The organism is Thalassococcus lentus (assembly GCF_028023555.1).
Lineage (GTDB): Bacteria > Pseudomonadota > Alphaproteobacteria > Rhodobacterales > Rhodobacteraceae > Thalassococcus_A > Thalassococcus_A lentus.
On record NZ_JAQIOY010000002.1, the window covers coordinates 228,231 to 343,573 of the forward strand.

General features: G+C 57.7%; 107 protein-coding genes, 3 tRNA genes and 1 other RNA gene (2 of these 111 cut by a window edge). 59 read left to right on the plus strand and 52 right to left on the minus strand.

The genetic code is table 11. The features are described 5' to 3' along the window. Positions 1–338, plus strand: the 3' portion of a protein-coding gene (locus tag PFY00_RS06210; protein WP_271431673.1) for a pseudouridine-5'-phosphate glycosidase. 577 nt of this gene lie to the left of the window's left edge; 338 of the gene's 915 nt are visible here — the last part of the coding sequence; the start codon falls outside the window, past its left edge; its stop codon occupies positions 336–338. An 85-nt stretch (positions 339–423) separates the two neighbouring features. Then, positions 424–1,167, plus strand: a complete 744-nt coding sequence (locus tag PFY00_RS06215) for a DUF502 domain-containing protein (protein ID WP_271431674.1) — start codon at positions 424–426, stop codon at positions 1,165–1,167. Positions 1,168–1,347: 180 nt separating this feature from the next. Here PFY00_RS06215 and PFY00_RS06220 read toward each other — a convergent pair whose 3' ends face one another. The 4 genes from PFY00_RS06220 to PFY00_RS06235 all read right to left on the minus strand — a co-directional run bounded on the left by PFY00_RS06220 (position 1,348) and on the right by PFY00_RS06235 (position 4,767). Then, positions 1,348–2,388 carry a patatin-like phospholipase family protein gene (locus PFY00_RS06220; RefSeq protein ID WP_271431675.1) on the minus strand — a complete coding sequence of 347 codons (1,041 nt, stop codon included), beginning with the start codon at positions 2,386–2,388 and terminating at the stop codon, positions 1,348–1,350. A 42-nt stretch (positions 2,389–2,430) separates the two neighbouring features. Next, positions 2,431–2,766 (minus strand): pentapeptide repeat-containing protein, encoded by a 336-nt coding sequence (locus PFY00_RS06225; protein WP_271431676.1) that lies wholly within the window; start codon positions 2,764–2,766, stop codon positions 2,431–2,433. Beyond that, positions 2,763–3,536 (minus strand): 3-hydroxybutyrate dehydrogenase, encoded by a 774-nt coding sequence (locus PFY00_RS06230; RefSeq protein ID WP_271431677.1) that lies wholly within the window; start codon positions 3,534–3,536, stop codon positions 2,763–2,765. Before PFY00_RS06230 ends, PFY00_RS06225 begins: the two co-directional genes overlap by 4 nt. Positions 3,537–3,645: 109 nt before the next feature. After that, positions 3,646–4,767 carry a calcium-binding protein gene (locus PFY00_RS06235; protein WP_271431678.1) on the minus strand — a complete coding sequence of 374 codons (1,122 nt, stop codon included), beginning with the start codon at positions 4,765–4,767 and terminating at the stop codon, positions 3,646–3,648. A gap of 317 nt (positions 4,768–5,084) precedes the next feature. On the opposite strand from PFY00_RS06235, the gene PFY00_RS06240 reads away from it, so the two are divergent. The 5 genes from PFY00_RS06240 to PFY00_RS06260 all read left to right on the plus strand — a co-directional run bounded on the left by PFY00_RS06240 (position 5,085) and on the right by PFY00_RS06260 (position 11,366). After that, positions 5,085–6,923 carry an extracellular solute-binding protein gene (locus tag PFY00_RS06240; protein ID WP_271431679.1) on the plus strand — a complete coding sequence of 613 codons (1,839 nt, stop codon included), beginning with the start codon at positions 5,085–5,087 and terminating at the stop codon, positions 6,921–6,923. A 105-nt stretch (positions 6,924–7,028) separates the two neighbouring features. Next, entirely contained in the window at positions 7,029–7,145 is a 117-nt protein-coding gene (locus tag PFY00_RS06245; protein WP_271431680.1) for an entericidin EcnA/B family protein, read from the plus strand. An 87-nt stretch (positions 7,146–7,232) separates the two neighbouring features. After that, a complete protein-coding gene (locus tag PFY00_RS06250; RefSeq protein WP_271431681.1) occupies positions 7,233–7,931 on the plus strand; it encodes a response regulator in 699 nt (232 codons plus the stop codon). A 44-nt stretch (positions 7,932–7,975) separates the two neighbouring features. Then, a complete protein-coding gene (locus PFY00_RS06255; RefSeq protein WP_271431682.1) occupies positions 7,976–9,154 on the plus strand; it encodes an FIST N-terminal domain-containing protein in 1,179 nt (392 codons plus the stop codon). Positions 9,155–9,158: 4 nt separating this feature from the next. Further along, a complete protein-coding gene (locus PFY00_RS06260; protein WP_271431683.1) occupies positions 9,159–11,366 on the plus strand; it encodes a PAS domain-containing hybrid sensor histidine kinase/response regulator in 2,208 nt (735 codons plus the stop codon). A gap of 16 nt (positions 11,367–11,382) precedes the next feature. Here the strand turns inward: PFY00_RS06260 and PFY00_RS06265 are convergent, their stop codons facing one another. The 3 genes from PFY00_RS06265 to PFY00_RS06275 form a co-directional block, all read right to left on the minus strand. Then, positions 11,383–11,808, minus strand: coding sequence for an acyl-CoA thioesterase (locus PFY00_RS06265; RefSeq protein ID WP_271431684.1), 426 nt, complete (start codon positions 11,806–11,808; stop codon positions 11,383–11,385). Between the two features lie 131 nt (positions 11,809–11,939). Continuing rightward, a complete protein-coding gene (locus PFY00_RS06270; RefSeq protein WP_271431685.1) occupies positions 11,940–12,224 on the minus strand; it encodes a hypothetical protein in 285 nt (94 codons plus the stop codon). Positions 12,225–12,361: 137 nt separating this feature from the next. Then, a complete protein-coding gene (locus PFY00_RS06275; protein ID WP_271432209.1) occupies positions 12,362–13,654 on the minus strand; it encodes an ATP-binding protein in 1,293 nt (430 codons plus the stop codon). 53 nt (positions 13,655–13,707) lie between these two features. Between PFY00_RS06275 and PFY00_RS06280 the strand changes: the two genes are divergently transcribed. Next, positions 13,708–14,628: an MBL fold metallo-hydrolase gene (locus tag PFY00_RS06280; RefSeq protein ID WP_271431686.1), complete on the plus strand. Its 921-nt coding sequence runs from the start codon at positions 13,708–13,710 to the stop codon at positions 14,626–14,628. A gap of 76 nt (positions 14,629–14,704) precedes the next feature. After that, positions 14,705–14,779, plus strand: a tRNA-Asn gene (locus PFY00_RS06285). A 219-nt stretch (positions 14,780–14,998) separates the two neighbouring features. Here PFY00_RS06285 and PFY00_RS06290 read toward each other — a convergent pair. From PFY00_RS06290 to pdxH, 5 genes are all read right to left on the minus strand, one after another. Beyond that, positions 14,999–18,682 (minus strand): vitamin B12-dependent ribonucleotide reductase, encoded by a 3,684-nt coding sequence (locus PFY00_RS06290; protein WP_271431687.1) that lies wholly within the window; start codon positions 18,680–18,682, stop codon positions 14,999–15,001. 693 nt (positions 18,683–19,375) lie between these two features. Beyond that, positions 19,376–19,452, minus strand: a tRNA-Pro gene (locus PFY00_RS06295). A gap of 48 nt (positions 19,453–19,500) precedes the next feature. Continuing rightward, complete coding sequence (locus PFY00_RS06300) at positions 19,501–20,016, minus strand: DUF192 domain-containing protein (RefSeq protein ID WP_408648445.1); 516 nt, start codon at positions 20,014–20,016, stop codon at positions 19,501–19,503. Then, positions 19,983–20,519, minus strand: a complete 537-nt coding sequence (locus PFY00_RS06305; protein ID WP_271431688.1) for a cold-shock protein — start codon at positions 20,517–20,519, stop codon at positions 19,983–19,985. The genes PFY00_RS06300 and PFY00_RS06305 overlap by 34 nt, the downstream gene beginning before the upstream one ends. A 119-nt stretch (positions 20,520–20,638) precedes the next feature. Further along, positions 20,639–21,244, minus strand: a complete 606-nt coding sequence (pdxH, locus tag PFY00_RS06310; RefSeq protein ID WP_271431689.1) for a pyridoxamine 5'-phosphate oxidase — start codon at positions 21,242–21,244, stop codon at positions 20,639–20,641. 140 nt (positions 21,245–21,384) lie between these two features. Here pdxH and fabI point away from each other — a divergent pair, with 140 nt between their 5' ends. From fabI to trpE, 6 genes are all read left to right on the plus strand, one after another. Then, on the plus strand, positions 21,385–22,191 hold the full coding sequence (gene fabI, locus PFY00_RS06315; protein WP_271431690.1) for an enoyl-ACP reductase FabI: 807 nt from the start codon (positions 21,385–21,387) through the stop codon (positions 22,189–22,191). Between the two features lie 26 nt (positions 22,192–22,217). Beyond that, the gene (locus tag PFY00_RS06320) at positions 22,218–22,820 is read left to right on the plus strand and encodes a LysE family translocator (RefSeq protein WP_271431691.1); all 603 of its coding nucleotides are present in this window, start codon (positions 22,218–22,220) and stop codon (positions 22,818–22,820) included. A 110-nt stretch (positions 22,821–22,930) separates the two neighbouring features. Then, the gene (gene gpt, locus PFY00_RS06325) at positions 22,931–23,452 is read left to right on the plus strand and encodes a xanthine phosphoribosyltransferase (protein WP_271431692.1); all 522 of its coding nucleotides are present in this window, start codon (positions 22,931–22,933) and stop codon (positions 23,450–23,452) included. Between the two features lie 9 nt (positions 23,453–23,461). After that, on the plus strand, positions 23,462–24,643 hold the full coding sequence (locus tag PFY00_RS06330) for an aminotransferase (protein WP_271431693.1): 1,182 nt from the start codon (positions 23,462–23,464) through the stop codon (positions 24,641–24,643). An 82-nt stretch (positions 24,644–24,725) separates the two neighbouring features. Beyond that, positions 24,726–26,573 carry a SurA N-terminal domain-containing protein gene (locus tag PFY00_RS06335; RefSeq protein WP_271431694.1) on the plus strand — a complete coding sequence of 616 codons (1,848 nt, stop codon included), beginning with the start codon at positions 24,726–24,728 and terminating at the stop codon, positions 26,571–26,573. 12 nt (positions 26,574–26,585) lie between these two features. After that, the gene (gene trpE / locus PFY00_RS06340; protein WP_271431695.1) at positions 26,586–28,100 is read left to right on the plus strand and encodes an anthranilate synthase component I; all 1,515 of its coding nucleotides are present in this window, start codon (positions 26,586–26,588) and stop codon (positions 28,098–28,100) included. A gap of 30 nt (positions 28,101–28,130) precedes the next feature. Here the strand turns inward: trpE and PFY00_RS06345 are convergent, their stop codons facing one another. Beyond that, positions 28,131–28,535 (minus strand): SufE family protein, encoded by a 405-nt coding sequence (locus PFY00_RS06345; protein ID WP_271431696.1) that lies wholly within the window; start codon positions 28,533–28,535, stop codon positions 28,131–28,133. Between the two features lie 125 nt (positions 28,536–28,660). Here PFY00_RS06345 and PFY00_RS06350 point away from each other — a divergent pair, with 125 nt between their 5' ends. Next, a complete protein-coding gene (locus tag PFY00_RS06350) occupies positions 28,661–29,167 on the plus strand; it encodes a hypothetical protein (protein WP_271431697.1) in 507 nt (168 codons plus the stop codon). A 41-nt stretch (positions 29,168–29,208) separates the two neighbouring features. Here the strand turns inward: PFY00_RS06350 and rnd are convergent, their stop codons facing one another. The 3 genes from rnd to purM all read right to left on the minus strand — a co-directional run bounded on the left by rnd (position 29,209) and on the right by purM (position 32,100). Beyond that, the gene (gene rnd, locus PFY00_RS06355) at positions 29,209–30,366 is read right to left on the minus strand and encodes a ribonuclease D (protein ID WP_271431698.1); all 1,158 of its coding nucleotides are present in this window, start codon (positions 30,364–30,366) and stop codon (positions 29,209–29,211) included. Positions 30,367–30,453: 87 nt separating this feature from the next. Next, on the minus strand, positions 30,454–31,044 hold the full coding sequence (gene purN / locus PFY00_RS06360; protein WP_271431699.1) for a phosphoribosylglycinamide formyltransferase: 591 nt from the start codon (positions 31,042–31,044) through the stop codon (positions 30,454–30,456). Positions 31,045–31,059: 15 nt separating this feature from the next. After that, positions 31,060–32,100, minus strand: a complete 1,041-nt coding sequence (purM, locus tag PFY00_RS06365) for a phosphoribosylformylglycinamidine cyclo-ligase (RefSeq protein ID WP_271431700.1) — start codon at positions 32,098–32,100, stop codon at positions 31,060–31,062. A 101-nt stretch (positions 32,101–32,201) separates the two neighbouring features. Here purM and PFY00_RS06370 point away from each other — a divergent pair. From PFY00_RS06370 to PFY00_RS06380, 3 genes are all read left to right on the plus strand, one after another. Further along, a tRNA-Ile gene (locus PFY00_RS06370) sits at positions 32,202–32,278 on the plus strand. 186 nt (positions 32,279–32,464) lie between these two features. After that, positions 32,465–33,589, plus strand: a complete 1,125-nt coding sequence (locus tag PFY00_RS06375; RefSeq protein WP_271431701.1) for an amidohydrolase — start codon at positions 32,465–32,467, stop codon at positions 33,587–33,589. After that, positions 33,586–34,731 carry a M24 family metallopeptidase gene (locus PFY00_RS06380; RefSeq protein WP_271431702.1) on the plus strand — a complete coding sequence of 382 codons (1,146 nt, stop codon included), beginning with the start codon at positions 33,586–33,588 and terminating at the stop codon, positions 34,729–34,731. The genes PFY00_RS06375 and PFY00_RS06380 overlap by 4 nt, the downstream gene beginning before the upstream one ends. A 27-nt stretch (positions 34,732–34,758) precedes the next feature. On the opposite strand, the gene PFY00_RS06385 is transcribed toward PFY00_RS06380, so the two are convergent. Beyond that, positions 34,759–35,520 carry an ABC transporter permease gene (locus PFY00_RS06385; protein ID WP_271431703.1) on the minus strand — a complete coding sequence of 254 codons (762 nt, stop codon included), beginning with the start codon at positions 35,518–35,520 and terminating at the stop codon, positions 34,759–34,761. Positions 35,521–35,593: 73 nt separating this feature from the next. Next, positions 35,594–37,108, minus strand: coding sequence for a trimethylamine methyltransferase family protein (locus tag PFY00_RS06390; RefSeq protein ID WP_271431704.1), 1,515 nt, complete (start codon positions 37,106–37,108; stop codon positions 35,594–35,596). 134 nt (positions 37,109–37,242) lie between these two features. Here PFY00_RS06390 and PFY00_RS06395 point away from each other — a divergent pair, with 134 nt between their 5' ends. The 3 genes from PFY00_RS06395 to PFY00_RS06405 all read left to right on the plus strand — a co-directional run bounded on the left by PFY00_RS06395 (position 37,243) and on the right by PFY00_RS06405 (position 42,749). After that, entirely contained in the window at positions 37,243–39,678 is a 2,436-nt protein-coding gene (locus PFY00_RS06395) for a GcvT family protein (RefSeq protein ID WP_271431705.1), read from the plus strand. An 84-nt stretch (positions 39,679–39,762) separates the two neighbouring features. Beyond that, positions 39,763–41,874 (plus strand): 4Fe-4S binding protein, encoded by a 2,112-nt coding sequence (locus PFY00_RS06400; RefSeq protein WP_271431706.1) that lies wholly within the window; start codon positions 39,763–39,765, stop codon positions 41,872–41,874. Beyond that, positions 41,871–42,749 (plus strand): FAD:protein FMN transferase, encoded by an 879-nt coding sequence (locus tag PFY00_RS06405; protein ID WP_271431707.1) that lies wholly within the window; start codon positions 41,871–41,873, stop codon positions 42,747–42,749. Before PFY00_RS06400 ends, PFY00_RS06405 begins: the two co-directional genes overlap by 4 nt. 77 nt (positions 42,750–42,826) lie before the next feature. Here PFY00_RS06405 and PFY00_RS06410 read toward each other — a convergent pair whose 3' ends face one another. The 6 genes from PFY00_RS06410 to pedF form a co-directional block, all read right to left on the minus strand. Then, positions 42,827–43,612 (minus strand): FAD binding domain-containing protein, encoded by a 786-nt coding sequence (locus PFY00_RS06410; RefSeq protein ID WP_271431708.1) that lies wholly within the window; start codon positions 43,610–43,612, stop codon positions 42,827–42,829. A gap of 100 nt (positions 43,613–43,712) precedes the next feature. Next, on the minus strand, positions 43,713–46,079 hold the full coding sequence (locus PFY00_RS06415) for a xanthine dehydrogenase family protein molybdopterin-binding subunit (RefSeq protein ID WP_271431709.1): 2,367 nt from the start codon (positions 46,077–46,079) through the stop codon (positions 43,713–43,715). 92 nt (positions 46,080–46,171) lie between these two features. Then, the gene (locus PFY00_RS06420) at positions 46,172–46,657 is read right to left on the minus strand and encodes a (2Fe-2S)-binding protein (protein WP_271431710.1); all 486 of its coding nucleotides are present in this window, start codon (positions 46,655–46,657) and stop codon (positions 46,172–46,174) included. Positions 46,658–46,723: 66 nt separating this feature from the next. After that, positions 46,724–47,248, minus strand: a complete 525-nt coding sequence (locus tag PFY00_RS06425) for a CoxG family protein (RefSeq protein WP_271431711.1) — start codon at positions 47,246–47,248, stop codon at positions 46,724–46,726. An 84-nt stretch (positions 47,249–47,332) separates the two neighbouring features. After that, positions 47,333–48,235, minus strand: a complete 903-nt coding sequence (locus tag PFY00_RS06430) for a substrate-binding periplasmic protein (protein WP_271431712.1) — start codon at positions 48,233–48,235, stop codon at positions 47,333–47,335. A gap of 13 nt (positions 48,236–48,248) precedes the next feature. Continuing rightward, entirely contained in the window at positions 48,249–48,944 is a 696-nt protein-coding gene (pedF, locus tag PFY00_RS06435) for a cytochrome c-550 PedF (RefSeq protein ID WP_271431713.1), read from the minus strand. A gap of 218 nt (positions 48,945–49,162) precedes the next feature. On the opposite strand from pedF, the gene PFY00_RS06440 reads away from it, so the two are divergent. The 6 genes from PFY00_RS06440 to PFY00_RS06465 all read left to right on the plus strand — a co-directional run bounded on the left by PFY00_RS06440 (position 49,163) and on the right by PFY00_RS06465 (position 54,151). Further along, positions 49,163–50,347, plus strand: coding sequence for an ABC transporter substrate-binding protein (locus PFY00_RS06440; protein ID WP_271431714.1), 1,185 nt, complete (start codon positions 49,163–49,165; stop codon positions 50,345–50,347). Positions 50,348–50,434: 87 nt separating this feature from the next. Beyond that, entirely contained in the window at positions 50,435–51,415 is a 981-nt protein-coding gene (locus tag PFY00_RS06445) for a YVTN family beta-propeller repeat protein (protein ID WP_271431715.1), read from the plus strand. Between the two features lie 57 nt (positions 51,416–51,472). Further along, positions 51,473–51,922, plus strand: a complete 450-nt coding sequence (locus PFY00_RS06450) for a hypothetical protein (protein WP_271431716.1) — start codon at positions 51,473–51,475, stop codon at positions 51,920–51,922. 42 nt (positions 51,923–51,964) lie between these two features. Next, the gene (locus PFY00_RS06455; protein WP_271431717.1) at positions 51,965–52,678 is read left to right on the plus strand and encodes an ABC transporter ATP-binding protein; all 714 of its coding nucleotides are present in this window, start codon (positions 51,965–51,967) and stop codon (positions 52,676–52,678) included. A gap of 73 nt (positions 52,679–52,751) precedes the next feature. Beyond that, positions 52,752–53,540: an ABC transporter permease gene (locus tag PFY00_RS06460; RefSeq protein WP_271431718.1), complete on the plus strand. Its 789-nt coding sequence runs from the start codon at positions 52,752–52,754 to the stop codon at positions 53,538–53,540. A 65-nt stretch (positions 53,541–53,605) separates the two neighbouring features. Continuing rightward, positions 53,606–54,151, plus strand: a complete 546-nt coding sequence (locus PFY00_RS06465) for a tetratricopeptide repeat protein (RefSeq protein WP_271431719.1) — start codon at positions 53,606–53,608, stop codon at positions 54,149–54,151. A 3-nt stretch (positions 54,152–54,154) separates the two neighbouring features. Here the strand turns inward: PFY00_RS06465 and PFY00_RS06470 are convergent, their stop codons facing one another. Continuing rightward, complete coding sequence (locus PFY00_RS06470) at positions 54,155–54,799, minus strand: ABC transporter ATP-binding protein (RefSeq protein WP_271431720.1); 645 nt, start codon at positions 54,797–54,799, stop codon at positions 54,155–54,157. A gap of 6 nt (positions 54,800–54,805) precedes the next feature. Beyond that, positions 54,806–55,780, minus strand: a complete 975-nt coding sequence (locus PFY00_RS06475; RefSeq protein WP_408648446.1) for an ABC transporter substrate-binding protein — start codon at positions 55,778–55,780, stop codon at positions 54,806–54,808. 158 nt (positions 55,781–55,938) lie between these two features. Between PFY00_RS06475 and PFY00_RS06480 the strand changes: the two genes are divergently transcribed. After that, positions 55,939–56,355, plus strand: coding sequence for a c-type cytochrome (locus PFY00_RS06480; RefSeq protein ID WP_271431721.1), 417 nt, complete (start codon positions 55,939–55,941; stop codon positions 56,353–56,355). 62 nt (positions 56,356–56,417) lie between these two features. Here PFY00_RS06480 and PFY00_RS06485 read toward each other — a convergent pair whose 3' ends face one another. After that, complete coding sequence (locus tag PFY00_RS06485) at positions 56,418–56,981, minus strand: hypothetical protein (RefSeq protein ID WP_271431722.1); 564 nt, start codon at positions 56,979–56,981, stop codon at positions 56,418–56,420. A gap of 217 nt (positions 56,982–57,198) precedes the next feature. Between PFY00_RS06485 and PFY00_RS06490 the strand changes: the two genes are divergently transcribed. Beyond that, positions 57,199–58,965, plus strand: a complete 1,767-nt coding sequence (locus tag PFY00_RS06490; protein WP_271431723.1) for a PQQ-dependent methanol/ethanol family dehydrogenase — start codon at positions 57,199–57,201, stop codon at positions 58,963–58,965. Positions 58,966–59,075: 110 nt separating this feature from the next. Continuing rightward, entirely contained in the window at positions 59,076–59,747 is a 672-nt protein-coding gene (locus PFY00_RS06495; protein WP_271431724.1) for an RraA family protein, read from the plus strand. Positions 59,748–59,766: 19 nt separating this feature from the next. Here PFY00_RS06495 and PFY00_RS06500 read toward each other — a convergent pair whose 3' ends face one another. Both PFY00_RS06500 and PFY00_RS06505 read right to left on the minus strand, forming a co-directional pair. Beyond that, complete coding sequence (locus PFY00_RS06500) at positions 59,767–60,807, minus strand: aromatic ring-hydroxylating dioxygenase subunit alpha (protein ID WP_333908196.1); 1,041 nt, start codon at positions 60,805–60,807, stop codon at positions 59,767–59,769. Between the two features lie 25 nt (positions 60,808–60,832). Then, positions 60,833–62,374, minus strand: coding sequence for a helicase HerA-like domain-containing protein (locus tag PFY00_RS06505; RefSeq protein WP_271431726.1), 1,542 nt, complete (start codon positions 62,372–62,374; stop codon positions 60,833–60,835). A gap of 500 nt (positions 62,375–62,874) precedes the next feature. Here PFY00_RS06505 and PFY00_RS06510 point away from each other — a divergent pair, with 500 nt between their 5' ends. Then, entirely contained in the window at positions 62,875–63,528 is a 654-nt protein-coding gene (locus PFY00_RS06510) for an invasion associated locus B family protein (RefSeq protein WP_271431727.1), read from the plus strand. Between the two features lie 90 nt (positions 63,529–63,618). Here PFY00_RS06510 and PFY00_RS06515 read toward each other — a convergent pair whose 3' ends face one another. After that, positions 63,619–64,503 (minus strand): NAD-dependent epimerase/dehydratase family protein, encoded by an 885-nt coding sequence (locus PFY00_RS06515; RefSeq protein ID WP_271431728.1) that lies wholly within the window; start codon positions 64,501–64,503, stop codon positions 63,619–63,621. A 104-nt stretch (positions 64,504–64,607) separates the two neighbouring features. Next, positions 64,608–65,228, minus strand: coding sequence for a helix-turn-helix domain-containing protein (locus tag PFY00_RS06520; RefSeq protein WP_271431729.1), 621 nt, complete (start codon positions 65,226–65,228; stop codon positions 64,608–64,610). Positions 65,229–65,293: 65 nt separating this feature from the next. Here PFY00_RS06520 and PFY00_RS06525 point away from each other — a divergent pair, with 65 nt between their 5' ends. The 6 genes from PFY00_RS06525 (at position 65,294) to PFY00_RS06550 (ending at position 72,957) form a co-directional block, all read left to right on the plus strand. Beyond that, complete coding sequence (locus PFY00_RS06525) at positions 65,294–66,793, plus strand: class I adenylate-forming enzyme family protein (protein WP_271431730.1); 1,500 nt, start codon at positions 65,294–65,296, stop codon at positions 66,791–66,793. A 75-nt stretch (positions 66,794–66,868) separates the two neighbouring features. After that, positions 66,869–67,513 carry a DsbA family oxidoreductase gene (locus PFY00_RS06530; RefSeq protein WP_271431731.1) on the plus strand — a complete coding sequence of 215 codons (645 nt, stop codon included), beginning with the start codon at positions 66,869–66,871 and terminating at the stop codon, positions 67,511–67,513. Further along, on the plus strand, positions 67,510–67,878 hold the full coding sequence (locus tag PFY00_RS06535; protein ID WP_271431732.1) for a potassium channel family protein: 369 nt from the start codon (positions 67,510–67,512) through the stop codon (positions 67,876–67,878). Before PFY00_RS06530 ends, PFY00_RS06535 begins: the two co-directional genes overlap by 4 nt. After that, positions 67,871–69,103, plus strand: coding sequence for a multidrug effflux MFS transporter (locus PFY00_RS06540; RefSeq protein WP_271431733.1), 1,233 nt, complete (start codon positions 67,871–67,873; stop codon positions 69,101–69,103). The genes PFY00_RS06535 and PFY00_RS06540 overlap by 8 nt, the downstream gene beginning before the upstream one ends. 70 nt (positions 69,104–69,173) lie before the next feature. Next, complete coding sequence (locus tag PFY00_RS06545; protein WP_271431734.1) at positions 69,174–70,388, plus strand: NADP-dependent isocitrate dehydrogenase; 1,215 nt, start codon at positions 69,174–69,176, stop codon at positions 70,386–70,388. A 154-nt stretch (positions 70,389–70,542) separates the two neighbouring features. Then, the gene (locus tag PFY00_RS06550) at positions 70,543–72,957 is read left to right on the plus strand and encodes a calcium-binding protein (RefSeq protein WP_271431735.1); all 2,415 of its coding nucleotides are present in this window, start codon (positions 70,543–70,545) and stop codon (positions 72,955–72,957) included. A 17-nt stretch (positions 72,958–72,974) separates the two neighbouring features. On the opposite strand, the gene PFY00_RS06555 is transcribed toward PFY00_RS06550, so the two are convergent. After that, on the minus strand, positions 72,975–73,844 hold the full coding sequence (locus PFY00_RS06555; protein ID WP_271431736.1) for a glycosyltransferase family 2 protein: 870 nt from the start codon (positions 73,842–73,844) through the stop codon (positions 72,975–72,977). Positions 73,845–73,944: 100 nt separating this feature from the next. Further along, positions 73,945–74,208: an EF-hand domain-containing protein gene (locus PFY00_RS06560; RefSeq protein ID WP_271431737.1), complete on the minus strand. Its 264-nt coding sequence runs from the start codon at positions 74,206–74,208 to the stop codon at positions 73,945–73,947. 321 nt (positions 74,209–74,529) lie between these two features. Between PFY00_RS06560 and PFY00_RS06565 the strand changes: the two genes are divergently transcribed. The 8 genes from PFY00_RS06565 to PFY00_RS06600 all read left to right on the plus strand — a co-directional run bounded on the left by PFY00_RS06565 (position 74,530) and on the right by PFY00_RS06600 (position 79,924). After that, the gene (locus tag PFY00_RS06565; RefSeq protein ID WP_271431738.1) at positions 74,530–74,880 is read left to right on the plus strand and encodes a DUF4345 family protein; all 351 of its coding nucleotides are present in this window, start codon (positions 74,530–74,532) and stop codon (positions 74,878–74,880) included. A gap of 16 nt (positions 74,881–74,896) precedes the next feature. After that, positions 74,897–75,250: a transfer-messenger RNA gene (ssrA, locus tag PFY00_RS06570) on the plus strand. An 84-nt stretch (positions 75,251–75,334) separates the two neighbouring features. Beyond that, positions 75,335–75,991: a DUF1194 domain-containing protein gene (locus PFY00_RS06575; RefSeq protein ID WP_271431739.1), complete on the plus strand. Its 657-nt coding sequence runs from the start codon at positions 75,335–75,337 to the stop codon at positions 75,989–75,991. Between the two features lies 1 nt (position 75,992). Next, on the plus strand, positions 75,993–77,243 hold the full coding sequence (chrA, locus tag PFY00_RS06580) for a chromate efflux transporter (protein ID WP_271432212.1): 1,251 nt from the start codon (positions 75,993–75,995) through the stop codon (positions 77,241–77,243). Positions 77,244–77,339: 96 nt separating this feature from the next. Further along, positions 77,340–77,834, plus strand: coding sequence for an SspB family protein (locus PFY00_RS06585; RefSeq protein ID WP_271431740.1), 495 nt, complete (start codon positions 77,340–77,342; stop codon positions 77,832–77,834). A gap of 139 nt (positions 77,835–77,973) precedes the next feature. After that, positions 77,974–79,368, plus strand: coding sequence for a class II fumarate hydratase (fumC, locus tag PFY00_RS06590; protein WP_271431741.1), 1,395 nt, complete (start codon positions 77,974–77,976; stop codon positions 79,366–79,368). 149 nt (positions 79,369–79,517) lie between these two features. Beyond that, the gene (locus tag PFY00_RS06595; RefSeq protein ID WP_271431742.1) at positions 79,518–79,691 is read left to right on the plus strand and encodes a DUF4169 family protein; all 174 of its coding nucleotides are present in this window, start codon (positions 79,518–79,520) and stop codon (positions 79,689–79,691) included. Further along, entirely contained in the window at positions 79,688–79,924 is a 237-nt protein-coding gene (locus tag PFY00_RS06600) for a ribbon-helix-helix domain-containing protein (RefSeq protein WP_271431743.1), read from the plus strand. Before PFY00_RS06595 ends, PFY00_RS06600 begins: the two co-directional genes overlap by 4 nt. Here the strand turns inward: PFY00_RS06600 and PFY00_RS06605 are convergent. The 5 genes from PFY00_RS06605 to PFY00_RS06625 form a co-directional block, all read right to left on the minus strand. Next, on the minus strand, positions 79,919–81,016 hold the full coding sequence (locus PFY00_RS06605; protein WP_271431744.1) for an ABC transporter ATP-binding protein: 1,098 nt from the start codon (positions 81,014–81,016) through the stop codon (positions 79,919–79,921). The two genes, PFY00_RS06600 and PFY00_RS06605, sit on opposite strands and share 6 nt — an antisense overlap. A gap of 77 nt (positions 81,017–81,093) precedes the next feature. After that, on the minus strand, positions 81,094–82,470 hold the full coding sequence (locus PFY00_RS06610; RefSeq protein WP_271431745.1) for an SLC5/6 family protein: 1,377 nt from the start codon (positions 82,468–82,470) through the stop codon (positions 81,094–81,096). 94 nt (positions 82,471–82,564) lie between these two features. Continuing rightward, the gene (locus tag PFY00_RS06615) at positions 82,565–83,113 is read right to left on the minus strand and encodes an RSP_2648 family PIN domain-containing protein (protein WP_271431746.1); all 549 of its coding nucleotides are present in this window, start codon (positions 83,111–83,113) and stop codon (positions 82,565–82,567) included. Then, positions 83,110–84,339, minus strand: a complete 1,230-nt coding sequence (locus PFY00_RS06620) for an RSP_2647 family RNA methyltransferase (RefSeq protein ID WP_271431747.1) — start codon at positions 84,337–84,339, stop codon at positions 83,110–83,112. Before PFY00_RS06620 ends, PFY00_RS06615 begins: the two co-directional genes overlap by 4 nt. Before the next feature lie 38 nt (positions 84,340–84,377). Further along, the gene (locus tag PFY00_RS06625; protein WP_271431748.1) at positions 84,378–85,043 is read right to left on the minus strand and encodes a DUF6778 family protein; all 666 of its coding nucleotides are present in this window, start codon (positions 85,041–85,043) and stop codon (positions 84,378–84,380) included. Between the two features lie 241 nt (positions 85,044–85,284). Between PFY00_RS06625 and edd the strand changes: the two genes are divergently transcribed. Beyond that, positions 85,285–87,090, plus strand: a complete 1,806-nt coding sequence (edd, locus tag PFY00_RS06630) for a phosphogluconate dehydratase (protein WP_271431749.1) — start codon at positions 85,285–85,287, stop codon at positions 87,088–87,090. Between the two features lie 66 nt (positions 87,091–87,156). Further along, on the plus strand, positions 87,157–87,804 hold the full coding sequence (eda, locus tag PFY00_RS06635) for a bifunctional 4-hydroxy-2-oxoglutarate aldolase/2-dehydro-3-deoxy-phosphogluconate aldolase (RefSeq protein ID WP_271431750.1): 648 nt from the start codon (positions 87,157–87,159) through the stop codon (positions 87,802–87,804). A gap of 14 nt (positions 87,805–87,818) precedes the next feature. Here the strand turns inward: eda and arsH are convergent, their stop codons facing one another. Then, positions 87,819–88,535 (minus strand): arsenical resistance protein ArsH, encoded by a 717-nt coding sequence (gene arsH / locus PFY00_RS06640; RefSeq protein ID WP_271431751.1) that lies wholly within the window; start codon positions 88,533–88,535, stop codon positions 87,819–87,821. Positions 88,536–88,566: 31 nt separating this feature from the next. Further along, positions 88,567–89,244, minus strand: a complete 678-nt coding sequence (locus PFY00_RS06645) for an aquaporin (protein ID WP_271431752.1) — start codon at positions 89,242–89,244, stop codon at positions 88,567–88,569. Between the two features lie 109 nt (positions 89,245–89,353). Between PFY00_RS06645 and PFY00_RS06650 the strand changes: the two genes are divergently transcribed. Further along, positions 89,354–89,698, plus strand: coding sequence for an ArsR/SmtB family transcription factor (locus PFY00_RS06650; RefSeq protein WP_271431753.1), 345 nt, complete (start codon positions 89,354–89,356; stop codon positions 89,696–89,698). Here PFY00_RS06650 and PFY00_RS06655 read toward each other — a convergent pair. The 3 genes from PFY00_RS06655 to PFY00_RS06665 form a co-directional block, all read right to left on the minus strand. Next, positions 89,695–90,408, minus strand: a complete 714-nt coding sequence (locus PFY00_RS06655) for an RlmE family RNA methyltransferase (protein ID WP_271431754.1) — start codon at positions 90,406–90,408, stop codon at positions 89,695–89,697. The genes PFY00_RS06650 and PFY00_RS06655 overlap by 4 nt on opposite strands. A 93-nt stretch (positions 90,409–90,501) precedes the next feature. Further along, entirely contained in the window at positions 90,502–91,614 is a 1,113-nt protein-coding gene (locus tag PFY00_RS06660) for a Ppx/GppA phosphatase family protein (protein ID WP_271431755.1), read from the minus strand. A gap of 32 nt (positions 91,615–91,646) precedes the next feature. Next, positions 91,647–92,342, minus strand: coding sequence for a sulfotransferase family 2 domain-containing protein (locus PFY00_RS06665; protein ID WP_271431756.1), 696 nt, complete (start codon positions 92,340–92,342; stop codon positions 91,647–91,649). A 259-nt stretch (positions 92,343–92,601) separates the two neighbouring features. On the opposite strand from PFY00_RS06665, the gene PFY00_RS06670 reads away from it, so the two are divergent. Further along, the gene (locus tag PFY00_RS06670; protein ID WP_271431757.1) at positions 92,602–92,898 is read left to right on the plus strand and encodes a virulence factor; all 297 of its coding nucleotides are present in this window, start codon (positions 92,602–92,604) and stop codon (positions 92,896–92,898) included. Between the two features lie 28 nt (positions 92,899–92,926). Continuing rightward, complete coding sequence (locus tag PFY00_RS06675; RefSeq protein ID WP_271432213.1) at positions 92,927–93,856, plus strand: methylenetetrahydrofolate reductase; 930 nt, start codon at positions 92,927–92,929, stop codon at positions 93,854–93,856. Positions 93,857–94,038: 182 nt separating this feature from the next. Here PFY00_RS06675 and PFY00_RS06680 read toward each other — a convergent pair whose 3' ends face one another. Beyond that, the gene (locus PFY00_RS06680; protein WP_271431758.1) at positions 94,039–95,730 is read right to left on the minus strand and encodes a DUF1963 domain-containing protein; all 1,692 of its coding nucleotides are present in this window, start codon (positions 95,728–95,730) and stop codon (positions 94,039–94,041) included. A gap of 551 nt (positions 95,731–96,281) precedes the next feature. Between PFY00_RS06680 and PFY00_RS06685 the strand changes: the two genes are divergently transcribed. Further along, complete coding sequence (locus PFY00_RS06685; RefSeq protein ID WP_271431759.1) at positions 96,282–97,364, plus strand: methyltetrahydrofolate cobalamin methyltransferase; 1,083 nt, start codon at positions 96,282–96,284, stop codon at positions 97,362–97,364. A 9-nt stretch (positions 97,365–97,373) separates the two neighbouring features. Continuing rightward, entirely contained in the window at positions 97,374–97,892 is a 519-nt protein-coding gene (locus tag PFY00_RS06690; RefSeq protein ID WP_271431760.1) for a GNAT family N-acetyltransferase, read from the plus strand. A 51-nt stretch (positions 97,893–97,943) separates the two neighbouring features. Here the strand turns inward: PFY00_RS06690 and mfd are convergent, their stop codons facing one another. Continuing rightward, positions 97,944–101,405 (minus strand): transcription-repair coupling factor, encoded by a 3,462-nt coding sequence (mfd, locus tag PFY00_RS06695; protein WP_271431761.1) that lies wholly within the window; start codon positions 101,403–101,405, stop codon positions 97,944–97,946. Positions 101,406–101,473: 68 nt separating this feature from the next. Then, a complete protein-coding gene (locus PFY00_RS06700; protein WP_271431762.1) occupies positions 101,474–102,001 on the minus strand; it encodes a component of SufBCD complex in 528 nt (175 codons plus the stop codon). A gap of 188 nt (positions 102,002–102,189) precedes the next feature. Here PFY00_RS06700 and hemB point away from each other — a divergent pair, with 188 nt between their 5' ends. From hemB to gyrA, 3 genes are all read left to right on the plus strand, one after another. After that, a complete protein-coding gene (hemB, locus tag PFY00_RS06705; protein ID WP_271431763.1) occupies positions 102,190–103,188 on the plus strand; it encodes a porphobilinogen synthase in 999 nt (332 codons plus the stop codon). Positions 103,189–103,305: 117 nt separating this feature from the next. Further along, positions 103,306–103,860 carry a lipid-binding SYLF domain-containing protein gene (locus tag PFY00_RS06710; protein WP_271431764.1) on the plus strand — a complete coding sequence of 185 codons (555 nt, stop codon included), beginning with the start codon at positions 103,306–103,308 and terminating at the stop codon, positions 103,858–103,860. Between the two features lie 332 nt (positions 103,861–104,192). Further along, positions 104,193–106,928, plus strand: coding sequence for a DNA gyrase subunit A (gene gyrA, locus PFY00_RS06715; RefSeq protein WP_271431765.1), 2,736 nt, complete (start codon positions 104,193–104,195; stop codon positions 106,926–106,928). Positions 106,929–107,002: 74 nt separating this feature from the next. Here the strand turns inward: gyrA and PFY00_RS06720 are convergent, their stop codons facing one another. Both PFY00_RS06720 and PFY00_RS06725 read right to left on the minus strand, forming a co-directional pair. Then, positions 107,003–107,410 (minus strand): DoxX family protein, encoded by a 408-nt coding sequence (locus tag PFY00_RS06720; RefSeq protein ID WP_271431766.1) that lies wholly within the window; start codon positions 107,408–107,410, stop codon positions 107,003–107,005. Between the two features lie 184 nt (positions 107,411–107,594). After that, on the minus strand, positions 107,595–107,912 hold the full coding sequence (locus tag PFY00_RS06725) for a hypothetical protein (RefSeq protein ID WP_271431767.1): 318 nt from the start codon (positions 107,910–107,912) through the stop codon (positions 107,595–107,597). Positions 107,913–108,513: 601 nt separating this feature from the next. Here PFY00_RS06725 and PFY00_RS06730 point away from each other — a divergent pair. Continuing rightward, entirely contained in the window at positions 108,514–109,338 is an 825-nt protein-coding gene (locus PFY00_RS06730; RefSeq protein ID WP_271431768.1) for a LysR family transcriptional regulator, read from the plus strand. 597 nt (positions 109,339–109,935) lie between these two features. Here PFY00_RS06730 and PFY00_RS06735 read toward each other — a convergent pair. Both PFY00_RS06735 and ctaA read right to left on the minus strand, forming a co-directional pair. Further along, positions 109,936–111,408: a carboxypeptidase M32 gene (locus PFY00_RS06735; RefSeq protein ID WP_271431769.1), complete on the minus strand. Its 1,473-nt coding sequence runs from the start codon at positions 111,406–111,408 to the stop codon at positions 109,936–109,938. Continuing rightward, complete coding sequence (gene ctaA, locus PFY00_RS06740; RefSeq protein WP_271431770.1) at positions 111,405–112,556, minus strand: heme A synthase; 1,152 nt, start codon at positions 112,554–112,556, stop codon at positions 111,405–111,407. The genes PFY00_RS06735 and ctaA overlap by 4 nt, the downstream gene beginning before the upstream one ends. Positions 112,557–112,772: 216 nt before the next feature. Between ctaA and PFY00_RS06745 the strand changes: the two genes are divergently transcribed. Continuing rightward, complete coding sequence (locus tag PFY00_RS06745) at positions 112,773–113,087, plus strand: SH3 domain-containing protein (RefSeq protein WP_271431771.1); 315 nt, start codon at positions 112,773–112,775, stop codon at positions 113,085–113,087. 59 nt (positions 113,088–113,146) lie between these two features. Here the strand turns inward: PFY00_RS06745 and PFY00_RS06750 are convergent, their stop codons facing one another. Next, the gene (locus PFY00_RS06750) at positions 113,147–113,893 is read right to left on the minus strand and encodes an RNA methyltransferase (protein ID WP_271431772.1); all 747 of its coding nucleotides are present in this window, start codon (positions 113,891–113,893) and stop codon (positions 113,147–113,149) included. Between the two features lie 196 nt (positions 113,894–114,089). Between PFY00_RS06750 and PFY00_RS06755 the strand changes: the two genes are divergently transcribed. Beyond that, positions 114,090–114,710: a thiamine phosphate synthase gene (locus tag PFY00_RS06755; RefSeq protein ID WP_271431773.1), complete on the plus strand. Its 621-nt coding sequence runs from the start codon at positions 114,090–114,092 to the stop codon at positions 114,708–114,710. A 4-nt stretch (positions 114,711–114,714) separates the two neighbouring features. On the opposite strand, the gene PFY00_RS06760 is transcribed toward PFY00_RS06755, so the two are convergent. Next, a protein-coding gene (locus PFY00_RS06760) for a lysophospholipid acyltransferase family protein (RefSeq protein WP_271431774.1) crosses the window boundary here: on the minus strand, positions 114,715–115,343 show its 3' portion. 214 nt of this gene lie beyond the right edge of the window; only the last 629 of its 843 coding nucleotides appear in the window; its start codon lies beyond the right edge, outside the window — the gene reads right to left on this strand; its stop codon occupies positions 114,715–114,717.

Consider the following 115,343-nt stretch of genomic DNA (forward strand, 5'->3'; position numbering starts at 1 on the left):
CAGGACTGCGCGCACCATTGCGCATGGACACTGCGGGCGCGATTGCACGGGCGCATGTGATGCGCGGGCGCCTTGGGCTTCCGGGTGGTCAGTTGGTGGCCAACCCCATTCCGGCCGATGCTGAAATTCCGCGTGACGTTCTGGCGCCGCTGATCGCCGAAGCCAATCGGGATGCCGAACAACACGGGATTTCAGGCAAGGCGCTGACGCCCTATCTGCTGCAAAGGCTGTTCGAGCTTACCAAGGGCCGTTCGCTCGAAGCAAATATCGCGCTGGTTTTGAACAATGCACGTCTTGCGGCCGGAATTGCCTGCGAAATATGCGAAAATACAGACTAATTGGCTTTCACAGCGCGGCGACCATTGTACCCCTTGCCGCGATTGCCTAGGTTTGAGGCTGTATGTGACAGACGGTCTGACCTGAATGACAACCCCCTTTGACAAAGAACCGACCAAGCGCTCTGGCTGGCTTGCTGGTTTGCGCGCCTCTTTTCTGACCGGGATTGTTGTGATCGCTCCGGTTGGCCTGACGGTCTGGCTGATCTGGACCGTGATTGGCTGGGTTGATGGTTTTGTTTGGCCTTTTGTGCCGGACTCCTATCAGCCTGAAGGCCTGATCAACCGCTTCCTTGGCAATGAAAGTCCCGCCGATCCCAACTGGATCAACGTGAATATCCGTGGTGTGGGTGTAATCGTGTTCCTGTTGTTCACCCTGCTTGTTGGGTGGATCGCAAAGGGTCTGATTGGCCGTTCCTTGATCCGTTTTGCCGAAGGGCTGGTTGATCGCACACCGGTGGTTCGCTCGATCTATTCCGGGATCAAGCAGATTGCTGAAACGGTATTCGCTCAGTCCGAACGCAGTTTTGAAAAGGCCTGCCTGATCGAGTATCCCCGCAAGGGCATCTGGGCCATCGCGTTCATTTCGACCGACACGCGCGGCGAGGTTGCGGCCAAAGCAGCGACCATGGGCGGCATGGTTTCGGTTTTTGTCCCGACTACGCCGAACCCCACCTCGGGCTTTTTGCTGTTCTTCCCCAAGGAGGACGTCATCGAGTTGGACATGAGCATCGAAGACGCGGCCAAGCTCGTGATTTCGGCAGGTCTGGTCTACCCTGATGGGGAAAAGGCGAAAAAGGCCGTTGAGAGCCAGCTTAAAGCAGCCTCTTGATTACAGCCTGAGGGAAGTGGCACTGTTACCTTTTCAACCGAAAGGTATTGTCATGTCCAAATCACCTGTTCTGACCTGCAAGGTCTGCGGCGCAAAACACGGAGGTGTTTACAGCGCCTCTGTCTGTCAGGATTGCTACAAAAAAGGATCGCGCTGAAAGGCGCGCGGCTTCCGCTTTCTCTAGCCGAACATAGCGCGCAGGTCGGCCGATTGCCGTGTGCCCAAATCAGATTTGTGATCGCGCAGGAAATCCCCGGCTGCACGCCTGCCCGCTTGTTTCAGCTGTAGCAGCAACGAGGGAACGGGCACGGTCTTGGTGGCAACGGACAAATCGTTCATCAGTGCGTCGTCCGCGATCATGTGTATCCTCAAACGTTTGCGGGTGCCTTCTTGGATCGCGCCTTCGTCCAGCAGACGCTGAACGAAATCAATGGCCCGCAGTTCGCGCAGCAACGAGGCGTTGAAGCTGATCTCGTTGATCCGATTTCGGATCTCGGCGGGCGTACGCGGTGTTTGGCGGCGTTCCATGGGGTTGATATTGATCACAACGATGTCGTCGGGAAAGGCGGTTTCGAACAGGGGAAACAGCGGCGGATTGCCAGTGTATCCACCATCCCAGAAGGCTTCGGTGTTGCCGGTCAGTGGATCGGGCAGTTCAACGGCCTTGAACATGGTCGGCAAACAGGCTGAGGCGAGGATGGCGTCCACGCTGATCTGATCACCGGAAAAGACCCGGATCTTGCCGTCGCGCACACAGGTGGCCCCCACAAAGAAAGCAGGCCCTTCGCCGGAACAAACCCGCCCGAAATCAAACTCGGACACGATTCGGGACAGCGGGTTTTCATAAAGCGCGCCCCAGGCATAGGGTGACATCATCCGCGCTGCGGCCTCGCCCCAGATGTAGGGCAAGGCATATTCGACCGAATGGCTGACGACGCCGGGATCAGGCAGGAAGGCTTCCAGCCACTTCGGCAGGCTGTCTTCGTCCAGTGCCCCGATCTGTGACCAAAGCCAGTCGAGGTTTTCCCGAGCATCCTGCGACCCGCCCGATACCAAACCGGCCTTGAGCGCAGCGCCATTCAAAGCACCCGCCGATGTGCCCGAGATCGCGGAAATTTCGATCCCGTCCTCTTCGAGCAGGCGATCCAGAACGCCCCATGTGAACGCACCATGTGCGCCGCCCCCTTGCAGGGCGAGATTGATCCGGATCGGTTTGGTCATGTCGTCGTTCCCTGCCCGGCAGTCGCTGTGATGCGTTTGGGCTTAGTCTTTGTTCTGTGCTTCGTAGGCGGCGAACAAATCGGTGACTTTGACGCCCTCGATGGTCATGCCTTCGTAGTTGGCGTGTTGAAGCGCCAACCCAGACAAGTTCGCATTCTGGATCGTGCCGTTGCTGAAGTTGATGTCCTGCAACACGGCATCGGTCAGATTGGCGTTTGTGATCTTGAGACCGGTCGCATTCACATCATTGAACTCAGCCCCGATCAGGTGCGAGTCGCTGATAAAGCTGTTTTTCAGGCTGACCCGTGTGAACCGTGATCCGCACAGAAACATATTGTCGATCTCGAGTTTGTCGCGACCTGCTTCTTTTTCACTCATAGCGCTGTCCATCCTCCATCGACGCTGATTGTTGTACCCGTAATCTGTGCGGCGGCATCCGAACACAGGAATACGGCTGTGCCGCCCATCTGTTCGACCGTTGCGAATTCTTTGGATGGCTGCCGTTCCAGCATGACTTTCTCGACGACTTCATCGCGGCCCATGTTGTATTTCTCCATGGTGTCCGGGATCTGTGCCTCGACCAACGGGGTCAGTACATAGCCGGGACAAATCGCATTTGCGGTAATCGGCTCGCGCGCGGTTTCGAGCGCGGTTGTCTTTGTCAGACCTACGATACCATGCTTGGCCGCGATGTAGGCTGATTTAAATGGTGAGGCCGTCAACCCATGCGCAGAGGCAATGTTAACCACCCTGCCCCAACCCGCTTTGCGCATCATGGGCAGCGCGGCCGCTGTGGTGTGAAAGGCGGAGCTGAGATTGATGGCGATGATCGCATCCCATTTTTCGGCCGGGAATTCATCGATCGGTGCAACATGCTGAATGCCAGCATTGTTGATCAGGATGTCGCAGGCACCGGCCTGTTCGATCAGGGCGCGGCATTCATCCGGTTTGGACATGTCCGCCTTGATGTAGCGGGCCTCGACGCCGTGATTTGCGGTGATTTCGGCGGCAATGGCATGGTCTTCTTCTCGGTCGCTGAACGAGTTGATGATGACCGATGCGCCGGCGCGGGCCATTTCATGTGCGATGCCGAGACCGATGCCCGAGTTTGATCCGGTGATGACGGCGGTTTTTCCTGAAAGCGACATGGCGTATTCCTTAGATAATGCTGCGTGGCAGCATACATGCCGCAAATGCAAAGGCAACGCGGCTCCGATCAAATGTCAGTGCATGACCATTGAAATGGTGCCGTGATTGTTATCCCAGAGCCAGCCAGTCAGAATAGCTGAGTCCCTCTGCGCCATCCTGAAAGTGCTCTGGCGTTAGATCTGTCAGCTCCAGACCGCGAATGATAACGATCGACGTGCCGTCGTTGTAAACCGTGTTTGCCCCGCGTTGCTCGGCGTTTTCGGTGAACAACTCATAGGCCAAGGCGCGATTGTAGGTGCCGTTCTGGCTGGGTCCGATCCAAAGAATGTCCTCGCTGAGATCGAAGTCCGTCACAACGGTTCGCCCTGTTGGTTCGGTGCTAAAGCCAAACCCGTCATCCGGCGCGAGCAAATTCAGAACAAAGGCGTCTGGTCCCGGTCCGCCGGTGAGTGTGTCGTTGCCATTGGCCCCCGCCAGAAGGTCGCGGCCTGTGCCACCCGACAGCCGATCATTTCCGTCCTGACCAAACAGCAGGTCATCTCCGGCGGCGCCACGCAGGGTGTCGTCACCTTGGTTGCCGGACATCGAGTCATTTCCGAAGTTGCCCAACAGGAGGTCGTCGCCAGCGCCGCCGATAATCGTGTCGTTATCCAAACCACCGTTCAGATAATCGCTACCGTCGCGGCCAACCAAGCTGTCGTTCCCGTTTTGCCCATACAAGCGTACCGCCGTGCTGGAAAGCGCGCTGGCTGTCAGATAGTCATCACCCGCTCCGGCAAAAACGCCCGGCAGGTCCCGCCACGCATTTGCTTCGGCGCCTTGAATGATCACATCATTCTCCGTGGTTCCGTCGATGCGCAGGTCAGCATCAAGATTGAACCAAACGCCCCCGACCGGTCCAGGCTGCCTGAGTGCGGCTGCAGCGGAGAGACTGGTCAGCATCGCAGTTGTCAGCCCCTCAAAGGGCGGCTCCATTTCGGTCGCGAAATCATCCAACGGCCGTGCCAAGCCCGTCGCCGTGTAGACCGGCGCGTTGTCGAAATCGATGCCTTGTGACGCCACCAAAGTCAGCGTGATTGATGTGACATTGCCGCCGACAGGCATCCCGTCGGAGCCAATGCTAAACCCTTCACCGCGAATAACGAGGTTCAGGGCCACGCCGGGATCATTGGGCAGTGGATCGCGCGCAAAGATTTGTGAGTCTGCGACTCGGACAACAGTGTAACTCATAAAAAAACTCATGTTTTTGGCAGGAAGGAATTCCTACGTGGGACCCGTTCAAGACAATCGGATAAGTAGAGTGATCGCGGAAGCGCAACAAGCGACAATCTGTCAGTTCTGCGGAAATCAGCCGACCAAAAAAAACCCCGGCACAAGGCCGGGGTTCAGTCATTGAGGCAGGTTTCATACAGGCAAGAAACCTATCGAGCAGTGCCCTCTTTATAAGCAATTAACGCGCCGAGTCCAACCTAAAAGTTTGTAAATGCTGAAATCCCCCGATACGCTCAGCCCCAACAATACAACGGCTGACAGGGATTGTTGCCAAAATGAGCATCGATTATTTCCAAATACCAAGACAATTTTTGAACCCTCTGGGCGCTGCGATTCTATCGGTGGCTGTACTGGGTTCAACCGCACACGCGGACAAGGCACACGGCATAGCTATGTATGGTGCGCCCCAACTCCCACCTGATTTTGTGTCCCTGCCCTATGTGAACCCGCAGGCCCCCAAAGGCGGGCGGATCGTAATCGGCGAACGCGGCGGCTTTGACAGCCTCAATCCGTTTGTCCGGAAAGGCACGGCGCCGTGGCAGCTTCGGTTCTCTGGCACCATCGGTTTCGAAAGCCTGATGGGCCGCAGCTGGGATGAACCTTTCACGCTCTACTGCCTTCTCTGCGAATCGATTGATGCCTCTGACGATCGCAAAACGGTGACCTTCACCCTACGCGATGAAGCCCGATTCTCTGACGGGAGCCCGGTCACGGTTGAAGACGTAATGTGGAGCTACGAGACGCTCGGCACCGTGGGCCATCCGCGGTATCACAATCTATGGAAAAACATCGCCTCCATGGAACAGACCGGGCCTCGCTCTGTCACGTTTACGTTCGACTCGGATGATCGGGAACTTGCGCTGTTGGTTGGCATGCGCCCGGTTCTCAAAAAGGCACACTACGATGGCATCGACTTTGCCGAAAGCGGCACAGACGTTGCTCCGATCACAAGCGCACCTTACGTGATCGAGGATTTTGAAGCTGGCCGCTTTATCAGTTTGAAACGCAATCCCGACTACTGGGGCTGGGACCAGCCCTTCATGCAGGGTCAGGCCAATCTGGACGAAATTCGGATTGAGTATTTCTCGGACGGGACCGCGCAGTTCGAAGCGTTCAAATCCGGGGCTCTGAACACCAATCGTGAATTCAACGCCGAGAAATGGGAAACCCAATACGATTTCCCTGCGATTGATCGGGGCGATGTCATCAAGTCGGTCCTGCCGCACCAGCGCCCTTCCGGGATCACCGGTTTTGTTATGAACACACGGCGTGACTTTTTCGCCGATTGGCGGGTGCGTGACGCAATGCTGCATGCGTTCAATTTCGAGTTCATCAACGAAACGATGACCGGCGGACGTCAGCCGCGCATCACATCGTATTTCTCCAACTCGCCGCTGGCCATGTCTGACGGCCCGGCCGAAGGATTGGTTCGCGAGCTGCTGGAGCCATTTGCAGCCGAGCTGCCCGAAGGTGTTCTAGAGGGCTACACGCTTCCTGAAAGTGACGGCTCACTGCGCAATCGTGCCAACATTGCGAAGGCCGCTGATATGCTGGCCGAGGCAGGTTGGACTGTTCAGGATGGCGTTTTGAAAGACGCAAATGGCAAGCCATTCGTCTTTTCCATCCTTCTGACCCAAGGCTCTGCCGAGGAAGGTTCCATCGCGGATCTCTACGTGCAGGCGCTGGAGCGTCTTGGGATGCAGGTCACCATCGAAACCGTTGATTCTGCTCAGTTTAAGGAGCGGACGAACACTTTTGATTTCGATATGACATGGTATCGGCGTGGTGTGTCGCTGAGCCCCGGCAACGAGCAAAAGAAGTACTGGGGTATTGAGGCGGCTGACACCGAAACCTCGCGCAACTGGATGGGTATGAAATCCCCTGCCGCTGAAGCGATGATTGATGCCATGCTGACCGCTGGCACACGCGACGAATTCCTGTCGGCTGTTAAGGCGTTGGACCGGGTTTTGACCGCTGGTCGCTATGTGATCCCCACCTACCAGTACAACATCAGCCGCATCGCTCACACCAAAGAACTCAAGTTCGCCGAGCCGCTTCCGATCTACGGTGATTGGATCAACTGGCAGACCGACACGTGGTATTGGGAAGACTAAAAAACCCAACTTATCCACAGACTCTTTTTTCGGCGCGCGGGATTTGCTATCCTGCGCGCCGAATGCGTCAAAAGGCGCGTCGTAAGAAAAAGAGATGAGGCAGACATGAAACGAGCAGCGTGCATTCTTGCGCTGGCCCTTGCTTTGGCCGGGTGCGCAACGATTGATGGCATCGGTCAGGATATTTCGGGTGGCGCCAAGCGGGTCCAGAACTGGCTCTAGTCCAATGTGGGCACTAAGACTTTTCGCCTAAAGACGCAGACCGTCTGGGCATCCTATGATCGGGATGCGCAAGCGAAAGGCCAGAGCATGACAAACACATCCGAGCAGCCAAGCCAATCCGTGCCAAACGCACCAGCGGCCTTGGTCGTCGATGATCATCCATTGTTTTGTGATGCCCTGACCCTCACGCTCCAATCCATTGCCGATTTTGAAGAAATCCGCACGGCACTTACCTTGGAAAAGGCGCTTGAGATCGTGAACCAGGACAGCCGTATCGGGTTGATTGTGCTGGATCTCAATCTGCCGGACGTGAATGGTCTTGATGGTTTGGTGCGGTTGCGGACCGCTGCCCCAAAGGCCTCGATCATTATTGCCTCCAGTATGGCGGACAACCGGATGATCAGCCACGCTCTAAAGGCGGGGGCAGACGGTTTCGTGCCCAAGCATTCCCAGCGTTCGGTGTTTCGCCGCGCGTTTGAAGCCGTGGGCAAAGGTCATGCCTTTGTACCAGATGGCTATATTGACCCGCAGGGGGGAAATGACAGCGCCTCTGACGAAGCCTTGGTACGGCTTGCATCGCTGACCAACCAGCAGGCCCGCATCCTGCATCTGATTTGCGAAGGCAAGCTGAACAAGCAGATCGCTTATGATCTTTCAATCGCTGAAACGACAGTCAAAGCACATGTCACCGCGATCATGCGTAAACTGGGTGTGCACAGCCGAACCCAGGCTGTGCTGATCGCGCAGGAGGCCAGATTTGCCAAGGTCTTGCCAAGCGACGCCTGACAGCCCTATCCTTTCTTCAGCTGAACTCATGGGGATAAAGCCAAGTGGACGGAGCCATAGAACGCTCCGCGCGGGAGGAGACAGCCCAGACCGGCACTCTTAGAAGTGCGCAGGTTGCCTTTGACGCAGACGATCCGGCGTCCGAGCTTGCCAGACAATTGGGCAAAGGCCCTTTTGAACTGGTGTGTCTTTTCGTTTCACCGCGCGCCGATTTCGCGGCCCTGACGGGCGCCGCGCAAAACGCCTTTGGTGGCGCGGATGTCATTGCCTGTACAACCGCGGGCGAGCTGGGGCGCAATGGCTATGAAGAGGGCCAGATCATTGCGCTGGGTTTTCCTCAGGAACAGTTCGCCGCCCATGTCTTCGAGATCGATAGCCTGTCGGATATGGAAGATCAGAGCGTCATCGACGGGTTGATCAATGCCCGTCTTCAACTGGCCGGTCGCGCCGCTGAAATGGGTTCAGAATTTGCCTGCCTTCTGGTCGACGGTCTGTCCATGCGAGAAGAGCATCTCACCTCGGTGATTGCCTCGGGTCTGGGGCCAATGCCGCTGTTTGGCGGCTCATCCGGCGATGGAACAGCTTTCAAGCAGACCCTGCTTTCACACAACGGGCGCATCATGGGGGATGCAGCCCTGCTCACAATGGTTCGGTCACATTGCGCCGTCGAGGTGTTTAGTCTCGATCATCTGGTGCCCACGAAAACACGCATGGTGGTAACTGGCGCGGATCCCGAAAACCGGATCGTGCATGAAATAAACGCCGAACCTGCGGCGCTCGAATATGCTCGTTTGCTGGGCAAAGACCCCAATCAGCTATCGCCCTTTATCTTTGCCGCCCACCCCGTTGTCGTGCGATTGGGTGACAGCCACCACGTACGCGCTATCCAGCGGGTCAACGAAAACGGTGATCTGGTTTTCTTTTCCGCGATCAACGAAGGCATGGTCCTCACGCTCGCGGATCATCAGGATATGGCGGAACATCTGGACGAAGGTCTGGGCCGGCTGGCCCGCGACCGAACACCAGATCATATTTTGGGCTGTGACTGCATCTTGCGGCGGATCGAGGCTGGGCAGGTCCAGCAAACCCGCGAAGTATCGCGGGTTCTGGCCAATCATCGGGTTTTTGGCTTTTCGACCTACGGGGAACAAATCGGCGCTTTGCATGTGAACCAGACTTTGACCGGTGTTGCGATCTATCCACCTGAAAAGTCAGATCGGTGATCGCATGAGTCTCGTCAACGCCGCAGACAGTCTGGAAAAACAAAACCAAAAGCTTCAGATCATCGCCGAAGCGCTGATGAACCGTGTTGAATACGGAACCGAGCAGTCGGGCGCGGCCTATGCTCAGTTCGAACGAGCGGCGCTTCTGGAAAAACGGGTGCGCGCCCGCACGCTCGAACTGGAACGCACGCTGGATCTTTTGCATGAATCCAACGCGCAGCTGGCCCGTGCGAACGACGAAACAGAAGCGGCCCGCCGAAATCTGGCTGATGCCATCGAAACCGTGTCCGAAGGCTTTGCGCTGTTTGATCCAAGCGATGTTCTGGTCATGTGCAATTCGCGGTTTTGCCGGGATTTTCGGGATACCGCTGAAAACCTGACACCCGGCTTGCCGTTTGTTGAATACGTCAAGAAAATCAGCCTTTCCCAGTACCTGGCCTTGCCACAAGGCATGACCGCAGACCGTTGGGCCGCGCGCCGTTTGCGGCGCCATCAGGACAGGCGCGTGATGTTCAATGTACAACTGACGCATGACCGTTGGCTTCAGGTTTCCGAGCACCGCACAGCCAACGGCGGAACCGTGGTTTTGCAAACCGATGTGACGGATCTGGTTCGGCTGGAGCGTCAGGAACGGGATAAGCTGAAGGACAAGCAGACACGGATGATCCGCGCAACACTGGATCACCTCAATCAGGGGGTTTGTGTCTTTGACGAAAGTGCCCGTTTGCTTGGCTGGAATGACAAATTGGGAACACTGCTTGGGGTTCCTGCGCGGCGGCTGCATCTTGGGGCATCGTTCTTCACGCTGGTCGAACAGCTGGACGAGGACATGGCCTTTACCCGTGGCATAGATCGGGCCGGTTTTGCCAAGTGGGCCCGAACAGACGGGCCGCGCGATCCGATTAGTTTCGAGGTGCGGCGCGGCGGCAGCGAGACCTTGCAGATCTTTGGCCGCAGTATGCCAGATCGTGGGTTTGTCATTTCTGTCACGGATGTTTCTGCGGAACGCGAAGCGGCGCAGAAGCTCTTTGAATTGAATGAAATTCTGGAACAGCGGGTGATGGAGCGGACGCTGGAGCTTGAGGATGCGCTCAGCGCTGCAGAGCGCGCGAACGCATCCAAGTCACGCTTTGTTGCGGCCGCAAGCCATGATCTCTTGCAGCCTGTTTCCGCTGCCAAACTCTATATTGCGTCGCTTGCGGATCGTTGTACCACCAGCGAGGAAACCTCGATCCTCACCAAGGCGGAATCAGCGCTGTCCGGAGCCGAGCAGATCATCGAAGCCTTGCTTGATATTTCCAAGCTGGACGGTGACGGTCTGAGCTTTGACGTGCGGGCGGTTCCTCTGCGCGATGTGCTGCGCCCCCTGCGTGACGAGATGGAAGTGCTGGCCGCGAACAAAGGGCTGAGGCTAGATTTTGTTGAAAGCGGGCTGATGGTCGAAAGTGACCCGGCCTACCTGCGCCGGATTGTCCAGAACCTGTTGGCAAACGCGATCCGCTACACCGACAGTGGCCGGGTCTTGCTGGGCGTGCGTCGCAATGGTGGATCAGCCCGTATCGAAGTCTGGGACACCGGGCCGGGAATCGCCGAGGACGATCAAAGCTCCATCTTCGAAGAATTTCGCCGTCTGGATACTTCTGCCAGTGACAATGATGGTTTGGGTCTGGGGTTGGCTATCGTCGAACGCGCCTGCGCGCGTCTGGGTCACCCACTTGGGCTATGGTCGCAGCCGGGACATGGCAGTTGCTTCATGGTGAATGTGCCCATTGCAGGGTTGGCAGGACCCAGTCGCGATGTCAGCCGCCGCACGCCAAAACCCATTGGCGTGGCTCAGGCCGGTATGATCGCCTTGTTGGTGGAAAATGACCCCCAGATGAGACGGGCAGTTTCGATCCTCATGGAGAGTTGGGGGGTCAATGTGATCGAGGCCGAGGATGCCGCTTCGGCACATGAATTGCTGGAAGACCTGCAAATCAATCCCGATGCCTTGGTTCTGGATTATCAACTTGGCCCGGGACCGTCCGGTGTCGATCTCTACAAGAGCATTTGCGAGATGGCGGGCCCCCTCCCCTGTGCCATCATCTCTGCGGATCGGTCTGCTGATTTACGCGCGACCTGCAAGGCTTTGGCGGTTGAGTTCATGCAAAAGCCGCTTGATCGCCAAAAGCTGGGTCAGTTCCTGAATTTGGTCGCGCATCAAATGCAGTAGTGCCGTAGGCGTCTATTCAGGCGTCCTGATGTACGGTCAGATAATCGGCGGCGCGGGCGCGGATTTCTTCAGGCCAGCCGCGCGGCTGGATCACACCGATATCCGACAGAACCAAAGTCAGCATCATATCGACCCGGCGTTCGCCGCCGCAGGTCGCCGCCAACATGACATCCATACTGGTACGACCGATGGCAGACACCTGAAGGCGCCAGACCAGATGATCGCCCAGCCGCGACGCGGCCGGGAACTCTGCTTCGCAACGAGCAATCGGCGCACCAAGGTCTTCGCCGCCCTGCATTCGGGCAAAAGACCAGTCGAGTGCTTCATCGAACCACCGTTCGATGACCTCATGGGCCATTTCGCTGTATCTGGGGAAATGAACGATACCTGTGGCATCGCAATGCTGGCTTAACACCTGAAGGTGCGTCTTGTAGGAATTCATCGTCGTCTTTTTGTTCGTCCTGTCGCTCCAATCGGTTAACACAAAGTCGGCTTTCGGAAAACAAATTTCCAAAACCGGTGCCCGCATGCATCCGAAACCTGATGCGGTTCGCACACGGGCGCCGGTGGCGACTACTTCATCGCGCGGCATCTGCCCTTGGGTGCGGGCAGCCCCAAACGCTGTGGATTCACGATCAGGATCCAACGCTCGGGATAGCCCGGTGCCTTGGTCAAGCGGTAACTGCAGCCTTGCGGTGTGGTCATGTATTTGTCGCTTCTCGGCGTAACGGTTCCCTGCGTGCTGACAAACGGCGTCATGGTTTGCGCCACTAGTGGCATGGCCTGGGCGGATTGAGTTGGGTTTGTGGGGCTGCTCAATCCGAAAACGGCAAGGGCAGCAAAAGTTGCAAGGCTCACGGGTTGTCTCCATTCTGTTTGGCTGTATCGCAAAATGCGACAGACAAGCAGACTATGCCGCCCTGCCGAAACAACAGGCTGTCCCAAGGTGGGCAAAACCGTGACCCTTGGTGCAGATTTTAGAAAACTTGTCGCGGCTACCGCGCGATGACGATATCGGCGCGCAGCCCACCTAGGTTTTCGCTTGCGCCCAGCCGAAGCACCCCGCCATGCGCACGCGCAACGTCGGCCGCAATGGCCAGCCCGAGGCCCACGCCGGATCCCTTGTCCTGATTGCGGGCGGGGTCGAGCCGCACAAACGGGCGCAAGGCGGTTTCCCGGTCCTCGCTTGGAATGCCCGGGCCGTCATCTTCAACCCTGATGCGCAGCGATTTGTCAGTCAACGTCACGTGGACTTCGCAATTGGTACCATAGCGCACGGCATTGCCGATCAGGTTTTCCACCGCCCGTCTGAGCGCGGCCTCTCGCAGAGCGACAGTACCCTCGCCCGTGGCCTCGACAAGCGAGACGGATTGCCCGCCCCGAATGCAATTGTCGACGATGTCATCCACCATCGCGATCGGATCCACCGGCTCGGCTGGGCCGGTTTCGGCATCACCACGAGCGAAATCCAGAAAGGCGTCAATCAGCCCCTGCATGTCTTCCACATCCCGCTCGAGCGGTTTGCGATCCTCGTCATCCAGCAGCGACAAACCCAACCGCAGGCGGGTCAATGGCGTGCGCAGATCGTGGCTTACGCCGGACAGCATCATGGTGCGCTGTTCGATCTGCCTCTCGATCCGGGCGCGCATGTCCAGAAAGGCGTGACCAGCCGCGCGCACCTCGACCGCCCCGGAGGGATTGTAGGGAACCGTGCGCCCCCGGCCAAAAGCCTCGGCGGCACCGGCCAGTCGTGTGATTGGCCGCAATTGGTTGCGCAGATATAAAAAGGCGATCAGTGTCATAAGCAGACCGAACACCACCATGTTGACCAGCAACTGGTGCGGGTTGGACGCCGAGACCCTGCCCCGCGAAACCTGCACTTCATAGAGCTGTCCGTCACGCCGCACGAACAACCGGACCAGATCGTCATTGGGCAGCAAAATCCGCTCTAACCCGCGCAACCGTGTCTCGAATGATTGCGTCACAACGATTCCGGTAAAGTCGTACCACCGGCGGGTGTTGGACTGGGGCAACGCGGTCTCTGGTATTGCTTCTATCCCGATATCAAGCGCCCGCGCGGTGCGATCCTGTGCGTCCCCACTGTCCAGCACCACCGAAACCGCTCGCGCGGTTTCGCGCGACAATTGCTGCGTAACGCCATCAAAGTGCCGTTGAATAAAGACAACGGACACGACCAGTTGTAGCGTGACCACGGGTAGGATCAGAATCAACGCGGCCCGACCGTATAGGCCGCGCGGCATGTAGCGTTTGAGCCAGTCGAAATTCATGACACCGAACCTATCGCGACCATTGGCCATGCGCCACCAGCAAAGAGAGACCAATGCAGGACCCGCAACCAGATTTCCGCCCGCAGACGGGCGTGCCAGAAGAACTTTCACCCGGTCTGCGCAGAATTCTGGCCCCCAACCCCTCGCCCATGACGTACCGCGGCACCAACAGTTACGTGCTGGGCCATGAAAACCTGGCCGTGATCGACCCCGGACCGCTGGACATGGATCATCTGGACGCGCTTTTGGCGGCGGTGGGCCCGGGACAGAGCATCAGTCATATCCTTGTCACCCACGCCCATATCGACCACAGCCCCTTGGCGCGCCCATTGGCTGAAAAGACTGGCGCGCCGATTATGGCCTTCGGAGCAGCGGACGCGGGGCGAAGTGTCTTGATGCAGAGGCTTGCCGCACAAGGCGCGCTGGAAGGCGGTGAAGGCGTGGATGATGCTTTTGCCCCGGATGTTTACCTGAGCGATGGGGACAGCATCGACGGCGGCAGCTGGCGCCTTGAGGTCATTCACACACCCGGACATATGGCTAACCACATCAGCTTTGCCTGGGGGGACGTTTTGTTTTCCGGTGATCTAGTCATGGGATGGGCCAGCTCGCTCGTGTCACCCCCCGATGGCGATCTGGGCGCGTTCATGCACTCACTGCGCAGGCTTCAGGGCCGGGACTGGGCTTGTTTTCATGCGGGCCACGGGGCGCCGGTACAAAACCCGTCGGACCGTCTTGCTGCGCTTCTGGCACACCGGCTGGGCCGCGAATCTTCAATCCTTGAGGCCTTGAGCGATGGCCCGGCTGACACAGCGTCGCTGGCTCAAACAATCTATGTGGACACACCCGCCGCGCTGCTGCCCGCTGCCGAACGTAACATACTGGCCCATCTCATTGATTTAACGGAAAGAAATCGTGTGAAGCCCATCGGTGCGTTGTCCGCGCGGGCCCAGTTTGGATGCCAGAGTGAGTAGTGCGGATTTTTTGTCGGATTTTGTGGCAAAATCCACTGGACGCGCTGAATCGAGATTGCTATATCGCCTCCACCGTTCCGGCGTAGCTCAGCGGTAGAGCAGTTGACTGTTAATCAATTGGTCGTAGGTTCGATCCCTACCGCCGGAGCCAAAAGTTTCAAGGGCCTAGCGAAATTCGCTGGGCCCTTTTCTTGTTTTTTCACAAGGCTTTGTGTGGCTGCGTTCATGAGACTGCGCACATAAAAAGAGGGTGCCACATGGGCACCCTCAGTCTCGCTGATCAGGCTCACTTTGGTTCACCGCCCGAGATTATTTGCCTGCGGCCTGATCCGCCCGGGACGCGCGCACGCGTCCCGTGACCGTGTTTCGTTTAGCTGCAGCCCGAGGTGCCGCCGCAGGTGTTGCACTTCATGCAGGTGCCGTTGCGCACCAGCGTGTAGTTGCCGCACTCGCCGCATGGATCACCCTCATAGCCCTGCATCTTGGCCTTGGTGCGTTCATCCATCGACATGCTGCCGCTGGCAACTGCCATGGATGATGTGGTTGTCGTTGCCGCTGCGACAGCCACGTCCACACCGGATGTCTCGGGCACCAGTGTGTTCAGTGCTGCAACCGGGTCTGTGCCAGTGGCCAGAGCCTGACCGCCCTGCAGAACAACCAGTTCCTGTGGCAGGCGCTTGCGCAGGTAGCCGGTGGAGCTGATCTGCTTGAGCACTTCGAGCGACTTGGAAGCGGCTGTCTCGGACAGTTCCTTGACGTTGCTAACGCCCTCTTCTTCTCCGCGGCCCAGATCGTCGAAGGATGCGCCCTCTGGTTTGACGTGTGCCAGATCGGTGCGGTCCAGATAGGACACGGCCAGTTCGCGGAAGATATAGTCGAGGATCGAGGTCGCGTTCTTGATGCTGTCGTTGCCCTGCACCATGCCCGCGGGCTCAAACTTGGTGAAGGTAAAGGCATCGACGAACTCTTCGAGTGGCACGCCGTACTGAAGACCAACCGACACGGCGATGGCGAAGTTGTTCATCATCGCGCGGAAACCGGCGCCTTCCTTGTGCATGTCGATGAAGATCTCGCCAAGGCTGCCGTCTTCGTATTCGCCGGTCCGCAGGTATACCTTGTGACCACCCACGATTGCCTTTTGGGTGTAACCCTTGCGGCGTTCGGGCATCTTGGAGCGCGCCTGCTGGCGTTCGATTTCCTTGACGACGATCTTTTCGACAATTTTCTCGGCCAGAACGGCAGCCTTTTCAGGCTGTGAGCCGCTTTCCAGCACTTCCTGCGCTTCTTCATCGTCTTCCACCAGCGCGGCTGCCAGAGGCTGCGACAGCTTGGAGCCGTCACGGTACAGCGCGTTGGCTTTGACACCCAAGGAATGCGACAGCTCGTAAGCTTGCTGACAATCTTCGATGGTGGCGTCGTTTGCCATGTTGATGGTTTTGGAGATCGCACCCGAGATAAAGGACTGCGCTGCTGCCATCATGTAGATGTGGCTGTCAACGGACAGGAAGCGCTTGCCCTTCTTGCCGCATGGGTTGGCGCAGTCAAACACCTTGAGGTGCTCTTCCTTCAGATGCGGCGCACCTTCCAGTGTCATGGTTCCGCAGACGTGATCGTTGGCCGCGTCGATGTCCGCCTTGCTGAAACCGAGGTGGCGCAGCAGGTCGAATGTCGGATCGTTCAGCTTGGCTTCTGGAATGCCCAGGACCTCTTTGCAGAACTCTTCGCCCAGCGTCCACTGGTTGAAGACAAAGCGGATGTCAAAGGCCGAGGCCAGCGCGCCCTCGATCTTTTCGATCTGCGCAGGACCAAAACCGTGGCCGATCAGAGCAGTGTGGTTGATGCCCGGTGCGTTGCCCAACGTCTGATGGCCGACCGCATAGGAAATCATCTCTTCGATCTGGGCCGAGCCGTAGCCCAGTTTCTCCAGAGCGGCCGGAACCGACCGGTTGATGATCTTGAAGTAGCCGCCGCCGGCCAGCTTCTTGAACTTCACCAGCGCAAAGTCAGGCTCAATGCCGGTGGTGTCACAATCCATGACCAGCCCGATGGTACCGGTTGGGGCAATTACCGAAACCTGCGCGTTGCGATAGCCGTTCTTTTCGCCCAGACGCAGCGCTTCATCCCAGCTGGCCATGGCCAGATCCACAAGGGTCGGGTCCGGGCAACCGGCGTGATCCAGAGGCAGTGGCTTCACTGCGAGCTGCTCATAGCCTTCGGTGGCGCCGTAGGCCGCGTTGCGGTGGTTGCGGATGACACGCAGCATGTGATCGCTGTTGCGTGCATAGCCGCTGAATGCGCCCAGCTCGCCCGCGATTTCGGCCGATGTGGCATAGCTGACACCGGTCATGACGGCGGTCAGAGCGCCACAGAGTGCGCGGCCTTCGGTGCTGTCATAGCCAAAGCCCATGTTCATCAGCAGGCCGCCAATGTTGGCATAGCCAAGGCCCAGCGTCCGGAAGTCGTAGGATAGCTGCGCGATTTCCTTGGATGGGAACTGCGCCATGGTTACCGACACTTCCAATGTCAGGGTCCACAGACGTGTTGCGTGCACATAGCTCTCTGCGTCGAACTTGCCGTCCTTGAGGAAGGTCAACAGGTTCATCGAGGCAAGGTTACAGGCCGTATCGTCGAGGAACATGTACTCCGAGCACGGGTTCGAGCCGCGGATTTGTCCGTCTTCGGGGCAAGTATGCCATGCGTTCACTGTATCGTGGAACTGAATGCCCGGATCAGCGCAGGCCCATGCAGCGTGGCCGACGTTTTCCCACAGATCGCGCGCCTTGATGGTCTTGGCAACGCTGCCGTCCGTCCGGCGCAGTAGTTCCCAATCGGCGTCGTCCTTGACGGCCTTCAGGAAGTCATCGGTGACACGGATCGAGTTGTTCGAGTTCTGACCCGAAACCGATGCGTAGGCTTCGGAGTCCCAGTCGGTGTCGTATGTTGGGAACTCGATGCTGGCATAGCCCTGCCGTGCATAGTCGAGGACGCGCTTGATGTATGTTTCTGGGATCATCACGCCTTTGGCTGCGCGGATCGCTGCCTTGAGCGCCTCGTTCTTTTTGGGATCGTAGGCGTCTTCTTCGGTGCCGTCCCAGGTGCGGATGGCGGCGAAGATGCCGTTGAGCATCTTTTCATGCATCTTGGAGCCAGCCACGATGCTCGCGACTTTCTGCTCTTCGATCACTTTCCAGTTGATGAACTCTTCGATGTCCGGGTGATCGACATCACAGATCACCATCTTGGCCGCGCGGCGTGTTGTGCCGCCGGATTTGATTGCGCCCGCTGCACGGTCACCAATTTTAAGGAAGCCCATCAGGCCCGACGACTTGCCGCCACCGGACAGCGGCTCATCTGCGGCGCGCAGAGAGCTGAAGTTCGTGCCGGTGCCCGAACCGTACTTGAACAGGCGCGCTTCGCGCACCCAAAGGTCCATGATGCCGCCTTCCTGAACCAGATCGTCGGATACGGACTGGATGAAGCAAGCGTGCGGCTGCGGATGTTCGTAGGAGGATTTGGATTTGGTCAGCTTGCCGGTTTCGAAATCGACATAGTAGTGGCCCTGCCCCGGACCATCGATGCCATAGGCCCAATGCAAACCGGTGTTGAACCACTGCGGGCTGTTTGGCGCGGCCATCTGCGTCGCCAGCATAAACCGCATTTCATCATAGTACGTCTGTGCGTCTTCTTCGGTGGTGAAGTAACCACCCTTCCAACCCCAGTAGCACCAGGCGCCGGCCAGACGGTCAAAAACCTGCTTGGACGACGTCTCGCCGGAGCGTGGTGTGTCCTTGGAAACAGCTTCGGAACGCCAGAGGAATTCAGGGACGCCATCTTCGGGAACTCGGCGCAGCTCCGTCGGAACGCCAGCCTTGCGGAAGTACTTCTGGGCGATCACGTCAGACGCAACCTGGCTCCAGCTGCTGGGCACTTCCAGCTCATCCAGTTTGAAGACGGTGGTGCCATCCGGATTCCGAATCTCGGATGTCGTGGTGATGAAGGGAATCCCCTCGTATGCGTCCTGCCCTGCCTTGGTGAACTTTCTTTCGATTTTCATCCCTGCTGCCCCATTATTCAGCTGTCCCAATTTTCATTCGCACGCGCCCGCTTTCCGCGGCACGGCAGACAATAGTACTCTGCTCGGGCAACTCGTGTTTGCTCGATCCGATGCAGCAGTCTTCCATCCTGTAAAGGCGGTATTGTCCCCGTGCAGGCCCCCGGCGCTACTAAATGTAGTGCCATTTGACCCGGCTTGCACAAACTGACGGATTTGGAGGGGGTGGGTCAACGGCTTTTTTGAGCCTCACCCCATATATTTGGTGTTGACCATCCATCCGCATACCAGCGGATGTGTTTGCTGATTTGATTCCTACACAGAACGTTAACAAGCGATCTAAGGCGTTGGCCTTGAAAAAATGCCCACTACCCACAGAGTTATCCACAACTATTGAGAAAACAGGTGAAGCGTTTTTGCAGAAATGCAATTCACGGGCGCTGCCCGACGTTGGCCACTACATATAGCGTCGGCGCAACAGCCAAGCCCCTATAGGCAGTAAATCCGATTCGAATCGCGGCCTTAGACGGTTGATTGATTCTATGCCGGATCAGCGGCGTCCTGACGCTGGTTGGCGACAGAGGTTGACCAAGGTCATGCACAGCGTAACGATCCGCGTAAAAAAGCGGCATATATGTTGATTTTAGGAGAGAAACCCTGACCGAATGCGAAAAAGCATTCGGTCAGGTTTCGAAGTGGTCGGGGCGGCAGGATTCGAACCTACGACCCCCTGTACCCAAAACAGGTGCGCTACCAGACTGCGCCACGCCCCGACTGGGTGGGGGTTTAGCGTCACAAATCGCGCTTGAAAAGCGAAAAACCTAACTACAGGCCCAAACAGCGTTTTCTATTGCAGGATGTCGCAGTTGCGTGCCCTTTTTGATCCCCAAAAGAGCGGCCATTCCGCCATTTATTTCAAGAACATACTGAATCGGGCCCTCCCCGGGCAGCGGTGTGAGGTCTCCGGGAATCGCATTGGCCTGAACGTTCTGAACGACGCCCTCTTCGTCAGCAAAAATGATGTCGAGGGGAATCAGGGTGTTCTTCATCCAGAACGAAACCTCGCGGGGGCTGTCGTAGACAAACAGCATTCCTGCGCTTGCGGCCATCTTTTCGACGAACATCAAGCCTTGGTTTCGTTCTTCGGCGGAATCGGCGATCGAAATCGTGAAACGGGCCTGACCGAAGTCGCCACGCAGATGTACCGTGTCATCACGACACGCCGGATCAGCCACGGCATCCGTTTTACACGCCATCAAAGCCATCGTGGCGGCAAGCACCGTTGCCGCCAGTTTGCTGGGCTTTATTCCTTGTTGTCCTGAAGTGCGGCTTCCCATGCGTTGACCTCCATAGCCATGCGACCGCGCTTGCCATCGATCACCCGGATGGCCAACGCCTCACCGAGTTGCAGATCCGCAAGACCGGAGCGGCGCAACACTTCTATATGGATAAACACATCTTCGGGTTTGCCAAACACATTCGCAAAGCCAAAACCCTTGCCTTTGTCGAACCACTTGACCCGCGCAGGTTCCAACACCGCGGCAGCCATCTCTTCGGGATCAATGTCCTGAAAATCGGCAAGTGGCGCAGAGTCGGATCCGACCGGTGGTTCAATGCTGTGTACTTCGACAGCTTGCACGCCCCGTTCAGTGCGCTGAACCGATATTTCGATCCCCGCACCATCCGCAACTGAACTTTGTCCAAAGTTACGAAGAACGTTGGCATGGAGCAAAATGTCCGGCCCACCTTCATCGGCGATCACAAAGCCAAATCCTTTGGCTGGATCGAACCATTTAACTTTACCAACAAGGCGCTCGGCGCCCCCACTATCTTGTCTCACGAGTGTTTCCTCGAGTCATGTCGCAAATCCCCATTAACCGTGTCACACGCACAGCCTCGAGAATGCAAGCGAAAGAGAGTAAGAAATTGCGGATCAATTGTGTTCGCCTTGCGTCAACTTCATGGATTTAGGCGGATAATTGACCATTGATCGGAAACAGTCTGCCTGCGCCAACGGAATCTGTCATGCAACCTAAAGGCTCCATCGGCCCAGAACTCTATTTCCAGCGGTTTAATCCGGTAGCCGCCCCAGAAAGGCGGGCGTTCCGGATTGGTGCCTTTTTGGGCTGTGACGCGAGCCACTTCTGCCATCAAGGCGCTTCGTGAAGACAGGGGTCGGCTTTGCTCGGACGCCCAAGCGCCAAGCCGACTTTTGAGCGACCGCGAAGCATAGTATTCGTCTGCCAGCGGCCCGTCTTCTTTCTCAACAAGCCCACGGACTCGGATCTGCCGGCGCAGGCTTTTCCAGTGCAGCACAAACGCGGCCTTTCCGGCCGCGTCGATTTCCTGCGCTTTGGATGAGTTGTAATTCGTGTAGAACACGAAGGCGTCGTGTTCGATGTCCTTCAATAGGACCATCCGTGCATTGGGCATGCCGTTCTTGTCGACGGTCGAAAGTGCAATGGCATTTGGATCGTTCAACTCTGAAGGCTGAGCCTCGGCCAGCCACTCATTTGCGATCACAAACGGATCATCGCCTGCAAATATGCCGGTTCGATCTGTCACGGTATCTCCTGCATTCGCCTTTTTGGTGTGCTCTTTGAGATTGAGTTTAGTCTGGTGTCAACCAATTGCCAGACCTTGATGCGCCCCATCGGATCGCCTACACGTCGAAAAACGCAGATTATCTGGGCGGAGTAGCGAACATGTCTAACAATCTTATGGCCGGAAAACGCGGTCTCATTATGGGTCTGGCGAACGACAAATCCATCGCTTGGGGCATCGCTAAAACCTGTGCCGAGGCCGGTGCGGAACTGGCATTTTCCTATCAGGGCGACGCCTTGAAAAAGCGTGTTGGACCGCTCGCGGAACAGCTGGGAAGCGACATTGTTCTGCCCTGTGATGTGAGTGACAGCGACAGCATTGACGCCCTGTTTGAGGCACTCGGAGAGCGGTGGGACAACCTCGATTTTGTCGTGCACGCGATTGGTTTTTCGGACAAGAACGAGTTGCGCGGCCGCTATGTCGACACGTCCAAAGACAACTTTACAATGACCATGGATATTTCGGTCTATAGCTTTACAGCCGTTGTGCAACGTGCTGAAAAGATGATGAAAAATGGTGGTAGCGCTCTGACGCTGACATACTACGGCGCCGAACGCATCATGCCGCATTACAACGTTATGGGCGTTGCGAAGGCTGCGCTTGAAGCCTCGGTGCGCTACCTCGCCGAAGACCTCGGCAAAGACGGAATTCGCGTGAACGCGATCAGCGCGGGTCCGATCAAAACTCTGGCCGCGTCGGGTATCGGTGACTTCCGCTACATCATGAAATGGAACGAATACAATTCGCCCCTGCGCCGCAACGTGACGATCGAAGATGTGGGTAAATCTGCGCTCTATCTTTTGTCCGATCTTGGGAGCGGCGTGACCGGGGAAACGCACCACGTTGATGCGGGTTATCATGTGGTCGGCATGAAGGCCGTGGACGCCCCGGACATTACAAAAAGCTAAAACCGGTTTTGCGAAAAGGTAGCGCTATGGAGTGGACACATTTGCTCGCTTTCAATCTCGCGCTGCTGGCCGCCATGGCCGCGCCGGGCCCTGCCCTGCTTTTTGCGCTGCGCCAATCAATCGCTGGGGGATTCGCAACCGGTCTTGCGACCGGCATAGGTTTGGCGCTGATGGCCGCGATCTGGACCGCGGCTGCCCTGCTGGGGCTTGAAATCGTCTTTGCTCTGTTCCCGCTGGCTTTTACGTTGATGAAGCTGGCCGGTGCGGCCTATCTGCTTTGGATCGCCTATCAGCTCTGGCGCGACGCTCGCCAACCAGTGGCAGACAATGCCCAACCGGGTGCGCGGGCTTTTTGGGGTGGGTTCCTGGTCAATCTGGGCAATCCAAAGTCGATGCTGTTTGCGGCCTCGGTTCTGGTGGTCATTTTCCCACCGGATCTGACGCTCTCGGCAAAAGCTGCCATCGTACTTAACCATTTTGCGGTCGAGGTTATGATCTACGGGCTGTTTGCAGCATTGCTGTCCAGTGGCCCGGCACGCGCAGGATATCTGCGGGCGAAACCGGTAATCGATCGCATAGCGGCGGCTGTTCTTGGGCTGCTGGGGCTGCGGTTGTTGTTCGGGCGATAGCGGCGGTACGTGGCTCTTTGGCTGCGCAGGCAGATTTGGGCGCATGATTGCACTTGGCCAAAAGGCCGGGCATACGATGAAGATGCCGAAGACTAAGGAAAGACGAGACCATGGATAACCGCCTGCCACACGAAAAAGGGTTTCATGTCAGCTGGGATCAGCTCCACCGCGATGCCCGCGCACTGGCGTGGCGTTTGCAGGGGCAAGGGCCGGGCGAAGCCGGGGCGTGGCGCGCCGTCGTCGCGATCACACGCGGTGGTATGGCACCGGCCATGATCGTGGCCCGCGAATTGGATATTCGCACCGTCGATACAATCAGCGTGAAGTCGTATCATTCAAGCGGCGGCAAGGCCGATGAACGCCGCGAAGCCGAGGTTCTGAAATCCCCGGATGCCGCGCTGATGGGAGAAGGCGAAGGCATTCTGATCATCGACGATCTGGTGGACAGCGGTAAAACGCTAGAATTGGTCCGCAGCCTTTATCCCAAAGCGCATGTGGCTACTGTATACGCCAAGCCCAAAGGCAGACCGCAGGTGGAAACCTTTATCACCGAAGTCAGCCAGGACACCTGGATCTTTTTCCCGTGGGATATGGCGCTGCAATACGTCAAACCCTATCGCGGCGACGACTGAGCCGATCCGGTGATTTCGCGCACGCAGTCGACCTTTGCCCCTCCGGTGCCAGAAGCGCAGCGGTGGCTGCAGGGCGTCACATTTACCGAAGACCGCCCACTGATCAATGTCAGTCAGGCCGCCCCGGTAGATCCGCCTGCACCACAGTTGCGCGCCGCCATGGCCGCAATGATGGAAGAGCCGGATACCCATTTGTATGGACCTGTGCTTGGCCTGCCGGAATTGCGCACGGCGCTGGCCGATGAATGGAGCATGCACTACGGCGGCTCGGTTGGCCCGGAACATGTGGCCATCACCGCAGGGTGCAACCAGGCTTTCGCGGCGGTGATTTCGGCGATCTGTTCGCAAGATGACGAAGTGCTCCTGCCGTTGCCGTGGTACTTTAATCACAAGATGTGGCTGGATATGGCCGGGGTGCGTGCCGTGCCCTTGGCCACCGGTCCTGATTTGTTGCCCGATCCGGCCGTTGCAAGGCAGCTGATCACGCCCAAAACCAAGGCGATCGCATTGGTCAGCCCGAACAATCCCGGCGGCGTGGAATATCCCGCCGCGGTTTTGGCGGGCTTGTTTGATCTGGCACGGGAAACCGGGCTGAAGCTGATCGTCGACGAAACCTACCGCGACTTTGACAGTCGCCCTGCTCCGCCGCATCAGCTTTTGCAGGCAGGCAATTGGGATGAAACACTCATTCAGCTTTACAGCTTTTCCAAAGCCTACCGTCTGACCGGGCACAGGGTTGGCGCGATCATAGCGGCCAAGGACCTGCTGGAAGAAGTTGAGAAGTTTCAGGACACCGTCGCGATTTGTGCGCCGCTTTTGGGACAGAAGGCAGCGCTTTGGGGACTGACCAATCTGGCCGACTGGCTCGCGCAGGAACGCGCTGAAATTCTCGACAGACGCGCCGCTATTGAGGACAATATGCCGGTTCTCGAAAAACAGGGCTGGCGTCTACTGGGGCTTGGCGCCTATTTCGCCTATCTCGAACATCCCTTTGCCGAGGATGCGCATGCTCTTGGTCCCAAGCTGGTGCAGGAGGCTGCAGTTCTCATGTTGCCGGGGACCATGTTTGTCCCGGCTGGCGACACGAGCGGCGCGCGCCAGTTCCGGATGGCCTTTGCCAATGTGGACCGCGCAGGGATCGAAGTGCTCTTTGACCGTTTGGCATCGCTGAATTGGCCCCGAAGGGCCTAGGAACAGCAACGCCCCCTTGCGGGCACCCTGCCCCCGGCGTAGACATGCCCGAGGCTCTGTTTTACGTGATGTGAGGACGCAAATGGCCAAGGCAAAAGGCTCTGTTTCCAAGACGATTGTCTGGATCATTCTGGCACTTCTGATCGTGGGCCTGATGGGCTTTGGAACGACCAGTTTCTCGGGACGTGTCACCAATATCGGCACGGTCGGCACATCAGCCATCAGCGCCAGTTCTTATTCACGTGCATTGCAGAACGAAATCAATGCCTTGCAGGCGCAGGCAGGACAGCAGATCAGCTTTCAGCAAGCTCAGGCACTGGGTCTGGATCAACGTGTGCTGGCGCAAATGGTGGTTTCCGCGGCGCTTGAGCACGAGGCCGACGCCATGACTCTTTCCATAGGCGACGAACGTTTGGCGCAGGAATTGCAGTCGATCCCGGCTTTCCGTGGCTCTGACGGTGCCTTCAACCGCGATGCCTATGCCTTTACGCTGCGCAACGCTGGTCTGAGCGAGGCGGAATTCGAGGCAGACCTGCGTGATGAGAGTGCGTCAACCGTTCTTCAGGGCGCGGTTCTCGCAGGCACGACATTGCCTGACACCTATATCAATACGCTTGTATCTTTTGCTGGCGAACGCCGTGATTTCACTTGGGCCCGTCTGGGTCCCGAAGCTTTGATTACGGGGATCGACGAACCATCCGAGGCTGAGCTGACAGAATGGTACGAAGCCAATATCCCGGCCTTTACCCTGCCCGAAACCAAGGTCATCACCTACGCGGCGCTGACGCCCGAAATGATCCTCGATACTGTTGAGGTTGACGAAGCGTCCCTGCGCGAGGCCTATGCCGAACAGGAAGCCCAGTACAACCAACCGGAACGCCGTCTTGTCGAACGCCTTGTGTTTGCGGATGAGGCCGAGGCAATGGCTGCCAAAACGCGTTTGGAATCCGGCGAAGCGACGTTTGAAGAACTGGTCGAAGAACGTGGGCTGGCTTTGGAAGACACGGATATGGGCGATGTGTCCCTGTCCGATCTGGGTGCGGCGGGTGATCTGGTGTTTGCGGCCGAGACGGGCGCAATCGCTGGACCGGCTCCGACAGACCTCGGGCCTGCCCTGTTCCGGATCAATGCCGTACTTGCGGCACAGCAAACCAGCTTTGAGGATGCTCAAGAGGATCTGCGGGTCCAGCTTGCGCTCGATCGGGCGCGCCGTGTGATCGAAACACAGGCGCAGGGGTTCGACGATGAACTGGCTGCGGGCGCCACCTTGGAAGAGCTGGCAGACACCACGGATATGCAGCTGGGAACGATCAACTGGACGGGCGAAAACGCCGAAGACATGGCGGCCTACGAAGAGTTCCGCGCCGCCGCAACAGCCGTGTCCGAGGGAGATTTCCCACAAATCGAAAACTTGGGCGATGGTGGCATCTTTGCTCTGCGCCTCGACGAAATCCGTGCACCTGCACCGCAGCCATTCGAAGACGTGGCAGACGCGGTTCGTGCAGGTTGGGAGCTTGAAGCGCGCACCGAAGCCTTGGTGCAGGACGCCGAGATTTTGCGGTCCAAGCTGGCCGAGGGTGGCACCTTTGAAGGCTCGAACCTGGCACCAACCGTGGAAACCGGGCTGACCCGCAATGCCTTTGCCAATGGTCTGCCACAGAATGTGCTGATCGAAGTCTTTGCTCAATCTGTTGGTGACGTATCGGTTGTACCGGGCGAAGGCGCAGCTTTGATTGTCCGGCTGGATGCAATCACGCCGGTTGATCTGGAAAGCGAAGAAAGTCAGGCACTTGCGCAGGCCTTCGGCGATCGGGCGGCGGCGGATGTTGCGCAGGATCTGTTCCGCGCCTTGGCGACGGACATTCAAACCCGCGCCGGTGTTGAGATCGATCAGCAAGCGATCAACGCTGTTCATGTGAACTTCCAGTAAGGCCAATTCGACATGTCCGGACTGACACCCAGCTATGACGATTTCGCCCGCGCCTATGATGCGGGACAAAACCAGATCGTCTATGCGCGCCTCGCGGCGGATTTGGATACACCTGTTTCACTGATGCTCAAACTGACGGGCGCGGCGAAAGATGCCTTTGTGCTGGAATCGGTGACGGGCGGGGAAATCCGCGGCCGTTATTCGATCATCGGTATGAAACCGGATGTCATCTGGCAGTGTCATGGAAAACAGAGCAGGATCAACCGGCAGGCCCGTTTCGACCCGGACGCGTTCGAAGATCAGAGCGACGATCCGCTGACAGCTTTGCGCGCCCTGCTGGCCGAAAGTCGGATTGATTTACCCGATGACCTGCCCCAAGCCGCAGCGGGACTGTTTGGTTATCTGGGATACGACATGATCCGTTTGGTCGAGCATTTGCCAAATGTGAATCCCGATCCCATGGGTTTGCCTGATGCTACTCTAATCCGCCCTTCGGTCGTCGCGGTTTTGGATGGCGCCAAAGGCGAAGTCACGGTGGTATCCCCCGCTTGGGCCGAGGATGGCCTGACAGCACGCGCTGCTTATGCGCAGGCCGCCGAACGGGTGATGGATGCCGTCCGTGATCTGGAACGCGCCCTGCCACAGGCCACGCGGGATCTGGGCGAAGCGGCTGATCTGGGTGAGCCGGTATCCAATTTTTCGCACGCGGGATATCTGGAAGCCGTTGAAAAAGCGAAAGAATACATTCGAGCGGGCGACATCTTTCAGGTTGTTCCGGCGCAGCGGTGGACGCAGGACTTTCCACTGCCGCCCTTCGCGCTTTACCGTTCGCTGCGCCGCACCAATCCGTCGCCGTTCATGTTCTATTTCAACTTTGGCGGCTTTCAGGTCATTGGCGCGTCGCCCGAAATTCTGGTGCGCGTATTCGGGGACGAAGTCACGATCCGACCGATCGCAGGCACCCGGCCGCGCGGTGCCACACCGGACGAAGACAAGGCTCTGGAAGAAGATCTGCTGGCCGACAAAAAGGAGTTGGCAGAGCACCTGATGCTACTGGACCTGGGCCGTAATGACACCGGGCGGGTGTCAAAGATCGGCACGGTGCGCCCGACCGAGCAATTCATCATCGAGCGCTATAGCCACGTGATGCATATCGTGTCCAATGTGGTTGGCGAGCTGTCCGACGATCATGATGCTCTGTCCGCATTGCTGGCTGGCCTACCTGCGGGCACGGTTTCTGGAGCGCCAAAGGTCCGCGCCATGGAAATCATCGATGAGCTTGAGCCGGAAAAACGCGGCGTCTACGGCGGCGGCGTTGGCTATTTCAGCGCCGGTGGCGACATGGATATGTGTATCGCGTTGCGCACTGCCATTGTGAAAGACCAAAAACTGTACATTCAGGCCGGCGGTGGCGTTGTCTATGACAGCGATCCCGAGTCCGAGTTTCAGGAAACGGTCCACAAATCCAATGCGATCCGTCGCGCGGCCGCCGATGCAGCCCGTTTCACCGGGAATGGTAACGGCTGATCCAAGCCTGCCAATGCATGCTGGGTTGCTTTAGCCTGCGGCGTCCAGACGGATTCGTTCGATCATCGCCCGCAAACCGTTAGAGCGCTGCGCCGACAGATGTTCGTGCAGACCAAGACGGCCCAATTCCGCGCGAGCATCGACACCTGCGACATCTGCAATGGGCAGTCCGTCGTAAAGACGATGCAACAAAGCGATCAGGCCTTTGACGATCATCGCATCGCTGTCTCCCTGAAAATGAAACCGGCCCGCATCGACGCTGGTATGCAGCCAGACCTGACTGGCGCAGCCTTCGACCTTGGTTGCGGGCACTTTCAGGGCTTCGGGCATCGGATCGAGCGCTTTGCCCATCTCAATGACCATGCGATAGCGGTCTTCCCAATCCTCGAGAAACTCGAAGTCCTCGATTACGTCTTCAAAAGCTGTCTGCGCCATTAGAAACACTCCGGGATCGACACTTCGGGGTCAGTTATTCCGACAACCGGCAAAGGTCCAGCCCTTCGCGCTTTTCAAAGCCGAGGTGATGCGGTAATTCTTTGGTATTCAACAGGGGCAGTGACATGGTCAGACCGTTTATCATCTTGGTTCTTTCGGCATCTATTCTGGCCAGTTGTGCAACTGTACGCGACTCGCGGTTGAACCCGATGAACTGGTTCGGTCGCAGCGTGTCGGAGCCTGTTGCCACCGATAATACAGAGTTGAACCCGCTGATCCCGCGCGGCCGGCGCACACTATTCAGTGCCGAGCAGCCTTCGGCCTATCAGGGACGCAACATTGGTGAAGTGAACGAGCTGTTGGTGGAACGTCGCCCGGGCGGTGCAATCGTACGCGCAACCGGTACCGCAGATCGTCAGGGGCCGTTTGATGTTCGTTTGGTCAAAGTTGACGATCAAAGCGACGCGACGACGCTTACCTATGCATTCAAAGCCTTGCAGCAACGCGGGCCACAGGGTCGTGAGCAATCCCGCACAGTGACCGTTGCCATCTGGCTGACGGACAACGATCTCAATGGCATCAACACCATTCGCGTGCTTGGCGACCGGAACGTGCGCAGCGTCCGGCGTTGATTGCCGATCTGCGTTTGCGAAAACTGTTTTAGTTCAGCGCCTTAAAGCTCGATCAGTTTGATCGATTTGCCTTTCGCTGTCAGAGCAACTTGGCCATCACACAGCCGCAGAGCATCCGCGCCAAACACTTCGTGACGCCACCCCTGCAAGGCAGGCACATCGCGCAGACCCGCGGCAATTGCATCGAGGTCCGCTGAAGGCGCGATCAGTTTGGATGCGACGCCCGAGCTTTCTGTCTTGGCCTTCAGCAAAACCCGCAACAAATCTGCAAGCGCCGGGTTCACCTGAAGTTTCTCACGACTGGTGTCGGGCTTTGGAAGGTCTTCCTGTGGGCAATTTACGCCCGCCCTCACTGCGGCCAGAATACCTTCGGCGATATCGCCTTTGCGTGCCTCGCGCAGCAACAACCGGGACCGGCCCAGATCTTGCATGTTTTGCGGTTTGGTCGAGGCCAGCTCGACCAATGCATCGTCCTTGAACACCCGGTTGCGCGGGATGTTCCGGCTTTGGGCATAGTCTTCGCGAAATGCAGCCAAGGCACGCACGATCGCCAGAAACTTAGGGCTCGAAGAACGGGTCTTGATCCGCTTCCAGGCGTCTTGCGGTACGGTGACATAGGTGCCCGGATCGGTCAGAACGCCCAACTCTTCTGAAACCCAGCGATGACGCCCGCTCTCCTGAAGTTTGCCGTTCAGGAATTCATAGATCTGCCGCAGGTGCGTGACATCGGCCAGCGCATATTTTTTTTGCGCATCGGTCAGCGGACGGCGCGACCAATCGGTAAAACGTGAGCTTTTGTCCAACTGCTGTTTGGCAATGCGTTTGACCAGCGTTTCATACCCGACCTGTTCGCCGAATCCGCAGACCATTGCGGCAACCTGTGTATCAAACAGCGGACGCGGGATGACATTGTATTCAATCGCAAAAATTTCGAGATCCTGCCGCGCCGCGTGGAACACTTTGACAATGCTGTCGTCGCGGAACAGTTCCATAAGAGGTTCCAGCGAGATCCCGTCAACCAGTGGATCCAACAGCACTGCGTCCTTGTCGTCCTTGCCGGGCAAAGCCAGCTGAACCAGACAGAGCTTACTGTAGTAGGTGCGTTCACGCAGAAACTCGGTGTCGACCGTCACATAAGGCTGGCCTTTGGCGCGTTCGCAGAAGTCGGCCAGATCCTCGGTTGTCGTGATTGTTTTCATGGGCGTCTTGTTCGCTTGTTCCGGTCGGTTCGTTTTTCACCCCTAGGTGGATCATAGAAGCAAAGCCATAAAAAGGGAAATCGTCCTCTAACCAAGAGTAATAGGCGTACGGTCCCCGGCCGCAAAGCGTTTCAGAACGGCCGGATATAGGGCATGTTCTTGCTTGAGAACCCGCGCAGCCAGCTGTTCGGGGCTGTCGCCTTCGTGAATCGGCACCCGGGCCTGACCCAGAATAGGCCCGTCATCCAATTCAGCCGTCACCTCGTGAACTGTGCAGCCGGCCTCGTTGTCACCGGCTTCGATGGCCCGCGCATGGGTGTTCAGGCCGCGATATTTCGGCAGCAAGGATGGATGGATATTCAACATTTGGCCCTGCCAAGGCGTCACAAAGCCTGCGGTCAGCACGCGCATAAATCCGGCCAGACAAATGATATCGGCCCCATGCGGCGCGATTGCAGCTGCGAGCGCGTTTTCAAAGGCGGGTCTGTCACCCTTATATGGTCGGTGATCCACCACTGCCGTCGGGATGCCGCGCGCGCGCGCTTTGGCCAAACCGCCAGCCTCTGCATTGTTCGATAGCACCAGACACGGACGCGCCGGATGATCGCCAGTCATGCTGTCTACCAGCGTGACCATGTTGGACCCGCCGCCCGAAATCAGGATCGCAACGCGTTTCATCGCCACCCTGTTGCCTCAGTCGCCAAAATAGGACACGCCGTCCCCTTTGACGATCGTGCCAAGATCAAAAACGGTCTCGCCCATGCCGCTTAGCAGCGTCTTCAGCGCCTCGGCCTGACTGGCCTCTACCGACAGAACCATGCCGATCCCACAATTGAACGTCTTGAGCATTTCAGACCGATCAATTCCGCCGACCTCTTGCATCCATGTGAAGATGGCTGGCAATTCCCATGCGCCTAGATCGACTTTTGCGCCCAATCCTTCGGGCAAAACCCGTGGCAGGTTTTCGGTCAGCCCGCCGCCTGTGATATGCGCCGCAGCATGCAACCCGCCGGCCTTCATGGCTTCGAGAACAGGCTTCACATAAAGACGGGTCGGCGTCAGAAGCGCCGCGCCCAGCGTGCCTTCGGCCCAAGGGCAATCCGCATCCCATCCCAGACCAGACAGTTCGACCAGTTTGCGCACCAGCGAATAGCCGTTGGAATGAACGCCATTGGACGCAAGCCCCAGCAACACATCGCCTTCGATCACTCCGTCAGGCAGAGCGGTGCCGCGTTCCATGGCACCTACAGAAAAGCCTGCCAGATCAAAGTCACCCGCCGGATACATGCCCGGCATTTCAGCGGTTTCACCGCCAATCAGTGCACAGCCGGACTGCGCACAGCCCTCTGCAATGCCCTCGATGACACGTGCCGCGGTGTCCGTGTCCAGTTTACCGGTGGCAAAGTAATCCAGAAAGAACAGCGGCTCGGCACCCTGACAGACCAGATCGTTGACGCACATGGCGACCAGATCAATGCCAACCCCGTCCACATGCCCGGTATCGATGGCAATCCGAAGTTTGGTTCCAACGCCATCCGTCGCTGCAACGAGGACCGGATCATTGTAGCCTGCAGCCTTGAGATCAAAGAGCCCGCCAAAGCCGCCCAGCCCAGCCATGACCCCTGCCCGGTTTGTCCGCTTTGCCGCCGGTTTGATCCGTTCAACCAAGGCATTGCCCGCGTCGATATCCACGCCCGCCTGCGCGTAGGTAAGACCGTTGTTTTCCGTGGACATGGCGCTCTCCTTTGCTTTGCAGCGCGCTTAGCCCAAAGGACGCCGTACTGCAATGTCCTGCTTGACGCGGCGCGCGGCTCTGGTAGTTCAATCGTCACGGTGGGCCTGTAGCTCAATTGGTTAGAGCAGGGCGCTCATAACGCCTTGGTTGGGGGTTCAAGTCCCTCCGGGCCTACCAAACCCCTTTCCCGTCTGGCCATTTTTCAGCCCGTCCTGTGTCTCAACAACCCGGTGCTGGACGGTGGGAATGCACCCTGCCCTTGCGATGTCGCAAACGATCGATTTTTCGAATGAATTGCATGTAAGTTGAAACGAAAAGGCAGAGGGGACCGCTTTGGGACAGGACCATTCAGATCTACCGGACATGCGGCGTGCTTTTCACCGTGAGCCTGAACTTGGATTTCAAGAGGTGAAGACCAAGGCAAAGGTTGCCGCTCTTCTACGCGATTTCGGTGTTGAAGTGCATGAAGGAACCGGGGTTGTCGGGATATTGCGTGCGGGGTCCGGCAATCGTGCGATCGGGCTGCGCGCTGATATGGATGCCTTGCCGATCCAAGAGACAAGCACGCACGACTACATTTCGAAAACACCGGGCGTGATGCATGCGTGCGGCCATGACGGTCACATGACGATGCTGCTTGGGGCGGCGCGGGCACTGGCGCAAGCCCCTGATTTTGATGGGATCGTTGTGTTTCTGTTCCAACCGAACGAAGAGCACGGACTGGGCGCACGCGCGATGATCGACGAAGGCGTTCTGAGCCAGTTTCCCATTGAAGAAGTCTATGCCATCCACAATTTGCCCGGCGCGCCCATCGGCCAAGTATCCACCCGTGATGGGCTGATCTGCTCTTCAGAAAGCCTGTTTGACGTTCAAATACACGGGCAAGGCGGTCATGCGTCGATGCCTCAGGCCGGTCGCGATGCGATCACGATTGGCGCTGAGTTGGTTCTATCCTTGCAGACGATTGTAGCCCGCAAATTGGCCCCCGGTGCCGGCGCGGTTGTTTCGGTGACCGAATTTCTGACCGATGGACAACGTAACGTTCTGCCCGGTTCTGCCAGGTTGAAGGGCGACGTTCGCGCCAGATCACCCGAAGATCGAAACGCGATCGAAGCGTTGATGCAGCAAATGGTTCACGGAATTGCGCAGGCCCATGGTGTCTCGGCCGAAATGAGCTTCAACACGGAGTTCGTCGAAACCATAAATGCCAAAGCCCCGACCGAGGCGGTCGTCCGCGCTGCCCGATCCGCGGGTCTTGAAACAATTCCCGATCGCCAGCCCATGAGTTTTTCCGAAGATTTCGCCCATTTCAGCACTGAGGTTCCGGGGTGTTTTTTGCTGCTCGGTAATGGCGAGGACGGCCCATGTGGCCAGCCGCTGCATTCCAGCGATTATGATTTCAACGATGCCCTTTTGCCGATTGGGGCGGACTTCTGGGTGCGTCTGGTCAAGGACCGGCTGCCGGTCCGCAGTGGCAGCGCATCATGAGCCTGTTTTCGGCCCGGATGTCCGAGTTTTGCGCGCAGTTGGACGCCGAGGGCATTGACGTTGCGCTGATCACTGACGACGACAACGTCTACTACCTGACCGGGTACTATGACTATTTGCATATGGAATTCGGGCGCCCAACGATCCTTGTGGTCACGTCATTTGGCACAAGCCTGTTGATTACGCCCTCGATTGATCTGAACACGGCCGAGCATGCGGCGCATGTGGATCGGATCGCCCCATGGAATGATGGCGATGGCGCAGAATGGCGCGCTGAACTGCCCGGAGTTTTGTCCGGGACAGTCGCGATTGAACCGGATGCCATGCCGCCACTGGTCCGGCGCTATGTGGATGCACAACTGACGGGCCAAGCCGTGCGCAACGTCAGCGGCATTCTGGCCAAGATGCGCATGATCAAATCTCCGGAAGAGCTTCGGATCGCGCGCCATGCCGGTCAGGTTGCCAACGCCATGATGATGGCGGGTCGGGAGGCTATCGGGGACGGTGTGGCGGAATACGAAGTTGCACTGGCAACCGCGCGGGCGGGCACCCGTAAGGCCGCGCAATTGCTGGCGGATCACTATACCGATGCGGAGATGTCACCCAACACGCATTTTCTGCAAATCATGGCATCGGGCGATACGATAACCCGCACCCATCATCGCGCCACCAATCGGATCATGCGCCATGGAGAGCCTGTGTTTTTGTGCTTTTGCGGGATGACCAATTTCCACCGGTTCAAACTGGGCTTTGACCGCACGTTCTGGATTGGCGAAGAACCCGATCCTGCGCAGGCCAAGGTCTATGAGGTCGCAGTGGCCAGCCAGAAAGCGGCGCTTGACGCCCTGCGCCCGGGCGTTGCTGCGCAGAGCGTCCATGCGGCCTATGCCGAGGTTATTCAGGGTGCAGGCTACGATTATCCGTTTCGCTGCGGCCGTTCGACCGGCTTCAGCTTTCTGGAAGCCCCCCAACTGGTGACTGGCGACACGACTATATTGCAGCCCGGTATGGTCTTTGCCGTTGATGGGTCTGTGTCGGTTCCGGATTTTCGCGCTCAGGTCGGGGACAGCTTTATCATCACAGAGGACGGATGGGAGCCTTTGACAGACCATCCGAAATCCATTGAAGCGGTGATTTTATAGCATCGCTGCATCGGGCCGCGCGCGGCTTTATGCGCGCCGCCAGGCGGATGCGCTGCGTTCCCATCGTTGAACGATCAGAAATTCGATGGCCAGCATCACGCTGGTAAAGCTGAGCGCATAGGCCAGCACGGTCGCCGTGTCGAAGAGCTGAAAATAGAGGTGGATCTGAAATCCGACGCCGTTGGATCGTCCCAGAAATTCGACCACCAGTACGATTTTCCAGATAACAGCCAGTCCATTGCGGGTGCTGGTGGCCACGAATGGACCCAGCTGCGGCCAGATCACATGTCTCAGTCGTGTCAGCGCAGGCATGCGGTAGACCCGCGCAATATCAGACACGCCCGGATCCATGGCGCGTACCCCTTCGCGGATGGTGACGGTGACCATAGCGGTTTTGTTCAGGGCCACCGCGACGATCGCGGCAAATTCATTTAACCCAATCCATAGGTAACACAGCACAATGATGACAAGCGCAGGCAGGTTCAGGAAAACCGTGACCCATGGATCGGCCCATCGGTTCAAACGTGGTGCGAGACCCAGTGCGATCCCCAAAGCGCAGCCGATGCCCATGGCCAGAGCAAAGGCCATCACGACGCGCCACAAGGTCCATGACATATGCATCCAAAGCTTGCCGCTTGCGGCTTCTCGGGTAATCACCTGCCAGACCGCGCCGGGGCTGGGCAAAATGTCGGGATCCTGTCCAATCCAGGCCGCAACGGCCCAAAACAGGCCAAGGCCCAGAATCGATGTCGCTGTGACGGTCCAGTTGGTTTGCGTGTCTTGCTGCATGCTGGTCAGACTACCCTTAACATCCGCACCTGAGGTCTGAGACTTTGGTCTTGTGTGATGCGAAACGTGTCTGTCAGACCAAGCCGGTCAAACGCCGCCGGATCGCTTCGTCTTGATCCGGTGTCAAGTATTGCGGATGATGCGTGTTCAGTATTTCAATCGCTTTGCTGCGCGCCCTGCCCCATAGCTCTGGCGCGCCCGCTTCTGCCCATGTGATCGGCGCATCGCGGTCAGCCAGCGTGGGATAGTAATAGTCTCGCTCCATGGCTGCGTAGGTCTGGCCAGACCCGAGGAAATGCCCATCCCCAAGAACTGTGTCGCAGATTGCCTGATATCCAAGCGTTTCTTCGTTCACTTCGACGCCGCGCAACACACGATAGGCCGCCGCGTTGGTTTCGTCGTCGATGACAAAGGCCTCAAAGCTCGCGCCCAGCAGTGACGCGGTCATGCCTGCACTTTCGTAGATCAGATTGCCGCCGCCCAAGGCTGCGGCCAGCGCTGTCATACCCTTTTCGACACCGTATTGCGCATCAATCGCCTTGGCGTCCGTCATCGAGGAGGCAACCCCCGACGGCAGACCAAGCCAGTTGGACAACTGTGCCGAGGCGGCATTCATCAGCGCGACTTCTGCGCCGCCGCCGGCAAATGCGCCGCTGCGCAAATCGATCACGAAGGGCCAGTTTGAAAACACCATTGGATGACCGGGTTTGATCGCGTGCACCATCACCAGGCTGGCCAACGTTTCAGCCAGTGACTGGGCCAGAAAACCGGCCAATGTGGCAGGCGCGGTTGCCCCGGATTGGGCCGCGGTAATGCAAGAAACGGGTATATTGTGCGCGATGCATTCGTACAGAACATCGACCGCGTCAGCGCCATAGCGCATAGGGGATATGACCGGGCTGATATGCGCTTTGACGAAGGGGCGCCGCGAAAAAGCGCCTTCGCCGCCAGCAACCAGATCAAGCATCTCGACAAGTGGCGTGACATGCGCAGCCAGCGTAAAGGCAGTGCCCACCGGTTTGGTGGTGCCACGCACAAGGGCATAGAGCGTGTTGACGTCCAAAGACCATTCGTCCGGCATATCCGTGGCTATACAGCAGCGCGTAAACCAGCTGATGTTCTCCAGAGCATCCTGAAGGCGTGTGAAGTCGTGCAGATCCTGGAGCGTGGACGGACGGTAAAGCCCGGTTCCCATGTCGAGAGTCTGAACCGCGGCCCCTCCCGAGCCAAAGAAAACAGATTGACCGCCGACCTGAATTGAGCGGTTTTCGTCACGCCCGTGCAACACAAAGGTCTTGGCCGCTTGTGCGATTGCATCTTCGACCAGAGCGTTGGGAAATGTGACCCGGTCGCCTGAAACCACAGCGCCAGCTAGCAACAGATCATTGCGCAGCCGGTCCGGAACTTCACCCATTCCCAGACCATCCAGCAATTGAAGTGCACAGCCGTAGATTTGCTCGATCTGCACTTCATTGAGCGGTTTGTATTGCCCCCCGTTCTGTCCCGGCGGACAGGGGTTGGGTGGCGGTGCGGCCCGTTGCGCGGCCTTTGCACGGCGGCCACCACTGCGTTTTCTGGCGATGCTCATGTCGATCCTGCCTTTCGTCTGGATTATTAGGCGCTCCAATTCGCGATCTGGCAACGAAATTTTTGATCAAATCTCTTGTCAAACCATTGGTTTGTCTGACTGATAGACAGGCAAATCAGCGTTAGGGGAATGGCATGCGCAGCAGAACCAAAGCAGTTGTGATCGGTGGCGGTATTGCCGGCTGTTCGACACTTTATCATCTCACCCAAGAAGGCTGGGGCGATGTGATGCTTTTGGAACGCGATGAGCTGACATCCGGAACCACGTGGCACTCGGCGGCGCAGGTCACCAACTTTGGCATGACCCAGACAATGGTTGGTCTGAAGAGCCATTCCATTGCGCTGTATCAGGATTTGGCCGCGGACCCCGACTATCCGGTGGGTTATCACTTCGGAGATGGCGGCATTCGTCTGGCCAATACCGAGGCGCAGATGGATGGATACCGGCACTTTGCCTCTATGGCGCGCGGAATGGGCGTGGAATTCGAGGTGATCGATGCCGAGGAATGCGCACGCCGCCATCCGTTGATTTCCACTGAAAACCTTTTGGGCGGTCTTTGGGACCCGTCGGATGGAGATATTGATCCGGCCCAACTGTGTCAGGCCCTTGCGCGCCGCGCCCGTGCAGCTGGCGCCGAAGTGCATAGGAACACGCCCGTTACAGGCCTGCGGCAGCTCAAGGATGACACGTGGATTGTTGAGACACCAAAGGGTGAAATACACGCCGATGTCGTTGTGAACGCCTGTGGATACAGAGTGAACGAGGTTGCCGCGATGATGGGCGTGCATCACCCGGTGGCATCAATGGAACACCAGTATTTTGTCACCGAGGAAATCCCGGCCATCAAGGAAGCCGGGCATCGCATGCCACTGCTGCGTTGCCCGATCTCGGACTACTACAGCCGTCAGGAAAAGAACGGATTGTTGGTCGGGTTCTACGAACAGGACTGCAAGACATGGGGCATGGACGGCATCGACCCGAATTTCACCAATGCGCTCTGCCCTGATGATCTGGATCGGGTGACAGACGTTTTGGAAGGAGCGTTCGAACGCATGCCCGCCCTTATGGAAGTTGGCATCCATACCATCGTCAATGGGCCGATCACTTACACGATTGATGGCGCGCCTCTGGTTGGTCCGGTCCCCGGCAAGCGCAATGCCTATTGCATCATCGGTTTGCGTGCCGGACTGGGTGAAGGCGGCGGGCATGGATGGCTGCTGGCTCAGCAAATCGTGCATGGTGAGGCCTGCTACGACACCTGGATTCTGGATCCGCGCCGTTTCACGGGGCATGGCAATGTCGAATTGACGGCTCTTAAGGCGATCGAGGACTATCAAAACGAATTCCGTTTTCACTTTCCCCACGAACATCGCCCGGCAGGCCGGCCAATGAAAACAACGCCGCTGACGCCTGTTCTGGCCGCCGAGGGCGCGGAATTCACGGTGGTCAACGGCTGGGAACGGGTCGATTTCATCAAACCGACCGAAGATTTCCACGAAACACTCGGCTTTCGCTTTGCCGAAGCGCACAGCGTGATTGGTGAAGAAGTGCGCGCGGTTCAAAACAGCGTTGGTTTGGCCGAGGTCAATGGCTTCAACCGGTTTGAGGTTTCGGGCACAGATGCAGCATCCTTTCTGGACCGCATGACGTGTTCCCGTCTGCCCAAGGGGCCGGGCCGGACTCGTCTTGCCTATCTGCTCAATCAGCACGGAATGATCAAAACCGAAGCGACGCTGACGCATCTTCCTGCCTCTGACCGGGGGCCAGAGCGCTACTGGTACGGATCGGCTGCCGCGGCTGAAGGGCATGACATGGATTGGCTGACCCAACATGTGCAGCCTGACGAGGATGTTTCAATCCGGTCTTTGACCAACGATCAGACCATCCTGGTTCTGGCCGGTCCAAAGGCGCGGGATGTTCTGTCGGCCTGTGCGCGAGGGGATTGGTCGGCCAGCGCATTTCCATGGCTTTCTGCGCGCGAATGCTATGTTGGGATCGCGCCTGCCACGGTTCTGGCCGTCAGTTTTTCCGGAGAACTGGCCTATGAAATCCACGTGCCCAATGCGCAGCTCTATTCGGCGTACTTGTCCCTCAGACAAGCGGGGCAAGCGCATGGCTTACGTCTGTTTGGGGCGCGCGCAATTGAGTCGATGCGCATGGAAAAAGGCTATCTGCATTGGAAAGCGGATCTGCTGACCGAGTTTGATCCGTTTGAAACCGGCTTGGACAGATTTGTCGCCATGGACAAAGGCGATTTCGTCGGCAAATCCGCGCTTGAAGCCCGCTTGGCCAAGGGTCCGTCACGGCGTCTGGTGACGTTGCAGGTTGAAACGGAGGACCGTTGGGCGCAGCCCGGATCGTCTGTGATGGTTGAGGATCGCGTGGCCGGAACAGTGACATCCGGAGACTGGGGCCATCGGACCGGTCTCAATCTGGCCTATGCCTTTGTCGAGCCCGCACTGGCAGAACCCGGAACAAAGGTCGCGCTGGATTTGCTCGGCGATCTAATCAGTGCCACGGTTATCGCGCCCTGCCCCTATGATCCCGAAAACAGCCGGGTCCGGGCCTGACAGGCAGCACGTGCTCTCACGAAAGCGTCAGCGTCCAACCAAGGTCGCATATGCCCATGTGTCACCCGGGCCTAGGGTGCTGGAATGGGAGGACGTCTATCTCTGATCGCGCTGTGTGTGTGGGTTTTGTCTGCGGTTGGTCTTTGGGCCGAAGCCGTCGACCCCGAGCAACTGTCCGAACATATCTTTGCGCCCATGTCGATGGGCGAGCAGATTAGCGACAACGGTGTCTATGAGCTTTTGAATTCGGGCGGTGCCCATGCGGGCTACGTCTTTCAAACAGAACCAATGGCACCCCTGCCCGGCTTTTCCGGTGCGCCGATCAACATGCTTGTGGTTCTGGATCTTGAAGGCCGGTTTCTCGACGTAAAACTGCTGAACCACAATGAGCCAATCTTTGTGTCAGGACTGGGCCAGGCGCCCTTTCATGCCTTTATGGAGCAATATCGCGGGCACTCGATTTCCGACAGTCTGGTAGTGGGCACGCCCTATGGCAGTGGCAGCGACGGGTCCGGACTTGTTTATCTGGATGGGGTCACAAAAGCGACGGCTTCGGTGCGCATTGCCCATGAATCAATCCTCGCGGCGGCGCTGCAGGTCGCTCGCGAAAAGATGGGCGGTGTTGCGGCTGGACCGCCTGCCTTTCCCAACCCTGATGTGGTTGAAGACCTCAGTTTTCAGGACCTGATCGATCAGGGACTGATCACCCGACTGACCGTTTCAAATGCCGAAGTACAGGCGTTGTTCCAAGGCACGACATGGGAAGACGACGACCCCGAAGCGCTGGACTACCCCGAGGAAACCTATCTCGATCTTTGGATTGCCGATCTGGGGCCAAACTCTATCGCCCGTGCCGTGCTGTCCGAGGATACGCTGGAAGAACTGGAAGACTTCAAATCCATCTCGACCTTCGATGAGCCGGTTCTGGTGGTGGAAACGGCCCGGCATGGTTTGGTTTCGCCTGAGTTCGTGCGCAACACGGCACCGGATTGGATTGGCGCTGAACAAAACGGGTTCCCCGTGTCGCTTCGTGATGCGGATCTTTTTGTCGAATTGCACGACGATGTGCCCGATGCCCTGCATGACGGAACCGCGCTGATCCTGCGCACGGATCGACGGTTGGGGTTTGACCCGGCTTCAGAATGGGTCATGACGGTAAAGGCCAATCGCGAACATGGGATGTTTCAACCCGAGGTCGGCTCAGTCACGCTTTCGACCTCGGTCAAGACCGACGAACGGTTCTTTTCCCGGCCAGGCGTGGTGAAGCGTCTGACCCCATTCGAAGAAGCGTTACGCGGGCGCTGGAATGATCTGGTGGCGCTTGCTGCCTTGCTTGCCGTGCTCGTCATGGGTTTGCTTTTTGCCCAGTCGCGCATTGCCGGATTGCGCGGATTCACCCCCCTTCGCCTGTCGGTTCTTGCGATCATTTTGGGGTTTGTCGGCTGGTGGGGGCAAGGACAGCTTAGCATTGTGACACCGCTGGCGGCCCTGCAGACGGCCATGTCCGGCGGAAGCTACGCCTTCCTGCTTTACGATCCTTTTTCGCTTCTTGTCTGGGCTGTTGCGATCGGCGGGTTTTTCCTGTGGGGCCGCGGTCTGTTTTGTGGATGGCTTTGCCCCTTTGGCGCGCTGCAAGAGTTTGCCCATCACATTGGCAGACTGCTCAGGCTGCCCCGGATCGAACCATCGCGCCTTTGGGATCAACGCCTGAAATCGCTCAAATACGTGGCTTTGGCGGGGCTCGTTGCGGTGACAGTCTTTGTACCGAGCTATATGGACAAGGCCGCCGAAATCGAACCTTTCAAAACGGCAATCACCACGTTCTTTGTGCGCGAATGGTATTACGCGGCTTACGCAGCGCTATGGCTGGTTTTGGGGCTGTTCGTGTTCAAAGGGTTTTGCCGATACCTCTGTCCGCTTGGTGCCTTGATGGCACTGGGTGGCATGCTTCGCTTGCGCCGCTGGATCCCACGCAGGATCGAATGCGGCTCACCCTGTCAGCTTTGCGCAGTGAAGTGCAACTATGGCGCCATCCGCAAAACCGGCGATATCCAGTATGACGAATGCTTCCAGTGTCTGGATTGCGTAACGATCCACGATGACGATGCTCAGTGTGTTCCGCTGATCTTGCAGGGCCGCGCTGAGAAACGTGCGCCCCGTGCGACCGGACATCCCAATCAGGTGCCTGCCGAATGATGAACCGCCGCCGATTTCTGAGCCTCAGCGCCGCCTTTGCCTGCGCGCCTCGTCTGGCACAGGCCCAAACCTGGTCCGGATATGCGTTGGGGGCCGACGTCGCGATCACGCTCAGCGGTCCGAGACAATTGGTGGACGCGGAATTGCAGGCAATCCCGGAACGGATCAATGAACTGGAAAACCGTTTCAGTCTGTATAGACCGGGTTCAGATCTGAGCCGCCTCAATCGGGATGGCTGGATCTGGACCGACGCTGCCTTTTCAGACCTGATCAAAGCAGCCGATACAGCCCATGGGCTGTCAGATGGCCTGTTTGATCCAACGGTTCAGTCGCTTTGGTCAGCCTTGGCCACCGGTGCCGATCCCGAACCTGCCCGCCAGCTGATTGGTTGGCATAAGGTCCGGCATGATCCTTTGGGCAAACTCCGGATCGAACCGGGCCAGAAACTGACGTTCAACGGGATAGCGCAGGGCTATGTTACCGACGTCATCCGCAATAGACTCAAGGCTCGTGGATTTGAGCGCGCTCTGATCAATATCGGGGAATACTCTGCAATCGGTGGGCCATTCCGGCTGGGTTTGTCTGACCCCGAACATGGGATTTTGGGGCAGCGAACGCTGCGCCACGGCGCCCTTGCAACATCCAGTCCCAGCGCCCTGCCGCTTGGGTCCGGTGCGACCCATATCCTTGGCCCACAAGGCCAAAGCCCGATCTGGTCAACCGTCAGTATCGAAGGCCCAACGGCCGTAATGGCCGATGCGCTGTCTACCGCGGCCGTGTTCATGACCCAGACGCAGTTGGTGCGGCTGAAAAAAGCCGCCGCGCTTTATCGGATTACGGTGGTCGGACCGGAAGGCGATCTGCGCAGCATCTAAGACAGCAGGACATGCTGAATAAAACAAAAGCCCCAAGGTTTCCCTCGGGGCTTTGTCATTTTGAAAATTAGGCTGGATCAGCTCGCAGCTGCGACGGCCCGTTTTGTCATCACGCCAACCAGATGCGCGCGGTAGTCACCGCTGGCATGCAGATCGGAAATCATACCGTCGCCGGATGGCGCCGCAGGTACGGCATCAGCGGAGAAATTCGCGGAAAGAGCCGCTTCTGCTTCGGACCAGCGATAGACGCCTTCCTCGGATGCGCCGGTCACTGCGACACGAACACCATCCGCGTATTTGGCCACAAAGACACCGACCAGAGCAAAGCGCGAGGCTGGCTGTTCGAACTTCATGTAAGACGCCTTCTCAGGCACCGGGAAGCGAACTTCGGTGATGATTTCACCTTCGTCCAGTGCCGTTGCGAACATGCCTTGGAAATAGTCGTCTGCTGCAATCTCGCGCTTGTTGGTCACGATGGTTGCGCCTGATCCAAGCGCTGCCGATGGATAGCAGGCCGACGGGTCGTTGTTGGCCAGCGAGCCACCGATGGTTCCGCGGTTGCGAACTGCCGGGTCGCCAATGTTGCCAGCCAGCGCCGCCAGCGCCGCATAGGCACCCGCTTCGGCTGCGACGGTGGCATGTGTTGTGCCGCCGCCAATGGCCAAAGAACCATCGTCCGCCGTGCAAACACCCTTCATCTCAGTAATGCCTGCAAGGCTTACCAAGACCGATGGAGAAGCCAGACGCTGTTTGAGCGTTGGGATCAGTGTCTGACCGCCACCCAAAGCCTGCGCTTCGTCCTGGCCCAATGCCTTTGCCGCATCTGCGACGGTGCTGGGGCTTTCCATATCGAATGAGTACATCTTGTCTTCCTCCCTTGAACTTCTGAAGAGCCCTGCCCTTCGTTGGTTCAAAAATACTTTGGGGGTCCGGGGGCAAAGCCCCCGGTCCTGTCCTTCATGATCAGCCGTTCATCGCTTCCCAAACACGCTGCGGCGTGGCTGGCATGTCGATGTGGTCAACCTGGTGGCCACCAGACTGCAATGCATCCACGATCGCGTTGATCACGGTCGGAGGCGATCCGATCGCACCGGCCTCACCGCAGCCTTTCACGCCCAATGGATTGTGCGTGCAAGGCGTCTGGCAGGAATGGTCGACCCGGTAGTTGGCCATATTCGGCAGATCGTCCGCGCGTGGCATCGCGTAGTCCATGTAGGACGCGCTCAGCAACTGGCCGTTTTCGTCATAGGCACAGTTTTCCAGAAGCGCCTGACCGATGCCCTGGGCAATGCCGCCGTGCACCTGACCTTCGACGATCATCGGGTTGATCACGTTGCCAAAGTCGTCTGCCGACACAAAGGCCACCAGATCAACAGCGCCAGTATCCGGGTCCACTTCGACCTCGCAGGCATAGGCGCCAGCAGGATAGGTGAAGTTAGCCGGATCGTAGAAGGCTGTCTCTTCGAGGCCGGGCTCGATGTCTTCCAGCGGGTAGTTGTGCGGAACATATGCCGCAAGGGTCACATCGCCCCAAGCAACCGACTTGTCGGTGCCTGCAACGCTGAACTGGCCGTCTTTCAGCTCGATGTCAGCCTCAGAGGCCTCCAGCAAGTGAGAGGCGATCTTCTTGGCCTTGTTGATGATCTTCTCAGTAGCTCGAACCATGGCCGACCCGCAGACCGCGATAGAACGCGAGCCATATGTGCCCATGCCAAACGGGATCTTCGAGCTGTCACCATGCACGATGTCGATCATATTCTCGTCGATACCGAGCATTTCAGCCACAACCTGCGGGAAGGCTGTCTCATGCCCCTGCCCGTGGCTGTGAGCGCCGACCATCACCGAGATGGAGCCAGTGGCATTCACCCGCACGGTTGCCGCGTCATACAGACCCGCACGAGCGCCCAGCTGACCCACGAGGTTCGATGGCGCGATGCCGCAAGCCTCGATAAAGCAGTTGATACCAAGACCGCGGAGCTTGCCGCGCTTTTCACTTTCGGCGCGGCGGGCGGCAAAGCCGTTCACGTCGATCAGCTCTTCCATCTTGTCCATGGTCGCGTGGTAATCGCCAGTGTCATATTCCACCGCCACAGGTGTGGCATAGGGGAACTGAGTGACAAAGTTCTGGCGGCGCAGTGCGATCGGGTCCAGACCCAATTCACGGGCGGCTTTGTCGATGACCCGTTCAAGCTGGAACGTTGCTTCTGGACGACCCGCACCGCGATACGCATCCACCGGAACGGTGGTTGTGAACACGGCTTTCACGTTCACCTGAACATTAGGCGTCTTGTAGTTGCCGGCCATCAGCGTGCCGTGCAGCCATGTGGGAACCGACGGGGCAAAGGTGGACAGATAGGCGCCCATGTTTGCGTAGGTATCGGTGTGCACTGCGGTAAAGTTGTTGTCCTTATCCAGCGCCAGCTTGATGGTGGTGACGTGGTCACGGCCATGGGCGTCAGACATGAAGGCCTCAGAGCGGCTCGCCGTCCACTTGACCGCACGGTTGCAGGCTTTGGCCGCAAAAGTGCAGAACGCCTCTTCGGCATAGTGGAAGATCTTGGTGCCGAAACCGCCGCCAACGTCAGGAGCGACAACGCGAAGCTTGTGCTCGGGAATGCCCAGAACAAACGCGCCCATCAGCAGCCTGATCACATGCGGGTTCTGGCTTGTGGTATAGAGCGTGCTTTCATCATTGGCGCGGCTGTAGTCGCCGACCGCAACGCGCGGCTCCATCGGGTTCGCGACCATCCGCTGGTTGACCAGTTCAAGCGTGGTGACATGCGCCGCTTCTGCGAATGCTTTCTCTACGGCCTCTGTCTCACTGCCGAACTGCCAGTCATAGCACAGGTTGGACGACAGATCGTCGTGCACCTTGGCCCCGCCTGCCACCGCTGCTTTCATGTCAACGACAGGATCGAGTTCGGTGATGTCCAGTTCAATGGCTTCGGCGGCATTGCGCGCCTCTTCCAGACTGTCGGCCACAACGGCCGCGATCGGATCACCAACGTGGCGCACTTTGCCCTGGGCCAGAACCGGGTGGGCCGGCTCTTGCATGGGTTCGCCATTTTTATCGGTGACCTGCCAGCCGCAGGGCAATCCACCCACGCCTTCAAAGTCGGCGCCGGTAAAGATGCGCACAACACCGGGCATGCCTTCGGCCGCCGAAGTGTTGATCCCGTTGATCGTGCCATGCGCCACGTCAGAACGCAGGAAATGCACATAGGCCTGGCCATGTACGTTGATGTCGTCTGTGTAGTTGCCCGCGCCTGTCAGAAAGCGCACGTCTTCGCGCCGCTTCGTGCTGGCGCCGATGCCTTGATCTTTTGGCATGTCATTCCTCCCTTGGGTCGGTGCGTTTCGTCGCGCACCTTACAACTGGGTTAAGTCCGTCTGACGCGTGAATTCACGCGCCGCGTTGCCCGTTATTCGGCTGCGATCGAAGACACGTCCTGACCAGATGCGGCCATGATTGCCTTAACGATGTTGTGGTAGCCGGTGCAGCGGCAGATGTTGCCTTCAAGGTAGTCGCGCACCTCGGCCTCGGTTGGCTTCGGATTTTCCTTGAGCAGCGCTGCGGCACTCATAACCATACCGGGTGTGCAGAAACCGCACTGCAGACCATGATGTTCCTGAAAGGCGGCCTGAATAACACTGAGCGAGCCGTCCGCATTGGCCTGCCCCTCGATGGTGGCAACTTCGGCACCATCCGCTTCGGCTGCGAACATCGTGCAGGATTTGACGGCCTGCCCGTTCACATGGATCACACAAGCGCCACACTGCGACGTGTCACACCCAACGTGCGTACCTGTCAAACGCAGTTCTTCGCGCAGAAAATCGGTCATGAGCGTGTTGCCCTTGACCGACTTGGTGACGGATTTTCCGTTCACCGTCATCGTCACTTCTGCCATTTTTCTCCTCCCTGGTATTTCCAATTTTGTTTGGTTCTGTCGAACCACCTAATGCGTTGCGGCCATTCAGCCAGAGACCAGCCTTTTGAACCAGCCTTTCTTTTTCTGTTCGGTGCCATGGCCTTCTTCTGCCTCGGCCTCGTCATCGGGACCTTCGATCGCTTCTTGAAAGTTGGTAAAGAACTGATCGGCCATCTTCTTGGCAAACCCGTCGATGATCCGGCTGCCCAACTGCGCAAGCTTGCCTCCAACCTTAGCCTCGACGTCATAAGTCAAAAGCGTGCCGCCATCGTCTCCGGGCGCCAGCGTAACAACTGCACCGCCCTTGGCAAAACCGGCGGCGCCGCCCTTGCCTTCGCCATTCAGCGTCACGGTATTGGGCGCATCGACATCGGCCAGTGTGACCTTGCCTTTGAAGGTCGCTTTGACCGGGCCGACCTTTTGAACAACCGTCGCCTCGAACCCGTCGTCGGCGTTTCCGGCCATCTCGGTGCAGCCCGGAACACACTCCTTGAGCACATCCGGATTCAGAATCGCTTCCCAGACCACCTCTTGGGGGGCACTGATCTGCCGGGAATCGCTCATTTGCATGGATATTTCCTCTTTCTTAGCGCCAGCCTAGGCGCGCTGCCCTTCGGGGCATATTAGACCAATGGGTTAGAAGCCGCCGCAGCGCTACCACTGCGGGGGATGATGAGTGATGCCGTACTCGGCGAAAATTTTTTCAACGGCGCCATTCGACAAGGCCTCGGTCACGGCGTCACCAACCGTGTAGCTGAGTGGCCGATAAGCAAAGTGAACCGCCGTTCCCAGCACCCATTTGCCCCGTGCCAGTCCGGCCAAAGGCGGTTCGTGCACGGCAACGCCGTCGCCGGCAAAAAACTCCAACTGGGCCTTTGGGCCCATGGCCGCCATGGTTTCACCGGCGTTGAGCGCCTCCATTGCCGCCTGCATGCTCGGGTAGCGCCGGACGCCCTTGCCCGTCTGCCCGCCAGCAAAGCCGGACAAATAAAAATCCGCGATCGAGTCGTTTTCGACGGCAACCGTATCGAACCGGAAATAGGCAGGCACCGGACCGCCATCGGGATAAGCCGCCTCGCTGTAGGCGATGGCGATGCGTTCCTCGTGGTACTGCCCCGGGAACACCACCTGTTCGACCCTGCATTTGAACGCGCTGTCATAAGGCACGCGCATCATCGCATTGGACACCGCACCACCGACAATTGGCCCTTTCCAGATGTTGTTGCGTAAATCCGCATCAAGAGTTTCCCCGGCCGTCACAAATTTGAACCGCGCCTCAACCCCAACATATTCAGCAATCAGGTGCGCTAGATCGACGTCAACACCGCGCGGTTGGCCAGCGTCTTCCCAGCTGTAAGGCGCGAAGTCCTCGTAAACTGCGAAGGTCATGAATCCACGATCCATGATCGTATCCATATCCTGACCGACTATGTCCCTGCTGGCGTTTTGCGGTTTTGGCTGAGGCACATGATCGGCACAGGGATCGTTTGCCCACACGTCCTGCGGCGCAAGACAGAGCGCCGCAACGCAAATCGACCAAGCCCAGTTTCGAATCATCGTGCCTATCGCCTTAGTTCGCAGCAGAGAGCCCGATGGTAAGCGCTTCGGCAGCCTTAACGTAAGCCTCTTGTGTGCCATCAATGGCAAATGCCGCTCGGCTGGCCGCGCTGTCGGCTACGGGTGCCCCGGACAAGGTCTCAATCCCAGCGGCGATTTCCGACAGCCGCGCCTTGATTGCATCGGGGTCTGCACCGGACGGATCCTTGCCCAAAGCGATCAGCGTGTCGCGAATACCTTTCAGCTCGTCCGATACTTCGGCCATGCTATCGTCGTCCGGACGTGTTTCGATGTAGGTTCGGATGGCCCAGGCAGCTTCTTGGCCCAGCAATTCACCAAAGGCCGGCATCTTGGTGACCCCGTTCTGGGTGTAGCCATGAATGAACCGCTCCATGTACCATTCGTCTCCGTATTCCTCGGCCTCCAGGAACCGCAAGTCCGGAGCCAGACCGCCAGAAATCACTTCGAGCCCGTGACACCGGGCACAGTTCTGGTTGTAGCCGGATGCACCGATCTCGACCGCTCGGGCCCAGACTTCCTGCCCGACGGCTTCGGCACGATATGGGTTTTCGATCAGCCACTCTTCGCCAACCTCGGGCAAACCTGTTGTGTCGACGGCCTGCGGCGTGACATCGCCATGCGCATGCAACAACGTGCCAGTTGCCAGAATGGCCAACGCAGATACGGCGGTTTTGGTCAGAACGGTCATGTCAGATCCTCCCGTTTGGAGACATGGATGTGGCTGTGCTCAGGCAGCACCGATCGTGCGGCTCTCGCTTGAGGCCATTGATAGGATGGCAACCAGAGCGCCGATATTGGACTTTCGTGGCGCGCAACCGACAATGTGACAGACTGGGCTTGCACCATGGTCGTATTGAGATGCCAGGTAGCACCTTTAGCGTCAGCCATAAGGGAGGATGCAGTAACATGTCTTGGCGATCCATGGCCATTTGTCTGGCCGCCACTTTTTGTGCCGCGCTTTCCTCCGCACCGACCGATGTGCAGGCCGCTGATGTAACCGTTCAATTCGTGCAGCAAAAAGTGCCGCCGCCGCCCGTTCTGTCGAATCTCGATCCCATCCCCGAGGACCTCGGCCTTCGCGGCGCTGAACTGGCTTTGACAGACAACATGACCACCGGCCGCTTTCTTGGCCAAAACTGGACTCTCGAGATCACACAGGTCGAACCCGGCGGTGATTTCGCCAGCGCGCTTGATGCGGCTTTGGCTCAGACTGATCTGGTTATCCTCGACGCGCCTGCTGCCCAGGTGCGCGAAGCGGCGTCACGCGTGGCCGGCACAACTGCGCTACTGTTCAACGCAGGTGCTTCAGATCCCGCTCTGCGCGATGAGGCCTGCAGCGCAAATATGCTGCACACCTTGCCTTCGGAATACATGTTGTCGGACGCCCTGATGCAATTTGCGGTCAAACGCCGCTGGACCGACCTGGCCCTGATCACCGGTGAAGGCCCCGGTGACGCTGAACAGGCCGCGGCCTTGGAACGGTCTGCTACCAAATTCGGGCTCAAGATCGGCGCGCGCAAGACCTGGGCGTTTGACGCGGATATGCGCCGCAACGCTTCACAGGAAGTGCCACTGTTCACGCAAGAACTGGGTGATTACGATCTGCTGCTGGTCGCCGATGCTGCCAACGACTTTGCCCGCTACATTCCGTTCAACACGTGGCGCCCCCGCCCCGTCGCCGGAGCCGAAGGGCTGACACCGCAGGTCTGGGATCGGGTGGTCGAACAATGGGGCGCCGCGCAACTGCAGTCGCGCTTCACCGAACTGGCCGGGCGCGACATGCAAGGGCGGGACTATGCCGTCTGGGCCGCCATGCGCGCAATCGGTGAAGCGGTGACACGCACGAAGGCCGCCGACGCTCAGACATTGCGAAGCTATATGCTTGGCCCCGATTTCGAACTGGCCGGTTTCAAGGGACGCCCCCTGACCTTTCGCGACTGGAATGGCCAGATGCGCCAACCGATCGCCCTGACCCACCGCGGTGCTCTGGTGGCGCAGGCTCCGCTCGAAGGCTTCCTGCACCAGCGAACCGAACTTGACACACTTGGTCTGGACGCCCCGGAAAGCCGCTGTGCGGCGTTCAAACAATGAACCGCCCCTTGCTGCTTCTTTGTGCCAAAAATATCCCGGGGGTCCGGGGGCAGCGCCCCCGGTTCCTGTATCAAAAGGACTGACGATTTGAAACCAACGCCTCTTCTCGCCTGCCTTTCCAGCCTGTGTCTGCTTGGCGCCGCCACCCCCGCGCTATCTGACGAAATATGGGTCACCAATGAAAAAGACGACACGATTTCGGTGATCGACATCGAAACCATGGAAGTGACCCGAACGATTCCCACAGGCGAACGCCCACGCGGCATCACATTTTCCAAGGATTTTTCCGTCGTCTACATTTGCGCCTCGGACAGTGACGCCGTGCAGGTCATGGACCCGGCAACCGGTGAGATCCTTCACGATTTGCCATCAGGCGAAGACCCCGAACAGTTTGTTCTGCATCCAGATGACCGGCATCTCTACATCGCCAATGAAGATGATGCGATCACCACGGTGGTCGATACAGTGTCGCGCACGGTTGTCGCCCAGATTGATGTTGGGATCGAGCCCGAAGGCATGGCCGTGTCACCCGATGGCAAGATTGCCATCACCACTTCCGAAACAACCAATATGGCCCATTGGATCGATACGGAAACGCAAGAATTGTTCGCCAACACATTGGTCGACAGCCGTCCGCGCCACGCCGAATTTGTCAAAGGCGGGTCAGAGCTTTGGGTTAGCGCCGAAATCGGCGGTACGATCTCGGTCTTCGATGTGGCCACGCAGGCCGAAAAGACCAAGATCAGCTTCGAAGTTGCCAACATGCATCCCGACCGTGTTCAACCCGTGGGCTTTGAATTCACCCAAGGGGATACTCATGCCTTTGTCGCGCTTGGCCCATCCAACCACGTGGCCGTGGTGAATGCAGAAACCTACGAAGTCGAAGACTACATCCTCGTGGGGCGCCGGGTCTGGCACATGGATTTCAACGCGGACCGGTCCTTGCTGTTCACGACCAATGGCGTCTCAGGAGATGTAACCGTCATCGACGTTGCGTCGCGCAAGGCGCTCAAGTCCATCAAGGTGGGCCGGTTTCCTTGGGGCGCTGCATTCAGGCCAACAAACTGACCGCTTGGACCCTTAGGCCGCTATTCCCACCCTTCGTCTGAACAAGGAACTTTCCACATGATCAAACCGATATTGACCGCTCTTTTGGTCTGCGCCCTGCCCCTGTCCGTGCAGGCCGATGATGACGACGATGACAACCGCTTTGGGCTGGCCGGGATTTTGTCGGCCAAGAACAAAGAAGATCTCGAACCCATTCAGCTGTCGGCTGGCATGCCGCTGACATCAGCACCGTGGGTTTTGAAATCCGGTACCTACTATGAATTTGAAATACAAGGCGATGGCAGTCAGGAACTGGCCTTGGTCGGGCCAGAGTTTTTCCGGGCCATCTGGGTAGATGAAATCGTCGTCGAAGGATTGGAAATTCGGCCCCTCGGCCTCGATTCAGTCGAATTCGACGAGGCGGGCGAAATGGAGATCGGATTCGTCGCGATCAAACCGGGCTCTTACTATCTCAAGGTGCCCGGCTCGACCGGTGAAACCCAGCGGCTGGAAATTACAATTGAATAGCCGGGCTGGCGCAACCCGTACTGACCGGCTTACTCTGCCATCATGAGCCTGTCTGTTTCTGATCTGAGTTTCTCATATGGTGCAAAACCGGCGCTGGACGCAGTCTCGTTTGACGTGGCGGCCGGGCGTTTCTGCGCCTTGCTCGGGCCAAACGGTGCGGGAAAATCCACTCTGTTTGGGCTGTTGACCCAGCTGTTTTCAAGTGCGGACGGACGCATCGAAATTGCGGGACACGACCTGCAGAAGGCACCGCGGGCTGCTCTTGCCGCTATGGGGGTGGTGTTTCAGCAACCCACGCTCGATCTGGATTTGAGTGTGCGTCAGAACCTACGGTATTTCGCGGCCCTTCAAGGTTTGTCCGGAAAGACCGCCGAAACCCGGATCGACGCGGCGCTGGACCAGTTGGATATGCGTCAGCGCGCAGGGGAAAAGGCGCGCGGCCTGAATGGCGGTCATCGCAGGCGCACTGAAATCGCACGCGCCCTTTTGCATCATCCAAAGGTGTTGCTTTTGGACGAACCAACCGTCGGATTGGACGCCGCCGCACGTCAATCTCTGGTGGCGCATGTACACGAATTGGCCTTAGGCGGTATCAGCGTTCTTTGGGCAACTCATTTGACCGACGAAGTGCAGATGCAAGACGACCTAGTGCTGCTGCACCAGGGCCGGATACGCGCGCGTGGCGTGACTGGAGATCTGGTCGGCGGTCAAGCGTTGCAAGACTGGTTTCTTGCGGAAACGGGAGTGGCTGCATGAGGAAGCCAACGTACCGCATTGAAAAATCAGAGTATTATTTCTATCGTTCGGTGAGCGGAATGTGGTTGTGCCCATGACCTATTTGCCAGCCTTTCGCGCGATCGTCATCCGGGAAGCTTTGCGCTTTGTGCATCAACGCGAACGGTTCATTGCGGCCCTTGTCAGGCCATTGGTCTGGCTGTTGGTCTTTGCCGCCGGTTTTCGCGCCGCTTTGGGCCTGTCGATCACGCCGCCCTACCAAACCTACATCACCTACGAGACATACATTGTCCCGGGGCTCTGCGGCATGATCTTGTTGTTCAATGGCATGCAGTCTTCATTATCGTTGGTTTACGACCGGGAAATGGGATCCATGCGGTTGCTTTTGACGGCACCACTGCCCCGCTGGTTTCTATTGTTTTCAAAGCTTTGCGGCGCGACCTTTATCGGGGTTCTGCAGTGCTATGCCTTTTTGGCCATCGCCTGGGCCTTTGACATCACTGCGCCTGCCATCGGCTATCTGACTGTTCTGCCGGCCTTGGTTCTTGCAGGCTTGATGCTGGGGGCTCTTGGTCTGGCGCTGTCCAGCTTTATCAAACAGCTTGAAAACTTTGCCGGCGTCATGAACTTCGTGATCTTTCCAATGTTTTTCCTCAGCTCCGCGCTCTATCCTCTTTGGAAAATGGCCGAGTCCTCAGAGCTGTTGCATGACATCTGCGCGGCCAATCCGTTTACCCATGCTGTTGAGCTGATCCGCTTTGCTCTGCATGGTGAATTAAGTCCTTCCGCGTTGCTTTGGACCGGCATTGCGGCCTTTGTGTTCATGGCGTTGGCCATCTGGGGATATGATCCCGCACGCGGGATGGTGCGGCGCAAGAGGTGATCTACGACCATTGCAGACGTGAAAGCTTTGCCCGTCTCTGCTAAGGTCGGCGCAGGAGGCCATCCATGCTGATACGTCTGAGTTTGATTGCGACAGTTCTTTTCGCCAGTGCGCCGAGCGCAGAGGAACGCGAAGAGGATCTCGGCACGCTGAACCCCGAGGAAATGACATGGGGCAACAACATCGCCAAAATTGAACGCGGCGAAACTGACATGGCGCTCTGTGCCTCGGGATATCTCATGACAAAGTCAGGCGATCATGAAACCGCCCGCAAGATTTTCGAAGCCTGTGCCGAAGCCGGATACACTGGCACCATGACGTGGATGTCCTATATGGAAAACAACGGCTTTGGCGGCGAATACAATCCCGACGCATCGGCCGAATGGGACAGGCGCGCTGCGGAAATGGGCGATCCGGTTGGCAAATTCAACCATGGGATCAACCTGATGCGCGGTCACGGGATTGCCCGGGATGAAACCCTCGGGCGCATGTTCGTGGATCAGGCCGCTGCGGATGGTCTGAGTGTGGCCAAACGTTTGCAGCGGGCGGACTACGATCTGGACGAAGTCACGCCTGACGCGGACAACTGGCGCTACGCACCCTCCTTTTGAGCCTTATGGATCCAGCGTTGCCGGGCTACCGGACAGGTGGACGATACGCGACGCGAGCCGTTTTGCTTCGCTTTCCGCATGGGTCACCAATAGGGTCGTGACAGAACTTCCCGACCGCAAAGTTTCGAAAAGTGTCATCATTTCATCGGCAAGGGCCGCATCCAACGACACAAATGGCTCGTCCAGAAGCAGCAGATCCGGAGATCCGGCAAAGGCACGGGCCAAGGCCAATCGCCGTTGTTGTCCAAGGCTCAGCTGACCGGGGAAATCACCGCCACGCCCTGCCAGGCCGACGCTGGCCAGTGCTTGCTCCGCGGCCTCAGGCGAAATGTGGAGGGTCAGGCAGAGATTTTCCTGCAAATTCCGCCATGGTAACAGTGTTGGTTCCTGAAACACCACGGCGACGTTTTTCGGGCGCTCGACCGACCCGCGTTGCCGCGTTTCCAATCCTGCCAGAACCCGTAACAGGCTGGTTTTTCCGATCCCGGATGGTCCGGTCAATGCCACCGTCTCACCACTGAACAAATCAAGCTGCACGGGCCCCAAAATTGCGCGCCCCGCCAGCTCAAGTCCGTCAAGTGACAGGCGCGCAACTGGTTTGCGCGCGCCTGCCTGTTGGTCATCCTGCACGAGACGCAGCCTGGTCATATCCGCTCAGCTGCCGGGCTGGACAAAAACACCGGATGGCAGTTCCGTGGCGGTACCCACCAGTTCTTCGCCCCCAAGATCGGCCATAAGCTTGAGCATCTTGGCAGCTGCGTCTTCGTTCACCGGACCCGGCGCCGGGATACCCGCGCGAAAGCCCGCGACGAGAGCGTCAAACTGTGCGTCGGTCTTGGCCTTCATACGTGGACGCAGGCGATCCCATTCCGCATCATCCGTACCCAGCAGGTCCTTGGCCGCGCGGGATGCTCCGGCCATGCCGTTCACCAGTTCAGGATTGTCACGCAACATGTCGCCGCGCATGACATAGCCCAGCAACGGCGTTTGCGTGTCCAAGCCCAAAGCTTCGGCAGCGGTTTCAACGGTCACCAAAGGACGCATGCCCGAGGCTTCCATCTTGGCAAGGAAGTGCCAGAAATTGATTGCACCATCGAGTTCACCCTGAAGCGCAGTTTTGAAGATCAGCGGCGGTGCGCCAAACACCTGTTCCGTTTGCGCGACCAGATCGAGATCGAATTCCTGCTGCGCATAAGCCTGCAAGATCAACCAGCTCTTGTCCAAAGGCCCGCCAGCAATACCGATCTTTCCGCCCTGCAGATCCGCAAGCGATTGCGCGGGGCTTCCTGCTGGTACCATCACGGCGCCCACGGCGCGGCTGTATGGGATGAAGACATAGTCTTTACCTGCTGCCCGCTGACGCGCAACCCATAGCCAATCCGACACGATCACGTCAGCCTCACCGCCCTGAAAGGCGACCTTGGCAGCAGCGCCACCGGCCATGCCCTGCACTTCAAGCGAGAACCCGTTGGCTTCGTCAAAGGCGTGGTGTTTGATCGTGTCCAGTTCCCAGTTCACGGTCCCATACTGAAGTACAGCAGCCCGTAGAACAGGTGTTTCGGCACAAACCGCGGTGGCTGTCGCAATCAATGCGGCTGCGCCTGCGCGCAGTGTGTTCATAAACGTCATGAGTTCCTCCCATTAGCTGGCTCAAAGAGTACCAGCAGGAAAACATGCCGATATACGACCAATGGACATGCCGCCGATGGCGAAAGCTTGATTTGGATCATGAACGCTGGAAAAGCCGGTTTCTAAAATCGGCGCAGGTTCAAGCAAAGGAGAGAACCATGCGCCCTCAATTCGCCCTGCCCTTGTGCGCCGCTCTGGTTGCCACCATTGGCATGCCCGCGTCCTCAGACACCTATCAGGATGTCAAAATCGCAGCTGGAAAATCGCTTTTTGATGCTGAATGTAGACTATGTCATGCAGACAATGCCGACGATGCCTCATACGGGCCACCGCTTGAGAACGTTCTGTACCGTGGTGCCGGGACCTTTGAGGACTACGACTATTCCATCGCTCTTGAAGCGTCTGGCATCGTTTGGACGCCAGCTGCACTCAGAGCTTGGATGGAAGACAACGCAGGGTTCATGCCGGGAACCAAAATGCGCCATGTCGGCATAAAGGACAGAACCGTGCAGGATTTCATTCTGTCCTACCTTGCTGCGATCAGTCCGCAGGACAATACCGCCGCCAGTGACTAGGCGCCGGTCGTCTGGCTGTTATCGCAACGCATGACGGCCAGACGACTTGCGTGCGTTCGTGTCTATTCGGGCAAAACCAAGAGCGTCGGCAACCAATGGTTCTGTGGCTCAGCCGGATCCAGAAGCGATCGGTTGACCGGACGAAGCACGCCATCTTCGGGCGGAACAGAGAGGCTGTTCATGTCCATTTCATGCATCACACCCACCAGAGATGGGCCGTCTGCTTCTACCACATAGTAGACGCCGTTCCACAAATCGATCCCGTAGCTGCCCGCCTTTTTCCAGATGAACAGAAAGTCGTATTCGATATCGATCAAGTCATTGGAAATATTGCGATTGATGGCATAGGGATAAGGAACGTGGCACCATAGTTTTTCAGGGCCATCCAGACACCGGAACGGTCGCATCGACAAAAAGTGTTCTGAAAATTGACTATGGTCCATATCGACTGAATACAGGCCATCCTCAGCCATAGCCAAATCGGCAATCCGGATCTTTTCGTTGCCCTGAGCGGTTTGCAACCAGACCCCGTAAGACCCGGTTTCCAATGCGCCAGCCGCCCCGCCCAATGCCATCGTAACGCCGGTCACCGCTGCCAGACCTGATGCGCGCAAACCTGATCTCATGGCCCCTCACCTCTCACTTTTGACACTATGATTCTATCAGGTTGGGTTGGCGAATCACGCTTCTGTCAAGTCTGCAAGGGTCGTACGACCTAAGCCGCGTTCCGCGAAAATGGCCTTTGTTTATACTGATCGGCGAACATACGGCCGTTTTGTGCGCAGTGCATTGCATCGCCACAAGTCGTCCCCACAACGAAGCCATGTTCATGGGAGGAATGATATGAACAGATTCGTCGCCGCAGCCATCTTTGGCCTGATTGCCACCACGGGTGCGCAGGCCGAGGTGACCGAAGAGATGATCGCCAACGACCAGATGATGACCAATCAGGTTGTTACCAACGGCATGGGTCGCCATCTGCAGCGCTATTCGCCGCTGGAGACGCTGAACAAGGACAACGTCAAGAACCTCGTTCCAGCCTGGGCCTTCAGCCTCGGTGGTGAAAAGCAGCGCGGCCAGGAAACGCAGCCGATCGTTTATGACGGCGTGATGTATATCACCGGCTCGTATTCGCGCCTCTATGCCATCGACATCGAAACCGGCAAGGAAATCTGGCAGTATGATGCCCGCCTTCCTGAAGGCATTCTGCCCTGCTGTGACGTGATCAACCGCGGTGCGGCGATCTACGGCGATAAGATCATCTTTGGCACCTTGGATGCCCGGATCGTTGCGCTGAACAAGGACACAGGTGACGTGGTCTGGCGCGACAAGATCGACGACTACAAGGCCGGCTATTCCTACACCGCTGCGCCGATGATCGTGAACGGATTGGTCATTACCGGTAATTCTGGCGGTGAATTTGGTATCGTTGGTGCCGTTCAGGCGCGGGATGTGAACACCGGTGATCTGGTCTGGAACCGTCCGGTGATCGAAGGCCACATGGGCATGCTGAATGGCGAAGAAAGCACCATGACCGGCACGCTGAATGCGACATGGCCCGGTGACATGTGGAAGACCGGCGGCGGTGCGACATGGCTTGGCGGATCTTATGACGCACGGACCGACACGATCATTTTCGGAACCGGCAACCCTGCTCCATGGAACAGCCACCTGCGCAATGCCGGCACGCCCACCGAAGGCAACAAGGGTGACAACCTTTATGCGGCCTCGCGGATTGGTATCGATCCGGCAACTGGCGAGATCAAGTGGCACTATCAGACCACTCCACGCGAAGGCTGGGACTACGATGGCGTGAACGAAGTGGTTGCCTATGATGACCGCGACGGTAACCAGCGTCTGGCCACAGCTGACCGGAACGGTTTCTTCTATGTTCTCGACGCGGCTGATGGCGGCTTTGTCGGTGCGACACCTTTCGTCAAGGACATCTCCTGGGCCGAAGGTATCGATGACACCGGACGTCCGATCTTTGTCGAAGACAACCGTCCGGGCAATCCTGCCGATGCGGCCGACGGCAAGAAGGGCGAAGTCGTCTTTGCCAGCCCGTCGTTCCTTGGTGGTAAGAACTGGATGCCGATGGCCTTCAGCCAGAAGACCGGCAACTTCTATGTGCCTTCGAACGAATGGGGCATGGATATCTGGAACGAGCCTGTGACCTACAAGAAGGGTGCGGCCTACCTTGGTTCCGGCTTCACGATCAAGCCGAACTACGAAGACCACATTGGATCGCTCAAAGCGATTGATCCGGACTCGCTCGAAGTGGTTTGGGAAGCCAAGAACGATGCGCCTCTCTGGGGTGGCGTCATGGCGACCGCCGGTGGTCTGGTGTTCTACGGCACACCGGAAGGTGAGTTTGTCGCGCTGGACGATGAAACCGGTGAAAAGCTTTGGTCCTTCCAGACCGGCTCTGGCATCGTGGGTCAGCCGATCACCTGGGAACAGGATGGCGAACAGTTTGTATCGGTCATCTCCGGCTGGGGCGGTGCGGTTCCGCTTTGGGGTGGTGAAGTGGCCAAGAAGGTCAACTACCTGAACCAAGGTGGCCTGCTGTGGACATTCCGTCTGCCAAAGGAACTGGCCTCGGCCAACTGATCCTGAACGACTAAACTATCTAACGCCCGGAGCCTGTCTCCGGGCGTTTTTGTTTGCGCACGGAACCCTGATGGGCCAGCCTGTCAGGACAACCAAAACAAGGCCTGACCATGATCGAACTTCCCGCCACACTCAGCGTGAACCCGACGCGCAGCCGTCCGAGCGCTGAGCAGATCGCCGCGTTTCAATCGGTCCCAACCGGATTTGTTGCCGATGCACTGGGCGGTGGCGGTGCTTTGGAGCAACAGGTCGCCCAATTGGACACGTCCGGCGTTCTTCCAGCGCATGTCGCAGGACCCGCGCTGACAGCGGACAACGGTCCGGCTGATGTCTTGGCTACCTTTGCCGCCCTGCCCCTTGTTCAGGAAGGTGACGTCGTGATTGGTGGTTTCAGTGGCCATCTCGGCTGCGCCGCGGGCGGCGATCGCCTGTGCGGCATGCTGCGCAACTGCGGGGCCGCCGGCTTTGTCACAGACGGACCCGTGCGCGACTTTGACGGTATTCTTGCGGCTGGTTTGCCGGTCTGGTGTGCAGGGATCACACCCGCCTCACCCTATATGTCCGGTCCCGGGCGTGTGGGCTATGCGGTGCAGGTCGCGGGGCAACAGATCGAAACCGGCGATATGATCGTGGCGGATCGGGATGGGGTCGTTGTGGTGGCCTTTGCGCGCATCGACGAAGTTATAGAACGGCTTGAAACCATCAAGGTTCAGGAAGCCGAGCTGGACGCCAAGGTTGCCGCCGGGTTGAAGTGGCCGTCCTGGGTGGATGATCTGACCTGATCCCGCGCGGGTCTGGACGTCAATCAGCCATCTGCGCGTCGACCTGGGCTTCTTCGTTGATCATTGCCTGAAGCTGGCGTCTGAACCGCAAGGGACCTGCATCAATCGGCAAGTCGATGTGCGGAGAGGTTTTGCTGCTCATTCCTTTCTGAACTTCGCTCAGAACCGCACGATCTTCTTCAAAGGCTTTGCGAACGTCTTCGCTCATGAGTTTGGACAGATCTTCGTCGTCAGGACGGATATTGCGAAGCTGGAACCAGTAATACCGGGTTTCGCTTTCACTGACGGGCGTCATGAAATTGAAACTGTCCATGATGAAGGTGTCTTCGTGCAGTGGTCCATCTTCGCCGCCCGTTCCTGCAGGGGTAAAGATCGCGCGAATGATCGCATGCCCGGGATAGCGCACTTCGTAGTGTTGCTTGCGGTCGCAATTGCCTTCAAAGCCAATGACCTTTTTGTAAAACGGGGCTGGCTCGACATCCATCATCCAGCGATGCACGATCACCCCGTCGTCCGTTTTGGTGACGCGCAGCGGTGTGTCGCGGGTCGCGGACTGGCCAAAGCTGCCTTCGTGCACCCATGCGACGTGGCTGGGATCCAGAAGGTTGTCACACATCAGCAAATAGTTGCAGTCAAGCGCCATGGCAGCGCCTCTGTTGATGCCCCATCCGGGATTGTCATAGTTTTCGATCTCGAAAATATCGGCAGGATCCGCAAGTGCCGGATTGCCCATCCAGATCCAGACCAGCCCGTATTTTTCATGGCAGGGATAGGCCCGCACCTTGGCACTGGAAGGAATGCGCCCACCACCCGGAGCCCAGACGCATTGCCCCGCGCAGTCAAATGTCAGGCCGTGATAACCACATTCCACAGTATCGCCTTTGCGCCGCCCTTTGGTCAGCGGCAATTTGCGATGCGGGCAGGCATCTTCCAGACCGATGTAGTCGCCGTTTTCGGCCCGGAACAGGCAGATGGCTTCACCCAACACCGTGACAGGATGCAGATCATCGCCGATTTCACTGGACCAACCAGCCACGTACCAGGCATTGCGCAAGAACATCGCAGTTTCCTTTTCTGCTGGCGGATCAGCGCCCTTTGAACAGCCCACCCAGAATGCCGCGCACGATACGCCGGCCCGTGGTGCCCTTCAGTTCCTTGATGACCACATCTGCGACCGCCTCGCCAAAGCCGGTTTTCTTGCGGCTGCTCTTGGAGGACGAGCGAGACACCCGGGTTCCGGAATAACGGCGCGCGGCTTTGTATTCGCGCTCTGCGGCCTCGGCCTCTTCTTCGCGGCGTTCCGCCTCTTCGGCTTCGGCTGCGGCCTTTGCCGCGCGCTCCTTGAGCATCTCGAAGGCAGATTCACGGTCAAGCCGTTCATCGTATTTGCCGGACAGATCAGAGGCGCCCATCACACCACCGCGTTCGGCGGCAGAAATCGGGCCCAGTTGGGATGAAGGCGGACGGATCAGGGTGCGCTGCGCCATGCCCGGCACGCCCTTACGCTGCAGCATCGATGTCACCGCTTCGCCGACACCGACTTCGCGGATTGCGCTTTCGATATCGAAGTCGGGGTTTTCCCGATATGTCTCGGCCGCCATCCGCAGCGCTTTGCGGTCTCGCGCCGTAAAGGCGCGCAACGCATGCTGCACCCGGTTGCCAAGCTGGCCCAGAATGTCCTCGGGGATGTCGTCCGGGTTCTGGGTGATGAAATAGACCCCGACGCCTTTTGACCGGATCAGGCGGGCGACCTGTTCAACCTTGTCGACCAGCACCTTAGGTGCGTCATCGAACAACAGGTGCGCTTCGTCAAAGAAGAAAACCAGCTTGGGTTTGTCCGGATCGCCAACCTCGGGCAGTTCTTCGAACAGCTCGGACAGCAGCCACAACAGGAACGTTGCATAAAGACGCGGGCTGCTCATCAGGGTATCAGCGGCCAGAATATTGACCTGCCCCAGCCCGTTTGAGTCTGTCCGCATCATGTCTGCCAGTTCGAGGGCCGGCTCGCCGAACAGGTTGGCTCCGCCCTGATTTTCAAGCACCAGCAAACGACGCTGGATCGCCCCGATCGAAGCCGTGGAAACATTGCCATAGCGCAGGGACAAATCGGTGCGATTCTCGCCCATCCAGACCAGCAAGGCGCGCAGATCGCTCAGATCAAGCAGCGGCAGCCCGTCTTCGTCGGCAAGACGGAAGGCAATGTTCAATACGCCTTCCTGTGCTTCGGTCAGCTCCAGCAGGTTCGACAGCAGCAATGGCCCCATCTCGGCCAGTGTTGTCCGAATGGGATGGCCTTGTTTACCGAAAAGATCCCAAAAGGTGACGGGAAAATCCTGATAGGTGAAATCGTCAAAGCCAATCTTGGCATTCCGCTCCATGAACGGCGCGTGAAGCTTGTGTGCTTCGCTTCCGGCCTTTGCCAGCCCCGACAAGTCGCCTTTGACGTCGGCCATGAAAACCGGAACGCCCGCGCTAGAAAAGCCTTCGGCAAGGATCTGAAGCGTGACAGTCTTACCGGTGCCTGTTGCACCCGCAATCAGGCCATGACGGTTTGCATAACCCAGATCGAGGTATTGCTTTTCCCCATAGTCCTGACCGCCACCGCCGACGAAAATTCCATTTGTCATCGTTTTCTATCCCCTACCGTCCGTTGGCAAACATACATTCTTAACCGCTTGATGCCAGTATGACTTTGCCCATGACGTTATGTCCTCTCCAGTCGTGGGCAAACTTCCTCCCTGTCAGACTGGCCGTGCCCAAGGGCGCGGCCTTTTTTCATGTTTCACCCTGAGATTCATACATTTTTCTAGAGAGAGAATTTGTTGAAAAAACCCTGTTGACCGATGCCTGCAACTTTCGTAGCGTTCGGCCAATGACAAAGTCGGCCAGTCCGACAGGGAGTGATAAAGAAGGGGGCCATCGGGCCCCTTTCTACTTTTTCCACAACATGATGTGTATGATTTTGCCGTTGGCACTAGGCGTCTGGATCAAACGATTCAAAGCGCTGTGAACTGATTTGCGCAGCAAACCGCGCAATCAGACGCTAAGTCAGGAAATTCCGCCCTGACACCGGACGATTGTCGTGCTAACCGGTCGTTTAGAACACAAAGGATTTCAGAGGACGTCCATGACCAAATCGCTCATTCTCTTGTCGTTGCTCGCTGCTTTGGGTGCTGCACCCGCCATGGCGCAGCAGGCCGATGACACAGCCACTGTAGACGAACAGGCAGAGGCCCCGGCCGATGGCGGCACCAACATCGGTGGCCCACTGGACCTGGGTGACGAAGAAGACGCCGCTGATCCTGCCCCGGCAGCGCCCGCCGGACCACAGACCTATATCAAGGAAACTTTCGGCGACTGGGCGCTTCAGTGCCTGCGCGTTCCCGAAGGTCAAGGCGAAGACGTCTGCCAGATGTACCAGTTGCTCAAGGATGCGAACGGCGCATCGGTTGCCGAAGCCAGTATCTTCAAGCTTGAAAACGGCGGCCGCGCGGTAGCGGGCGGCACATTCGTGGTTCCGCTCGAAACCCTTCTGACAGCTAAACTGTCTGTATCCGTCGACGGATCCAAGGCGCGCACCTATGATTATTCGTTCTGCGCGGCCATTGGTTGCTACGCGCGCGTTGGCTTTATTGCCGAAGACATCAACCGCTTCAAAGCCGGTGCCGTTGCCAAGGTCACGCTTGTTCCCGCGCTGGCACCGGATCAAAAGGTGACAGTGGATATGTCGCTGACCGGTTTTACCGCCGCCTTTGATGCAGTTTCATCCCTGCGTCAGTAACCCGGCATCCATCAATCAAAAAGGCCCCCAGAGCTTTGGCGCTGGGGGCTTTTTTGTGTCGTGTGGACGTCATCACATCCTGAATTTGTCCTAGCCCAATACATCGCGCCACGAGTGCCGGGGGGTGAAGCCAACCATTTTTCTGGCCTTCTTGTTCGAAAAGAAGGTTTCATTCGGCTCCATTTCGCTGCGCACCTCTACCCCTTTATAAAAGCGTTCGATCACTTGGTCCGACGTGATGTCGACAGACATGTCGTCATTCGAGACGTTGAACACTTCGTAACCCAGCCCGTCCGTGTTCAGGCAACAATCGACCATGTGCCCCAAATCGCGAGCGTCGATATAGGCAAAGATATTTCGACGGCGAAGCGACGGATCGTCTATGAACGCCGGGAACATTTCATCGTATTCATGTGGCTCAATCACGTTGTTGATCCGCAATCCGTAGATGTCAGCGCCTGTTCTTGCCTGAAACGACCGGGCTGTCACCTCATTGCAGACCTTGGACATGGCATAGCTGTCGTGCGGAACCGTTGGATGAGTTTCATCGATCGGAACGAAATCCGGCATAAGCGTGCCGTCAGCAAAGCAGATGCCGTATGTTGTCTCTGAGCTGGCAAAGATAACTTTTCGCACGCCCAGTTTCACCGCAGCTTCGATGACGTTGTAGGTGCTCAGGGTGTTTTGGCGAAAGCATTCGCCATCAGTGCCAATCATGACGCGCGGAATGGCGGCAAAGTGAACAACGGCATCATAGGTCGGAACCCCAGTGCCCGCGTCCAGTTCCGCGCCTTCGACAAACTGGGACATAGCGCCGATCACCTGCCCGGAATCGCACAGGTCCACGAGCAATTCGGGACAATCCAGACCAGATGGCGTTTGATCGATATTCACCACATGGTGGCCCTGCGCCTGCAAATGGCGGATCGCCCATTTGCCGGCCTTGCCGCTTCCGCCCGTAAAGAAAACTCTCATCGCTATATCCAATCCCAAGCTTTAGCCGTGCGTTTCATCGGACTATCGACAATGGACCAACTTTGGGAAGGCCAGCAAGGCGCTGGTTTCGCGATCAGGCCATTCTAGCCCAGAGACGTCACCCAAAGGATCGTGGCATCATCGTCGCTAATTGAAATGACATTGTGCCCCATGGTGGCATCATAGTAGGCGCTGTCACCCCGGCGCATTTCGATCGGTTCGTAAAATTCGGTGTAGAGTTTGACCACCCCGGTCAGCACATAGAGAAATTCTTCGCCATCGTGCCGGACCCATCCGTCGAATTCATCCATAGACCGTGCCCTTACCCGCGCGCGATAGGGCAGCATGCGTTTGCGTGTCAGGCTGTCCGCCAAGAGGCTGTGTTCGTAGGTGGCGGTTATATGGTCCTGCCCCTCTCCGTCACGGGTCACAGTCATGCGGCCGTTGACCTTTTCCTGCTGTGGCGGCGTGAACAGCTGAGGGACCGAAATTTCCAACCCGACCGCCAGCTTTTTCAGCGCATCATAGGTCGGGGACATTTGCCCGTTTTCGATTTTGGAAAGGGTCGACCGGGCCAAACCGGCCTGTTTCGCGGCCTGTTCCAATGTCCAATCCCGCGCTTTGCGCAATTCGCGGACGCGGGTTCCCAGATCCACCGGTTCGGCAATGGTTTCTTCGCCGTTTTCACGGGCAATGCGGATCAGGGATTTGGGATCTTTTGTCATGCATCGTTGCTAACGGGCGCGGCTAACGCTTGCAAGAGCCTCGCGAGAGGCCTAATCGCGTTTGCATGCTTTCGGTTTTCGATGAAGGGCCTTACGCGCCCTGCCCTACGCCTTTCAACCTCGCGGCCCATGTTCTGGCCGCCGGAACGCAGACGCCCGACAAGATCGCGCTGGCTGTCGTCAAACCAACAGGCGCCCAACGTTGGTCCTACGCGAAACTGACCCAAGCTGTTCTGGGTACAGCGACAGGACTTTTGGAAACAGGGCTCAGGCCGGGTGACCTGATGCTTATGCGTCTGGGCAATACAGTGGATTTCCCGATTGCTTATCTGGGCGCAATTGCCGCCGGGATCATACCGGTGCCCACGTCATCACAACTGACGGAACGCGAAGTCAGCGCGATCATTGATCATCTAGAACCCAAAGCGATCCTGCGGGCTGATGGTGTGGCCTGCCCGGATGGCGCCACCCCGGTCTTTGGGCCCGAGGTATATCAGGCATGGCATAAACTGCCGGCAGCCGGCTTTCAGATGGGCGATCCGGATCGTCTGGCCTATGTGATCTATACCTCAGGCACCTCAGGAACCCCGCCGGCTGTTGGCCATGCGCACCGCGCTATTTGGGCCCGGCAAATGATGATGCAGGATTGGTATGCACTGGGTCCTGAAGACCGCCTTTTGCACGCAGGGGCGTTCAATTGGACCTATACGCTGGGTACCGGACTGATGGATCCCTGGACCAAGGGAGCCACGGCATTGATCCCAGCAGCCGGCACCGATCCGAGCCAGATCCCGCTTTTGCTGGCACGAAACGATGCCAGCGTCTTTGCCGCCGCGCCGGGCGTGTATCGCCAAATCTTGAAGGGGCCGGTGCAGGCACTGCCAAAGTTGCGCCATGGGCTGGCTGCGGGTGAAAAACTACCGCAGAGCCTGCGCGAGCAATGGCGCGACGTCACCGGAACCGAGATCTACGAAGCCTACGGCATGTCGGAGTGCTCGACCTTCATTTCCTCGGCGCCCGGACGGCCATCGGACGGCCGCCATCTTGGCAGGCCGCAACGCGGACGGCGGATTGCGCTTTTGAACGAAGATGGCGCACCTGTTCCACTGGGCACCGAAGGCGTGATTTCCGTTCACCGCTCCGACCCGGGTTTAATGTTGGGTTACATCGGCGCGGATGCAGCAACCGCAGAGAAATTCTCAGGCGACTGGTTTCTGACAGGAGACCGCGGGGAAATGGAGCCCGATGGTCAAATCGCCTATCTCGGCCGCGCTGACGACATGATGAATGCCGGCGGCTTTCGGGTGTCCCCGCTCGAGGTCGAAGCCGCGCTTGCGGCGGTGCCGGGCATTTCAGAAGTGGCCGTGACCGATGTGGAAATCAAACCGGATGTCCGGGTGATCGCGGCCTACTACACCGGGCCCGAGCCACTAAACGAAGACTGGCTTACTTCCGAGGCCGAAAAACGGCTGGCGCGATACAAGCAACCGCGTCTGTACCGCCATGTAGATAGTCTGCCGCGCAATCCCAACGGCAAAATTTTGCGCCGCAAGCTTGGCGCCTAGGCTGTGCTCACACGCCGCCTCGCCTTCCCTGACTTTGGCTGATAGGACAGTATCAATCCAATAAAAGGCCGCGTTATGATTCAGCTTGATATCTTTTCCGATCCGATTTGCCCGTGGTGCTATATCGGCAAGGCCAATCTGGACAAGGCACTGGCCGACTATCCCGATCATCCGTTTCAGATCAGATGGTTGCCCTTCATGCTGAACCCGGACATGCCCCAAACCGGCATGGACCGGCGCGAGTATCTTGAAACCAAATTCGGAGGCAAGGCCGGTGCTGTCAAAGCCTATGCGCCCGTGGTCGAACACGCCGAAAAAGCCGGGCTCGAGATCAATCTCGATGCCATCGAGAAGACCCCCTCAACCATCAATGCGCATCGCCTGATCCATTGGTCCGAAGCTGAAGGTGTTCAAGCCGCAGTCGTACCCGCGCTGTTCCGGGCCTACTTCGTCGAAGGTCGCGATATTGGCGATATCGAAGTGCTGGCGGACATCGCGGATGCCTGTGCCATGGATGCGGCGGTTGTCATGCGCCTGATGAAGGGTGAAGAGGACCGCCGTGAAATCGTCGAACGCGATGCGGCTGCACGCGGTATGGGGATCAATTCTGTTCCGACCTTTATCGTCGCTGGTCAGCACGCTGTTCCCGGCGCTCAGCCACCAGAGCTTTGGGTCAAGGTCATCGAAGAACTGCGCGCGGGAGCAGATCCCGCCGAATGAAACGCCTACCCCTCTTGACGCTTTTGGCCACACCGGTCGGGATCATCGCTATTGGAACTGTCTTTTTCCGATACGCCGAGGGCTGGAGCTGGCTGGACGCTTATTTCTTTACCGTCGTCACACTATCGACTGTTGGATATGGCAATCTCGTGCCTGTGACGGCGGCTGGCAAGATCGGCACCACCATCTTTATCTTTGTGGGGCTGGGTATTTTCGCCGTCGCCATTCAGCAATTTGGCATGTTCGCCATGCGCAAACGGCAGGAACACACCGAATGGCTGGTGACACGTTTGGGCGATGACACGGAAACCGCCAATAAGGATGACGCACCCGCCGGGCCACAGGAGCCCGGACATCGTGAGTGAACCATCCCCATCGGTCCCCCGCAAACCCGGGCGCAAGGAATTCATCGCGCTTGTCGCCATGATGTCTGCGCTTGTTGCGCTATCGGTCGATACAATGCTGCCGGGCCTTCCTCAGATGGCACAGGATCTGACCCCGAACGATCCCAACCGCGCGCAACTGGTTGTGACCAGCTTTGTCCTAGGCATGGGTCTGGGCACTTTGGTGACCGGGCCGCTATCCGACAGCTTTGGGCGCAAATCCGTCTTGTTGTGGGGGTCAGTGATCTATGTTGCTTCGGCGTTGGCCTGCGCCTACGCGCAAAGCATGGAAGCCCTGCTGATCGCACGGTTGGTGCAGGGGCTAGGCGCCGCCGGCCCACGGGTTGTTGCGCTGGCGCTGGTGCGCGACCGGTACGCGGGTCGCGGTATGGCGCGGATCGTTTCATTTGTGATGATCGTCTTCACCACCGTCCCTGCCATTGCGCCATCGCTTGGCGCCTTGGCGGTTGCCTATTCCAGCTGGCGGCTGATCTTTTGGATATTCATTGTCTTTGCGGTGGTCTTGTCCCTTTGGACCGTTATCCGTTTGCCGGAAACCCTAAGCCCTGAACATCGCCGCCCGTTTAAGGCACGCAGCCTGCGGGCCGCCGTGTTGGAAATGCTGATGCACCCGACTTGCCGCCTCAGCATTCTGGTTCAGGGGCTTGGGTTCGGATGCCTCTTTGCGACCATTTCGACCGTGCAACCCATCTACGATCTGACATTCGACCGCGCCCATGAATTCCATCTTTGGTTTGGTGCGATTGCGGTTCTGGCCGCCTCGGCCTCTTTCCTGAATGCGGCTTTGGTCATGCGGCTTGGCATGATCCGGCTGGTGTCTGCCATGTTGCTGGCCCAAGTGGTCATGAGCGCGGTCATGATTGCCTTGCTGTTGTTCGGCGTGTCCGGCAACACCCTGTTCGGGTTGTTCATGTTGTGGCAGTTGTCGCTGTTCTTTCAGGCTGGCCTGACCATTGGCAACCTCAACGCAATCGCCATGGAACCCATGGGCCACATTGCCGGAATGGCGGCATCTGTAATCGGATCGCTGGCCACGATTATCGCGGTCATTCTGGCTGTGCCCATTGGCTTGGCCTTCGACGGCACCCCGATGCCGCTGGCAATCGGTGTCTTTGTTCTGTGTGCACTGTCGCTGATCCTGATGCGGCGGATGCGCGATTTGCAGGATGAAAACTCCACGCTCTAGCGGTGCTTTCGCAACTGCAGCAAATGGTCTATGCCTTTGCCCAGCCGTTTAAGATGGGAAAGGCCGCGTAATGAGCAAGATCAAGGTAGACAACCCGATTGTAGAAATGGATGGCGATGAAATGACCCGCATCATGTGGGATTTCATCAAGAAAAAGCTGATCCTGCCTTATCTCGACATCGATCTTCTGTACTACGACCTCGGGATCGAGGAACGGGATCGGACCGAAGACCAGATCACTATCGACGCCGCCGAAAGGACCCGCGAAGTGGGCGTTGCTGTCAAATGCGCCACCATCACACCTGATGAAGCACGGGTCGAAGAATTCGGCCTCAAGAAAATGTGGCGCAGCCCCAACGGAACCATCCGGAATATTCTGGGCGGCGTGATCTTCCGCCAGCCGATTATTTGCCGGAACGTACCCCGGCTTGTGCCCGGCTGGACCCAGCCAATCGTTGTTGGTCGTCATGCCTTTGGCGATCAATACAAGGCGCAGGACTTCAAATTCCCCGGCGCAGGCAAGCTAACGATGAAGTTCGAAGGCACAGACGGAACCGTCATCGAGCGCGATGTGTTTGATGCGCCAGACGCTGGCGTTTTCATGTCGATGTATAACCTCGATGCCTCGATCTATGACTTTGCCCGCGCGTCGTTTAACTATGGTTTGAACCTTGGCTGGCCGGTGTACCTGTCGACCAAAAACACCATTCTCAAGCAGTACGACGGCCGGTTCATTGAGATCTTCCAAGAGGTCTTTGAAGCGGAATTCAAAGCGCAGTACGAGGAAAAAGGGATCGAATACCAACATCGTCTGATCGATGACATGGTGGCCTGTGCAATGAAGTGGAACGGCGGTTTCGTTTGGGCCTGCAAAAACTACGACGGTGACGTGCAGTCTGACACGGTTGCGCAAGGTTTTGGATCGCTCGGAATGATGTCCAGCCAATTGATGACACCTGATGGCAAGATTGTTGAGTCCGAGGCCGCACATGGCACGGTGACACGTCACTATCGTCAGCATCAGGCAGGCGAGTCGACCTCGACCAATTCAATCGCCTCCATTTATGCTTGGACCGGCGGTCTGAAGCACCGGGCAAAGCTGGATGACAACGCGAAGCTGATGGAATTTGCCTCAACCCTCGAAAAGGTCATCGTCGACACAGTCGAATCCGGCTTTATGACTAAGGATCTCGCACTTTTGGTCGGACCGGATCAGGGCTGGCTGACCACGATGGGCTTCCTTGAAAAGCTGGACGAAAACCTGAACGCCGCATTGGCGGGCTAAGAAACTAGCGGTTTTCGCGAAACAATGCGCCCCAAATCAAGCGCATTGTTTCGCCACTTCAATGCAATCAAGCTTTGCAATAATACCAACAGCTTAACAGTTTACGGATAGAAGGATGATTGTTAACCTTCCCCAATAATCAGTGGGGGCTGTTATGCTAGTTTACCTTTCGTTGCTCGGCGCGATGGCCGCCGGAACTGCCTATGTCGCGACCAGTGACGACGACGAAATTTACGGAACCGAAGGCAACGATGCCATTGATGGGTCCGATGGCGATGACTTCGTCAATGCCTTTGCCGGAGACGATCTGATCGCGGGTGGTGCCGGACAGGATTTCCTGGCCGGTGACGATGGCAGCGACAGCATTGATGGCGGCATCGGGAACGACACCATCTACGGCGGTGATGGCGACGATGTTCTGACCGAAAGCTCAGGCTTGAACGAAATGCGTGGCGGCGAAGGTCAGGATACCATCACTGATAGTGGTGGTTTCGACGGAACCTTCGGCGGGCCGACATTCACGGGGCTCTATGGGGAGGCGGGCAATGATCTGTTGATCCGTGACGGTGGTCAGAGTGCCGCACAGCTGTTTGGCGGTGACGGCGATGATATTCTGGTTGCGGGATCCACAGCCTTTATGGAAGGCGGTGATGGCGCGGATATCTTCATCACGCAGGCCCCTGAAGCCGGACAAAGCCTAAGCTATATTTCGGATTTTGTGTCGGGCGAGGACGTCGCCGTTTATCAACTGGCCGACGGCGAAGACCCTAACGATTTCGCTCTCGAGGAATACACCGTTGGCGAAGAAGTGGTCTTCCGTCTCGTGAAAGAGGACGAAAGCGGCTCCACAACCGTTTTGCGCTTTTTCAATCTGGAGTCTGGTGCGATGTCGTTGGACGACATTGTCTTTTTGGATGCCGACCAAACCCAATCCGTGATCGATAGCCAAGGCGCCGACGGCCCGACACTGCCGGATACTGATGGACCGGGCGATGATGACGACGATACCGGAGGCCCAGCGGATGGCCCGATCAACAACCTTGGCAACGGCGTGGGCGTCGGGGATGTGACCATTGCTGGCACCGAGTTTGACGACAGTATCCGCGGTGGGCTGGGCAACGACGAGATCAACGGCTTTGTCGGCGACGATTTCCTAGTGGGTGATGATGGATCCGATACGATCGAGGGTGACGCCGGGACCGACACCATCTATGCGGGCGACGGCAACGATCTTTTGCGCACCGAAGGTTTGACCAACGAGATGTTTGGCAATGATGGCGCCGATATTCTGCTCGCTGCAGGTGGCGCGATCATGACGGGTGGTGATGGCGGTGACGTCTTCATTCCGGGAACCGATCTCAGCGTTGTTACCGACTTCAACCTCGCCGAAGATTCGATCGTAGTGCCTCTGGCAGAGGGCAGCAGCGCTGCGGATTACAGTGTCGGCAGCGATCCTGAAACCGGTGCAGCCGCGATTTTCTATGGGTCCGATATTATCTTGCGGCTTGATGGTGTCGATCCGGGCACCCTGCCCGCAACTGCCGTCGCCTATGTCGATGCGACGGAGCTGGAAACCTTGCTGAACAGTCAAGGTGAGGATGGGTTCACCCTGCCCGAAACCGAACCACCGGCCATTCCAACCGAAGGGGATGACGCATTGGTCGGCACCGATATGGCGGACACCATCGACGGGCTGAGCGGCAATGACACCATCGATGGCGCCGCGGGCGCCGATCTGCTGGTGGGCGGACTTGGAGATGATCTGATCTACGCCGGAGATGAAACGGCGCCGGGGCAGATTGTCGATGTACCAAACTCACCTTTGATCGAAGCCGAACCCGGCGACACGATTGAAGGCGGTGAAGGTGCAGACACGCTGACTAGCGGCATCGGCAACGTCACCATGCAGGGCGGTGACGGCGATGATCTGCTCTTGGGTGGGTCTGATGGCGTGCAAATCCTGCGTGGCGATGCCGGGGATGATACCTTGATCGGGGGTGAGGCGCAGACACGCACGATCAACGTAGGCAACGTGGTGAGCCCATACTCAGTGGCATCCGCCATGTATGGCGGCGATGGCGCAGACAATCTGGTGTCGGGCGTCGGTTACAGCGCAAGCCCCTTCTTCTCTGGCTTTGACGGCGGTGGATATTTTGGTGGTGCTGGTGCCGACACCTTCTTTGCCATGCCCAACGGTGACGATATGTGGATCCGGGATTTCAATGACATCGAAGATCAAATCGTTCTGGTGGTGCCGGATGGGTCTGTCGTCCCCGAAGAGGCCGAAATCGAATATCGCGTCGAACGCGTCGTTGTGGAACCACGCTACCTGATTGTGCGCGGAGCTTTGGAAATCACTGTGCGCGACACGGATGGCACGGCGCTCGCCACTGCAGAAATGCAATGGCAGGCCCCTCGATATTCGCCGGATCTTGAGCGTTTCGTGACTTTGGAGGAAAGCCCCTTTGCCGAAGGTGCCGTCGTCGTCATGACCGAAAGTGAGGCGGCGGCCAGCTATGGTGCAGCAACCCCCGCGGGCAGCACGGACCAATCGATCGTGGTGGGATAGTCCCCACCGCGCCCGCGTCAGCCCTGACCGGAAAACCGTTGGGGCAAACGGGTGCGCAGCGGCATTTTCAACGCGCGGGCCTTGACCAGGTTGAACTTAGGTAGGCGCGCGGGTTTGACCGAGAGCGCCTCATAGGCCTGCGTTTCCGCGCGATCCCAATCCACCTCCTTCTTTTGCTCAAAGCTGGAGATGAACTCGGCACGATCACGCGATGCTTCGGACCATCCGGCACCGGGTGCGCCCTTGGCACCACTTTGGCCCACGGCTTCGCGCACCTGCGTTGAATCATCCAACGCCACGCCGTTCGCGTATTTGAGATGCGCGAGATACAGCCCGCGGGGCATCACGAAAGGAAAGCCGTCGACCCGGCGCGGTGCAACGCGCGTGCCGTGCAGTTGAAAATCCACGGCTCTGCGGGCGATCACCGCTTTGGAGTAATGCCCGGAAAAGGCCAAAGCGCTCCGCTGCGCGAAAACGGATCCTTCGTCTAGGGTCGCGTCTTCGGGCATCTCCACCAGATCAAATCCCAGCGCGGTCAGCACCGGCGCATCATGCGCGGTGACGACGGCCTGCAGGCTTTCGTAGCGGTCGGGATCAAAGCAAACCAATTCATCAGCATCAGTGCGAATGGCAATATCATAGGTACCGCCCAACAGCCCGCCCATGATGCCATTCAACAGATTGCCCCGCACTTTGTCGAAGCCTTCGAATGTTTCTCTGGGGATCGTAAGAACTGATGCCTTGGGACAAATTTCCTGAATGCGGGGGTCCGCGCCATGCGCTATGACAAAGAGGTTTTCAGGGCCGATCAATGCGCCATGGTGCGCGTACCAACGCGACAAGGCCCAATAATCGCGGTGGACCATGGTCAATGCGCAGATCTTCATGCCCGTTTCCTCATGAGATCAGGCTACCGCGCAATAGCTTCTGCGAACAGAGGCAAGTGGCCCGCGCCCCGCGAAAATACGAAGGGCGCAGGCCGAGGGCTTACCCGTCTGCCATCGGGATCAAGCCCGCATCCTGCGCGGCCGCCAATTCATCGGCGTTGAGCAGGGCGTCGCCGTCACTGTCAGCGGCCATGAAGGCATCGCTGTCGACGTCCGGAAATACGGCCTGCACTTCGTCTAAGCTCACCAGTCCGTCGCCATTGGTGTCCAGAACCGATTGGGCCAGAACGACAGCAGGCACGCTGGTCGCCAGAATGAGCGCCAATACTGCCGACGGGTTCCGTTTGGTTGGTGTTTTTGTCATCGTCTTTCCTCCGTGAGTGGTTATGAAGACACGGCAAGACATGACAGGCGCTCTGCAATCCTTCGATGTGTTATGTGGATTGAACGCACAACTGGCGCGTGCTCGCCAGATCATGGGTTGCGCGTCGGCTAACCAAGGCCGATCCGATCCACCCGGCAAAACCGCGCCGTCCGAACCGGCGGTTTTGCGCAATGCACCGCTGGCTTGTTCAAGTTGAAACGGGCCATTCAGGGCTTTTGCCCCGCATATGGATTCGCGACGAGGCTGGTGCTGAGCGGCCAGCGCGCTAAGTATCCACGCATAGCAAAATAGAAAGTTCCAATGTTCGACCTCATCAACATCGGCCTTGCCGTTCTCACCATCGGATTGGGCCTGTTTGGATTTATAGCGCCACGCTACACAGCTTCCGCGCTGGATCTGACCACCGGGCAAAGCACCATGGGGCTGAGCGAGCTGAGGGCCTCAGCGGGCGGGCTGTTCGTTTCCATGGGTCTAGTTTGCCTGATCCTTGGCGCGCCATGGGCCTACGGTATGCTGGGTGTTGCTTATGCCGGTGCTGCTGTCGGACGTCTGGTGTCGATCATCATAGACAAACCGCCAATGCCCAAGGCGCTGATCTGGTTTCTGTTCGAAGCGGTGCCGGCTGTTTGGCTGATCGCGGTGAATTTTTAGCCAGCGCTCCCCGCAGGCTCTTTGCATCCCCGTTCACAGTGCCTATATTCATCCTGTTCCCATTCGGGAACTATGGACATAAACGCGCTCGTAATAAGCGGATCGGACCCGGGGGCGGTACCCGGCGTCTCCACCAAACATCCTTCGTTTGAGGATCATGGGGACGAAATAGGATCGACGAACGTCTAAAGGGGTTAGCTTTGTCTCGGCTGTCTGCCACCGTTATCGGCGAAAAAAGTACAATTGCAAACGACAATCGTGCTCCGGTTGCTCTGGCTGCGTAAGCAGTTCGAGGAATCGAAATCTTAAGCCCTTGCGCCTAGCCGCGTAAGGCGGGGTTCGCAGGCACCTGGCAACAGAAGCCTGCACTTTCCACAATCTCACCACGTTGTATGCGCAGGCACCCTGCCCTTTGGCGCTTGACCATGCCGCGTAGCCCGCGCACCATCGTACCATGTTGCGCGCTGTTCTTCTCGCCGGGTTGCTGGCTGCTTCCTCATTTCAGTCTGCCAAAGCGTGCCAAACGGCGCTGATCCTTGCCATGGACGTGTCGAACTCGGTCGATCCCGGTGAATACCGTCTGCAAATCGACGGTCTAGCCGCAGCACTTACCGATCCTGAGATTTCGGAAATCATCGTGCGGGATCAGGTCGCGCTGTCTGTGATCCAGTGGTCAGGAACCGACAAACAAGAAGTCAGCATAGACTGGGTGCAAGCTTTCAGCGCGGCGCAGGTTGCGGATCTTGCGGCCCGGGTGCGCGGATTGGAACGCGCCTTTATCTTGTCCAACACCGCGCCAGCCGAAGCCTTGAGTTTTGGCCTGAAGCATTTTCAGGCCGCGCCAAAATGCGCCCGGCTCGTGGTGGATATGTCGGGGGACGGCACGCCAAACTCAGGCACCGAAGTCAGCCGTGTGCGCCGCAGTGCGGAACGACAGGGTATCACGGTCAATGGTCTGGCGATCGAAGGTCTTGGTATTGCGATTACCAATTTCTACCGCCGCAGCGTTATCACCTCGGATGGGTTCGTGATCACCGCGCGAGGCCACCGCGACTATGCCCGCGCAATCCGGATCAAGCTTTTGCGCGAACTCTCACAGGTTCTTGGCTGATATGTCGGCCCCCATGTCAGAGTTGTTTCGTGTCTTTGGACGGATCGGGCTGATGTCGTTTGGCGGGCCCGCAGGACAGATTGCCCTGATGCATCGGGAACTGGTGGAACAGCGGGACTGGCTGAGCGAAGACCAATTCTTGCGGGGGCTGAGCTTTTGCATGCTCTTGCCCGGCCCCGAAGCCATGCAACTGGCCACCTACGCCGGTTGGAAGTTGAATGGTGTCAAAGGCGGTGTACTGGCCGGTTTGCTGTTTGTGCTGCCCGGCGCAATGGTGATCGCGGCGCTGGCGCTGGCCTATGCGCAATTCGGCGCACAACCCGAAACCCAAGCCTTGATGATGGGCATCAAGGCTGCTGTGATCGTCATTGTCGCGCAGGCGATGATCAAACTGTCGTCAAAGGCCCTCAAGGGGACCGCAGAGATGCTGCTGGCACTTGCGGCTTTTGTTGCCCTGTTTGTCTTTGCCCTGCCCTTTCCGCTGGTGATCGCCGCTGCTGCTTGTGTTGGCTATATACGCGCGAATGGGGCGACCGCTGCGGGCCCGCGCGCACCACGCATGGAACTGCCGCTGCGAACGATTGTGTTCTGGCTCGTGCTGTGGCTTCTGCCCCTCGGCGTCTTGTATGGCGCTGGGCAAAGCTTGTTGTTCGATCTTGGCGTATTTTTTGCAAAGCTTGCCGTGGTCACCTTTGGCGGTGCCTATGCCGTACTCGCCTATATGGCACAGGAAGTCGTTCAGGTTCGCGGCTGGCTGGATGCACCACAAATGGTCGACGCCCTTGGACTGGCAGAAACCACGCCCGGACCTTTGATTTTGGTGACGCAGTTTGTGGGTATGCTGGCCGGCCATGCGCAGGGCGGATGGGCAGTGGCCGTTGCCGCGGGGATCGTCACACTCTGGATGACGTTTGTGCCGTGCTTTTTGTGGATCTTTGCCGGGGCCCCTTTGGTGGATACCTTGGTTGACCGGCCCAAATTGTCTGCCGCGCTTGCCGCCATCACCGCTGCTGTGGTCGGGGTCATTGCCAATCTGTCGCTCTGGTTCGCATTCCACGTGCTCTTTGACGAGGTGCGAACCGTTGATCTGGGCCTCATGGAGCTGACGATGCCTGTATTTTCATCGCTCATCTGGCAAAGTTTGCCGCTTGTCGGGCTGGCTGCCGTGTTGCTTGGGCCTTTACGGCGCGGGGTTTTGCGGACTTTGATCTGTTGTGCGACGGCTGGACTGGTTTTGCACGCTCTATGGTGAAATTCAGCCCTTTTCCTCAGCGTCAATTGCAATATGCTGATCTTCAACACCAGTTGGGCAGGCCTTGCGCCGTTGCCTGCGATCCAGGGGATGATCATGTCTGGCAGCATTGACTACGGCAAACTGATGCACAACGCGATGCGCGGTCTGATCCAGAACGTGCTGGAAGATGTGCGGGACAACGGCCTGCCCGGGGATCATCACTTTTTCATAACCTTCGACACGTCGCACCCTGATGCCGAACTCGCGGATTGGCTTTCAGACCGCTATCCAGAAGAAATGACCGTGGTGATGCAGCATTGGTACGACGGGCTTGATGTCACAGACGAAGGCTTTGCGGTTTCGCTGAACTTTGGGGACGCGCCCGAACGGCTTTACATCCCCTACGACGCAATCCGCACCTTTGTAGACCCATCCGTCGAATTCGGACTGCGTTTCGAAAGTCAGGATGAAGACGACGAGGATGGTGATCCAAAGCCGCCCTCGGGTCCGACCGACGGACCGGGTGGCGGCGCACCCAAACCAGACAGCGATCCCGAACCGCAGCAACAAGACGCCGAAGTGGTCAGTTTGGATCGCTTCCGCAAGTAAGCGATTGGCTTTTTTGGCTGCTATCCATTGAAAACTTTGGTCATAGCGCCGCATGTTTGCGGTATCCTATGGTATACATCCTTGCCTTTCATCCTGCGCAGGGTATGACAGGCGCAACTTGCTTGCAGGAGGATGAGCCGTGACCGCAACCCGCACAGAAACCGACAGCTTTGGCCCCCTTGAGGTTCCGACGGACAAGTACTGGGGCGCTCAGACGCAGCGCTCGATCATGAACTTTCCGATTGGCTGGGAAAAACAGCCCGTCGCGATCGTAAGGGCGCTGGGCGTTATCAAACAGGCCTGCGCTCAGGCAAACACAGCATCCGGAAAACTGGACGCAAAACTGGGCGACGCCATCGTTCAGGCCGCCTCGGAAGTCGTGGCCGGCAAATTCGATGACAATTTCCCGCTTGTCGTCTGGCAGACCGGTTCTGGCACCCAGTCGAACATGAACGCCAATGAAGTGATCGCAAACCGAGCGATCGAAATTCTGGGTGGCGAGATCGGATCAAAAGACCCGGTTCATCCCAACGATCACTGCAACATGGGCCAGTCGTCGAACGACACCTTCCCCACAGCCATGCACATCGCCACCGCCATGAGCGTGCGCGACGTACTGCTGCCGGGTCTGGAAAAGCTGCTGGCCGGACTGGAGCAGAAGTCCGAGGAATTCAAGGACATCATCAAGATTGGCCGCACCCATACACAGGACGCCACACCGCTGACACTGGGGCAGGAATTTTCCGGTTATGCCCACCAAATCCGTCAGGGGATCGCACGGGTCAAAGCCTGCCTGCCCGGCATTTACGAGCTGGCGCAGGGCGGCACCGCAGTTGGCACAGGCCTGAACACGGACAAAGGCTGGGGCGAAACCGTGGCCGCCAACATGGCCGAGATCACAGATCTGCCCTTTGTGACCGCGCCAAACAAGTTCGAAGCCCTAGCCGCGCATGATGCCATGGTCTTTATGTCCGGCGCTTTGGCCACTGTGGCCGGGTCCTGCTACAAGATTGCCAATGACATCCGCCTGCTGGGTTCTGGCCCCCGCTCTGGTCTGGGGGAATTGATCCTGCCCGAAAACGAGCCGGGCAGCTCGATCATGCCGGGCAAGGTAAACCCGACACAGGCCGAAGCGCTGACACAGGTTGCGGCCCATGTGATGGGCAATGATGCGGCGATCAAATTTGCAGGCTCGCAGGGTCATTTTGAACTGAACGTTTACAACCCGATGATGTCCTACAACCTGTTGCAGTCGATCCAACTGCTTGGGGATGCTGCAGATTCCTTCACCGAGCGGATGTTGCTGGGCATTCAGGCCAACGAGCCGCGCATTGACAAGCTTATGAAGGAATCGCTGATGCTGGTCACGGCGCTGGCGCCGACCATCGGCTATGACAACGCCACCAAGGTCGCCAAGACTGCGCATAAGAACGGCACAACACTGAAAGAAGAAGCCGTCGCGCTGGGATTTGTGGACGAAGCGACCTTTGACGCTGTTGTCCGGCCCGAGCAGATGATTGGCCCACGGGACTGAGCGACTTCGGCGCGTGTGATGCGCGCCGACCCATTCGGGGAGCCAGCCCCCCGATCCCCCCGGGATATTTGAAGCACAAAGAAGCCAACAAAGAGCGCGGCGCGGGTCGCGCTCTTTTGCTTTTTCAAAAGGTGGTCTAAGCTTTGAGTATGAGCAAGCCGGTCAATCTGAATCAATTCCGCAAAGCCAAGGCCCGGGCGGACAAACGCCGGCAGGCCGATGAGAATGCTGTCAAATTCGGACGCAGCAAGGCGCAGCGATCGCTGGATCAGGCCCGCACAGACAAAGCGCGTCGTGAACTGGACGGGCACGAGACCGAATGAACGGACGACCGGTCAAACATTCTGTCACCCTGCGCGGTCATCGCACATCTGTCTCACTTGAGGATGCGTTCTGGCAGGCGTTTCGGGCTATCGCCCGGGATCGCGGACTTGCCATCAACGAACTGGCTGTTGAAATCGACGAAGCGCGCGATCCGGAGGTGGGGCTGGCCTCGTCGATCAGGGTCTATATCCTGGAGCACATGCAGGATCAATTGCGCCGCGCAAGACTATGATTTCGCAGGAAAAACAAAGCACCGATCGCGCCTGACCGAAAGCCAGAGCGGCGTGCCTATCTTTGGCAGAAACACGTTTGGCACTGTGGCCTTGAGCATCTGTCCATCGTGGTCCATGCGAAACTCCACGAGGCTTTCCGAACCCATGAAGCGCGCGCGCTCCACCACGCCCCGCGCTGGAGTTCCGGCGATTAACGTGGGGTTTGGGCCTTTACCGTGGCGGTCGAAGTCGATGCTGACATGTTGCGGACGGAAAACGATTTCGACCTCTGCACCGTCGGGGACCCCCGGCGCGAGAAATCGGCCAAAGGGTGTATCGGTCAGCGCGCCTTCGACGCGGCCACGCAACACGTTGATATCACTGAAAAAGGCAACCGCCTCTTTGTCGGCGGGTGCATTGAAGATGTTATACGGCGCACCGCGTTGAACAATGCGGCCTTCGCGCATCAAGGCAATTTCGTCAGCCATGCGCATCGCTTCTTCCGGCTCATGGGTGACCAGCAGAACAGAGGCGCCTTCTTCCTTCAGCAGATCCAGCGTTTCATCGCGAATGCCGTCCCTCAAACGGTTGTCCAGGCCCGAGAATGGCTCATCCATGAGCATGATCTTGGGCTTTGGGGCCAACGCCCGTGCAAGAGCCACTCGCTGTTGTTCGCCACCTGACAGATGGTGCGGGAACTCGTCGATGTAGTGTGCCAGTCCGACCCGGTCCAAGAGCGCCTTGGCCCGCACTTTTTTATCGGCGCCCGACCCGGTCAGACCAAAGGCCACGTTCTTGCCGACGGTCAGATGAGGAAACAGTGCGAAATCCTGAAACATCAAACCGATCGAGCGGCGCTCCGGAGGCACGCGGAAGACCGTGTCGCAGACCAATGCCCCATCAACGTAGATGCTGCCGCTGTCTTGCATTTCCACGCCGGCAATCATGCGAAGCGTCGTGGATTTGCCGCAACCGGAGGGGCCCAGCAAACAGGTTACATGCCCCGGCTCAATCGACAGACACACGTTGTCCACGACCGCCTTGCCGTCGAACCGGCGCGTGAAGTCGCGGATTTCAAGCCGCGGAGGGGGACGTTGGTGCGTTACGCTCACGGAGGGCTGCCTGCCTTGTCAAACCTGTACGGTCAGGCAAAGCCTTACCGATTTCATAAGATTTGACCGAAGGGGTATCAGCCCGCCGCGCGGCTCGCAACCCTGCGTGCGCCGAACACGACTGCGGCAAAGCCGACAATCAACACGACAACGCAGATCGCCAAGAGCTGTTCGTATTTGTGACCTTCGGGCAGAATGGCGGCCACAGGCTCCCAGGCTCTTGCGAAATAGGCTGCCGCACCGAGCATCGCAGCGGCCCAGGCCACCAGATAGGACCAGAGTGGCACGTTTCGGTTCATCACCAGACCCACGATCAAAACCGGAGTCAAAAACATCGAGGCTGTGCCGCTGACCGCCACCGCATCAAAGAGTGTCTGGCTACCCCATAGCGTCAGCCCCGTGCCTGCCAATGCGAAAACCAGCATGGCGGCCCGGCCTCCGTTCAGACTTCGCGGTGCAAGACGCAGTTCTTCGACAACCAGACGTGAGGCCGAGGACAAAGCAGAGTCGAGGGTCGACAAGGCCGACACCAGCAGCGACAACATCAGGGCACCAAAGACCCAGCCCGGGAACATCGTCGCCCAGGTGCCGATCAGCTGGTCTTCGTAGCTGGCGCCCTGCAGGCTGGCCTGAATTCCGAACAGACCAAAGCCAACAATGCAAAGTGCCGAGATCCAGAAGGCATGCAGGAAAGATGCACGGGTGGTTGCCTCGTCCGCCAGAAAACCGCGGTCCATCATGACCGGATCATGGGCCGGGTATGAAAACACCTGAAGGGCGGCAACGACCATCAGCACCCATCCCAGATAGCCTCCGGAACTGCCCGGGGCGGTCAGCGCAGCAGACAGCGAGAAGTCGGGCGAGGCCAAAAGCGCCACAAGCGCAACTGCGAAAACCACAAGAAAGATCGCCATTTGCAGCACATCGGTCCGCAGCGCAGCGGTCAACCCGCCCCAGCAGGAATAGGCCAACGCGAGCGCCGCCACAGCGATGATCGCGGTAGTTTCCGAACCATGCCAGAGCGCGCCAAAGATCAATCCGACGACAATCAGGTTGGCGAAAACTTCGGACAAAAGACGCAGCGCGATGACCAGATTGTAGGCAGCATTGCCGGCGGGGCCAAAGCGCGAACCAAGCCAGTCCTGAACACTGCCTGATCCGTTGGCGCGCAGCCGCAGAACGATATAGCCGCCTGTCAGAAACGAAGCATAGTAAGCGGCGTAGGCCAATGTCCCTGCGATCCCGTAAAAATACCCCAGGATTGCCGAGTTCATCAGCGACCGGGCGAAAATCCAGGTCGTGACCTGACTGAGCACCAGAGTCCACAGACCGGGGGGCTGGCCGGTTTCGGATTGACCGCCAAAGAACCCTTCGACCGAGGCGCGACGCGGCGCAACAAATATGCTGGCCAGCAAGATGACGAGGAAAAGGCCAATAATGACGGAAGGTTGCATGGGGCGCTCCGAGTTGGTTTGACGCAACCGCTAGCAAGCTAGTCAGACCAACGAAACCCACATTTCACTGTGAACGCGCAAACGTGAGCGCACTTTATCCCGCTGCGGACACAGCCTTAGCCAGCCGCGGCAAGCGCGCCTTTTTTAGCAGCGCCCGCATCGACCAATCCGGGTCGGACATTTGGCGCGCATCTTCCAGAACTTGTTCGCACACCTGTTGCATCGACTCACTCTGGCTTTGCCAGAATCCCATCAAAAAGGCATCGGGATCGATGCGGTTCAGACCCTCTTCTGCCAGAATGTTGCGGGGAAAATCCTTGGCGTTCAGCGTCACTAGAACCTCGGCGTTTCCGGCGATCGCCGCCGCCAACACATGCGTATCGGCCGGGTCAGGCAACCAGAGGCGCGACTCCAGCGAGGGCGGCCAAGTGACCTCGGCCTTGGGCCATGCGGCCCGAGCCAGCGCAATTTCAGCCCGCGCTTGCAATTCTCCGTCCGGGCCTAGTTTGCGAGAGGCCCGCGCCCATTCTTCAAGAATGCGATCAGACCATAGGGGGGTGAATAACCCCTGCCCCGCAGCGCCCAAAAGCACCGCCCGCATAACCGTCGGATAAATCACGCAGGTGTCGAGGAGAACCTTCACAACCGAAAGAACAGCGCTTTGAGATAGCCGCTTTCAGCCAGTTGGGGCAGCAGCGGGTGATCGGGTCCGGCTTGCCCGGTATGGATAAGCTGCGCGCGGCGCCCGGCGCGCCCAATGCCCCGCAGGCAAGCCCCTGTAAAGCTGGTCAGATCGGCAGCATGCGAACACGAACACAGGATCAGATAGCCGTCCTCTTCCACCAAGGGCGCAGCAAGACGGGCAATCCGTTCATAGGCCCGCAGGCCTTTGTCCAGCGCGGGCTTATTGGGCGCAAAGGCAGGCGGATCACAAATGACCACGCCATATTCTTCGCTGGCGTCCTGCATGGCCTGAAGCTGATCAAAGGCGTCGCCCTGCCGGGCCTCGAAGCAATCGGTTTTGCCCATGTGCCCTGCGCCCTGTGCCGCCAAATCCAGCGCCGGGGCCGAACCATCAACACAGACGGCTGACTTGGCGCCACCCGCCAGCGCCGCCAGACCAAAGCCACCCACGTGGCTGAACACGTCCAGTACGGCCGTGTTTTCGCACAGGCGCGCCGCAAAGGCATGGTTGTCACGCTGATCAAAGAACAATCCGGTTTTCTGCCCGCCCGTCAGGTCGGCCATATAGGTCGCGTTGTTCATTGCCACAGGGATCGGGGCTTTGGGTGCGGCGCCACGCAACACGCGGTCGACATCGTCCAGCCCTTCGAGACTACGCCCGCGTCCACCCGCATTCTTCAGCACGTTGGTCACGCCACATACCGCGCAAATCGCATCGGCCAAAGGCTCCAGCAGAACTTCGGCCCAGGCGGCATTGGGTTGTACAACAACAGTATCGCCAAACCGATCCACGATCACGCCGGGCAAGCCGTCCGCTTCGGCGTGGATCAGTCGATAGTACGGCGCGTCATAGAGGCGTTCCCTCAGCGACAGGGCCTTTGCGATCCGGACTTCCAACCAAGCCTGATCAATCGTCGCGTCCACATGCCGATCCAGCATTCGTCCTACGATCTTGGATGTGGGGTTGGCGGCAATCAGCCCCAGTTCCTGCCGCTCGGCGTCTTCCAGAACGGCAATGGTGCCAGGCGCGATTTTCTTGGCGCGGCGATCCATAACCAACTCATTGTCATAGACCCAAGGCGCGCCACGACGGATCGCTCGGGCATTGGCTTTGGGCTTCAGGCGCAGGACCGGCCGGTTTTCGGGCGTGTCTGCTTGGGCGGAATGCAAAACGGGGGCTGTCATGCCCCCGCCTTAGACGTATCTTGCGAACTTGAAAAGCGTCAGATCTGATCGACCGCGCGTTCCAGTTGGCGATCCATGTCTGCCCAACCATTCGGCAGGGTCAGTTCAGCGGCGATCACACGGGCCAGATGCCGGTGCAGGCGTTCCTTCATGGTCAGACCTTGCTTTTCCGCGTTGATTGCACGGAGGCCACCGTAGGCTTCGAGATCGGCCTTGACCTTGCGGTTGTTGATCAACACCTCGCCCGTGGACGCGTCAGTTGCCGTCACGAAAAAGCTGATGGAGTGCACACCGCCCACCGTGTAGCGGGTTTTCTCGGTGATCGAATGAAACCGGTTGAGCGTGATCGACAGCTTGACGCCCTGATCACCGTTCAGGTTTGGCTTTGCCCGGGTGATGCTTTCCTGAAAGATCGCACCAATTTGCTGTTTCCGGTTGCCGATCTTGTCACCGCGCCAGACGATGTCTGCAACTGGGTAGAACAGGTTGGCTTCGGATACCGTCAGGCTTTGCGGCATTTTGATTTCGTAGTCTGCGATCGACAGGCGGGCGTTGGTGGCCACGGGACGCTGAGGAATGTCCGGCGCGGAGGCTGTCGGCACCTGCGCAACCACTTGTTGAGCGCCCGGTGTCGGGACGGTTTCAAATGGCGCGTTGCGTGTGGTCAATTGTGGTGTCGCACAGGCCGACAGGCCTGCGGTCATCAGTACTGCTGCGATAATCCGGATAGGTTTCATCTCTGTGCCTTTCTTCCCGGTCTGTCCGTTTGCGGATCAGGTTTTTACTCAAAAAGCTGTATGAGCGGCGTTTCAGGCGTCTTTGTGGCAAGCCAAAGACCATTCAGTGCCGGTTTGTCGCAACCACAAGAGACAAACTGGCTTTACAATGTTAGCGCTAACTGCGATATGGTGACGAAAATGAAACCGAACCAAGATCGGAGCAAACATGCCGTTGCATGAGACAGTCGCCAAAGTCACTCAGCGGATCGAAGACCGGTCCGCCGAGATGCGTTCGACCTATCTGGACCGGATGCGACGCGCTGCCGAAGAGGGTCCTCGCCGGGCGCACTTGACCTGTGGGAACCAGGCACATGCCTACGCCGCTATGGGCGCTGACAAAGACACTCTAATAGATGACCGGGCGCCGAACATCGGAATTGTGACCGCCTACAACGACATGTTGTCAGCCCATCAGCCTTTTGAACGCTACCCCGACGTGATCCGCGCAGCCGCGCGTTCAGCAGGCGGCACTGCGCAGGTCGCGGGCGGCGTACCGGCGATGTGTGACGGCGTAACCCAAGGGCAGGTCGGAATGGAGCTGTCACTGTTTTCACGCGATGTGATCGCACTGGCCGCAGGCGTGGCACTCTCGCATAACACCTACGACAGCGCGCTTTATCTGGGTGTCTGTGACAAGATCGTGCCCGGTCTGGTCATCGCCGCTGCAACCTTTGGCTATATTCCGGGATTGTTCGTGCCAGCGGGCCCGATGGTTTCCGGCCTGCCAAACGATGAAAAAGCCAAGGTTCGCCAACAGTTTGCCACAGGTGAAGTCGGTCGCGATGCGTTGATGAAAGCTGAAATGGCTTCTTATCATTCGCCCGGCACCTGCACGTTTTACGGGACGGCCAATTCCAACCAGATGCTGATGGAATTCATGGGGCTGCACCTGCCGGGTTCGTCTTTCGTAAATCCGGGCACCCCGCTGCGTGAGGCGCTGACCGTGACAGCAGCGGAACGCGCCCTTCAGATCACCGCTCTGGGCAACGATTATCGCCCGGTTTGTGACGTTCTGGATGCCAAGGCCTTCGTGAACGGCATGGTTGGACTGATGGCGACCGGCGGATCGACCAATTTGGTTTTGCACCTGCCTGCCATGGCCCGCGCCGCTGGTATCGCGCTCGAACTCGAAGATTTCGATGATCTCAGCTCGGTTACGCCGCTGATGGCGAAGGTCTATCCAAACGGACTAGCTGATGTGAACCATTTCCACGCTGCTGGCGGGTTGCAGTACATGATCGGCAACCTGCTGGACGAAGGTCTTTTGCACGACGACGTCTGTACTGTCGCCGGTGACGGGCTTGCGCGCTATGCGCAAGAGCCCAAGCTCAAGGACGGTTCGGTTGTCTATGAAGATGGCCCATCCGAGTCACAAAACGACAAGATCCTGCGCCCCGCCTCGAGCCCGTTTCAAGCCACGGGCGGATTGCGTCAGCTTCACGGGAATCTGGGCCACGGCATGATGAAGATCTCTGCCGTCGCCCCTGAACGGCGCGTCATCGAGCCCCCTGCCCGCGTTTTTCAGGATCAGGACAGCGTCAAAGCTGCCTTCAAGAACGGCGAATTTACCTCAGACACGGTCATTGTGGTGCGCTTCCAAGGACCCAAATCCAACGGCATGCCAGAACTGCACGGCCTGACGCCCACTCTGGCGGTCTTGCAGGATCGCGGCCTGAAGGTTGCTCTGGTCACGGACGGCCGCATGTCGGGCGCTTCTGGCAAGGTTCCGTCGGCCATTCACGTCTGCCCCGAGGCCGCAGACGGTGGTCCGCTCGCCAAACTGCGCGATGGTGATCTGGTCCGCGTGGATGCCGTTGCCGGAACCGTGGCCTGCCTGGCCGAAGGTTTTGAGGACCGCCCGGCGGTCACGGCCGACCTAAGCGGTAACGGCCACGGGGTCGGCCGCGAGCTCTTTGCTGCATTCCGTGCCAATGTTGGCCTTGCGTCCAACGGCGCTGGCGTTGTGGTTTAACGGCTTGAGGCTCAGCCACTTTCACAATAGGCAATTGCCTGTATTTCGAATTTTGAAAGGTCCGATATGACTCCGCATCAAGCGTCTCTGGAAACTGAAAAACTCTGCCTTCTGGCGCCGGTCATTCCAGTTTTGGTCATTGACGACCTCGCACATGCGCGCCCCCTCGCCGAAGCATTGGTTGCGGGCGGTCTTCCGGTGCTCGAAGTTACACTGCGGACCCCCGTTGCACTTGAAGCCATCTCGATCATGGCAGAGGTCGAAGGCGGTGTTGTTGGCGCCGGCACACTGCTGACACCAGACGACGTTTCATCAGCCAAGGAAGCCGGCGCGAAATTCGGTGTTTCACCCGGCGCGACCGATGCGCTTTTGCAGGCTGTAACCATGGAGCGGCTGCCGCTGCTGCCCGGCGCGGCCACCTGCTCCGAAGCAATGCGCTTGCTGGAAGTTGGTTATTCCATTCAGAAATTCTTTCCTGCAGAGGCCAATGGCGGCGTTCCCGCACTGAAATCAATCGGCGCGCCTATCCCGCAGGTCCGCTTTTGTCCAACCGGTGGTGTGAGCCTCAAGAACGCGCCTGACTACCTTGGTTTGTCCAACACGCTCTGTGTCGGCGGTAGCTGGGTCGCCCCCAAGGACCTGATGGCCAAAGGTGACTGGGCCGGCATCGAGGCACTGGCGCGCGAAGCCGCGTCGCTTGAGCGCCCCGAATAAACACGAGCTAAAACTCAGGGCGCAGCGCGCTGGTTGACCCGTTTGATCAGCGCCTCGCCCGTTTCCTTGCGTTCGGAATAGCGATCCACAAGGTATTCCGAGCGGTCGCGCGTCAACAGCGTGAATTTGACCAACTCCTCCATGACATCCACCATTCGATCATAGAACGGCGAAGCCTTCATGCGCCCGTCACTGCCAAATTCGAGGAATGCTTTTGGCACTGATGATTGATTGGGGATGGTGATCAACCGCATCCAGCGACCCAGAATGCGCAATTGGTTGACTGCGTTGAAACTTTGAGAGCCGCCGCAGACCTGCATCACAGCCAGTGTCTTGCCCTGTGTGGGCCGCACAGCGCCAAGCGACAGCGGAATCCAGTCGATCTGTGTCTTCATGACCCCCGTCATCGCCCCATGGCGTTCTGGCGAACACCAGACCATGCCTTCGGACCATGTCACCAGATCTCTGAGCGCCTGAACTCTTGGGTGATCCGCATCAGCGCCATCGTCGGGCAGCGGCAGGCCTGACGGGTCAAACGTACGCGTTTCCGCACCGAGCAGGGTCAAGACCCGCGCGGCCTCTTCGGTCATCTTGCGGCTGTAGGACTGCGCCCGCAACGATCCATACAGCAGCAGGATCCGCGGCCTGTGCCCGCTGCGTTCGGCGGGGTTCAGCAAGGATTCGTCAGGTTTTTGGAGGTGTTCGAGGTTCAGTTGGGGCGTGTCGGACATGGCGTCGGATCTTCTTTTGATTGGGTCGAGGTCAAGGACGGTCAGAGTGGTCGCGCGGCTCGGACAGCAACCATCCGAAAAAGTACGTGGCCAAAATTGCGGACAGAATTTGAACGATGACAAAAGCTGCAACATCGCTGGGCGCTATGCCGGCAAAGGTGTTCGAAAAACTGCGCGCAATGGTAACCGCCGGGTTGGCGAATGATGTGGAGGATGTGAACCAGTAAGCAGCTGTAATATATAATCCAACGGCCATTGGCACCGTTTCGGGTCGGGCCCTGAGGCACCCCAGAATGGTGCCGATCAGCCCAAAGGTTGCCACGAACTCTCCGGCCCACTGCCCCGGCCCATTTCGCGCCTTGAGCGATGGATCAACAAGCGCGAGATCGAACATCACATGCGCGGCCATCACCCCAAGAATGCCACCGATCACCTGAACCGCCGTGTAGAGCAGCGCGTCAAACCGATTGATTTCGCCGCGGATCAGAAAGGCAAGGGTGACCGCCGGATTGAAATGCGCACCGGACACCGGACCAAACACGAGGATAAGCACGACAAGGATGGCGCCAGTTGGAACGGTATTGCCCAACAGCGCGATTGCGACGTTCCCGCCCGCCAGTTGCTCGGCCATAATTCCTGAGCCAACCACAGTCGCCAACAAGAAGAAGGTCCCCAGCGCTTCGGCGGCCAATCGGCGTGATCTGTTCATATGTGCCCCACTTTGCTGTGTTGTCATTTCGGTAAACGCCGAATTGTCACAATCGGTATGAGCCCTTAGGCATCTTGTCAAGATACGTTATTTCGGCAATAACCGAATTATGGAGCACCCCCAAGCCATAGACATGTTTGCCGCCCTGGCCCACCCGACCCGACTCGCCGTGTTTCGACTGTTGGTGGGCGCCGGGCCTGATGGGTTGCCTGCGCTGGAAATCGGCCGCCGGCTTGATGTTGTGGCCTCCACGCTTTCAGGGCATCTGGGCATTCTCAAACGCAGCGGCGTGTTAACCGCCACGCGCCACGCCCGTGAAATCCACTACGCTGCCAATCTGTCAGCGATGAACGATCTTGTTGGATTTCTTCTGGCAGATTGCTGCGGTGGCAAGCTGGAGAATTGCGTGGACAGCAATAACCTGCTGTCCTGGCCCGAGGATGCTCAGAGCTAGCCCCTGAATCCGGTCGCAACCACGAACTTTTCCGAACTGTCCGAACGGCTTGCCGGGGGTTTGACGTTGACGACCTTTTCAAACCGGGTCTTCAGCGTCTTTTGGAGCGTGCCTTCCGCCCCACCCGCCAAAACTTTGGCCACGAAGGTACCGCCTTCGTCCAGTACGTCAAAGGCCAGCTCTGCCGCTGCTTCGCAAAGCGCGATAATCCGCAGGTGGTCAGTTTGCTTGTGGCCCGACGCAGAGGCCGCCATGTCCGACATCACGACATCTGCCTTGCCGCCCAGCCATGCCTTGACCTTGTCGTCGGCGCCATCCTCCATAAAGTCGAGTTGATGGATTTCGGCGCCGGGAATGGGATCGACCACCTGAAGATCGACACCGATGATACGTCCGACAGCCTTGCCCTTTTTCTCACCAAGCGCGTTCACGCGTTTGACAGCCACCTGACACCAGCCACCAGGGGCGCACCCCAGATCGACAATCCGCGCACCGGGCACGAGGAAGCGGTATTTATCGTCGAGTTCCAAGATCTTATAGGCCGCGCGACCACGATAGCCATCGACCTGCGCACGCTTCACATAAGGATCATTCAGCTGCCGTTGCAGCCAAAGAGTCGAAGACAGCTTGCGTCCCCGCGCTGTCTTTACTTTGACCTTCAGATCGCGTTGTCCGCGTCCAGAAGAGTTTTTGTTCGGCCCCTTTGCCATCGTGCTACCGGCCCTTGCTTCTTTGGTTCCAAACGATCGTGGTGATCCCGCGTTCCGCGGGTCGGGGCCAGTGCCCCGCCTGTTCCGCCTGCGCTATAACGGACCATCCTCAAGAACGCCATCTGCAGACATCTGCGCATAAAGCAACCCTTCGCGCAGGCCGCGGTCTGCGACAGAAACCCGGTCGGTGGGCCAAAGTCGCAGCAACGCCTGCAGGATTGCACTGCCTGACATGATCAGCGCCTGACGATCGGGTCCAATGCGCGGGTCCCGCCTGCGCCCCACGGGCCCAAGGTTCAGGTACTTCTGAATAACGGCCTCGATTTGATCCGACGACATTCGCAGGCCGTCCACCTTGGTCCGATCATACCGTCTCAGCCCCAGATGGCTGGCCGCGACCGTGGTCACGGTTCCAGAGGTCCCAACGATCTGGAACCCCTCGCGCGGCTGTTCGTCCTTGTAAGGAGCAAACTCAGCCAGGTTCTCTTCGAAATACCAGCTCATCAATGCATAGCGGGCTGCATCGTCATCTACGTCTGAAAACTGATCACGCAGTGTCGCGACACCCAAAGGCACCGAAATCCAGTCCACCACCTTGGCAGTGGGAAATGGGGAGTCCGGCGCGTGGAACCCTGCATGCAATCGCATGATGGCCTTGGGCCTTTCGCGTGGCTCAACCGCGGACAGATCTATCCAGACCAGTTCGGTTGACCCGCCGCCGATATCAACGACCAGCAATTGTTCGGTTTTGGTCGACACCAGCGGCGCGCAGGAAATCACCGCAAGCCGGGCTTCTTCCTCGGGCTGGATGATTTCGAGTGTCAGGCCCGTTTCGCGGCGCACCTGACGGATCAGATCGCGCGCGTTTTGCGCCCTGCGGCATGCCTCGGTCGCAACAAGGCGCATCCTTTTCACGCCATGACGTTGAATTTTCTGCTGACAAACACGAATGGCCGCCACCGTACGCCCCATTGAGGCGCGGCTCAAACGACCTGTCTTTTCAAGCCCTTGGCCCAATTGGACCGACTTTGAAAAGCTGTCGACCACATGAAACTGGCTGCCCTTCGGCTGGGCAATCAGCATGCGGCAACTATTCGTTCCCAGATCCAGCGCTGCATACAAAGCGTTGGAATCCGGCTGTTCAGGAGCGGTGCTCTCGACCGGTTTCGGGAAAGCGCCCGCCCCTGTGGGACGCTTGGGCGCCATGGTTTTGCGCCTCTTCCGATATCAAGTTGAAATCAGGATACGCCCCGCAATGGCGTCACGCAAGCATCATGAATGCGTGGACCCAGTGGATTTTTGTAAAACCGGTTTAGGAATTCGTATTCCTGTTCCAGAAATGGCCGGATCACGTCGATCGTGGCCGGTTTGAGATCATCCAGCGTCAGCTTCTGCTCAGACTTGTTTCCGCGCGGCATCTCGACGTCCTGCCGGGTCAGCAGGCTGAGATCCCAGGCCAGATCGCCCAACTCTTCGGTCTTGTAGACGCGATGATAGAGATCGAGGTTCTTTCCGACGAAAAGCCATGCGCCGACTGAATGGTGTTTGATCGAGCTTGAGGCAAGGCGATAGGCCTCAAGATTGCAAAAGAATTCATCCGGATCGGGATCACGTGACAAATCCGGCAGCCAGTCACGGCCTTCGCGGATCTTGCGACTGTTCCATACGTCACGAAACTGCAGCACGCGGTTTGTGTAACAGGACAAAAGCCGTTTGACCGGATCGCGCACAACGCAAAAGCGCCAATAATCTGTGAACTGTTCGAACCGGTGCGGACGAAACCGAATGGTCGGGTAGATCTCGTGCCATGTCAGCTTGGTGATTTTGTCGTCGGGCGGAACCGTCACCGCAGGATCAAGACGCGCCAAGGCCTCTTTGACCGAAGAGCATCCCGCCTTCGGCAAAGCCATATAGGCCAATTTGTGAGCGTCCACGGTGATCACCATTGCGCGATGACCTTTCTGCTGTTTGCCTCATGTGACCGTCACCTTGAACCACGCGTTTTGGGCGCCGATATGTCCAAAGGGTGAAAGTTTCTCATTGTTTTGTTGAAAGATTAGACGATCAGGGATGCTTGGACAATCCTGCGCTTGCGCCTAGGCTGTCGTTTGCGAAACAGCTTAAGTCGAAAACAGCCCCTGCCGCGGACGATCTGACCGCTAATCAGGCTTAGGAACAGGAGAGGAATCAGGCATGCCTGACGTAACAGTTGTCTACTGGCGTGATATCCCGGCCCAGGTGATCGTCGGCAAAGGGCGCCGCGGCGCTAAGGTGCAATTGCCCGAGCGGTTTGAGCAGGCCATCGATCGTGCCGCCATGAAGACCGGCGCAGCCGGAACAGACGACTATCTTGCCGAGTGGCGCAAGGCGCCACCCTACCCTGTTGACGGCGATCAGGACGAGATCGCCAAATCCGAAGCCGCCCGGTTGGACGCCGAATACGATCAAGAGCGCATCAAAGCGCTGATTGCCAACGATGGATGGGCCTGACAGCCCCATGACACTGAAGGAGGCCTTGATGGCTTTGCTCAACTTCCGCAAACGTGAAGAGGCTCCCAAGGGTGCCAATGGCCAGCTTGAGGCCTTCCTCAAGGACTATTCCATCGAGGTCATGCCCAGAACGGCAGAGAAGGTCGAAGATTTTCGGTCTCTGCTGCCCGAAGGCACCCGCGTCTACATCGCGCACATCGAAGGGACGCCAATCGAAGACATGGTCGCCACTGCGGCCCGTCTGTCGAAAGACGGCTACAAGGTCATGCCGCATTTCCCGGCGCGGATTATCCGCGATGAGGCCACATTGGCCGATTGGATTGCGCGCTATCAGGGCGAAGCGGGCGTGGATCAGGCCCTCCTGCTGGCTGGCGGCGTGGCCAAGCCGCACGGCGATTTTGACAGCTCCATGCAGCTGCTGGAAACCGGGTTGTTCGGCAAAGCCGGGTTCAAGCGACTGCACGTGGCGGGGCACCCCGAAGGCAACCGCGACATCGACCCCGACGGAAGCATGAAGAACGTTGAAGAAGCGCTTCAATGGAAACAGAAATTCTCCGAAAGCTCGGATGCCGAAATGGCATTGGCCACGCAGTTTGCCTTTGACGCGGGCCCGATCATCCAGTGGTGTGATGATCTGCGCGCGGCGGGCATTACCCTGCCCGTTCATATCGGCATCGCGGGTCCGGCCAAGCTCCAAACCCTGATCAAATTCGCCATCGCCTGCGGTGTTGGCCCCTCGCTCAAAGTGCTGCAAAAGCGGGCCATGGACGTGTCCAAGCTGCTTCTGCCCTACGAGCCAACAGATGTCCTGACCCAACTGGCCGCCCACAAGGCCGCCAACCCGGATTTCAACATAGAACAGGTGCACTTCTTCCCACTTGGCGGCATCAAAACCAACGCCAAATGGGCCATTGAGAACGGCGGCGCGTCCACTGTTCCGGCAGACGCGAGTCCATAAGCTCGCAAATTATCGTCTGAAACACTTGTTCAAGCGCGTCTTCGATGCGGGACAAAGCTTCCGTTCGCATCCAACCAATTAATGGCTGCTGTCAGCGCCAAAGCCGAATTTGGCTCTTGGGGCGCTTTGTCCTGAAATTTTGAAGGCTAGGACACAAATCGAAGCTCTTAGACTTCACAAACCTAATCCACCGAATCGAACGCGCAAACGATCCTGTCATATCGGTTTTCAATAAGGTCCGGAGGCTTGATCCAAACGCTGAGCAGAGTGCCGATATCAAGAAACCTAAGACCTGGTGTATTGGCTATTTGAAACAGTAAGGTATGTTTCGTGTCGTCATATTCGGGCTTGTCCATAGCATCGGATGCACCCAGCATTTTGAACGGTGCGATCTGCTGAGTATCAAAACCAGAAGTCGCTTGTACCAATGCCATGTCATAGGCGCCCTTAATCATCATTTTTCTCGCACAACGATACAGATCATCTCCTGTGACGTCGTGGTTTTGCATGTCGAGCAAATTGAGCAAATTCAACGCGTTTCGATCATTTGCCAAAACTGCGATCCGATTAAAGGCAGTTTGGAACCATGTGCGCTCTTCTTCTGACAACATGCTTCCGGAGTCCTTGGAAGTATGTAAGACCTGTGCATAGCGCATCCAGTCAATAAAAACGGTGTCAAAGTCGCTTTCGCTTTTTGGCAGTCTACCACTTTCCAAAACAAACCTGTCCCAGAGATTTGGCTTGCCGCCCAAAGAGATGCGTTCGAACTTGTCACGTTCCTTTGCCAAGCGCTTCCTAAAATACGAAATGTCTTTCGCTTTGACACCTTGTCGTTCCCAAGCGACCAGTTCGCTTTCCACGAGAGAAAAGCAAATCGCCACCAGTTCTTGCGCTATGCCAAACGCCGCCCGGTGTGTCATTGGCTGGTTCAACCTCTCCTGGGCCAAATCATGCAGCGATACTTTATCGAACTTGTTTCGCTCGGGCCTTGAAGGTCGGACCGTCCCGCTTTGGACATTCAAAACATGATCAGAACGCAGGAACATTCGGCCACATTCACTTAGACTCACGGCGTCGACAAACTGCGATCCATCCCGCATAGAAGCGAGATCAGCGGGAAGTTCTCTGTGGGATGTCTCATCCACCGATGACGCGGAATGCAGGACTTTCACTTCGAGTTGGTCATCAGCCTTTGCGTACATGTTTAGGAAAATTTGAAGCGACCCCGAAAGCGGCAATTGTGGCGTTGTTAGACGTTCTTTATCGGAAAGACGTGAATGCAACGCGGCAAAGTCTATTGCGCCATAATAGTGTAACGGCCGCTTGTCAGTCCGCCCAAGTGGCCAAGGAACATCTGGTTCAAGCATAGGCATTCCACCAATGCGGACCACGGGCTGTTCGTCCTCTGCACAGGGGGAGATGGACAAGGCTTGCCGGGCATAGGCTTCAAGCGGAGGTGGCGCCAAAACACTCACAATGTCGGCCGCGGTCTCAGTAACCTTGCCGGTTTCATGATCAAAGAACATCAAACGGCGGGCACTTCCGGCATTGTCGGGCGAGAGAAAGACACTATCGCCTTGTCCGTTGTTTAAGACCAAAACGGATCTTTTCGCGTCACTGTGAGAAAGCGTTTCCGTATCCTCAAATTCGCCCCAAAAATCCAAAACCAATCCGTTCCCCCATGCATCCGCAAATAATCTTGCACCCTTGGGGTTCTGACAGAGTCGTATGGTACAGTCGGCACCTATTTCAAAAGATGTTTTGAATGAAGCTTGTCCGAACTCTGCCAAAAGTTCTTTGAGTTCTTTGGGAAACGTGACGCCGATGGATGTTTCGGCTGCGGTAATTGCAGATTGTCGATTGATTTGAGTCATCAGAACTATGTGTTTGCTTGAATAACCGGTTTGGTCAGCGAATGCGGTGCTTTCTCAAATTGAACTTTTGTTTGGCCTGTGCGCCGCTCCCTGCACCATCAATCGTAAGAAAACGGCCTTTATGTGACATAAGCGAAGGTTCACACTAACTTCTTCGCTGGACAGATTGCAATGCAGCAAGCTAGATGTAATCAAACGTCGGTTTTTGGCTGTCCGTAACTAATTTCTTTGCGAATGCGCAATGTTCGCTTTCTGGACATAGCTGCCATTGGAACATGATGCAGCATCCTGCACTTTGGGCTCACAGCCGACATTCGCCGCGCTTTGCCACCGCCCTTGTCCTCTCGAACATACCGACACCTTTAATCCGCGCATCCTACGCCCAGCTCTTGCCAAGCCCACCTCACAAAGATCATGAAAGCTTTGAGCCTGTAGGTCGCGCGCGAATGCGGTTATGTCGTTTGCGCGCAGGCTCTTTGTCCAGCAGCTTTTAGGGTCGCGCAAAGACTTCGTCTTGGCACTGAACATATGCCCCTGAAAGAGAGCGCCTTATGACCCGCACCGTTATCGAATCCGCCACCAAGACCGCCCTGATCGGCTTTGATCAACCCTTTTGCGTGATCGGGGAACGGATCAACCCGACCGGCCGCAAAATCCTGAACGAAGAACTGGAGCGTGGTGATTTCAGCCGGGTCGAGGCAGACGCGCTGGCGCAGGTTGCTGCGGGCGCAACTGTTCTGGACATCAACTCGGGTGCGGTCTTCTCCAACAAAATGGCCGAAGATCCCCGCTATGCGGATAACAACTTTGTCGAACCGACCCTGATGCAGGAATTGGTCGAGCGGGTTCAGGCGGTCACCGACTGCCCGCTGTGCATCGACAGTTCGGTTCCGGGCGCGTTGGAAAACGGGTTGAAGGCGGCCAAGGGCCGTCCACTGCTGAATTCTGTGACCGGAGAAGAAGAGCGTCTGGAAATGGTGCTGCCGCTGGTCAAGAAATACAATGTTCCTGTCGTGGCGATTTCGAACGATGACACCGGGATTTCCGAAGACCCGGACGTGCGCTTTGCGGTCGCCAAGAAGATCGTCGAGCGCGCCGCCGACTTTGGCATTCCTGCGCATGACATCGTGGTTGACCCGCTGGTGATGCCGATTGGCGCAATGGGCACCGCAGGCCTTCAGGTCTTTACGCTGGTGCGCCGCCTGCGCGAAGAACTGGGTGTGAACACGACTTGTGGTGCCTCGAACATCAGCTTTGGCCTGCCGAACCGTCACGGAATCAACAACGCCTTCTTGCCCATGGCAATGGGTGCGGGCATGACCTCTGCGATCATGAACCCTGTTGCGCTGCCTATCGGCCCCAAGAAGATCGCCGAGAAAAAGGCCGAGATCGAAGCCGCCGGAATTGTTTTGCCCGAGGGCATGGACGACGAAACCTTTGTCACGCTGTTCGGAATGGGCTCGACCAAGCCGCGCGCCGGCAAAGAGATGGAAGCCATCCGCGCCGCCAACTTCCTGACCAACAATGACGAAGGCGGCGCCAACTGGATCGCGTTCAACAAGGTCGCGCCCAAAGCCGGACAGGAAGGCCGCGGTCGTGCGGGCCGCACAGGCGGCCGCCGTCGTCGGGCGTAACCGCTGGCCATGCGCCGGGCGCCCTGCCCTGACTTTGAAACTGATCGGCTGGTGGTCCGGGACTGGACCGCCAGCATTTCCTCTGCCGATACACGCCGTGTTTTGACACAGGCCTTGGCCGGTATTCTGACCGAGCCCGTTTTGCGTTTTCTGCCCGAACCGGTCCAACTGTCGTCAGACAGCGAAACAGCCCTAAGCGATTGGATTGATCAGCGTCAAACCAATGGCACGGTCTATACCGTTTCGAAAAAGAACGGCGTCTTGATTGGCCTTCTTACCCTCGCCGAACCCGAGCGTCTGGATTTGCGGTTGGGTTATCTGCTGGGCGAAGCGCATTGGGGCAAGGGCTTTGCCACTGAGTTGATCCAAGGCTTTCTGAACGCGCTGCCTAACCAACCGGGCCGCATCATTCACGGCGGCGTTGATCCTGATAATGCAGGCTCTGCCCGCGTTTTGCTCAAGTCGGGGTTTACCCAAGACACCAGCCAATCATCAACGGGCGTCCAGATGTTCACGCTTCGGGGCTAACGCTGTTACGGCAACCGACTGTCGGTTCGCACGGCCCAGAGTTCGTTCGCCCTATTTGCGTTTCTTGATCTTTCCAGCCGCTTCCGCCAGATCGCGGGCGATGGCAAATGCGCCCTGAATCTTGGCTTTGTCCGAGGACCAATCCCGCCGTACGACGATCTTGTTGTCTTTGACCTTGGCCAGGCCGTCCTGCGCCTTGATGAATTCAACAAGCCCCTCGGGACGGGCGAATTTATCATTGTGAAACTGTATCGTCGCGCCCTTGGGCCCACCATCCAGTTTTGCGATCCCGGCCCGTTTGCACATGGCCTTGATCCGCACCACCAAGAGCAGCGTATTCACTTCACGCGGCAGTTTGCCAAAGCGGTCGATCAGTTCGGCGGCAAAGCCCTCCAACTCGACCTTGGTCGTCAAAGACGACAAACGACGATAGAGGCCAAGGCGCACATCCAGATCCGGGACGTAGTCATCCGGGATCAGAACCGGCACACCCAGATTGATTTGCGGTGCCCATTGATCATCGGCATCGGACAGACCCTCCATCTCGCCTGCTCGGATCTTGGCAATCGCCTCCTCCAGCATCGACTGGTACAGCTCATAGCCGACGTCCCGCATCTGCCCCGATTGTTCTTCGCCCAGCAAGTTGCCCGCCCCGCGAATGTCGAGATCCTGCGACGCAAGGCTGAACCCTGCCCCAAGCGTGTCGATGCTGCCCAACACGCGCAGACGTTTTTCAGCGGTGGCCGTCAGTTTGGTCCTCGGCTTGGTGGTCAGATAGGCGTAGGCGCGCGTCTTGGAACGGCCCACCCGGCCTCGGATCTGGTAGAGCTGGCTGAGGCCGAACATGTCTGCCCGGTGTACCACCATCGTGTTGGCCGTCGGGATATCCAAACCGGATTCTACAATGGTTGTGGCCAACAGCACGTCGTATTTGCCGTCGTAGAAGGCGTTCATGCGGTCATCCAATTCGCCCGCTGCCATCTGGCCATGAGCGACGACAAAGGACACTTCGGGCACTTGATCGCGCAGGAATTCCTCGATCTCGGGCAAATCGCTGATGCGCGGCACCACATAGAACGACTGTCCACCGCGATAGTGTTCACGCAGCAAGGCCTCACGGATGGTGACAGCGTCAAATTCGGACACATAAGTGCGGATTGCCAGACGATCCACCGGCGGCGTGCCGATGATCGAAAGATCGCGTACGCCGGTCAGCGACAATTGCAGGGTGCGCGGGATCGGCGTGGCTGTCAGGGTCAGAACGTGAATGTCGCTGCGCAACTGTTTGAGGCGCTCTTTGTGCTGCACCCCGAAATGCTGTTCTTCGTCGATCACCAACAAGCCAAGGTTTTTGAACCGAATGCTTTTCGCCAACAAAGCGTGGGTGCCGACCGCAATATCGACTGTTCCTTTCGAAATGCCCTCGCGGTGGCGCGTGGCGTCCTTGGCAGAGACGAAGCGCGACAGCGGCACCACGTTGATCGGAAAACCGCGGAACCGTTCGGCAAAACTCTTGTAGTGCTGTCTTGCCAGCAATGTGGTCGGGGCAATGACAGCCACTTGCACGCCGGACATGGCCGCAATAAAGGCCGCCCGCATCGCCACTTCGGTCTTTCCAAAGCCCACATCGCCGCAGATCAGGCGATCCATGGGCTGACCGGAATGCATGTCATCCATCACATCGCTGATGGCGTTCAACTGATCATCGGTTTCGGTATAGGGGAACCGGGCGGCAAAGCTTTCATAGGCTCCGGCGGGCGGGTCCATCACAGGCGCTCGGCGCAGAGCACGTTCTGCCGCAATGCGGATCAGCTTGTCCGCCATCTCGCGGATGCGCTCTTTCAGGCGGGCCTTCTTGGCCTGCCATGCGCCACCGCCCAACCGGTCGAGCAGCCCTTCTTCGTGCCCATATTTGCTGAGCAGTTCGATGTTTTCCACCGGCAGATACAGCTTGGCCGATTCAGCGTATTCGAGCGTTAAACATTCGTGGGCGGCTCCCGCCGCGGTGACCACTTCCATGCCCGTGTAGCGACCAATCCCGTGATCCACGTGTACAACCAGATCACCGGGCGTCAGGCTTTGGGTCTCGGTCAGGAAGTTTTCAGCCCGGCGCCGCTTTTTGGGTTGCCGGATCAGACGATCGCCCAGCACGTCCTGTTCGGAAATGACAGTCAGCTGGCCTTCTTCAAAGGGGGCTTCAAAGCCGGCCTCCAAAGCCCAGACCGCCAGATACAGACCACGTTTTCCAATCCGTGTTCCGCTGTTGACCGGAATTGCCTCGGCCAGACCTTCGTCCTCGATCAGTCCGGAAAGGCGTTCCCGTGCCCCTTCAGAGTAGGAGGCGATCAGGACCGGCCCGCTCTGCATCTTTTCCTTAACGTGAGACGCCAAAGCCCCGAAAAGGCTGATGGATTCCTGTTGGCGCTCTGGCGAGAAATTTCGGCCAATCCGGCCACCGGCATCCACAACGCCCGGCCCGGACGCCTGCGCCAGCGGGTTAAGCTGAATTTGCCGGCGCTCGCCAACGGCCCCGCTCCAAGCCGTGTCGTCGAGATACAGAAGATCCGCAGGAATCGGTTTGTAGACCGAACCCATCGTCTTTTTCTGGCTCATCGCGTGCTGACGGGTGCCGTATTGATCCTCGATACTGTCCCAGCGGGCCAACCGCGCCGGGGTCATCTGATCGTCAAGCAGAACCGGCGCCTCGGGCAGATAGTCGAACAACGTCTCAAGCCGTTCATGAAAGAACGGCAGCCAGTGTTCGATGCCCTGATGTTTGCGCCCTGCGCTGACCGCCTCGTAGAGCGGATCATCGGTACCGCCAGCGCCAAATTCGATACGATAGTTTTGCCGGAACCGGGTGATTGCCGCATCGTCTAGGATCACCTCGGACACCGGGGCCAGATCCACCACATCCAGCTTCTCTGTGGTGCGTTGCGTGGCCGGATCAAAGCGGCGGGCCCCATCAAGAACATCGCCAAAGAAGTCGAGCCGCACAGGACCGGAGTCGCCCGGAGGATAGATATCGATGATGCCGCCACGAATGGCGTAATCGCCGGGCTCCATCACTGTGGGCGCCTGGCTAAAACCCATGCGAACCAGAAATCCCCGAAGGCTGCCTTCGTTGACACGGTCGCCGACCCGCGCGGTAAAGGCGGCCTCTTTCAGAACCTCGCGCGCCGGAAGTTTTTGCGTCGCGGCAGCCAAAGTGGTCAGCAGCACATAGTGATCCGGCATTGCGCCGTGAACGATGCCAGCCAACGCCGCCATGCGCGCGGCCGAAATATCGGCATTGGGCGACACGCGATCATAAGGCAGACAATCCCAAGCCGGAAAGCTGACAACCGGGACATCAGGAGCAAAAAAGGCCAACGCTTCTCGCATTGCGGCCAGACGCTTGTCATCGCGCGCCACGTGAATGACAGGGCCACTGCCACGCTGCATCTCTTGCAGGACAAGCCTTGCGTCAAACCCCTCGGGGGCGCCGCCCATTATGATACGGTTCTGTGCCATGACCGCTCACATGGCGCGACGGGATGGCCGCGTCAACCACGCAAGCCCGCATTTGATCTTGCGACCGTCTATCCGGTCAGGACATGCGCCGACAGGTTCTGGAACATTCCGAACAGCGCGGTGACAAAAATGGAAATCATACCAATCGCCTGCACCAATGTACGGTGGATGCGAAGCCGCCGCCAAAGCACCTCTCCCTGCCCTTCGCCATTCTGGATTTTGCGCGAGGACGCAATGCTGAGCAGTCCAACGATGGTCATGGGAAAGGCCAGCAAAAACAGGGCCTGCGCCAGTTCGATGTCATAGACAAACCCGAGCAAAGCCATACCTGTCAGCAAGGCCGAGACAAGAGCAGCCAACCAAAGACCAGCTTCATCAACGATAAACAGCAGCCGGTTGGTGTTGATCCGAACCAGATCTTCAAGATCCGCTTCGGCCTGTCCGCCATTGCGTCTTGCGCGGCTGACCATGTCAAATGGAACACCCAGCACCCAATGGCTCGCTGATGACCAAACGACAGCCAGTACGATCCAGAACCACAGGTTCGAAAAGGACCGCATGTCGATGACTTCAAAAACGGTGGTGTACCAGTCCACGCCTGCCTCTTGCGTTTGCTCTTATTGGGGGTTCTAGCCTGCGGTTATCGGTTTGCCCAGACCGTCATTTTCCAAAACCATTGTTGCTGGCGTTCTTGGCTGGATAACCATGCAGCAAAGTGTCAGGCAGACTGGACACAGGCCCTCTCATAACCGATACCTGTAGAACGTGAAAAGACAGGTGATCCATGCTGCCCAGCCAAGCCCCCTTTCCCGCCACGCGCCTGCGGCGCTTGCGCAAGAGTCCCGCGATCCGCGCGCTTGTATCGGAAACCAATCTCACGCCGGCAGATTTCATCTGGCCGGTCTTTGTACGCGATGGCGAAGGTCAGGTTGAACCCATCGCCTCTATGCCCGGCGTGAACCGATTGTCAGTGGACAAGGTGGTTGATGCCGCCCGCGAGGCGCACGCTCTTGGCATTCCATCGATCTGCCTGTTTCCCTACACTGATCCGGCGCTCAAGACGGAATGCTGTTCTGAGGCATGGAATCCGGACAATCTGTCGAACCGGGCCACGCGCGCGATCAAAGAGGCGGTTCCCGACATTGCTGTGATGACAGACGTTGCGCTGGATCCGTACAATATCAACGGTCACGATGGTTTTGTCGAAGACGGTGTCATCGTAAATGACCGCACCGTCGAAGCGCTGGTCAAACAGGCGCTATCGCAGGCGGATGCAGGGGCGGACATCATCGGCCCATCTGACATGATGGATGGCCGCATCGGCGCGCTAAGGGGGGCATTGGAAAGCGCCGGGCATACGAATGTTCTGCTGCTGTCCTATGCCGCCAAGTATGCCAGCGCCTTCTATGGTCCGTTTCGCGATGCGGTTGGCGCGTCCGGCGCATTGAAAGGCGACAAGAAGACATACCAGCAGGATCCCGGTAATTCCGATGAAGCCATGCGGCTGATCCAGCGGGATCTGGCAGAGGGCGCCGACATGGTTATGGTCAAACCCGGCATGCCCTATCTCGACATCTGCCAGCGGGCAAAACAGATGTTTGGCGCGCCAACCTTTGCTTATCAGGTCTCCGGCGAATACGCGATGTTGGCCGGTGCGGGCGAACGCGGCTGGGTCGACGGTGAAAAAGTCATGCTGGAAAGCCTGATGGCATTCAAACGGGCCGGATGTGACGGCGTTCTGACCTACTTTGCCCCGGCCGCATCGCGCATCCTGAACGGGTAGCGGTTTGCCGCCCAAAGCACGCAACAGGCGGTGACAAACCGCCGTTTGCAGCCTATAACCAACGCAACCGGCGGAAAAAGCCGGACCTTAGGCACTGGCAACGAGAAGAGCAGACAAATGAAAACCACCAGACGCAATGTGACTTTCGGCCTTGGCGCCGTCACCATGCTGGCCGCTTGCGGCAACGGCATCGGGAGCCGCGGCCCAGCCACCATCGACAGCCGCGTGGACAGCACACTGACCCAGCTTTATGCCGACTACCCCGCCACCCGCGGATTGGCGGAAAAGGCCGCTGGCATCCTAGTTATGCCTCTGGTCACCGAAGCAGGTCTCGGCATTGGCGGCGGTTATGGACGCGGCGCCCTGCGCGTCGGCGGCGCGACCGTCGATTATTATTCCATGACCAAGGCTTCGGGCGGCCTGCAGATCGGTGGACAGCAGTACAGCCACGTATTGTTCTTTATGACCACCGAAGCGCTGGAAACATTCCGCCGCTCGCCCGGCTATGCGGCCGGTGCAAACATCGAATACGCAACCCCTGCACGCGGCGAAACGCTTGCTGCCGAAACGACAACGTCGCTCGCTCCGGTGATCGCGGTCATCTTTGGTCAGGCCGGTCTGCGATTGGGCGCAACGCTTGAGGGCGTAAAATACACGCGTATCATTCCATAGGTATCTGACGCGCTTTCAGAGCGCTTGGTATTCAGTATCGATTGCAGTGCGCCGCATGTCCTTTGGGCATGCGGTTTTGCCATTTCATCAGTCTCGCATGCGTATCCCCCGATCGCCTGAACAAACCCGGATTTCATCTGATATTTCGCAGACTTTTTTCTTGAAATAATACCGCCAGACCTTCGTGCATTTTTGTGATAAATTTCAGATAGTTACACCTTGCGCCACAGTCCCGCCTCAATTCGGCCAAACCTGCGCCATTGCACCCTATATCCTGTCTCTGGTATACAGGGATCAACAAGATATGGCGCAGCAATAAACAGGCAAAAAACGTGAACGACACGCCAGAAACACCTGAAAAAGAAGAGATTTCCCCGGCGCCGCATGATGGACCCACCATCACGATCGCTCAGGAAATGAAGTCGAGCTACCTCGACTATGCCATGAGCGTAATCGTCAGCCGTGCGATTCCCGACCTGCGTGACGGGCTCAAGCCCGTGCATCGCCGCATCCTTTATACACTTTGGGAAAACGGTCAGACCCGCGCGAAACCCTATCGTAAGTGTGCGACGGCGGTGGGCGACGTCATGGGTCGGTATCACCCCCACGGCGACTCGGCCGTCTATGACGCGCTTGTGCGCATGGCACAGGATTTCTCCATGAGCCTGCCCCTGATCGACGGTCAGGGCAACTTTGGTTCCATGGACGGCGATCCACCAGCGGCCTACCGTTATACAGAATCCCGCCTGCAGAAATCGGCAGAGGCCCTGCTTGAAGACATCGACAAGGACACTGTCGATTTCGTCCCGAACTACGCCAATGAACGCAACGAACCAACGGTTCTGCCCGCCCGTTACCCCAACGTTCTGGTAAACGGCGCTGAAGGCATCGCGGTTGGTATGGCGACGCGCATTCCGCCCCATAACCTGGGCGAAGTGATCGATGCGACGCTGGCTCTGATCGAAAACCCCGATCTCAGCTCTGAACAGTTGAACGAATTTATCCCTGCCCCGGATTTTCCGACGGGTGGCGTGATCCTCGGGCGCGCAGGCGCGCGTAAGGCCTATCTCGAAGGACGCGGCAGCGTCATCATCCGCGCAAAGACACGCGTGGAAGAGATCCGCAAGGACCGTTATGCCATCGTCATCGACGAAATTCCCTATCAGGTGAACAAGGCCACGATGATCGAGCGGATTGCCGAAGCGGCCCGCGACAAGAAGATCGAAGGCATTTCCCACGTACAGGATGAATCGGATCGCGATGGCGTGCGCGTGGTTGTTGAACTGAAACGCGATGCCACCGCCGAAGTCGTTCTGAACCAGTTGTTCCGCTTTACGCCTATGCAGACCAGCTTTGGCTGTAACATGCTCGCGTTGAATGGCGGGCGTCCGGAACAGCTGACGCTGCGCGCGTTCCTGACGGCCTTCCTCGATTTCCGCGAAGACGTGATTGCGCGCCGAACAGCTTATCTGTTGCGCAAAGCCCGTGAACGCAGCCACATCCTGTGTGGTCTGGCGGTTGCTGTCAGCAATGTTGACGAAGTGGTCGCCACCATTCGTGCTTCGGCTGATGCGGCGGAAGCGCGCGAAAAGCTGATGACGCGGCGCTGGCCCGCAGGCGACATCCTGCCCTATATCGCCCTGATCGATGATCCGACCCACACCGCGAACGACGACGGCACCTATAACCTGTCCGAAGCGCAGGCCCGCGCCATTCTGGAGCTGCGCCTTCAGCGTTTGACACAACTGGGTGTGAAGGAAGTCACGGACGAGTTGGAAGAGCTGGCCGCCAAGATCAAGGAATACCTTGATATCCTGTCCAGCCGCGAGCGCATCATGCAGATCGTCTCGGATGAAATGCGCACCGTGCGCGATGAATTCGCCGTGCCGCGCCGCACCGAGATCGTCGAATGGTCCGGTGATATGGACGACGAAGACCTGATCGAACAAGAAGACATGGTCGTGACCGTCACCCAAACCGGATATATCAAACGGACCGCTTTGGCCGACTTCCGTGCGCAAAAACGTGGCGGCAAAGGCCTGTCCGGTATGTCCACCAAGGATGATGACGTTGTCACGCAGCTTTTCGTGGCAAACACACACACACAGCTGTTGTTCTTCACCACCGATGGCATGGTCTACAAGCTCAAGACCTGGCGCCTGCCCCAAGGCGGTCGGACGTCCAAGGGCAAGGCAATCGTTAACATTTTGCCAATCCCGACGGGCGTCAGCATCGCTGCAATCATGCCCGTTGACCGCGCCGAGGAAGACTGGGCCGATCTGCAGATCGTCTTCGCCACCAGCGCCGGTGACGTACGCCGCAACGCATTGTCGGATTTCACCAATGTGATGCGCAACGGCAAAATCGCGATGGATTTGCCGGAAGACGTGGAACTGGTGAATGCACGCATTGCCTCGGAAGAAGATGACATCATGCTTGTCACCGACTCGGGTCGCGCGATCCGCTTCCGCACCACTGATGTGCGGGTGTTCAAAGGTCGAAAATCGACCGGTGTTCGCGGCATTCGACTGTCAGGTGATGATCGTGTTGTCTCTATGGCGGTTATCCGCAGCTTTGAAGCTACATCGGATGAACGCGCAGCCTATCTGAAGATGCGCAGGCTCATGGCCGGTGTAACCGAAGAGTCAGAGGCCGACGAAGAAGAAGGCAACGCCGATGCAGCGATCAGTCAGGACCGTTATGCAGAGATGTCAGCGGCCGAAAACCTTATCCTGACGATCACCGCCAAGGGTTTGGGCAAGCTTTCCTCGTCGCATGATTACCCATTGCGGGGTCGCGGCGGCATGGGGGTTCAGGCCATCGACAAAGGAATGCGCGGCGGCGCGCTGGTCGCGGCCTTCCCGGTCGAAATGGAAGATCAGATCATGCTGGCCACCTCCGGCGGCCAGTCTATCCGGGTCCCAATCGACGGTATTTCCTTCCGATCCCGCAACGCAGGCGGTGTCAAAGTGTTCGACACCGGCAAAAACGAAGTGGTTGTGTCGGTTGCCTGGATTGCCGATCAGGGTGACGAAGAGACAGAGGACGCGTCGGAACCTGCGGAATAAATCACGCAGAGCCGATCACCAAAAAGGGGCGCTGTTGCACACAGCGCCCCTTTTGCGTTGTCGGAGCCGGCGGTTCAGGCTGTCGCAGTTACACCGGACTTGCTGCGCCCGTCGATTGACCATGCACCTGCCCCTGTGATCGCCAAAGCAATGTATCCACCAGCAAGCGCCATATTCTTGAACAGCTGTGTCATCTGGTTCTGATCCGCCGGGTCGAAATGATACAGAACGCCCGACAGAAGACAGAAGGCCGCAAGAGCCAAAGCAACGGGTCTTGTCATGAAGCCCAGTATCAAGGCCAAACCACCAAGAATTTCGAAGAGGATGACAGGCCAGGCCAGAATCGCGGGAACGCCGCCTGACGCCATGAAACCGGCAAAGCCTTCGACGTTGCCCAATTTACCCAATCCGGCGACCAAGAACAAAAGTCCGAGCAGAACACGGGCCGCAAGTAGACCCAGCGTGTTATTTGAGAGTGTCATTTTGAATTTTCCTTTAGTGACATTTCGAGAGCCCAAATGACACCGTGCAAAATTTTAATAAATATCCCTCAAAAAACACCAAATGTTATATTTCGCACACATCTTTAGATTGAGTAAACTTAGCCTTTTGCACCCTTATCCTTGGGAAAGGCAGACCTGTTTCAAGGCCTGCCCACCATCTAGGTCAGTCAGTACCGCTTGTCGCAGCAAGAGCAACTACAGCAAGCAATCCACCGATCAAACCGCCTGTCGAGAGTGAGCCTTGCATCGAATTCCCGGTTACAGAACCACCGTGACGCCGACACAAACGTGTCGGAACACCATCTCGCTGTTCCAACTCTGGACGGCAATTGTATTCTACGCCGTCCGCACCCACGACACGCACCGAATAAACGGCATCACCTGTGGATCCACCGACTTCTTCTTGTGTTGTGACGGCCTGAGCATTGGCCGCATTGGATAGCGAGACGGCCAAAGCCGTTGCATACAAAGAAGTTTTCACTGATTTACTCCAAAACTGGTTACACAGCGGGCAATTTAAGCTTTGCCACTGATGAACCGAATTGGGAAAACCGGTCTTGCATTCCCATCTGGCGAAAATCCGCTTTTTCGGGAACTGTCAGCTTTTTCAAAAGTCCACCCTAAGCTTTTGAGCATGCCCCCATACTTCCATGGGCTTGCGATAGCTTTCTTGGAGCGGATTGTGCAATCACTTGGCGAATCACCACATTTGCACTCAGAGGGATTTTGCCAGAACGGACCGATTTTCGCTTTATTTTCTGCAGCATGGTGTCGATTTGAACACAGTTCCCGGATCGTTGCCAAATTTTAGACACAATTCGTGGTTGCATTTCACAGCGCAAAGCGGGAGGATACGGCCTATACTAAGGTATAGCGGCTATCTCGAATGCACTTACAAGCTGTCTTCATGTGGAGTGGCTGCAAAAATAAAAAACCGTATTTCAAAGAGTGCAACTTGAGTGAAGCAAAGACACAGTATTTGATGAGGTACGACCTTTTGCCAAACGGCAGCTGGTTACCAGTAATCTGATTTAAGTGCTGAGCTGTCTCGCTTCACTACCAACGGATTATTGGGGCTCGATGTGAACTGGGATGATTTAAGATACTGCTTGGCCCTCCAGCGCTATGGAACGATGAGCGCTGCAGCCAAGCATTTGGAAACAAACGCAGCGACTGTTTCGCGTCGCGTGGAGCGTTTGGGGAACTCGCTAAAGACACAGCTGTTCATCAAAGAAAAAGACAACTGGCGCCCGACGCCAGAGGCTGAACAACTCGCCCATTTGGCAGGTATGTTCGACGAAAGCCTGGGCACCTACACCCTGGCCAGCATCAGCGGCGCCAACAGGCCCCGCAGACTAAAGATCACCTCGCCTCTGCGAATTTTACAGTTGGGTATTTTTCGCAATACTTACAAACTCTTAGAGGCCAACCCAGAACTTTCACTGGATGTGGATTACAACGAAGCCAGCCTTGCCTATGGCGAAGCTGATATTGCGCTTTCCGTTGACAAACCAGACCATGGCCGGCTGATCCGCAGGCAGCTGGCAACTGTAGATTGGCGCGTGTACGGAGCCCGGAAAAACAATGGGGATTTCCGTGGGTGGGCGGATCTGACTGACACCAACGAAGAAGGTTGGCTAAACCAAGATGTGCTGCGCCAACATTTTGAGTGCGACAGCCGCTTTGGTGTCAACGGGTTGAACCTGATGCTTTCCGTGGTCAAACAAACAAACCTTGTCGCATTCTTCCCGTCGAGCATGGCTGCGCGGCATCCGGAAATTGTTGAAATCGACGGCTTCGAGCCGCAAATGATGCAGATTTGGGCCAGCTATCACTCCACGCGACAATCAGACCAAATGGTCAGAATTGTGTTCGATTGGCTAATCGAGACGACACAACACATATGATTTTTGCAATATCGGTTTCGCACAAGTGGTGGTTGCTTAACCGGCAGTCAGGAGTTGTACTGATGGCACGTGGTTAACGCCGCGATAACGATAAATAGAAAAAATGCACATTGAGGCAACAATCATGAACTCTCACTTCCACGTTCGTTTGTTGTTACGAGTATTCGTTGGGATTGCACTGTTCGCAATCGCCATGTTTCACGCCGGTCTAGACTCTTCGGGATTCATCGCTCGATCCCTGTTGTTTGGCTATGTTCCGGATCTGGGTTTTTTGCAGATAGGCCTCGCTCTCCTATTCTTCATGCTCGGAGTCTGGTTGATCCTTGGCATCCGCACGCGAGTGATCGCCACATTCGCATGCGTTCTTTGCTTGTATCAGATCGTGATGTCGGCGGGCGCACCAACAGTGCATACCGGCAACCTTTCTCTCCATGAGGTTGCTATCTCTACTCTCTTATTGGCCTCCTTGCTCGTTCTATCCGCTCACGGAGGAGGTCGGACGGCACTTGTCAGCCGCGGTTGGCAGGGAATAATCAACCTGCGTTAACAGGTTGGTCGTCAAACTAGCGGGGGGCTTCGGCCCCCCGCCTTTTTGATTCAGGGATAGAGCGCTGTGAATTTTGCTTCGAGATAATCCAGCAACGGGCCCTCTGACGGCTCAAAGCCACAGGCTTTTGCGATAACCTCGCGCGGTTCATACCGCGCACCGTGACGCTGAAGGTTCTCCCTCAGCCATTCCACCGCCGGTCCAGTATTGCCCCGCGCCAAAGCATCATCAAGATCGGGAACCGCGGACCGCAGAGCCTGATGCAAGCACCCAGCAAAGACGTTGCCCAAGGTGTAGGTGGCAAAATACCCAAAATAGCCAACGGCCCAGTGCACATCTTGCAATACGCCGTTTGACGCCCGATCCACCGCATAACCAAAATCGTCAGCAAAGCGTGCATTCCACGCCTCTTCCAGATCGGCGACCTCCAGCGTGCCTTCGATCAACTGACGTTCCAGATCGTAGCGCAAAAGCACGTGCAGGTTGTACTGCACCTCATCCGCTTCTGTGCGGATATAGCCCTTTTTCACGATATTGACGGCAGCGTAGAATTCGTCGGCGTCGGCCAATCCGAAATCGCCAAATGCCTTGACCATCTCACCGTAAAGCCATTCGCAATAAGCGCGTGACCGTCCGATCTGGTTTTCGTAGATCCGGCTTTGGCTTTCGTGCACGCCCATCGAAACACCGCGCCCGAGATATGTCAGGCCATACTGCGGATCGACGTTTTGTTCATAGCTCGCATGACCCACTTCGTGGATCGTCGAGTACAGGCAGTTGAAGGGATCTTCGGCAACGGTGCGCGTGGTGATGCGCACGTCATCGCCACTTCCGGAACTGAACGGATGCACCGCCTTGTCCACCCTGCCCCGTTTGAAATCATAGCCAAAGCTTTTGGCCACGATCCGTGCAAGCTTCATCTGCTCGCTCTCATCGAACGAGCCTTCCAGAGCTTTGGGCGCGGGCTTCTCCAGCGCCTTGGCGCGCAATGCCACAAGACGAGGACGCAGCGCATCGAACATGGCTGTCAGCGACTGGCTGGTGGCACCCGGCTCATAGTCATCCAGAAGCGCGTCATAAATCGGGCCACCTGCACACAGCGCTGTGGCTTCTTGCCGTTTAAGATCGACCATCTCTGACAAGACGGGCACGAAGGATGCAAAATCATTGGCTTCGCGGGCTTCAGCCCAGGCGCTGTGGCTCTTGCTGCTGACCCTGGCAATCTGTGCCTTCAGATCCGCTGGCACCATCGTGCTGCGTTCATAGGTGCGGCGAATATGGCCCAGATTGGCCTGTGCGATGGGATCAAGGTCCTGCGCGTTGATTTTCGACAACCATTCGCCGACACGTGGATCACTGCGGCGGCGATGCAGCACGCCTTCCAGCGCAGCCTTCTCTTCGCTGCGCTGTTCACCTGCGCCCCGGGGCATCATGGTTTCCTGGTCCCACCCAAGACGACCTGCCACCAAAGACAAGGCGCGTGTTTCGCGCGCAAAGGCCATCAGGTCGTCAAAATGGGTCATGCTGCAGAGCCTCTAATCGATTGCGTCAATGGATACCGCGCAGCAAACCGCGCCCTCAGAATAAGCGTCCAAAGGGCGACAGCCACAAACTGGTGGACTATCGCAATATGCCACGGCGCGCCGTAAACAACTGTAGCGATACCGAGCACAATTTGAAGTAGCAATACGGCAAATACGGAATTGAACCGAAAACGCGTATCGGAATTGGCGGATTTGCGCGCACGCAACCAGACGACGACACCAAAGGCAAAGAGCAGGTACCCAGCAATCCGGTGCATGAACTGCACCAGTCCTGCGTTCTCAAAGAAGTTTCGCCAGATTGGTTCGATATCGAACGGATACGGAGGCAGGAAGCCACCCGCCATCAAGGGCCAATCATTATACGTGCGCCCCGCATCGATACCTGCAACCAGCGCACCGATAAGGATTTGCAGGAACGCAAAATGCATAAGACCCGTGGACATAGAAAACAGCTTGGCTTCGGAACTCCGACGCGCCTGCATCAAATCACGCTCTTCCCGGCCCAATGTGAAAACGTACCAGGCAATGAAACCGAGGATCACAAAGGCCAGCCCCAGATGAGTGGCCAGCCTGTAAGAGGCGACATCCAGCATCTGACCGCTCAGACCTGACGAAACCATCCACCAGCCGATTGCACCCTGAAGACCGCCCAACACCCCCAGCCCCAACAGCCGTGGTGTCCATCCGGTCGGGATCTTTCGCGCCAACAAAAAACCGAAAAAGCCAAGGGCCCAAACAAGTCCGATCACACGACCCAGTTGCCGATGGCCCCATTCCCACCAGTAGATCACTTTGAACTCGGACATGGACATGCCCTTATTCTGCAACTGGTACTCTGGGATTTGTTTGTATTTCTCGAATTCTTCGACCCATGCCGCTTCGGACATTGGTGGCAGAGCGCCTGTGACCGGTTTCCATTCCGTGATCGAAAGGCCCGAGTCGGTCAAACGGGTCAGCCCGCCAACCGCAATCATCACCACGACCAGCGCAAACAAAACCATCAACCAGGCCCGGATCGCACCGCGTGCGCCTCTTTTGCCGGAATCGATCATGCCGCCCGCCGGGGCCGTTTTCGCCTCAGCCGACGTTTCGGCTACCTCTTCGAAAAGCTTTCGTTTTTGTGCCATGCACCCTCTCCGTTTGAGCGGACAGTAGTGCTGCTGCACCCCCTCTTCAAGCGTTCAACCTGCGGCCTCTTGCACCGGTTTCGGTCGCGATTTCACGGTGAAAAATCGGGGTAAGGCATACCTGACTAACGTGAACGCCGTTCATTTGCTAGTTTGGTTTCACGAATTGAACGACACCCACAGACCAACCGACCAACACAAACAAGGAATTTAGCCATGAAAAATGTCATTCTCTCCGCCGCCGTCGCCGCCGCAACTCTGATGTCCGCAGGCGCAGCCGCAGCCAACTCGGCTTGGGTCGATCACGGCATCAAACTGAATGCACGCTCCGGCCCAGGCACGCAGTACCACGTGATTGGCACATTCAATCCCTGCACCAAAGTGCATGTCGTCGCTCAGAAATGGGGTTGGGCCAAGGTCGCCTTTAACCACAACTACTACTGGGTTTCGGCCAAGTACCTTCAGAACCATTCGTGCCACTACGTGCCAAAGAAGAAGGTCTACAAGAAAAAGCATTACAACAGCTACTGATCCAACCGAGATCAAACTGAGGAACGGGCCGGTTTACCGGCCCGTTTTGCTGTCAGGCCCTAGCTTTTGTCTTTCCAGCGGACAATCTGACGCAACATTCCATGCAACATCTGCACGTCCGCGCGTGTCAGCGGCAACCGGGACCACAGATTACGCAAGTTGATTTTCATGCTGGCGGCCTTGTGCTCGGGAAAGAAGAAGCCAGCTTCCTCCATGCGGTCCTCATAATGCCGCGCGAGATGGGCAATTTCTTCGCCATTGGCCCATTCCGTTCCTGCCAGCGCCTCTTGAACTGGAACCGCCGTCGCGCTGGCACGCATCCATTCATAGGAACAGAGCAATACGCACTGTCCCAGATTGAGCGATGGAAACTCAGGATTGACCGGTACCGAGATGATCGCATTAGCCTGCGCGATGTCTTCGTTTTCCAAACCGGCCCGTTCCGGGCCAAACAGAATCGCAACCCTTTGGCCATCGGCAATGCGACTGGCGGCCTCGGCCATTGCAGCCTCGGGCGTAAAGACCGTCTTGGTCATATCCCGTGGCCGGGCTGTGGTGGCCATGACATAAGTGCAATCACCCACGGCCCCTTCGAGATCATCGGACAGCAGCGCTTCGTCCAGCAAACGACCGGCACCGCTGGACATGGCGACAGCCTTTTCATTGGGCCAACCGTCACGCGGGGCGACAACCCGCATCCGGTCGAGGCCGAAATTCCACATGGCGCGGGCGGCCGCACCAATGTTTTCGCCCATCTGCGGGCGCACCAATACAAAGGCGGGTTGCTTGCTCTTGTCCTGAACCATGACCTGTTTCCTGTCTGTTGCGGCGTGCCTATGCGCCCGAGCGGGTCAATTCAAGCGGTGCAGATCATTGTTCGAACGAAAACAAGGCCCCAAGACGCTGGTGGTAATCACAATTCTGGACCAAGCCATTCCTGAATCCCCATGGCCAAGCCGCATTTCCCACGCTAGACACGGATCAGCCGCGAAAGAGGACACCATGGCCGAGCAGGACACCCCGCAACTCTACCTTGTCACGCCGCCCGAGCTGGAACTGAGCAGCTTTCCCGATCAGCTGTCACGCGTTCTGGACGGTGCCGAAATCGCATGCCTGCGCCTTAGCCTGGCCACACGGGACGAAGATCGTTTGACCCGCGCGGCGGATGCCATTCGTGAAGTCGCGCATCAGTTTGATGTGGCCTTGGTGATCGACACCCATGTTGTGCTGGCCGAGCGGCTAGGCTTGGACGGGGTCCATCTGACGGACGGTGCCCGTTCGGTGCGCGCGGCGCGCAAGGCGCTGGGTGCGGATGCCATCGTCGGTGCCTACTGCGCCCAATCGCGTCACGAGGGCATGATCGCCGGCGAAGCCGGGGCAGATTACGTATCCTTCGGCCCGGTCAGCGCCAATGCCTTGGGCGACGGGACCATTGCGGACCACGAGATCTTTGAAATCTGGTCACAGATGGTCGAACTACCCGTGGTTGCCGAAGGCTCTGTTTCCGTGGAAGCAATCAAGGCGTTGGCGCCCGTGACGGACTTTTTCGCGATTGGCGAAGAAATCTGGTCTCAGGATGATCCACTGGCCGCACTGCGTACACTCATGCAGGCGATGGCCTGATCTACTAGGCCGTCGGTTTGTCGTGCCATGGGCGCGTATGCCCATCGCGGACCTGACTTTCCAAATGGCTTGCCAGTGTTTTGCGGTTGGGATGATCATCCACGCGAACCGGATCGTGATAAACGACCTCGACATATCCGTGGCGCAACGTGGCGAGGTTCTTCAGCAAGGATGACCCAAAGTCCATGTCGCCCCACCAGCCGTAAAATCGCGGCTCATCACCCTGGGGCGGATTGTAGACAACACTGACGGCTTGAATTTGCATTTCATGCTGCAAACGTTCTGAGAAGAATGCCGCGAAAAGCGTTGTTTTAAATGGCAAAACCTGCTGCCCATCTGTTGATGTTCCCTCAGGAAAAAACAGCAATCGGTGCCCGTGCATCAGCCGTTCCTCGAACATCTGGGTCTGTGCTCGCGCCTCGCGCCGGTCGCGCCGGATGAACAATGTTCCCGTGGCCCGCGCCAGCCAGCCAATTCCGGGCCAACCCGCAACTTCGGACTTGGACACAAAGTAGATTGTCTTGCGACTGTTCAGAACGAAGATATCCAGCCACGAGGTGTGGTTGGCCACCAGAGCACCCCGGCCCTTCATCACCGGACCCCGCTGCGCGACACGCAGCCCCATGATCACCA

Coding starts and splice junctions, on each gene's coding strand:
- PFY00_RS06410 (WP_271431708.1), bottom strand. CDS start 43,612: ATGTACTCATTCGATATGGAAAGCCCCAGCACCGTCGCAGATGCGGCA.
- PFY00_RS06320 (WP_271431691.1), top strand. CDS start 22,218: ATGGAGTGGACACATTTGCTCGCTTTCAATCTCGCGCTGCTGGCCGCC.
- PFY00_RS06420 (WP_271431710.1), bottom strand. CDS start 46,657: ATGGCAGAAGTGACGATGACGGTGAACGGAAAATCCGTCACCAAGTCG.
- PFY00_RS06520 (WP_271431729.1), bottom strand. CDS start 65,228: ATGACAAAAGATCCCAAATCCCTGATCCGCATTGCCCGTGAAAACGGC.
- PFY00_RS06675 (WP_271432213.1), top strand. CDS start 92,927: ATGGCTTTGCTCAACTTCCGCAAACGTGAAGAGGCTCCCAAGGGTGCC.
- trpE (WP_271431695.1), top strand. CDS start 26,586: ATGTCCGGACTGACACCCAGCTATGACGATTTCGCCCGCGCCTATGAT.
- PFY00_RS06465 (WP_271431719.1), top strand. CDS start 53,606: ATGCTGATACGTCTGAGTTTGATTGCGACAGTTCTTTTCGCCAGTGCG.
- PFY00_RS06595 (WP_271431742.1), top strand. CDS start 79,518: ATGAGCAAGCCGGTCAATCTGAATCAATTCCGCAAAGCCAAGGCCCGG.
- PFY00_RS06335 (WP_271431694.1), top strand. CDS start 24,726: ATGGCCAAGGCAAAAGGCTCTGTTTCCAAGACGATTGTCTGGATCATT.
- PFY00_RS06565 (WP_271431738.1), top strand. CDS start 74,530: ATGTTCGACCTCATCAACATCGGCCTTGCCGTTCTCACCATCGGATTG.
- PFY00_RS06515 (WP_271431728.1), bottom strand. CDS start 64,503: ATGAGAGTTTTCTTTACGGGCGGAAGCGGCAAGGCCGGCAAATGGGCG.
- PFY00_RS06450 (WP_271431716.1), top strand. CDS start 51,473: ATGATCAAACCGATATTGACCGCTCTTTTGGTCTGCGCCCTGCCCCTG.
- PFY00_RS06490 (WP_271431723.1), top strand. CDS start 57,199: ATGAACAGATTCGTCGCCGCAGCCATCTTTGGCCTGATTGCCACCACG.
- gpt (WP_271431692.1), top strand. CDS start 22,931: ATGGATAACCGCCTGCCACACGAAAAAGGGTTTCATGTCAGCTGGGAT.
- PFY00_RS06300 (WP_408648445.1), bottom strand. CDS start 20,016: ATGGGAAGCCGCACTTCAGGACAACAAGGAATAAAGCCCAGCAAACTG.
- PFY00_RS06245 (WP_271431680.1), top strand. CDS start 7,029: ATGAAACGAGCAGCGTGCATTCTTGCGCTGGCCCTTGCTTTGGCCGGG.
- PFY00_RS06440 (WP_271431714.1), top strand. CDS start 49,163: ATGTCTTGGCGATCCATGGCCATTTGTCTGGCCGCCACTTTTTGTGCC.
- PFY00_RS06645 (WP_271431752.1), bottom strand. CDS start 89,244: ATGAACAGATCACGCCGATTGGCCGCCGAAGCGCTGGGGACCTTCTTC.
- PFY00_RS06505 (WP_271431726.1), bottom strand. CDS start 62,374: ATGACAAATGGAATTTTCGTCGGCGGTGGCGGTCAGGACTATGGGGAA.
- fabI (WP_271431690.1), top strand. CDS start 21,385: ATGTCTAACAATCTTATGGCCGGAAAACGCGGTCTCATTATGGGTCTG.
- purM (WP_271431700.1), bottom strand. CDS start 32,100: ATGTCCACGGAAAACAACGGTCTTACCTACGCGCAGGCGGGCGTGGAT.
- PFY00_RS06750 (WP_271431772.1), bottom strand. CDS start 113,893: ATGGTTCAGGACAAGAGCAAGCAACCCGCCTTTGTATTGGTGCGCCCG.
- ctaA (WP_271431770.1), bottom strand. CDS start 112,556: ATGGCACAAAAACGAAAGCTTTTCGAAGAGGTAGCCGAAACGTCGGCT.
- PFY00_RS06685 (WP_271431759.1), top strand. CDS start 96,282: ATGACCCGCACCGTTATCGAATCCGCCACCAAGACCGCCCTGATCGGC.
- PFY00_RS06230 (WP_271431677.1), bottom strand. CDS start 3,536: ATGTCGCTTTCAGGAAAAACCGCCGTCATCACCGGATCAAACTCGGGC.
- PFY00_RS06525 (WP_271431730.1), top strand. CDS start 65,294: ATGCTTTCGGTTTTCGATGAAGGGCCTTACGCGCCCTGCCCTACGCCT.
- PFY00_RS06290 (WP_271431687.1), bottom strand. CDS start 18,682: ATGAAAATCGAAAGAAAGTTCACCAAGGCAGGGCAGGACGCATACGAG.
- eda (WP_271431750.1), top strand. CDS start 87,157: ATGACTCCGCATCAAGCGTCTCTGGAAACTGAAAAACTCTGCCTTCTG.
- PFY00_RS06380 (WP_271431702.1), top strand. CDS start 33,586: ATGAGCCTGTTTTCGGCCCGGATGTCCGAGTTTTGCGCGCAGTTGGAC.
- PFY00_RS06275 (WP_271432209.1), bottom strand. CDS start 13,654: ATGAATTTCGACTGGCTCAAACGCTACATGCCGCGCGGCCTATACGGT.
- PFY00_RS06710 (WP_271431764.1), top strand. CDS start 103,306: ATGAAAACCACCAGACGCAATGTGACTTTCGGCCTTGGCGCCGTCACC.
- PFY00_RS06510 (WP_271431727.1), top strand. CDS start 62,875: ATGACCAAATCGCTCATTCTCTTGTCGTTGCTCGCTGCTTTGGGTGCT.
- PFY00_RS06680 (WP_271431758.1), bottom strand. CDS start 95,730: ATGACTCAAATCAATCGACAATCTGCAATTACCGCAGCCGAAACATCC.
- PFY00_RS06405 (WP_271431707.1), top strand. CDS start 41,871: ATGATGAACCGCCGCCGATTTCTGAGCCTCAGCGCCGCCTTTGCCTGC.
- PFY00_RS06480 (WP_271431721.1), top strand. CDS start 55,939: ATGCGCCCTCAATTCGCCCTGCCCTTGTGCGCCGCTCTGGTTGCCACC.
- PFY00_RS06530 (WP_271431731.1), top strand. CDS start 66,869: ATGATTCAGCTTGATATCTTTTCCGATCCGATTTGCCCGTGGTGCTAT.
- PFY00_RS06280 (WP_271431686.1), top strand. CDS start 13,708: ATGCAGGACCCGCAACCAGATTTCCGCCCGCAGACGGGCGTGCCAGAA.
- PFY00_RS06545 (WP_271431734.1), top strand. CDS start 69,174: ATGAGCAAGATCAAGGTAGACAACCCGATTGTAGAAATGGATGGCGAT.
- PFY00_RS06400 (WP_271431706.1), top strand. CDS start 39,763: ATGGGAGGACGTCTATCTCTGATCGCGCTGTGTGTGTGGGTTTTGTCT.
- PFY00_RS06495 (WP_271431724.1), top strand. CDS start 59,076: ATGATCGAACTTCCCGCCACACTCAGCGTGAACCCGACGCGCAGCCGT.
- PFY00_RS06755 (WP_271431773.1), top strand. CDS start 114,090: ATGGCCGAGCAGGACACCCCGCAACTCTACCTTGTCACGCCGCCCGAG.
- PFY00_RS06385 (WP_271431703.1), bottom strand. CDS start 35,520: ATGCAGCAAGACACGCAAACCAACTGGACCGTCACAGCGACATCGATT.
- PFY00_RS06560 (WP_271431737.1), bottom strand. CDS start 74,208: ATGACAAAAACACCAACCAAACGGAACCCGTCGGCAGTATTGGCGCTC.
- PFY00_RS06535 (WP_271431732.1), top strand. CDS start 67,510: ATGAAACGCCTACCCCTCTTGACGCTTTTGGCCACACCGGTCGGGATC.
- PFY00_RS06720 (WP_271431766.1), bottom strand. CDS start 107,410: ATGACACTCTCAAATAACACGCTGGGTCTACTTGCGGCCCGTGTTCTG.
- PFY00_RS06735 (WP_271431769.1), bottom strand. CDS start 111,408: ATGACCCATTTTGACGACCTGATGGCCTTTGCGCGCGAAACACGCGCC.
- PFY00_RS06555 (WP_271431736.1), bottom strand. CDS start 73,844: ATGAAGATCTGCGCATTGACCATGGTCCACCGCGATTATTGGGCCTTG.
- PFY00_RS06475 (WP_408648446.1), bottom strand. CDS start 55,780: ATGACGTTTATGAACACACTGCGCGCAGGCGCAGCCGCATTGATTGCG.
- PFY00_RS06215 (WP_271431674.1), top strand. CDS start 424: ATGACAACCCCCTTTGACAAAGAACCGACCAAGCGCTCTGGCTGGCTT.
- PFY00_RS06470 (WP_271431720.1), bottom strand. CDS start 54,799: ATGACCAGGCTGCGTCTCGTGCAGGATGACCAACAGGCAGGCGCGCGC.
- PFY00_RS06620 (WP_271431747.1), bottom strand. CDS start 84,339: ATGACAGCCCCCGTTTTGCATTCCGCCCAAGCAGACACGCCCGAAAAC.
- PFY00_RS06585 (WP_271431740.1), top strand. CDS start 77,340: ATGTCTGGCAGCATTGACTACGGCAAACTGATGCACAACGCGATGCGC.
- pedF (WP_271431713.1), bottom strand. CDS start 48,944: ATGACCGTTCTGACCAAAACCGCCGTATCTGCGTTGGCCATTCTGGCA.
- PFY00_RS06550 (WP_271431735.1), top strand. CDS start 70,543: ATGCTAGTTTACCTTTCGTTGCTCGGCGCGATGGCCGCCGGAACTGCC.
- PFY00_RS06460 (WP_271431718.1), top strand. CDS start 52,752: ATGACCTATTTGCCAGCCTTTCGCGCGATCGTCATCCGGGAAGCTTTG.
- PFY00_RS06375 (WP_271431701.1), top strand. CDS start 32,465: ATGCGGCGTGCTTTTCACCGTGAGCCTGAACTTGGATTTCAAGAGGTG.
- PFY00_RS06650 (WP_271431753.1), top strand. CDS start 89,354: ATGGAGCACCCCCAAGCCATAGACATGTTTGCCGCCCTGGCCCACCCG.
- PFY00_RS06250 (WP_271431681.1), top strand. CDS start 7,233: ATGACAAACACATCCGAGCAGCCAAGCCAATCCGTGCCAAACGCACCA.
- purN (WP_271431699.1), bottom strand. CDS start 31,044: ATGAAACGCGTTGCGATCCTGATTTCGGGCGGCGGGTCCAACATGGTC.
- hemB (WP_271431763.1), top strand. CDS start 102,190: ATGCTGCCCAGCCAAGCCCCCTTTCCCGCCACGCGCCTGCGGCGCTTG.
- PFY00_RS06455 (WP_271431717.1), top strand. CDS start 51,965: ATGAGCCTGTCTGTTTCTGATCTGAGTTTCTCATATGGTGCAAAACCG.
- PFY00_RS06430 (WP_271431712.1), bottom strand. CDS start 48,235: ATGATTCGAAACTGGGCTTGGTCGATTTGCGTTGCGGCGCTCTGTCTT.
- PFY00_RS06660 (WP_271431755.1), bottom strand. CDS start 91,614: ATGGCGCCCAAGCGTCCCACAGGGGCGGGCGCTTTCCCGAAACCGGTC.
- PFY00_RS06690 (WP_271431760.1), top strand. CDS start 97,374: ATGCGCCGGGCGCCCTGCCCTGACTTTGAAACTGATCGGCTGGTGGTC.
- PFY00_RS06575 (WP_271431739.1), top strand. CDS start 75,335: ATGTTGCGCGCTGTTCTTCTCGCCGGGTTGCTGGCTGCTTCCTCATTT.
- PFY00_RS06600 (WP_271431743.1), top strand. CDS start 79,688: ATGAACGGACGACCGGTCAAACATTCTGTCACCCTGCGCGGTCATCGC.
- chrA (WP_271432212.1), top strand. CDS start 75,993: ATGTCGGCCCCCATGTCAGAGTTGTTTCGTGTCTTTGGACGGATCGGG.
- PFY00_RS06240 (WP_271431679.1), top strand. CDS start 5,085: ATGAGCATCGATTATTTCCAAATACCAAGACAATTTTTGAACCCTCTG.
- PFY00_RS06235 (WP_271431678.1), bottom strand. CDS start 4,767: ATGAGTTACACTGTTGTCCGAGTCGCAGACTCACAAATCTTTGCGCGC.
- PFY00_RS06350 (WP_271431697.1), top strand. CDS start 28,661: ATGGTCAGACCGTTTATCATCTTGGTTCTTTCGGCATCTATTCTGGCC.
- PFY00_RS06625 (WP_271431748.1), bottom strand. CDS start 85,043: ATGACCGCAGGCCTGTCGGCCTGTGCGACACCACAATTGACCACACGC.
- mfd (WP_271431761.1), bottom strand. CDS start 101,405: ATGGCACAGAACCGTATCATAATGGGCGGCGCCCCCGAGGGGTTTGAC.
- PFY00_RS06225 (WP_271431676.1), bottom strand. CDS start 2,766: ATGAGTGAAAAAGAAGCAGGTCGCGACAAACTCGAGATCGACAATATG.
- edd (WP_271431749.1), top strand. CDS start 85,285: ATGCCGTTGCATGAGACAGTCGCCAAAGTCACTCAGCGGATCGAAGAC.
- PFY00_RS06390 (WP_271431704.1), bottom strand. CDS start 37,108: ATGAGCATCGCCAGAAAACGCAGTGGTGGCCGCCGTGCAAAGGCCGCG.
- PFY00_RS06260 (WP_271431683.1), top strand. CDS start 9,159: ATGAGTCTCGTCAACGCCGCAGACAGTCTGGAAAAACAAAACCAAAAG.
- PFY00_RS06415 (WP_271431709.1), bottom strand. CDS start 46,079: ATGCCAAAAGATCAAGGCATCGGCGCCAGCACGAAGCGGCGCGAAGAC.
- PFY00_RS06500 (WP_333908196.1), bottom strand. CDS start 60,807: ATGTTCTTGCGCAATGCCTGGTACGTGGCTGGTTGGTCCAGTGAAATC.
- PFY00_RS06265 (WP_271431684.1), bottom strand. CDS start 11,808: ATGAATTCCTACAAGACGCACCTTCAGGTGTTAAGCCAGCATTGCGAT.
- PFY00_RS06345 (WP_271431696.1), bottom strand. CDS start 28,535: ATGGCGCAGACAGCTTTTGAAGACGTAATCGAGGACTTCGAGTTTCTC.
- PFY00_RS06655 (WP_271431754.1), bottom strand. CDS start 90,408: ATGGCAAAGGGGCCGAACAAAAACTCTTCTGGACGCGGACAACGCGAT.
- PFY00_RS06610 (WP_271431745.1), bottom strand. CDS start 82,470: ATGCAACCTTCCGTCATTATTGGCCTTTTCCTCGTCATCTTGCTGGCC.
- PFY00_RS06395 (WP_271431705.1), top strand. CDS start 37,243: ATGCGCAGCAGAACCAAAGCAGTTGTGATCGGTGGCGGTATTGCCGGC.
- PFY00_RS06745 (WP_271431771.1), top strand. CDS start 112,773: ATGAAAAATGTCATTCTCTCCGCCGCCGTCGCCGCCGCAACTCTGATG.
- PFY00_RS06220 (WP_271431675.1), bottom strand. CDS start 2,388: ATGACCAAACCGATCCGGATCAATCTCGCCCTGCAAGGGGGCGGCGCA.
- PFY00_RS06485 (WP_271431722.1), bottom strand. CDS start 56,981: ATGAGATCAGGTTTGCGCGCATCAGGTCTGGCAGCGGTGACCGGCGTT.
- rnd (WP_271431698.1), bottom strand. CDS start 30,366: ATGAAAACAATCACGACAACCGAGGATCTGGCCGACTTCTGCGAACGC.
- PFY00_RS06670 (WP_271431757.1), top strand. CDS start 92,602: ATGCCTGACGTAACAGTTGTCTACTGGCGTGATATCCCGGCCCAGGTG.
- PFY00_RS06425 (WP_271431711.1), bottom strand. CDS start 47,248: ATGCAAATGAGCGATTCCCGGCAGATCAGTGCCCCCCAAGAGGTGGTC.
- arsH (WP_271431751.1), bottom strand. CDS start 88,535: ATGTCCGACACGCCCCAACTGAACCTCGAACACCTCCAAAAACCTGAC.